Source organism: Streptomyces sp. NPDC037126 (genome assembly GCF_055605965.1).
The window spans coordinates 1-113,219 of the sequence record NZ_JBVJTD010000003.1; the positions used below are offsets into that span (position 1 = coordinate 1).

Genomic DNA, 113,219 nt, shown 5'->3' on the forward strand with positions numbered 1-113,219 from the left:
ATGTCCACCTTCTGGACCTGCCCCGCCACCTGCGGCAGCCCGCTGCTCACCCCCAGCACCCGGGAGGTCGAGACGACCTGGATCGGACCACCACCACCGGCCGCTATGTGGTCCACGACCACCCCCTGGCCCGTCTCCTGACCGAACAGGTCCGCCCAGCTGGCGTAGAACCCGAAGGACTGGTTGGCGGCGAGCCCCATCGAGGCGATGAGCGCCAACTGGGTGCTCAGCATGAGACCGATCCGCCCGCTGACGGCACGCCAGCTCTGCCGGGCGAGCCGCGGCCACAGCCACACCGTGCTGCCGAACAGCACGGCGGCGACCAGAATCGCCAGCACCAGCACTTTGTTGCTCGTGAGACCCATGGGCTGCTTCCTGCCTGCGTTCTCCGCCCGTGCCGGACGCTCGCTCTGTTGCGAGGTCTTGCCCGGGGCTTTCCTTGGCCTTTGACCCGACTTTCCGGTGGGGAGTGAACCTCTCTCCCCAAGACACCGTCCTAGAGGGCGCAATGTCGCCGGATGCCCGATCGGGCCCGGGTTCAAGGTCTCTCGCAGAACTACGGGATGCGATGTCTGTCAGGATAGATGGGGAAATGTCGGGCGAGGTTCCGGGCCGATCAAGCCGGGCGCGGCGCATACTGCGCGGCCCGCGCCCCGAGGCCGTTCCCACCCTGGTGAGCAGGGCGGCCGCGCTCGTGGGCGTCCTCGACATTGCCGCGGGCGTGTTCCCGCGCTTCCGGCACAGCCGTATGCACGCCATAGCCGAGGTGCTGCCGGGCTCCTTCGGGCCCTTCGCCGCGGCGCTGTCGCTGAGCGCGGGCGTCCTGTTGCTGCTGCTCGCGCACGGGCTCAAACGGCGCAAGCGCCGGGCGTGGCGCGCGGCGGTCGCGCTGCTCCCGGCGGGCGCGGCGGCCCAGTTCGCCTACCGGCACTCGCTGGCCGGCGTGCTCATCGCGGTCGTACTGCTCGTACCGCTGCTGCGTCACCGGGGCGAGTTCGCGGCCCTGCCCGACCCGCGCAGCCGCTGGCGCGCGCTCGCCAACTTCGTTCTCATGAGCGCCGGTTCACTCGTCCTCGGGCTCGTCATCGTGAGCGTCCACCCAGACCGGACGGTCGGCGACCCGAGCCTCGCCGACCGCCTGACGCACGTCGTCTACGGCCTGTTCGGCTTCGAGGGCCCGGTCGACTACACGGGCAGCACCTCCTGGACCGTCGCCTTCTCCCTCGGGGCGCTCGGCTGGATCACCGCGGTCACCACCGTCTACCTGGCCTTCCGGCCCGAACACCCGGCCGCCCGCCTCACCGAGGAGGACGAGGTCAGGCTGCGGGCCCTGCTGGACAAGCACGGCGGCCGCGACTCCCTCGGCCAGTTCGCGCTGCGCCGCGACAAGGCGGTCGTCTTCTCGCCCAGCGGCAAGGCCGCGGTCACCTACCGCGTCATCTCCGGCGTGATGCTCGCCAGCGGCGACCCGATCGGCGACGTCGAGGCCTGGCCCGGCGCGATCGAGCGCTTCATGGACGAGGCCAAGGCCCACTCCTGGACGCCCGCGGTCGTGGGCTGCTCGGAGACCGGCGGTGAGGTGTGGACCCGCGAGACCGGCCTGGACGCCCTGGAGCTGGGCGACGAGGCGGTGGTGGACGTGGCGGATTTCTCACTCGCCGGACGCGCGATGCGCAACGTGCGCCAGATGGTCAAGCGCATCGAGCGGGCCGGCTACGAAACCCGAGTACGGCGCATCCGTGACCTCGGCGAACCCGAGTTGGAGCGCATCCGCCACGCCGCGGAGGACTGGCGCGGCACCGACACCGAGCGCGGCTTCTCCATGGCCCTCGGCCGCGTCGGCGACCCCGCCGACGGCGACTGCCTGATCGCCACCGCCCACAAGACGGACGACGTGCCCGGCGAGTACGGCGACCTGAAGGCGATCCTGCACTTCGTGCCCTGGGGCACGGACGGCGCCTCGCTGGACCTGATGCGCCGTGACCGCAGCGCCGACCCGGGCATGAACGAGCTGCTGATCGTCGCCGCCCTGCAGGCCGCTCCGAAGTTCGGCGTCACGCGTGTCTCGCTGAACTTCGCGATGTTCCGCTCCGCCCTCGCGCGCGGGGAGAAGATCGGCGCCGGTCCGGTGCTGCGCGCCTGGCGCGGTCTGCTGGTCTTCCTCTCGCGCTGGTTCCAGATCGAGTCGCTGTACAAGTTCAACGCCAAGTTCCAGCCCCGCTGGGAGCCGCGGTTCATGGTCTACCGCGCCACGACCGACCTGCCGCGCATCGGCTTCGCGGTCATGCAGGCCGAGGGCTTCGTCAACCTCGCCCTGCCGCTGCCGCGCTTCATGCGCCGCCGCCGCGCGGCCGCCCAGCGGCCGTGCGCGCACGCCGTGCCCGACCGGGACGTCAGAGCGGCCTGACACCCGCGACGGGCACGACCGAGGACTGGCCCTGGCGGAAGCCCCCCTCCCCCCGGGGGCCTCCGCCAGGGCCGCGGCGCGTTCCGCCGCCACCCTGGGCCTACGCTGAACGTATGAACAACCACAGCGGGCGTGGCCTGGTGGCGGGCCTTCCGGCATGGGACCGGTGCGCGGTCATGGGGGTCGTGAACGTCACCCCCGACTCCTTCTCCGACGGCGGCCGCTGGTTCGACACGACCGCCGCCGTCAAGCACGGCCTCGACCTGGTCGCCGAGGGCGCGGACCTGGTCGACGTCGGCGGTGAGTCCACCCGTCCGGGCGCCACCCGCGTGGACGAGGCCGAGGAACTGCGGCGCGTCATCCCCGTGGTCCGCGGTCTCGCCTCCGAAGGCGTGGCCGTCTCCGTCGACACCATGCGCGCCTCCGTCGCCGCGCAGTCGCTGGCGGCCGGCGCCGCCCTGGTCAACGACGTCAGCGGCGGCCTCGCCGATCCGGAGATGATCCCGGTCGTCGCCGACGCGGGCGCCCCCTTCGTCGTCATGCACTGGCGCGGCTTCCTCGACGGCGGCAACGTCGCGGGCGCCTACGAGGACGTCGTCGCCGAAGTCGTCGGCGAACTCCACGCGCGCGTGGAGGCCGTCCTGGCCGGCGGCATCGCGCCCGACCGGATCGTCGTCGACCCCGGCCTCGGCTTCTCCAAGGAGGCCGACCACGACCTCACCCTGCTCGCCCACCTCGACCGCCTGCACGCCCTCGGTCACCCCCTGCTCGTGGCCGCGTCCCGCAAGCGGTTCCTCGGCCGGGTGCTCGCGGGCCCGCAGGGTGCTCCCCCGCCGGCCCGGGAGCGCGACGCCGCCACCGCCGCCGTGTCCGCGCTCGCCGCGCACGCCGGCGCGTGGGCCGTGCGCGTCCACGAGGTACGCGCCACCGCGGACGCGGTACGGGTCGCGCGGGCCGTCGAGGGGGCGCGTACGACGCCTTCCGCGCCGGGGGCCGGCAGCTCGCCCGGGGCGCGTGAAACCGGCCACACGCCGGGGTCCGGTGGCGGACCCGGGGCGGACGGAGACCGGTGAGCGCCCCCCATACCGACGTCGAGCAGGTCGAGGCGGCGAACACCGCCTTCTACGAAGCGCTGGAGAGCGGTGACTTCGACGTGGTCTCCTCGCTCTGGCTCACCCCCGCCGACCTGGGCGTGGACGAGGAGTACCACGACCCGGCGGACGCCGGCGTGATCTCCTGCGTGCACCCCGGGTGGCCGGTGCTCACCGGCCGCGGCGAGGTCCTCAGGTCGTACGCCCTGATCATGGCGAACACCGACTACATCCAGTTCTTCCTCACCGACGTGCACGTCTCCGTCACCGGCGACACCGCGCTCGTGACCTGCACCGAGAACATCCTCAGCGGCGGGCCCGCCCCGGCCGACGGCGGCGAACTCGGCCCCCTGGTCGGCCAGCTCGTCGTCGCCACGAACGTGTTCCGGCGCACACCCGGGGGCTGGAAGCTCTGGTCGCACCATGCCTCGCCCGTCCTGGCCGAGACGGAGGACTCGGACGACGGCGAGAGCGGTGTAAATGGCGTGAATCCGGACGACGACCCTCTCGCCTGAGCGGGTAGGCGCCCCACAGCGGGCCCACTGGGACCAAGAAGTGGTTGGAATCACCTACCGCTGGGTATGAGCGGCTACCAGCCCGTGACGCGGCCTGGTTCCCTGGGGAAAACAGGCGGTGAACCCTCTCGGTCCCGGCCCGGGCCCACGCCCCTGGAGCCCGGTTCTGTCGGTGCCCGCAGGTAGATTCGTCAGTGACCGGTGTGCCGCCCGCACGCGGTACGGGCCGGTCGTTCCCGACGATTGCAGGAGTGATTCGCGTGGATCGTGTCGCGCTGCGCGGCCTGAAGGCCCGCGGGCACCACGGTGTGTTCCCCAAGGAGCGCGAGGAGGGCCAGACCTTCATCGTCGACCTCGTGCTCGGCCTGGACACCCGGCCGGCCGCGGCAGACGACGACCTGGCGAGGACCGTGCACTACGGCATCGTGGCCGAGGAGGTCGTGGCCGTGGTCGAGGGCGAACCGGTGAACCTCATCGAGACCCTCGCCGAGCGGATCGCCCAGACCTGCCTCAAACACGAAGGGGTCGACGAGGTCGAGGTCTGCGTGCACAAGCCCGACGCGCCGATCACCGTCCCCTTCGACGACGTGACCGTCACCATCACCCGGAGCCGAGTATGACCCGATCCTTCCTCCAGGGTCAGAGCGACCCGACCGTCCAGCCGGTGCCCGCCTCGGTCGTCGAGCAGGTGGACGCGGCCGACACGACCCTGCAGAACCCGAAGTGGGCCGTCATCTCCATCGGCTCCAACCTCGGCAACCGCCTGGAGACCCTCCAAGGCGCCGTCGACGCCCTGGAGGACACGCCGGGCGTCCGCGTGAAGGCCGTCTCGCCGGTGTACGAGACCGAGCCGTGGGGCGTGGCCCCCGGCAGCCAGCCGTCGTACCTCAACGCGATCGTGGCCCTGAAGACCACCCTGCCCCCCTCCTCGCTGCTGGAGCGGGCGCACGCCGTCGAGGAGGCCTTCAACCGGGTCCGCGACGAGCGCTGGGGCCCGCGCACCCTGGACGTCGACATCGTCGCCTATGCCGACGTCACCTCCGACGACCCCCAGCTCACGCTGCCCCACCCCCGCGCCCACGAGCGCGCCTTCGTGCTCGCCCCCTGGCACGACGTGGACCCCCAGGCCCAGCTGCCCGGCCTCGGTCCCGTGGCCGATCTCCTCTCGGCCGTCACCCGCGAAGGCGTCGCGGCTCGCGGCGACCTGGAACTCCGACTGCCCGAGTAGTCGTTAAGGTCAAGACGACCACAGTCCGGGGACGGTCCGGGGGAACTGAAGGGACACCGTGAGAGAGCTGCGCATCAGGGTGCTGGTCGGCGTGTTCGTCGTGGCCGGAATCCTGTCCTGGGCGGGGGCCCGCCTCTGGAACTCGATCGGGACACTCCCCAGCGTCCCCCTGGCCGCGCCCATCGTCCTCGCGCTGATCGCGGTGGTGCTGCTGGCGACGGCGCTCTCGCTGCGCGCCCGCTTCAAGGCCCAGCGCGAGCGGCGCCCCGGGGCGAAGGGCGTCGATCCGCTCATGGCGGCCCGCGCGGTCGTCTTCGCCCAGGCCAGCGCGCTGGTCGCCGCGCTCGTCGCCGGTATGTACGGCGGCACGGGCGTCCTGCTGCTGGAGCTCCTCGACATACCGACCCGCCGCGACCAGGCCGTCTACGCCGGCTTCTCGGTGCTGGCCGGCATCGGCGTCATAGCGGCGGCCCTGTTCCTGGAGCGCGTCTGCAAGCTCCCGGAGGACGAGGACGAGAACCACCCGGGAGCGGAGCCGGCGGCGTGACCGCCGGCTCCCCCGGGGCGGGGCTCAGCGCGCCATGATCAGGCTCATGGCCTCGTTGCGCGTCGCCGCGTCCCGCAGCTGACCGCGCACGGCGGACGTTATGGTCTTCGCGCCCGGCTTGCGGATGCCGCGCATGGACATGCACATGTGCTCGCACTCGATGACCACGATGACGCCCCGCGGCTCCAGGATCTCCATCAGGGAGTCCGCGATCTGCGTGGTGAGGCGCTCCTGCACCTGCGGCCTGCGGGCGTAGACGTCCACCAGCCGGGCCAGCTTGGACAGGCCGGTGATCTTCCCGGAGACGGACGGGATGTAGCCGACGTGGGCGACGCCCCTGAACGGGACCAGATGGTGCTCGCACGTGCTGTAGACCTCGATGTCCTTCACCAGGACCATCTCGTCGTGTCCCAGGTCGAAGGTCGTGGTCAGCACGTCCTCGGGCTGCTGCCACAGTCCCGCGAAGATCTCCTTGTACGCCCGCGCCACCCGCGCCGGCGTCTCCCTGAGACCCTCGCGGTCCGGGTCCTCGCCGACCGCGATGAGGAGTTCGCGTACGGCGTTCTCGGCGCGCTTCTCGTCGAACTCGCCGATGGGGCCCTCGCCGTCCAGCGTCACGGGGTCGGTCATCTGGTTCCTCGTTCCTGTGCCTGACGCGTGGCGGCGGCCACACGTCGTCTTGCGGACATACGAACGCCGCGCCCACCAGGCTAGAACCTGGTGGGCGCGGCGTTCATTCCGGGCCGGATCGGCCGAAAGCCGATCAGCTCTCGGAGCGGTCCTCCGGGGTCTGGTCCGTCACCGGGGCGGACTCCGTGGCGGTGGACTTGACCGTGCTGATCGCGGCCGTCGTGCCGTTCGCACCGTTAGTCAGTGCCAGCTCCTTGGGGGAGAGCACCGGCGGGCGGGTGGACGGGGTGCGACGCGAGGAGCCGGTCCACGCGGGCCGCGGCGGGCGCTTGACGATGGGCGCGAAGATCTCGGCGATCTCCTCCTTGCCCAGGGTCTCCTTCTCCAGCAGGTGGAGGACGAGCTGGTCGAGCACGTCGCGGTTCTCGACCAGGATCTCCCAGGCCTCGTTGTGCGCGTTCTCGATGAGCTTCTTGACCTCTTCGTCGACCAGCGCGGCGACCTCTTCCGAGTAGTCGCGCTGGTGAGCCATCTCACGGCCGAGGAAGGGCTCGCTGTTGTCGCCGCCGAACTTGATGGCGCCGAGCCGCTCGGTCATGCCGTACTGCGTGACCATCGCGCGGGCCAGGTTGGTGGCCTTCTCGATGTCGTTCGCGGCACCGGTGGTCGGGTCGTGGAAGACCAGCTCCTCGGCCGCGCGCCCGCCCAGCATGTAGCCGAGCTGGTCGAGCATCTCGTTGCGCGTGGTCGAGTACTTGTCCTCGTCCGGGAGAACCATCGTGTAGCCGAGGGCGCGGCCGCGGGACAGGATCGTGATCTTGTGGACCGGGTCGGAGTTCGGCGAGGCCGCCGCGACCAGGGCGTGGCCGCCCTCGTGGTACGCGGTGATCTTCTTCTCCTTGTCCGACATGATCCGGGTCCGCTTCTGCGGGCCCGCGACCACGCGGTCGATCGCCTCGTCCAGCGCCTTGTTGTCGATCAGCTTCTGGTCACCGCGGGCGGTGAGCAGCGCGGCCTCGTTCAGCACGTTGGCGAGGTCGGCACCCGTCATGCCGGGGGTGCGGCGGGCGACGGCGGAGAGGTCGACGTCGGGCGCGACCGGCTTGCCCTTCTGGTGGACCTTGAGGATCTCCATGCGGCCCTGCAGGTCCGGCGGGTCGACCGCGATCTGGCGGTCGAAACGGCCGGGGCGCAGCAGCGCCGGGTCGAGGATGTCCGGGCGGTTCGTGGCGGCGATCAGGATGACGCCGCCCTTGACGTCGAAGCCGTCCATCTCGACGAGCAGCTGGTTCAGCGTCTGCTCGCGCTCGTCGTGACCACCGCCGAGGCCGGCGCCGCGGTGGCGGCCGACCGCGTCGATCTCGTCGACGAAGACGATCGCCGGGGCGTTCGCCTTGGCCTGCTCGAACAGGTCACGGACACGGGAGGCACCGACACCGACGAACATCTCGACGAAGTCCGAACCGGAGATCGAGTAGAAGGGGACGCCCGCCTCGCCGGCGACGGCGCGCGCGAGCAGGGTCTTGCCGGTACCCGGGCGGCCGTAGAGCAGCACACCCTTGGGGATCTTGGCGCCGACGGCCTGGAACTTGGCCGGCTCCTGGAGGAACTCCTTGATCTCCTGGAGCTCCTCGACGGCCTCGTCACAGCCGGCGACGTCGGAGAAGGTGGTCTTCGGGGTGTCCTTGGTGATCAGCTTGGCCTTGGACTTCCCGAAGTTCATCACCCGGGAGCCGCCGCCCTGCATCTGGTTCATCAGGAACAGGAAGACGACCACGATGAGGACGAAGGGCAGCAGCGACAGCAGGACACCGACGAACGGGTTCTGCTTGGACGGCGACACCGTGTAGCCGTCCGGGATCTGCTTCTGCTCGTACTTGGTCTGCAGCGAGCCGGCGAGGGTCGAACCCTGGTCACCGATGTAGCTCGCCTGGATCTTCGAGCTGCCATCGACCTTCTGGCCGTCCTTGAGGACGACCTTGACGGTCTGCTCGTCGCCTGTGGTCAGCTTCGCCGACTGGACCCTGTTGTCATTGATCGCCGCAACGACCTGGCCGGTGTCCACCGTCTTGTAGCCGCCGGACGAGCCGACGACCTGCATCAACACGACCACGGCAAGGACGGCCAGCACGATCCACATGACCGGCCCACGGAAGTATCGCTTCACGTCCATCCATACGGAGCGGTGTCGCCCCGTCCCTCCTGCCATAGTGAGTTTGATAAGACAGTTCTTCTGACGGTACCCCAGCATTGTTGCCCGAAGCCGCACGGAGCCGTTTCGACGGCTGGGAAACCCGTCTCTGCATGCTTCAACGGCACGGAACCCGCCGGGGTTCCCGATCGTCCTACTGGGCTTGGCCCAAGTGGCTCAGCCGCCGTAGACGTGAGGCGCGAGCGTACCCACGAACGGCAGGTTGCGGTACTTCTCGGCGTAGTCGAGGCCGTAGCCGACGACGAACTCGTTCGGGATGTCGAAGCCGACCCACTCCACGTCGATGGCGACCTTGGCGGCGTCCGGCTTGCGCAGGAGCGTGCACACCTTCAGGGTCGCGGGCTCGCGGGAGCCGAGGTTGTTGATCAGCCAGGACAGGGTCAGGCCGGAGTCGATGATGTCCTCGACGATCAGGACGTGCCTGCCCTTGATGTCGGTGTCGAGGTCCTTGAGGATCCGGACGACACCGGAGGACTGGGTGCCCGCGCCGTAGGAGGACACGGCCATCCAGTCCATGGTGAGGGGGGTGGACAGCGCCCGGGCGAGGTCCGCCATGACCATCACCGCGCCCTTGAGGACGCCGACGATCAGCAGGTCCTTGCCCGCGTACTCCGCGTCGATCTTCGCGGCCAGCTCGGCCAGCTTCGCGTCGATCTCTTCCTTGGTGATGAGCACCTGCTGGAGGTCGGCACCCATGTCTTTCGCGTCCACCCGCATCACTTTCGGTCGTCCCGCACTTACGGCCTCCGGCTGCCCGGACCGGCCGCCGGAGGATCGCTCCGGGAGGTCGGGATTCAGCCCTGCCGAATCACCAGTCTGCCACCCTGCCGCTGGGCGACGACCCGGCCGGGGAGATTGATGGCTCCCTGGCCGCGCCAGCCGGTGATCAGGCGGTCGACTTCCTCGATGTGGCGCGCGAACAGCGAACCGGCCGGGGCGCCGGCCTCGATGGCGGCGCGACGCAGGATCCGGCGGCGCACGGCGGGCGGCAGCGCGTAGAGCTTGGCGCACTCGAGCAGGCCCTTGGCGTCCCGTACCGAGGCGTCCGCCTGGCTCGCCCAGGAGTCGAGCGCGTCGGCGTCGTCGCGGGAGAGCTGGGCCGTGCGGGCGAGCGCCTCGACGACACCCTTGCCGAGGGCCTTCTCCAGGGCGGGCAGGCCTTCGTGCCGGAGCCGGGAGCGGGTGTAGGCGGGGTCGGCGTTGTGCGGGTCGTCCCAGACGGGCAGGGACTGGACCATGCAGGCCTTGCGGGCGGTCTGCCGGTCGAGGTGCAGGAAGGGGCGCCGGTAACGGCCGTCGGCCCCCGAGACCGCGGCCATGCCGGACAGGGAGCGGATGCCGGAACCGCGGGCGAGCCCCAGCAGGACGGTTTCGGCCTGGTCGTCGCGGGTGTGGCCGAGCAGGATCGCGGCGGCGCCGTGGCCTCGGGCGGCGGCGTCGAGGGCGGCGTAGCGGGCGTCGCGGGCCGCGGCCTCGGGTCCGCCCTCACGGCCCACGCTCACGGCGACGGACTCGGCGGGTGCGAGGCCGAGGCCGCGCATTCGCAGGACGACCTCGGCGGCGCGGAGGTCGGAGCCGACCTGGAGTCCGTGGTCGACGGTGATGCCGCCGGCCCGGATGCCGAGCTTGGGGGCCTCGAAGGCGAGCGCGGAGGCGAGCGCCATGGAGTCGGCGCCGCCGGAGCACGCGACGAGCACGAGCGGGGAGGGGAACCGCTCGGCTGTCTGGTCCGGGTGCTCGCCGGAGGTCGATCGGTCGTTCAGGATGTCGTGGAGGACGCGGCGAACCGCCAGGCGTATCGCCGCGACCGCAGGATGGGGACCCATGTCCGGTTCCCTTCATGAAGTTTTCGGGGGGTGAGCCCGAGATTCGGTCACTCAGAGTGTGTAGATGGTGACAGAAGCGGGCCGTTCCCTGAGCATTGCACGCCTACGCATGCCCCACGGTCCCTCGGACGGGTGATTGGAGTGGCGTTCTCCTGCCGTCGGCCGGATTCGTTTCACGGCCCACTCGTGCCGTTCACGACTCGGCCTTGCGGTGCACCCGTGCGATCCAGTCCGCCGGTTTGGCGATCTCCGTCTTGGTGGGCAGGGTGTTGGGCGAGGTCCACGCGCGGTTGAAGCCGTCGATGCCGACCTCGTCGACGACGGCCCTCACGAAGCGCTCGCCGTCCCGGTACTGCCGGAGTTTGGCGTCCAGACCGAGCAGCTTGCGCAGTGCCTGGTCGAGCCGGGAGGCACCCTTGGCGCGGCGCTGCTGGAACTTCTCGCGGATCTCGGCGACCGACGGCACGACGCTGGGGCCGACGCCGTCCATGACGTAGTCGGCGTGGCCCTCCAACAGGGACATCACGGCGGTGAGGCGGCCGAGGATCTCGCGCTGGGCCGGGGTCTGCACCAGCTCCACGAAGGAGCGCCCGCCGTCGTCCTCCTCGCCCTCGGGACGCCCGCCGGCGAGGGACTGGGCGGCCTCCCGGATGCGCTCCAGAAACGTCATGGGGTCGACGTCGGTCTCCGCCAAGAACGACTGGATTTCACCCTCGAGGTGGTCGCGCAGCCAGGGCACGGCCGTGAACTGGGTGCGGTGGGTCTCCTCGTGCAGGCAGACCCACAGGCGGAAGTCGTGCGGTTCGACGTCGAGTTCGCGCTCGACGTGGACGATGTTGGGCGCGACGAGGAGGAGCCGGCCGCCGCCGTTCTCCCCGGCGGGCAGTTCGCGGGTGGCCGGGGCGAACGTCTCGTACTGGCCGAGGACGCGGGAGGACAGGAACGACAGGAGCATGCCCAGCTCGACGCCGGTGACCTTGCCGCCGACGGTGCCGAGGACGGCGTTGCCCGGACTGCCGGCGCGCCGCTCCTGCATCTTCTCCAGCAGGGGTTTGAGGATCTCGCGGAAGCCGGCGACGTTGGCCCGGACCCAGCCGGGGCGGTCGACGACGAGGACGGGGGTGTCGTGGGTCTCCTCGGTGCCGAGACGAGTGAAGCCCCGGACGTGTTCCTCCGAGGCTTTCGCGTGCCGGCGCAGTTCCGCGACGACGGTCCTGGCCTCGTCGCGGCTGACGTCGGGGCCCGGCCGTACGAGCCTTGTCGCGGTTGCCACCGCGAGGTTCCAGTCGACCATCCCGGGAGATGCGGTGCCACCGAAGCCTGTCATGCGTCAACGGTACGTGAGCGGTCCCACTTCGGGCAGGCCGTGACGGGGGCCCGCCGGAGGCGGAGTTCCCCCGGCGTACGGCGCGCCGGTCACCGGCAGCCGCAGGCCGCCAGGGCCGTGGCCGTCCGGTCCAGGGCGGACTGGGCCGCCACGGGGTCGGTCGTGCCGGAGGCGAGGAAGGCGAAGACCAGGAGCCGCCCGTCGGCGTCCACCACCGTGCCGGCCAGCGTGTTCACGCCGGTCAGCGTGCCGGTCTTGGCGCGGACGAGCCCGCCCGCGCCGTCGGTGTACCGGCTGGTGAGGGTGCCGGTGAAGTCGCCGACGGGAAGGCCGGTGAGGACGGGGCGCAGGCCCGGGTGGTCCGGGGTGCCGGCCTTGACCAGGAGGGCGGTGAGGAGGTCGGCCGTCACCCTGTCGTCGCGGCTGAGGCCGCTGCCGTCGTGGAAGGAGGCGCCGGACGTCGGCAGGCCCAGCTTGTCCAGCTGCGCGACGATCGCCCTTGCGCCGCCGCCGAAGTCGGCCGGCAGACCGCTCGCGAGGGCGGTGTGGCGGGCCAGGGCCTCGGCGATGTCGTTGTCGCTGTTGGTCAGCATGCGCTCGACCAGCGCGGACAGCGGCGGCGAGGACACGGTGGCGAGGGTCTGGGCGCGGCTGGTGGCCTTGGAGGGGCCGGGCGGTGTGGTCGTGACGCCGGCCTTCTTGAGGAAGACCGCGAACTTGCCGGCCGCGTCCGCCGCCGGGTCGGCCACGCGGCGCGCCGGGCCCCTGGTGGAGTCGTCGGTGCGGCCCTCGTCGGCGGACAGGGCGCTGACCGGGGCGAGGTTGTCGTTGACGCCGATGGGGTGCAGCGCGGGGCCGCTGTAGAGGGTGGTGTCGTAGGAGAGCTTGATCTTGTGGATGCCGCGTCCCGCGAGGGCCTTCGCGGTCTGCGCGGCGAGCATGCGCAGGCCGGCCCAGCCGCCCGCGTCGCTTCGCGCGGTGAGCGTGGGGTCGCCGCCGCCGACCAGGACGAGTTCACCGGTGTCGGGTTCGAGGGCGGCGCGGGTGGTGAGGCGGTGGTCGGGACCGAGCGCGGACAGGGCGGCGACGGCGGTGGCGAGCTTGGTGGTGGAGGCGGGCGCGAGCGGCCGGTCGGGGTCGACGCCGTACAGGCGCCGGCCGGTGGTCGCGTCGACGACCACCGCCCCGTGGCTGTTGCCCAGCGCGGAGGCGCCCAGGAGGGGCCCCAGGACGTCCGCGAGGGGCTTCCCGGCCGTCGGGGCCTTCTTGGTGTCCACGGGGCTCGTGAGGCCGTCCAGGCCCGCCAGGACGGGTGCGGCGCTCGGGGCGGGCAGCGGTGCCCCCTGCGCCGTGGTGGAGCCGCCGTGATCTGCGCCACCTGCCCGCTCCAGGGCGGCGGCCCGGTCCCGCTCGGCCGTACGCTGACCGTCGGCGTCCCAGGGCCCCGCCAGGGTCACCACGCCGGCGGCCAGCGCCAGGCCGGCGGTGGCGGCGCCGGCGGTGTACTGCCAGGTCCTGGGGGTGCGCGACCGGGGGAGGCCGGTGATCAGCGGTCGTACCGTCCGTGTGAGCCGCGCGACCCGCGGTCCGGCGGCCGTCGCGGCCCGCGCCAGACGCGGTCGTACGGCCTTCGCGACCCGCACCACCTGCGGTCTCGCGGCACGCCAAAACCTCAGCTCTGGCACGACCACCAGCCCCTTTCGCGATCACACACCTGCGTGAGGGACACTTAACCACCAGAACTATGTGCTGATCATGGAGGAGCCACCGGTGGAGTTCGACGTCACGATCGAGATCCCGAAGGGTTCGCGCAACAAGTACGAGGTGGACCACGAGACCGGTCGGATCCGCCTGGACCGTCGCCTCTTCACCTCGACCGCCTACCCGACCGACTACGGCTTCGTCGAGAACACCCTCGGCGAGGACGGTGACCCGCTGGACGCGCTGGTCATCCTGGACGAGCCGACCTTCCCGGGCTGCCTGATCCGCTGCCGCGCGATCGGCATGTTCCGCATGACGGACGAGGCGGGCGGCGACGACAAACTGCTGTGCGTTCCCTCCACCGACCCGCGTGTGGAGCACCTGCGCGACATCCACCACGTGTCGGAGTTCGACCGCCTGGAGATCCAGCACTTCTTCGAGGTGTACAAGGACCTGGAGCCCGGCAAGTCGGTCGAGGGTGCCAACTGGGTGGGCCGCACCGACGCCGAGGTGGAGATCGAGCGGTCGTACAAGCGCTTCAAGGAGCAGGGCGGCCACTGAGCGCCCCCGCGCGACCTACGCGGACGGGCCGCACGCACGCGTGCGGCCCGTTTCGCTTCCCCGCACGTCCGCGCACGCGTGCGGCCGGTGCGGGTACACGTGCGCATACTGAGGCCAGCGGAAGGTGTCGTTCAGGGAGCGGTGCGAGGTGACGGAGGCGGAGGACCGCAAGCCCCGGTCCGACGAGGCGCGGTACGACCCGGAGATCACGTCGGAGTTCGCCATCCCGGCGGGCCTCGACGTCCCCAAGGGGAGCGCGGAACCGGAGACGACCTCCGAGTTCGCGGTGCCGGACGGTCTGGAGACTCGGCAGCCGCCGGGTGCGGGGGCGGAGGGCTCGGCGTTCAGCATGCCGAGCACGTACAGCTCGAAGAGCGCCCCGGCCGCGTTCACGCCCCCCACCGGGATACCGCTGGTCAGCCTGGTCAAGGACGCGCCGTGGCAGGACCGGATGCGCACGATGCTGCGCCTGCCGGTGGCCGAGCGGCCCGCGCCGGAGATGGTGCAGCGGGCGGAGGAGGGCGGCCCCGCCGTCCCGCGCGTGCTGGACCTGACCCTGCGTATCGGGGAGCTGCTGCTGGCGGGCGGCGAGGGCGCCGAGGACGTGGAGGCCGCGATGTTCGCGGTGTGCCGGTCCTACGGCCTGGACCGCTGCGAGCCGAACGTCACCTTCACCCTGCTGTCGATCTCGCACCAGCCGTCGCTGGTGGAGGACCCGGTGACGGCGTCCCGGACGGTACGGCGGCGGGGTACCGACTACACGCGTCTGGCGGCCGTGTTCCGGCTGGTGGACGACCTGACCGACCCGGAGACCCATGTCTCCCTGGAGGAGGCCTACCGGCGCCTGGCGGAGATCCGCCGCAACCGGCACCCCTATCCCGGCTGGGCGCTGACCCTGGCGAGCGGGCTGCTGGCCGGCGCGGCCTCCGTGCTGGTCGGCGGTGACCTGATCGTCTTCTTCGCGGCGGCGATCGGCGCGATGCTCGGCGACCGGCTGGCCTGGCTGTGCGCGGGCCGCGGCCTGCCGGAGTTCTACCAGTTCACGGTGGCCGCGATGCCGCCCGCGGCGATCGGGGTGGCGTTCTCACTGGCGCACGTGGACGTGCGGGCGTCCGCCGTGATCACCGGTGGCCTGTTCGCCCTGCTGCCCGGGCGGGCCCTGGTGGCGGGCGTGCAGGACGGCCTGACGGGCTTCTACATCACCGCCTCGGCCCGCCTGCTGGAGGTCATGTACTTCTTCGTCGGCATCGTCACCGGCGTACTGGTCGTCCTGTACTTCGGCGTGAAGGTCGGCGGCAAGCTCAACCCGGAGGCGGCGCTCAACATCTCCCAGCGCCCCCTGGTCCAGATCCTGGCCTCCATGCTGCTGTCGCTGACCTTCGCGGTGCTGCTCCAGCAGGAACGGTCCACCGTGCTCTGGGTGACGCTCAACGGGGGTGTCGCGTGGACGGTGTACGGCGCGATGCACTACGTGGCCGACTTCTCGCCGGTGGCCTCGACGGCCGTGGCGGCGGGGCTGGTCGGGCTGTTCGGGCAGCTGCTCTCCCGGTACCGGTTCGCCTCGGCGCTGCCGTACACGACGGCGGCGATCGGGCCGCTGCTGCCGGGCTCCGCCACCTACTTCGGGCTGCTGAACATGGCCCAGAACGAGGTGGACAAGGGGCTGGTGTCGCTGGCCAACGCGGCCTCCCTGGCCATGGCCATCGCGATCGGCGTCAATCTGGGTTCGGAGGTCTTCCGGATCTTCCTGCGGGTCGGCTCCGCGGGCAAGCGCCGGGCCGCCAAGCGCACCAGGGGCTTCTGAGCGCGCGGGCGGCTCGGGACCGCGCCGCTCACTGGGTGCGGTGGTCGCCCTGGTCGTAGTCGTACGGGTACTGGTTCCGGCCCGGCGGGTTCTGGCCCTGCGGGTTCTGGCCGTACTGACCCTGCCCGTACTCACCCTGGCCGTACTGACCCTGCCCGTAATGGCTCTGGTCGTACTGCTGCTGCGGGTACTGCTGCCGACCGTAGTGCTGCTCATCGTAGCCGCCCTGGTTCCAGTACTGCTGCTGTCCCTGGTGCACGGGCTGCTGCTGGTACTGGGGCTGCTGGTACTGGGGCTGGTACGGCTGCTCGTACTGCGGTTCCGGGTCGATGCGGCGCAGCCTCGTCGTGGCGTCGTCCATGACCGGCGCCTGCTGGTGGAGGGGTGCCCGGGGCTGCTGGGGGGCCTCCGGCTCGCTCTGCTGGGCCTTCTTGTTCCTGGCGCGGGCGCGCAGGTACTCGATGGCGATCGGGACCACCGAGACGAGGACGATCAGGATGAGGATCGCCTCGATGTTGTTCCTGACGAGCGCGTGCTTCCCGAGCCAGGAACCGAGGAGGGTGACGCCCGCGCCCCACAGGGTGCCGCCTATGACGTTGAAGACCACGAACGAGCGGTACCGCATGCCGCTGACGCCGGCGATGATCGGCGTGAACGTCCGCACGACCGGCACGAAGCGGGCCAGGACCAGGGACTTCGGGCCGTACTTCTCGAAGAACTCGTGCGCCTTGGTGACGTTCTCCTGCTTGAACAGGCGCGAGTCCGGCCGGTTGAACAGGGACGGACCGACCTTCTTGCCGAACATGTAGCCCGCCTGGTCGCCGAGGACGGCGGCGAGGCAGATCAGGGCGATCGCGGCCCACAGCGGGAAGTTCAGCTGGTGGGTGGTGATCAGCAGACCGCAGGTGAACAGCAGCGAGTCGCCGGGCAGGAAGAACCCGATGAGCAGACCGGACTCGGCGAAGACGACGAGCAGCAGGCCCCACACGCTGTACGTGTTCAGCAGATAGTTGGGATCGAGCCAGCTCGGGCCGAGGGCGAGTGTCATCACGGGTCCGGGCTCCTGAGAGGGATGAGGGCGGCTACGGTGTCCGGGTAGTACGGCCGCACAAAGCTATCAACGTGATGTGACCGCCCCAGGTTCCCCCGGTGGCCCCAGGATGCACTGTGGGACGACTGGGAGAAAGCTGTGACTCATGGGACTCGAGGACTACGGCGGTGGCCAGGGGCCGCAGCCGGACGTACTGGTCGTGACGACGAACGACGTGCCCGGCTACCGGGTGCAGCAGGTCATCGGTGAGGTCTTCGGGCTCACCGTGCGCTCCCGGCACCTCGGCAGCCAGATCGGCGCCGGTCTGAAGTCGATGATCGGCGGTGAGCTGAGGGGCCTCACCAAGACGCTCGTGCAGACCCGCAACCAGGCCATGGAGCGCCTGGTGGAGCAGGCGCGCGCGCGTGGGGCCAACGCGGTGCTCGCGTTCCGCTTCGACGTGACCGAGGCCGCGGACGCCGGCACCGAGGTCTGCGCCTACGGCACGGCGGTCGTCCTGGCCCGGGAGTGACCCCCATGCACCCCCGGACCAGGGCCGGTCAGGAGGCGTGGCGGTCGGCGTTGGCGAGGATCGCCGCCCTGAGGTGCTCGGCGAAGCCGGGCCGCCGGCCGTCGTAGTACGCCTTGAAGCGCTGGTCGGACACGTACATCTCGCCCAGGCAGCGGTGCATCTCGTACGGGCACTCGTAGAACCACTTGCCCATGTGCCGCCGGTGCTCCTCGGCCAGGTCCATGGCCGCCTCGGCCGTCGGCGGCTCGCCGGCGGCCAGCAGGGCCGTGTAGCGCTCCGTCCAGGCGTCGGACTCGGCCTGCATGCGCTGCCAGTCGTCCTTGGTGTAGCGGGCGGCGCGGCGCTGCGACTCGGCGTACGCCTCGGTGTCACCCCAGCGCGCCTCCGCCTCCTCGGCGTACTGCTCGGGGTCGTCGTCCCCGAACACCTCGAACCGCTCCTGCGGGGTCAGGTTGATGCCCATCTCGCGTGCCTCCATGGCGTGTTCGACGGCCGCGGCCATCTTCTGCAGCTTCTCGATCCGGGCGGTCAGCAGTTCGTGCTGGCGGCGCAGGTGCGCGCGCGGGTCCGCGTCCGGGTCGTCGAGCAGCGCCGCGACCTCGTCGAGCGGGAAGCCGAGCTCCCGGTAGAACAGGATCTGCTGGAGCCGGTCGAGGTCGGCGTCGTTGTAGCGCCGGTGCCCGGCGTACGTGCGCTCGCTGGGCACGAGCAGGCCGATCTCGTCGTAGTGGTGCAGGGTGCGCACCGTGACCCCGGCGAACCCCGCGACCTGTCCCACGGAGTAGCTCACTTTCCGCTCCTTTTCGTCGGTACGCCGTCCACGCTGCGGCCTCACGCCACGTGAGGTGCAAGTCCGGGTCCGGGTCCGGGTCATTCCGGATGTCGGGCCTGTGCTGTCCGCATATGGTGGCCCAGAGGAGGCACGCCCATGGCCCTGCACAAAGGTCCCGAGAAGCATCAGGAGCGGGTGCTGTCGGTCAACCCGTTCTACGGGGAGGCCAACCCGGTCGGCGGCATGACCGAGGCCCCGCCCACGCACCGGCTCCCGGAGTCCCCGCTGTCCCCGTCCACGGCGTACCAGCTGGTGCACGACGAGCTGATGCTGGACGGCAACTCCCGCCTGAACCTGGCCACCTTCGTCACCACCTGGATGGAGCCGCAGGCCGGGGTGCTGATGGCGGAGTGCCGGGACAAGAACATGATCGACAAGGACGAGTACCCGCGTACGGCCGAGCTGGAGCGGCGCTGCGTGGCGATGCTCGCCGACCTGTGGAACGCGCCGGACCCCGCGGCCGCCGTGGGCTGTTCCACGACCGGGTCGAGCGAGGCGTGCATGCTCGCCGGGATGGCGCTGAAGCGGCGCTGGATGCAGCGCAACCCCGACCGGTACCCGGCCGCGCGGCCCAACCTGGTCATGGGGATCAACGTCCAGGTGTGCTGGGAGAAGTTCTGCAACTTCTGGGAGGTCGAGGCCCGCCTCGTGCCCATGGAGGGCGACCGCTTCCACCTGGACCCGCAGGCGGCTGCCGAGCTGTGCGACGAGAACACCATCGGGGTCGTCGGCATCCTCGGCTCGACCTTCGACGGCTCCTACGAGCCGATCGCCGACCTGTGCGCGGCCCTGGACGCCCTCCAGGAGAGGACCGGTCTCGACGTCCCGGTGCACGTGGACGGCGCGTCCGGCGGGATGGTGGCGCCCTTCCTGGACGAGGACCTGGTCTGGGACTTCCGGCTGCCGCGGGTGGCCTCGATCAACACCTCGGGGCACAAGTACGGGCTGGTGTACCCGGGCGTCGGCTGGGCGCTGTGGCGGGACGCCGAGGCGCTGCCCGAGGAGCTGATCTTCCGGGTCAACTACCTCGGCGGCGACATGCCGACCTTCGCGCTCAACTTCTCCCGGCCCGGCGCCCAGGTCGTCGCGCAGTACTACACGTTCCTGCGGCTGGGCCGCGAGGGGTACCGCGCGGTGCAGCAGTCGACGCGGGACGTGGCCGTCTCCCTGGCCGAACGGATCGAGGCGCTGGGCGACTTCCGGCTGCTCACGCGCGGGGACGAGCTGCCGGTGTTCGCGCTCACCACGGCCGACTCGGTCACGTCGTACGACGTCTTCGACGTCTCCCGGCGGCTGCGCGAGAGCGGCTGGCTGGTGCCCGCGTACACCTTCCCGGCCAACCGCGAGGACCTGTCCGTGCTGCGGATCGTGTGCCGAAACGGCTTCTCCCACGACCTGGCGGACCTGTTCGTGAGCGATCTGTCCCGGCTGCTGCCGGATCTGCGACGGCAGCCGCACCCGCTGGACCGTGACAAGCAGGCGGCCACCGGGTTCCACCACTAGGGGCAGGCGGGCCGAGCCGTTCGGGTCCCCCTCGGGCACGCGGTGCCCGAGGGGGACCCGTACGACGGCGCGCTAGCCGGCCGCCCGCTCCATCGCCACCAGCTCGAACGCGGTCTTCCCGTCCAGGGACTCCCGGATGATGTCCGCGTGGCCGGCGTGCCTGGCCGTCTCACGGATGAGGTGCAGACAGACCCAGCGCACCGAGACACGGCCCTCCGGCGGGAACCAGGGCTGGGGCGGCAGTGGGAACGTGTCGTCCAGGCTGGGCGCGGAGCGGATGAACTTCTCGGTCTCGGCGGCGACCTGCTCCCAGTACGCGAGCTGCGAGGCCACCGTCTCGTCGCCGACCAGCTGGAAGGTCTCGTGCCAGTTCGACTCGTCGCGCTTCATCGCCGGCGATTCCTGCCGGGCCCGGGCGATCCAGCTCTGCTCGACCTCGGCGACGTGCTTGAGCAGGCCGGCCAGGCTCAGCTCGCTGGCACTCGGACGGGTCCGGGCCTGCTCCTCGGTCAGCCCGAGCAGCGCCCGGCGGATCCCGCCGCGCTGTTCCTCGATGAACGCCAGCAGCGCTCCCCGCTCGTCACCGTTCGCCTCCGCGGGCACGTGCGTGACCATGACCGGCCGCCTCTCCTCGGTTCGCCCGGGCGCTCGCCCCGACACGAACGAAGCTACGGGCCCTTTAGGTCAGATCCTGTCCGCAAGGGCCCGCGATTCTCCGGTAACAGCGAGGGCCGTTCGGCACCGGGCTAGAACGGGAACCCGCTCCGTCCGTGCTGCACCGAGATCCACTTGACGGTGGTGAAGGCCTCCAGGGTCGTCTCGCCGTTCAGGCGGCCGAGGCCGGAGTGCTTCTCGCCGCCGAAGGGCACGATCGGCTCGTCGTGCACGGTGCCGTCGTTCACATGGAACATGCCGGTGTCGATCCGCTTGGCGAAGGCGACGCCCCGCTCGATGTCACCCGTGTGGACGGCGCCGCTGAGGCCGTAGGGGGTGTCGTTGACCATCCGGACCGCCTCCTCCTCGCCGTCGAACGGGACGAGGAAGACGACCGGCCCGAAGACCTCCTGCCGCAGCAGCGCGGAGTCGGCCGGGACGCCCGTGAGGACGGTGGGCTCGACCAGGTTGTTGCTGGTGGCGCCGCGCACCAGGGCCGTGGCGCCCTCGGCGAGCGCCTGCTCGACCGCGCCGGAGATCGCGTTGGCCTGCGTGGAGTTGATCACCGGGCCGATGACGGTCCCGGGGTCGCGCGGGTCGCCGACCTTGAGGGTCCTGACCTTGGCGACGAACCTCTCGGTGAACTCGTCGGCGACGGAGCGATCCACGAGGACCCGGTTGGCCGCCATGCAGACCTGGCCCTGGTGGACGAACCGGCTGAAGACCGCGGCGTCCACGGCGTAGTCGAGGTCGGCGTCGTCCAGCACCACCAGCGCGCTGTTGCCGCCCAGTTCGAGCACCGAGCGCTTGAAGTTCGCGGCGCAGACGGTGGCGACGTGCCGGCCGACCGCGTCGGAGCCGGTGAAGGAGATGACCTTCGGGACCGGGTGCTCGATGAACGCGTCGCCGATCTCGGCGATGTCGGTGACGACGACGTTGAGCAGGCCGCCGGGCAGGCCCGCCTCCTCGAAGATCCTGGCGATCAGGGTGCCGCCCGCGATCGGGGTGTTCTGGTGCGGCTTGAGGACCACGCCGTTGCCGAGCGCGAGGGCCGGCGCCACGGACTTCAGCGACAGCAGGAAGGGGAAGTTGAACGGGCTGATCACGCCGACGACGCCCACCGGCACGCGGTACACCCGGTTCTCCTTGCCCTCCACCGGGGAGGGCAGGATCTTCCCCTCGGGGCGCAGCGCCAGGTGGATGGACTCGCGCAGGAACTCCTTGGCGAGGTGCAGCTCGAAGCCGGCCTTCAGGCGTGTGCCGCCCAGCTCCGTGATGATCAGGTCGGCTATCTCCTGCTCACGGTCCTCTATCAGTCTCAGCGCCCGCTCGAGGACCGCGCGCCGGGCGTAGGGGTTGGTCTCGGCCCACTGCTTCTGGGCGCGGGCGGCCGCCCGGTAGGCCTGGTCCACCTCGTCGACCGTGGCCACCGTGATCGAGGCCAGCTTCTCGTTGTCGTAGGGGTTGAAGTCGATGACGTCCCAGGAGCCGGTGCCCGGTCGCCACTCACCGTCGATGTACTGCTGGGCCAGGTCGCTGAAGTAGGACGACATGTGATCCCTCAATCACTAGCGTAGCCAGATCCCGGACACGGTCTGATCGCACGTCATCGTACTTGCGCATCAAGAGAGTTGAAGGAGACCTCGGAGAAGGTCGCGGCTCTCGGCCGGGCCGGGGCTGTCCTGCTGCAGCTCCTTCAGGGCCTGCTCGTACTGGGCGACGTCCTCGCGCTTGTCGAGGTACAGGGCGCTGGTCAGCTGCTCCACGTAGACCACGTCGGACAGGTCGGACTCGGGGAAGCTGAGGACGGTGAAGGCGCCGCTCTCGCCGGAGTGCCCGCCGAAGCCGAACGGCATGACCTGCAGCCGCACGTTGGGCCGCTCGGACACGTCGATCAGGCGCTGGAGCTGGCCGCGCATCACCTCGCGGTCACCGTAGGGGCGGCGCAGGGCGGCCTCGTCCAGGACGATGTGGAACTCGGGGCCGTGGTCCGACAGCAGGTACTTCTGGCGCTCCAGGCGCAGCGCGACCCGCCGTTCGACGTCGTCCGCGCTCGCGCCCTTCATGCCGCGGCGGACCACCGCGCGCGCGTACTCCTCGGTCTGGAGCAGGCCGTGCACGAACTGCACCTCGTAGACGCGGATCAGCGACGCGGCGCCCTCCAGGCCCACATAGGTGGGGAACCAGCTGGGCAGGACGTCCGTGTAACTGTGCCACCAGCCCGCCACGTTGGCCTCACGGGCGAGGGAGAGCAGGGACTGGCGCTCCGCCTCGTCGGTGATGCCGTACAGCGTCAGCAGGTCTTCCACGTCTCTGGTCTTGAAGCTCACCCGGCCCAGCTCCATCCGGCTGATCTTCGATTCGGAGGCGCGGATCGAGTAGCCCGCCGCCTCGCGCGTGATCCCCCGGGCTTCACGCAGTCGCCTGAGTTGCGAGCCGAGCAGCATCCGCCGCACCACCGATCCGGGCTCTCCCGCGCTCACGTTCGCCAGCCTCCCCAACCGTCTTCAGGTGCCGCAGTCTGCCACTAAAAAGCTTCGCGCAGTACTCGTCCGGTTACGGAAACGGAGACAGGTCGGCCGTTTTCGACGAGTCGACGTCGGGAAGAGGTCCGGACCTCTGGCGACAACCACGGCCAAGATGGCGGAAAAAATGGCCAAGAAGCGGTACGGGAGGCCCCATTTCGGTCGCGTGCACGTGCATCTGCCCTTGCATCTGCCCTTCGCATCCGAAACCATGGTGCCGCGCCACCGCTGCATCGCAACGACCGCGAATTCCCGGGAGTGCCTCGCATGGGGACGAATGGATCGACCATGCTCAAGCCGTTACGGCAGGGCCTTCCGCCGTTGGATCCCGCGGCCGTGTCCGATGCCGCCTCCTGCGCCCTGCCGCCCCGTTACGAAGCGGTGCGCGAGGCCCGGCGGTTCACCCGGGGCACCCTGGACCAGTGGGACGTCGGCGACCGCTTCGACGACATATGCCTGGTCGTCTCCGAACTCGTCACCAACGCCCTGCGGCACGCCGCCCCGCCCGAGCGGGGGGACTGCCACCGCGCCGACCCGGGCCGCGCCGACGCCCGCCCGTCCGTACGGCTGCACCTGATGCGCTGGACGGAGCGGCTGGTGTGCGCGGTGCGCGACCCGAGCCACGAGACGCCGGCGCCGCGCGACTCGGACGACTTCTCGGCCGAGTCGGGCCGCGGGCTGTTCCTGGTCGACTCCTTCGCCGACAGCTGGGGCTGGCACCCGCTAGCCGGCACCTTGGAGGGCAAGGTCGTCTGGGCGATGTTCCGGCTCCCGACGGGCGACTGAAGCAACGCCGGCACTTTTGCGCGCCCGGGTTCTACGCGCGTTGAGGCAGGGATTCCTGCCGACATCGTTGCCACCCGGCGCGCGCCGGTCCGGTGATTCCTCAGCTCGCGACGAGGTGGTCGAACTCTCCGTCCTTGACACCGAGGAGCATCGCCTCGATCTCCGCCCGCGTGTAGACGAGCGCCGGCCCGTCCGGGAAGCGCGAGTTGCGCACGGCGACCTCGCCGCCGGGCAGGCGGGCGAACTCCACACAGGATCCCTGCGAGTTGCTGTGCCTGCTCTTCTGCCAGGCCACTCCGTCCAGCTGCGCGGCAGCCATGCCGTTGTACACGTCGTACCCCCCGTACACGCCGTCCACGTCGCGGTCCACAGGTCGCTCCCCGGTGGTGCACTGGCTGGTGGCCATAGATGCTTGGTCAACTGACCCGGATCATAACCCTGTTCACGTGCAGATGCATGAGCAGATGCACGTGCACGCGGGGTGGTCCCGTGATTACAGCTTTGACGTGTGCTTTACCTGGCGATGTGCCGACATCTCACCGAAGCTGTTCCAGCGCCTGCCCAAGAGCAGGCAGGACATGCCCTTTCCATCCTCCGCCCATGATCTTGCGCGCCATCAGCTGAGCCGGGTCGTCCGGATCGAACCCCTCGTGCACTAGGAACAGACGCGTACCGCGCCCTTCCTGTTCCAGGGTCCAGGTGATGGTCCAGTCCGTGGGATTGGCGGGATCGGCGTCCACCCAGCGGAGGGACAGCATCCGCTCTCTGTCGTAGGCCAGGACCTGCACCTCGACGACCCCCGAGAACCGGGTGCCGGGACGCGGGACGGAGGTCATCCGGTACCGATGGCCGACCTCCAGGCGGAAGTCCCCGGCGCCGGGCATCTGCCAGCGGGCGAGCAGCTCCGGCTCGGTCAGGGCGCGCCAGACCTTCGCGGGCGGGTGGGGGAAGAACTGGTCGACGCGGATCGTGGTGAGGTCGTCCGCGTCGCCGTCGGGTTCCGTGTTCATGGACGGTCATCGTCGGGCATGCGGTCGAGGAGATCGCCGAGGCCCTTCAGCCGCTCGCGCCAGAACCGCTCATACGGATGGAGCCAGTCCTGCACGTCCGCGAGCGGGGCCGCCTCCAGGCGGTAGATGCGCTGCCGGCCGGAGCGCTGCTCGGAGACCAGGCCGGCCTCCCTGAGGACCTTCAGGTGTTCCGAGAGGCTCGGGCGGCGCATGTCGAAGTGGTCGGCCAGGGCCTGGACGGGCTGCGGTCCGCGCTCGCGCAGCAGCCGCAGCACCTCGCGGCGGGTGGCGTTGGCGAGCGCGGCGAAGACGCGGTCCTCGGTGGCGGTACCCGTCCCGTTCATGGGGCCGTCAGAAGCCTTCCTTCTCCGTCAGCAGCATCAGACCGTTGCCGTCGGGGTCCCGGAAGGAGGCCATCCGGCCCCACGGGAACTCGTCCGGGCCCTGCACCTCGGTGCCCGCCTCGGCGAGCCGCGCGCAGTCGGCGTCGACATCGGTCGTCACCAACATGATCCCCCGGGCCGAGCCCGGCTCGAAATCCCCCATGCCCGGACCGGAGAGCGTGAAGGCGGTCTGCGCACCCGCGGGCGCCACCTGGAGCCAGCGTCCGGGCGGCATCTGCAGGTCGGCGGTGACCTCGAAGCCGAGCACGTCCCGGTAGAAGCGCAGGGCACGGTCCTGGTCGGCGACGGGGAGGGTGACGAAGGAGGCGTGGGTGACGTTCATGGGCCAGACGATAGGTAGGGAATTCCCTACTGGTCAAGCGTAGGCAATCCCCTACCTGTAGAGCCGGCCCTCCGAGGGCGGGGCGGCCGGCGCGAGCAGGCTCACAACGGATTCCTGCCCGGCGTACGGAAGCGCTCTTGTTGACTGCTGGTAGCTTGCTGCGGGCCGTCCGGCCGAGGGCGGCCGGACGCTACAGCTTGGGAGCCTCACGTGACTTCGGCGACTGCTTCGGTCAGCGCATCGGTCGGTGCAAGGGTGCGGGTCGCGGCCCTGACCGCGGGCCTGGTGGGCGCGCTGACGCTGACGGCGTGCAGCGGCGGCGGCAGCAAGGACCACTCCTCCCCCACGCCGAGCGCGAGCCCGGCGCCCTCGTCGGCCGCGGCCTCCTCGGGCGTGACCGGCGCCTCCACCAAGCTCCAGGGCAGCTGGCTCACCACCAACGGCGGCAGGATCGTGGCGCTGGTGATCACCGGGAAGCGGGCCGGCATCTTCGCGACCGGAGGCACCGTGTGCAGCGGGACCGCGGGCGCCGAGGCCGGCATGCAGATGATCCACCTGGCCTGCACCGACGGCAGCAAGGACCGGGTCACCGGGATGGTCGACTCGGTCGACGGCAAAGCCATGAAGGTGACCTGGTCGGGCAAGGTCGGCCAGGAGACGTACACCAAGGCCGAGGGCGGCAAGCTGCCGTCGGGGCTGCCGACTCGTCCGAAGAAGTGACGCGGGGCGCGGGGCCGATGGGCTTCACCCGGGGCTCGCGGTGGCAGTTCGGGGCTGCCGGGTTCTGCCCGGGTTCCACGACAGCAGCTCCGCGCCACCGGCTGCGACAGCAGTTCCGTGCCACCGGCTGCGACCGACAGCGGCTCGGTTCCGCCGGGCTTGGCCATGGCAGCCTGGCGCCCCGGGAAGCACCTGAAGCGGTGATTCCGTAGGGGCGCGCGAAACGGTGTGCGCCGTAGGCGCCATGATGCTGGGGCACCGTCACGACCTCGATGGGACCTGCTCATGCGCGCCATTCCGCTCACCGTCACCGCTCTCGCCGCCGCCCTGCTGCTGACCGCCTGCAACGACGGCAGCAGCAGCAAGAGCGGTGCAAAGGACAGCTCGGCCTGCGCGATCGGCGGCGTGTCCATGCAGGTCGGGGCGGCGAGCGTCGCCCCGTCGGCCGGTGACACCGGTGAGGTGCCCGTCAGCATCACCAACCAGAGCAAGCCCTGCACCCTGGACCACTTCCCCGGCGTCACACTCGCCCAGAAGGGCGCCTCCGTGAAGCTGTCCGCCCAGAAGGGCTCGAAGGCGCAGCAGCTGAAGCTCGCCAAGGGCGACTCCGCGACCTTCACGATCACCTACGTGCGCGGCAAGGACGGGGACTCGACGAGCCTCGCGGCCACGGAGCTGCACATCACCCTGCCCGGCGGCGACAGCGCGCAGAGCTTCCCCTGGAAGTACGGCCCGGTCGCGGGACAGGGCGCCCAGAGCAAGCCGAACGCCTCCGTCAGCGCCTTCCAGCAGGTCGGGGACTGAGCCTCACTCCAGCCGGGGGCGCGCCCTGACCTGGGCACGGTCGGCAGCCGCCGCGCCCTCCGTCCAGCCCGCGGCGTCGCTCACCCCGCGCAGCCGGGTCGTGGTGGTCTCGGGGAACATGCGCTCCAGGCGGCCGGTGACGGCTATCGCACGCGTGGCCAGCACCGGCAGCAGGTCCTGGGTCACCTGCGTCTCGGCGGCGGCCGCGAGCCGGTCGCCGACGCGGTGGGCGTAGGCCGCGAGGAAGGACTGACGGAAGGTCTTGGTCCGTTTGCGCCCGCCGGCCCGCTGGGCCGCCTCCGCCTTGGTCATCGCGTGCGTGGCCTGCACCAGCAGCGAGGTGTAGAGCAGTTCGACGGCCTCCAGGTCCGCCTCGAAGCCGACGACCGTGGAGAAGCCCAGCGGTTCGTTCCACACCGCGCGGCAGTGGTTGGCGGTGGCCACGGCGTGCAGCAGGACCGCCTTGGCCTGCTCGTACGGCGGCTCGACCCCGATCCGGCAGGCTCCGGGCGCGTCCGGCGCGGGGGCCTCGGCGGCCAGCAGCGCCTCGTCGACGCTGTGCCGCGCCATCAGCTCCTGCGCCTTGGCGCTCAGCGCCTCCGCCTCCTCCGGGAAGCCGGTCGCCTCGGCCTTGGCGAGCAGCGCGCGGATGCGGGTGAGCATGCGGGAGGCGGCCGGGGCGGACGCGCGCCGGGTCTCCTCCTCCAGGGGCTCCAGGGCGGGCAGGCGCAGCAGCAGGCGGTACAGCTCCAGGACCGCGGTGGCGTGCGAGAAGCGGTCGGCCTCGCGCGCGGGGCCCTCGGGCAGGTCCTCCAGCTGGGCGGTCCAGCGGCGCCCGCGCGGACGGTCCCGCCCGGACTGGGCACGGATCAGCGCGGCGGCCTGGCGCGCGTGGGCCTCCTCCAGCTCGCGCCGCACCAGGCGCACGACGTCGGCGGGCTGCCAGCCGCGCTGCCACGCCGTCGCCACGAACTCCTCGCCCCGCCGCGCGAGTTCCGCGTCGGCGGCGGGGTCGGAGGCGAGCAGGGAGGCGCCCGTGTCGAGGCCGGTGTCGGTGTCGTCGTAGAGCGCGGCCCGGAAGGCGCGTTCGACCGTGCTGGCAGTACTGGTCACACCGCCGATCGTGCCACGCCCCGCCGACAGCACCGGACAACTGTCCACAGCCTGTGGACAACGCTTCACCTCGCTGTGCCGCCGACGATCGCACAGAAGCGGGGCAATCTCCGGCAAGAAGGGCGAGGTGAACGCCAGTGTCAACCATCGGTTGACAGCAGCCGGTGCGCAACCTACGGTTGACACATGGCGACCAACCCGAACATCACGGCTTCCGTACGCCTCGACGACCTCATCGAGGCCATCAAGAAGGTCCGCACCGAACCCCTCGAACAGCTCCAGGACGCGGTGATCGCCGCCGACCACCTCGGTGACGTGGCCGACCACCTGATCGGGCACTTCGTCGACCAGGCCCGCCGCTCCGGCGCGTCCTGGACCGACATCGGCAAGAACATGGGCGTCACCCGGCAGGCGGCACAGAAGAGGTTCGTGCCGAAGGAGTCCACCGACCTCGACCCGAGCCAGGGCTTCAGCCGCTACACCCCCCGCGCCCGGAACGTGGTCGTCGCCTCGCACAACGAGGCGGTGGCCGCCCGCAACCCCGAGGGCAGGCCCGAGCACCTGGTCCTCGGGCTGCTGGCCGAGCCGGAGGGTCTGGCCGCGAAGGCGATCACCGCCCAGGGGGTCCTCCTGGACGCCGTACGGCAGGCCGCGACCGCCGCACTGCCGCCGGCCGCGGACGAGGTCCCCGATCTCATCCCCTACGGCCCCGAGTCCAAGAAGGTCCTGGAACTCACCTTCCGCGAGGCCCTCCGGCTCGGCCACAACTACATCGGCACCGAGCACATCCTGCTGGCCCTGCTGGAGCACGAGAACGGCGAAGGCGTCCTCAGCGGCCTCGGCATCACCAAGGCGGCGGCCGAGGAGTACCTCGGCAAGGTCCTGGCGCTGCTCCTCGAACAGCGCCAGGAATCCGCCCAGGAGGACTGAAACCGCAGGTCACGGCCATTGTCAGTACCCCCTGCCACACTCGCAGTCATGACCGACCGGTGGGCGCTCGCACCGGCCGAGGACGGCGGCGTGGAAGTCGCCCCCCTCGGCCCGGACGGGCTGCCCGCCGGGCCGGTGCGGCGGGAGAGCGATCCCGCCGGGGCGGTGCGGAGCCGCCCGGAGGTGACGCGCTGGGTGTGGCGGTCGACCGCCGACGTCTACCCGCGTCTGCTCGCCACGGGGGTGCGAGTGGAGCGGTGCTACGACGTCGAGGACGCCGAAACACTCCTGCTGGGCCACGAGGGCCGGTACGGCGAGCCACGCTCGGCCGCCGCCGCCCTGGCCCGCCTCCGCGGCGGCCCCGTACCGCCCGATCCGCCGCAGCGCGCGGCCGAACCGGGTGCCCAGTCCCCGCTGTTCGAGCCCACCGGCACCCGTCTGCCGCTGGCCGACCTGCTCGCGGTCTACGCCGACCAGCAGCGGCGGCACGGCCGGACCGCCCACCCCGACCGGACGCGGCTGCTGACCGCCGCCGAGTCGGCCGGGATGCTGGTGGCGGCGGAGATGAACCACGCCGGGCTGCCCTGGAGCGCCGAGGTCCACCGCGGCCTGCTGCACGACCTGCTGGGCGAGCGGTACGCGGGCCGGGGCGAGCCGCGCCGCCTCACCGAGCTGGCCGACCAGGTCTCCGCCGCCTTCGGCCGCCGGGTGCGGCCCGACCTGCCCGCCGACGTGGTGAAGGCCTTCGCCCAGGCCGGGATCAAGGTGCGTTCCACCCGCCGCTGGGAGATCCGGTCCGTCGACCACCCGGCCGTCGAGCCGCTCCTGGAGTACAAGAAGCTGTACCGCATCTGGGTGGCGCACGGCTGGTCCTGGCTGCAGGACTGGGTGCGCGACGGCCGCTTCCGCCCCGAGTTCCAGGCCGGCGGCACGGTCACCGGGCGCTGGGTGACCAACGGCGGTGGCGCCCTGCAGATCCCCAAGGTGATCCGGCGGGCCGTGGTCGCCGACCCCGGCTGGCGGCTGGTGGTGGCCGACGCCGACCAGATGGAGCCGCGCGTCCTGGCCGCGATCTCCCGCGACCCCGGACTGATGCAGGTCGCCGGCCAGGAGAGCGACCTCTACCAGGCCGTCTCCGACCGGGCCTTCTCCGGCGACCGCGACGAGGCCAAGCTGGCCGTGCTCGGAGCGGTCTACGGCCAGACATCCGGCGACGGCCTGAAGAACCTCGCCGCGCTGCGCCGCCGTTTCCCCCGGGCCGTCGCCTACGTCGACGACGCGGCACGCGCGGGCGAGGAGGGCCGGCTGGTGCGCACATGGCTGGGCCGCACCTGCCCGCCGGCCGCCGGCGCGGGCGAGGACGCGGCGGAGGAGGCGGGCATCCCCGTCGGCGAGGACGACCCCGAGGCGCCGGCGGACGGCCAGGCCGCGTGGGTCCCCGGCTACGCCTCCACCAACTCCCGCGCGCGGGGCCGCTTCGCGCGGAACTTCGTCGTGCAGGGCAGCGCCGCCGACTGGGCCCTGCTGCTGCTCGCCGCCCTCCGCCGGGCCTGTGCGGACCTGCGGGCGGAACTGGTCTTCTTCCAGCACGACGAGGTGATCGTGCACTGCCCCGCCGAGGAGGCGGACACGGTCGTCCGGGCCATCCGCGAGTCCTCCGACCTCGCCGGGCGGCTCACCTTCGGCGACACACCGGTGCGGTTCCCGTTCACCACGGCGGTGGTCGAGTGCTATGCCGACGCCAAGTAGGCCGGTCCGGCCCGCCGGTTCAGTCCGCCAGCAGTTCCCGCAGCTCCGCCTGCACCGCCTGCTCGTCCGTGCCGCCCAGTGCCACGAGCGCCGCGCGCCAGCTGTCGTGCGCCTCCGCCCGCCGCCCCTGCTCACGCAGCAGCAGACCGTGCTGGTGGCGGGCCAGGCCGCCCATGTAGCGGTCGGCGCGGGCGTCGGCCCGGCGCAGCAGCTCGGCGCACTCGCTGCCCGCCCGCTCGGACTCCCCCAGCTGGCGCAGCGCGCGGACCAGGCCGAGCCGGGTCTGGGACTCGCCGTGCCAGTCGCCGTGACCGCCCAGGATGCGCAGGCTCTCCTCGAAGTGCCGGGCGGCCGAGGCCGGTTCGGCCAGGCTGAGATGGGCGTAACCGATGTTGCAGTGCGCCGAGTGCTGCACGATGACCGCGCCGATCGCGTCCCCGATCGCCAGCGAGCGGCGGTGCTGCTCGATGGCGGTGCGCGGATCGGTGTGCTCGTAGAGGTTGCCGAGATGGCTGTGGGTGACGGCCTCGCCGTAGGGGTCGTTCAGCTGCCGCGAGTAGGTGAGGCTCTGCCGGAGCGCCTCCCCCGACTCCTCGAACCGTCCGAGCCCCTCCAGCAGCAGCCCGCGGTTGTTCAGGCAGCGCCGGATCCGGGAGGCCACGCCGAGCCGCCGCCAGATCTCGAGGGACTGGTCGGTCAGGGCGAGGGCGTCGTTCTGCCGGCCGGTCAGGAAATGCAGGCCCGCGAGGTCACCGAGCGCGTACGCCTCGGCCGCCGCGTCCCCGAGCCGCCGCGCCGCCCCGAGCGCGGCCCGCCCGAGCACCTCCATCTCCGCGACCCGTCCGTTGCGCTGCGCATACGGGAAGAGCAGCCGCGCGAGCGCCGACAGGTGCGCGGCCTTGTGCGGGTCGGTCGTGTCCGCGTTCCGCGCCACCAGGGCGACGACGTTCTCCAGTTCCGTCTCCCCCCAGGCGAACGCCTGCTCGGCCGACTCGAAGAACGGCAGCGCGGCCACGTCCGCCGCCAGCTCGGCAGGCTGCGCCGAGGTGGGCCGCCGCCGGTCCTCCCGGTCCAGCCCCGGCTCCACGACCACCATCAACACCCGCTCGGCCACGGCCGCGTACCAACGCAGGGCGGCCAGCTCCAGGGTGAGCGGGGCGGTGCTGACGGGGGCGGGGGGTGTGGGCGGATCGAGGTCGGGGCCGGGGTGAGGGGCCGCCGATCCGAGCGCGGGGGCCGGGTGGGAGGCGGCGGTGCCGGGCGCCGGAGCCGGGGGCGCGTCAGGGGCGGGGGCCGGGCGGGAGACTGCCGTACCGGGGGCGGGGAGCGTGGTGAAGACGGCTTCGAGGGGGGTGGTGTGGAAGTCGTCGTGGGTGTCGGCCAGTTCGCGGGCGAAGTCGCGGACCAGGTCGTGGGGGGTGTAGCGGCCGTACGCGGTCTCCTCCAGCAGGGCCACGTCGACCAGGCGGTCCAGCGCGGCCTCGGCCCGGCGCTCGTCGGTGCCGGTGAGACGGGCGATGAGCGGGGCGCCGTACGTCGGCAGGTCGAGCGCGCCGATGCGGCGCAGGGCGAGGGCCGCGTCCCGGTCGGCCTCGCGCTCGGCGGCTGCAAGCGCGTCGTGGGCGACGGCAAGGGAGCGCCGGACGCTCAGGTCGTCGTACTCCAGGTGATGCAACCGCCCTCCGGTGGCGGCCAGTTGACCGGCGAGTACGTCCGGGGTGAGGGCGCGCCGGGCGGCGAGCCGGGCGGCGACCACCCGCAGGGCCAGCGGGAGCCTGCCGGTCAGTTCGACCAGGGCGTGCCCGGCGTCCAGTCCCTCGCGGCCGCTCACCGCGCGCAGCAGGGCCGCGCTGTCCTCGCCGGTCAGCGGGCCGAGCGGGAAGCGCCGGGCACCGTCGACGGCGGTCAGCGGCGAGCGGCTGGTGACGATCACCGCGCAGCCCGGTCCGGCCGGCATCAGCGGCCGTACCTGGGCCGCGCTGGCCGCGTCGTCCAGCACCAGCAGGGTGCGGGTGGGGGCGAGCAGTGAGCGGAGCAACGCGGCGGCCGCGTCCGGGTGTTCGGGGATTCTCCGGGGCTCGGCGCCGAGGTCGCGCAGCAGTGCGCCGAGCGCCTGCACGGAGCTGAGCGGGGTCATGCCGGGCGTCGCGCCGTGCAGGTTGACGTAGAGCTGGCCATCGGGGAAGCGTTCCCGCAGCTCATGTGCCACGTGCAGGGCGAGCGCGCTCTTGCCGACGCCCGCCATGCCGGAGATCACGGCGACGGCGGGGGCCGGGGCGGGCGGCTCGTTCAGTGCCTGGCGCAGCGCCCGGCGCGCGTCGGACCGGCCGGTGAAATGGGCCGGCGGAGCCGGGAGCTGGGCGGGGCGCGGGATCTGCCGCGCGGCCGGGTTCCCTTCGCGCGGGGAGCCGGCGACGACCGCCGGCTCCCCACCGCCGTGGGTCGCCAGGTCGGTGGCGGCGTCCACGCCTTCGCCCTGGCGATGTCCCCCGGCCGGTCGCCGGAGGTCGCCGTGCCCCTTGTCGCGGTGCCGCGTCTGCGCGCTCGCCGTGCCGTCGCTCCCCCGCAGCACCTCGACATGCGCCTCCCGGACCGCCGGGCCGGGCTCGACGCCGAGTTCCTCGACCAGACGGGCGCGCAGATCGCGGTGGACGGCGAGGGCCTCGGCCTGGCGCCCGGTGCGGTGCAGGGCGAGCATCAGCTGCCGGTGGTACGCCTCGCGCAGCGGATACTCGGCGACGAGGGCCGCCAGCTCGGGGACCAGCGCGGTCAGTCGTGCTCCGCCGAGCGCGAGTTCGGCGTCGTAGCGCCACTCCAGGAGGAGCAGCCGCGCCTCCTCCAGGCGCTGCACGAGGGCGTAGCCGCCGAGATCGGCGGGGAGCCCGCTGAGCGGGGTGCCGCGCCAGAGCGCGAGCGCGGCCGTGCACGCCCGCGCGACGCCGGTCCAGTCACGCCGGGCGTGCGCGGCGCGCGCCTCGGTGACCCGGGCGTCGAACACGTGCACGTCCAACTCGCCTTGGTCGACGCGCAGCAGATAGCCCGGCGGTACGGCCCTCAGCCGCTCCGGGTCGTCCAGGAGCCGGCGCAGCCGGGTGACGTGGTTGTGCAGGGAGGCCTGCGCGGAGACGGGGGGCGCACCGCCCCACAGGGCGTCCTTCAGCGACTCGACCGACACGACCCTGCCGGACTCCAGCAGCAGGGCGGCGAGCAGGGCCCGCACCTTGGGGCTGCCGATGGGACGGACGCCGTCGTCGGAGGCGTCGACGGTGGCGGTCGCCGGCTCCGAGGGGCCCGGAAGGGGGGAAGAGACCTGGCCGGGAGCCTCGTACGAGATACCGTACGGCGGTCGGTCGTAGAGGACCGGCGGCCCCAGCAGTCCGAACCGCAGCTCGTACCGCCGCATCACGCCGCTCCCCTGCCTTCCCGCGCGGTCGGGGCCGACCATGCTCCGCGACGGGCGGGCGCCCGCCGTCCCCTGGCGGAATTCCGTCCTGTTCACAGCGGTTTCCCGCCACCTTCTGCGTGCCGCTGCGGCTCCGGAACGGCCTGTCCAGCGCCCTGTTTCGCTGTCACTCGGCGACTTCCGGCCAACCGGCTCGCGACCTGCCGACGAACCGTTGGCCACATGTTAGCGATCCGTTGGCGCCCCCTGATGTGATCATTCCATCGGATCTGGCCCGACGGCGCGCGCGTATGTCGCGTAACTCGGGGGAGTGTCGCCGTAGGCCGGATCCGGGGACGCACACGCGCCCCGGTCGGCGGAGGTGAACGACCGGGGCCGCGTCCCGTCCCCCCTAACGGGACCCCCTTTCACGGCGACCGGGTCAAGGACTCCGGCGTACCGCCCGGATCGGGCACTCAGCCGCACCGGCGGGCCCCGCCAGGAACTGCCGTCCGTCGAGCGGACCTAGGCATCACGCGCGTCAACCGGCGCGGCAGCCCCGCCGGCCGGGCAGTGCACGACCCCCTCGCGCCGGTCGACGCGGGCCCCTCCGCCGGCACTCCCCCGGCGGGCGCCACCCGCTGTCCGCCGCCCCCGCCCGCAGGTCAGATCACCGGCGGGCGGCCGAGTCGGGTGAGGCGGTGGACCGTGCGCCAGCGCATGGGGCGGCGCTCGCCGGGGGATTCCCTCAGGCCCTCCAGGAAGCCGCCGAACCACGCCTTCAGCCCGGCCGTGGAGCGGGTGCGGGCGAGAGTGAGCAGCGTCCAGACGGCGAGGTGCACCGGGATGAGCGGCAGCGGCAGCCGGCGCCGGACGAGCCAGACGCGGTTGCGGGCGTTGACGCGGTAGTAGATGGCATGCCGGGCCGGTGAGGTCTTGGGGTGCTGGAGAAGCAGCTCGGGCGAGTAACGGATCTTCCAGCCGGCATCGACGGCCCGCCAGGCGAGGTCCGTCTCCTCGTGCGCGAAGAAGAACTCGGCAGGCCAGTCCCCGGTCTCGGCCAGCATGTCCATGCGCAGGGCGTGCCCGCCGCCGAGGAACCCGGTGACGTACCCGCCGCGCATCGGGTCGGACTTGCCGACCCTCGGGACGTGCCGCTGCTGGGTCTCACCGTGCTCGTCGGCGATGCGGAAGCCGACGATGCCGAGGCGCGGGTCGGCGGCGTACAGGTCCCGCACCCGGCGCAGCACGTCGGCGTCGACGAGCAGCCCGTCGTCGTCCAGCTCGACGACGACATCGACGTCACCGAACTCCCGCAGCCGGGCGAGGGCCACGTTCCGGCCGCCCGGGCAGCCGAGGTTCTCGTCCACGTCGATGGTGGTGACCTCGCCGGGCAGGGAGAGCCGGTCCGCGAACTCGGGCAGCCGGCAGCCGTTGCCGACGATCACGATGCGGGCGGCGGGGAGGTCCTGCTTGGCCACGGACTCCAGCAGGGCGTCGACCTCGGCGGGCCGGTTGCCCATGGTCACCACGGCAACGGCGATCCTCGGCTCCACCACGTCCCTCACCCCATCCGGCCGACGACGGCACCACGCCCTGACCGCGCGGTGCGCCCATCGTTCACCAAGATGTTGCCCCAGGTCCGTGGGTTCGCCCGACCCCGATTGCCTTTGCATCCTTTTTGCGGCGCTTTGCCCGCGACAGACGAACCCCGGCTCCCCGCATGACCAAGCCCCCGTACGGTTCTTACCGGCCGGAGCCGCGGCTCACCTCACCGGTCCGGCGCGGTACCCGCCGAGCCGGCGGACCCACGCCCCGCACGCGAGTGGTCCGCCCCGGACACGACGAAACCCCGGGCGGACGAAGTCCGACCCGGGGTTCCAGTGGAGCCGCTTTCGGGATTCGAACCCGAGACCTACGCATTACGAGTGCGTTGCTCTGGCCATCTGAGCTAAAGCGGCACGCCGACTGCACCAATGGTGCGATCAGCAACGTCGGTAAGTCTACACAGTTTCCGGGGGTGCTTCGTACCGGCCCCGGAGCGGGTGGCTCCGGTGCCGGCGGTGGGGCTATGAGCAGCGCTTTCCGACGGGTGGCGGGGTGCCGTGGAGGAGGTAGGTGTCGATCGCGGAGTCGATGCAGGCGCTGCCGCGGCCGTACGCGGTGTGGCCGTCGCCGACGTACGTCAGGAGGCGTCCCGAGGCCAGCTGGTGGGCCAGGGAGCGGGCCCAGCGGTAGGGGGTCGCCGGGTCGCGCGTGGTGCCGACCACCAGGATCGGGCCCGCGCCCTTCGCCTCGATGCGATGCGGCGCTCCGGTGGCCTTCACCGGCCAGTACGTGCAGTTCAGCGAGGCCCAGGCGAGGCCGTCGCCGAAGACCGGGGACGCCTTCTCGAAGGCGGGCAGGTCCTTCTCCACCTGGGCGGGCCCGCTGAAGGTCGGCGGCAGGTCCAGGCAGTTCACGGCGGCGTTGGCCATCATCAGATTGCTGTAGTGGCCCTTGGCGTCACGCTCGTAGTAGGTGTCGGCGAGGGCGAGCAGGCCCGCGCCGTCGTTGTCCTTCATCGCCGAGGTCAGCGCCTCGCGCAGCTGCGCCCACGTCGTCTGGTCGTACATCGCCTCGATCACACCGGTGGTGGCCAGCGACTCGACCAGCTTGCGGCCGTCCGCGTCGCCCGTCGGGATGGGGTGGGCGTCCAGCTTGTGGAAGAAGGCCGTGAGGTGGTCGCCGACCTGCGCGGGCGTGGTGCCCTTGCCGCCGAGCGGGCAGTCGGAGTGCCGTACGCAGTCCCTGGCGAAGGCCTGGAACGCCGTCTCGAAGCCGGCCGTCTGTTCCACGTTCATCTGGAGGGAGTCGAGGGACGGGTCCATGGCGCCGTCCAGGACCATACGGCCCACCCGCTTCGGGAACAGGCCCGCGTACGTCGCCCCGAGGAAGGTGCCGTACGACGCCCCGACATAGTTCAGCTTCGGGTCGCCGAGCACCGCCCGCAGGATGTCCATGTCCCGCGCCGCCTCGACGGTGGAGACGTGTCGCAGCAGGCGCGCGGAGTGCGCCTCGCAGTTCGCCGCGAACTTCTTGTCCGACGCGACCACGGCGTCCCGTTCCTGCTGGTCGTCGGGGGTCAGGTCCGTCTTCGTGTACGCGTCCATCTGGGGGCCGTTGAGGCATTCCACGGGCTCGCTGCGGGCGACGCCGCGCGGGTCCATCGCGACCATGTCGTAGCGGGCGCGGATCTCGGCCGGGTAGCCGATGCCGGCGTACTGCTGCAGGTAGTCGATCGCCGAGCCGCCCGGACCGCCCGGGTTGACCAGCAGCGAACCGAGGGGCTTGGCCTTGCCGGTGGCCTTCTTCCGGGCCACGGCGAGCCGCAGGTCGCCCGCGCCCGGCCTGGCGTAGTCCAGCGGGGCCTTCATCGTCGCGCACTGGAAGCCGGGGACGCCGCAGCTGCGCCACTGCAGCCGCTGCGTGTAGTACGGCGTCAGTGCCGACGGCGTCGAACTCGGCAGCGCGGCCAGGACCGCGTCCGCCGCGTTGCTCGCCGACGTGGTCGAGCTGCCGGCGGAACAGGCGGACACGAGCAGGGCTGCGGCCATGAGGAGGGCGGCCGCGAAACGGGCCGGTTTCCGGGTGCCGGGGGATGGCCTGGTGTGCATCAAGCGAGCGTAACGCTGCGCGACGCTCCGGATGCGTTGCGTACGCCATGTGGCCTCGTACGGGGGACAGTGTCGGCGGCTTCGTACCAAGGGCATCGTCGGTCGGCCTCCCGGTGACGGTCCCCCGGTCCTCCAAGAACAGCCCTCCCCGGCAGCGGTACCGCTCATTCCGGCCGGGCACCGCTCCTTCCCGCCGGGTTCGGCCCGAGCACGCGCCTCCCGGCCGGGTTCTCACCCCGCCCGCAGTGCCATCGTCATCGCCTCCACCGCCAGCAGCGGCGCCACGTTGCGGTCCAGGGCCTCTCGGCAGGCGCCGATCGCCTCGATGCGGCGCAGGGTGGACTCGGGACGGCTGCCCCGGGCCAGGCGCTCCAGCGCGTCCTCGGCGTCGGCGTTGGCGATCGCCACCCGGGAGCCGAGCTGGAGGGCGAGGACGTCGCGGTAGAAGGCGGTGAGGTCACCGAGGGCGATGTCGAGGCTGTCGCGCTGCGTGCGGGTTCTGCGGCGCTTCTGCATGTCCTCCAGGTCCTTCATCACTCCCGCCGTGCCCCGTGGCAGCCGGCCGCCCTGCACCGCGCCGAGCGCCGCCTTCAGCTCCTCGGCCTCCTTGCCGTCCATCTCCTCGGCGAGCTGCTTGGCGTCCTCGGCGGCCGCGTCGACCAGGTCCTGGGCGGCCTTGAGGCACGCGCCCACCTCGTCGAGGCGCAGGGGCAGCTTCAGCACGGCCGCGCGGCGCTCACGGGCCGCCGGGTCGGTGGCCAGGCGCCGGGCGCGGTCCACGTGCCCCTGGGTGGCACGGGCGACGGCAGCCGCGACCTCCGGTTCGATGCCGTCGCGGCGCACGAGCGTGTCGGCGACCGCGTCCACGGACGGGGTGCGCAGGTTCAGGTGGCGGCAGCGGGAGCGGATGGTCGGCAGGACGTCCTCGATGGAGGGGGCGCACAGCAGCCAGACCGTGCGGGGGGCGGGCTCCTCCACGGCCTTGAGGACGGCGTTGGCCGACTTCTCGTTCAGCCGCTCGGCGTCCTCGACGAGGATGATCTGCCAGCGGCCGTTCGCCGGGGCGGTGAACGACTTGCGGACCGTGTCCCGCATGTCCTTCACCAGGATCTCGGAGCCGACCGCGGCGACCGTCGTGACGTCCGCGTGGGTGCCGAGCAGCGCGGTGTGGCAGCCGTCGCAGAAGCCGCAGCCGGGAGATCCGCCGAGGGCGCGGTCGGGGCTCACGCACTGCAGGGCCGCGGCGAAGGCCCGCGCCGTCTGGTTCCGGCCCGCTCCGGGCGGGCCCGTGAACAGCCAGGCGTGGGTCATCTTCGACGCCTCCGGCAGCGGCTCGGCCGCCGCGACGGCGGTGACCAGGGCGTCGGCGTCCCGCGCGGCGGCGTCGAGCACCGCGCTCACCTTCTCCTGACCGACGAGGTCGTCCCACACCGTCATGGGTCAAGCCGCCCTTTCCGTCCCACTGCGCCTTCCGGATCCATTGTGCGGGTGCGCACTGACAACGGGGACCACGGGCCGTGGAGAGGAGCGGAGGAGCAGCGGAGGCGGGCCGACGGCGAGCGGCGCCCGTCCGGACATGGACGGGCGCCGCTTCCTGCTCGCACCGGAGGGACCGGGTCAGCCCCGGCGGCCGCGGCCCCTGCGGCTCTGGTCCTCGCCGGAGTCGCCGTACTCCTGGTCGTCGTACGAACCGAACAGCTCGTCCGCCAGGGTCGGCAGGTCGTCCAGCGGGGTCTCCTCGGCCCACTCGGGGCGGGGCCGACGGCGGGGCGTGCCGTCGGCGCCCAGCTGGGGCATCTCGCGCGTGCGGCCCTCGGAGCCGTCGGCGGACCGCTCTTCCCGGAAGAAGCCGGGCGGTACCCGGTCCGCCGGGTCGTCGCCGCGCACGGGACGCAGTACGGCGGTCTCGTCGGCCGCGCCCGGGGGCACCGGCGGCAGCACGGCGGTCTCGTCGGCGGGGCCGGCGGGGACCGGGGGCAGCACCGCCGTCTCGTCCGCGGCGCCGGGGGCCACCGGCGGCTGCGGCAGCTCGGCCGTCACCTCCGAGTCGGCGTGGGCGCCGCGGGCGCCCTTGGAGTCCTGGACGTCACGCGTGTTCCCGGCGGAGCCGTCGCGGTCCACGCGCACCGGGCGCAGCACCGCGGTCTCGTCGGTGCCCGGGGACACCACGGGCGTGGGGACCGTCTCCTCGGCACCCGGGGTCGCGCCCCGCCGCCTGTCGGCCCTGGCCGCCTCGGGCGACACCACCGGCGTCGGAACCGTCGACGCGTCCGGGACCACGCCCGGTGCGGCCGGACGGGACGTGCCGGACCGGCGGGCGGCCGCGTCGGCGGCCGACGCGGCCTCGGCCGCCTGCCGGCGCGCCTCCTCGGCCCTCAGCAGGGCCTCCTCGGCCTTGCGCTGCTTCTCCAGGCGCCGCGCGTCCTCCTCGGCACGCAGCCGGGCCTGCCGGGCCTCTTCCTCGGCGCGGAGCCGGGCCTGCCGGGCCTCTTCCTCGGCGCGCAGCCGGGCCGCTTCCTCGGCCTGCTTGCGGCGCCGCTCCTCCTCCGCCCTGCGGCGGGCCTCCTCCTCGGCGCGGGCCTTCTCCTCGGCGAGCAGCCGCTGCCGCTCCTCCTCCGCGCGCCGGGCCGCTTCCTCGGCCCGCTGCCGGGCCTCCTCCGCCTGCCGTTCGGCCTCGCGGCGCTGGGCCTCCTCCAGCTCGCGCCGCTTGCGCTCCTCCTCCTCGGCGCGCAGCCGGGCCAGCTCCTCCTGGCGCTCGCGCTCCAGGCGCTCCTCCTCGGCCTTGCGCGCGGCCTCTTCCTCGGCCTTGCGGCGGGCCTCCTCCTCGGCCTTCTTCCGCGCCTCCTCCTGGGCCTTGATCTCGGCCTCGGACAGCGGCAGCACGGTGTCGAGCCGGTGCCTGATCACCGTGGTGACGGCCTCGGGCTCCTGGCCCGCGTCCACGACCAGGTAGCGGCCGGGGTCGGAGGCGGCCAGGGTGAGGAAACCGGCCCGCACGCGCGCGTGGAACTCCGCCGGCTCCGACTCCAGCCGGTCGGGCGCCTCGGTGAACCGCTCGCGGGCGGCCTCCGGGTCGACGTCCAGCAGCACCGTGAGGTGCGGAACGAGCCCGTTGGTCGCCCAGCGGTTGATGCGGGCGATCTCGGTCGGGGACAGATCGCGGCCGGCGCCCTGGTAGGCGACCGACGAGTCGATGTAGCGGTCGGAGATCACCACCGCGCCGCGCTCCAGGGCGGGGCGCACGACGGTGTCGACGTGCTCGGCGCGGTCGGCGGCGTACAGCAGCGCCTCCGCGCGGTGGGACAGGCCCGCGGAGGACACGTCCAGCAGGATCGAACGCAGCCGCTTGCCCACGGGCGTGGCCCCCGGCTCGCGGGTGAGCACGACCTCGTGGCCCTTCGCGCGGATCCACTCGGCGAGCGCCTCGGCCTGGGTGGACTTGCCCGCGCCGTCGCCGCCCTCCAGGGCGATGAAGAAACCGTTGCCCGTCGGCGCCTCGACCGGGTCGTCACCGCCCAGCAGGGCGTCCTTGAGGTCCTGGCGCAGCGGGATGCCGGACCGGTCGTCGACCTTGGCGAGCACCAGCGCGGCCACGGGCAGCAGCAGGGCGCCGACCAGCATCAGCGTGAAGGAGGCGCCGCCGTGCGCGAACACGAACCGGCCGTTCTCCAGCCGGTGCCGGCCGATGAGCCCGGCGACCACCGGGGCGATCACCGCGCCGAGCGCTATGAAGACGCGGACCACGGCCTGCAGGTGCTCGGTGGTGCGGGCCCGGCGGTAGTCCTCGGTCTCCTGGTCGAGCAGGGCGTGCCCGGTGTTGGCCGCCACGCCCGCGCCGATGCCGGCCAGCGTGACGATCAGGAGCACGGTGGTGACGTCCGGGACCAGCCCGGCGGCCAGCAGGGCGATGCCCGTGAACGCGATCGCGAGGGCGAGCAGCCGGCGCCGCGAGAGGGAGGGCAGCACCGAGGGCGCCGTACGGATGCCGAAGGCGACTCCGCCGGTCAGACCCAGCACCAGCAGGCCGTACAGGACCGGGCCGCCGCCCAGGTCGGTGGCGTGCAGGACGCACACCGAGACGGCGGACGCGATGGCACCGGCCACGGCGGCGCAGGCCGGGACGAGCAGCGGGATGGCGCCCGTACGGCCCTTGTCCACGCCGGTGCCGGTGCGCGGACGGCGCAGTCCCTCCAGCGGGGACCGCGCGCGGGGGGTGCGCGTGTCGGGCAGTTCGAGGAAGGTCAGCACGGACAGGGAGGCGGCGAACAGGCCGGCCGCCACATACGCCCCGAGGGCCGCGTGGTGCTGGTCGAACCAGACCAGGCCGGTGCCCAGCAGGTTGTTGAGCAGGCCGGCGACGACCAGTGCGGCGGCCGCCAGCGGGACCGCCAGGAAGCTGGTGCGCAGCGCGAGGCGGCGCAGGGCGTCCATGTGGTCCGGCAGCGGCCGTACGGTGGCGCCCTCCGGCGGCGGGGCGGGCAGCAGGGCCGGGGCCGCGCTCTCCCTGCACACCGTCCACAGCCGCTCGGCGACGCCGGTGACGAAGGCGGTGACCAGGAGCACGGCGAGTGCGTTGTCCGGGGTCCAGTCGATCCACAGGGGCGCGACGATCAGCAGCGCGGCGCGCACGCCGTCGGCACCGACCATGGCCCAGCGGCGGTCGAGCGGACCCTCCTGGGCGGTGAGCGTGGTCAGCGGACCGAGGAGCACCGCACCGAACAGCAGCGCGGCGAGTACGCGCGCCGCGAAGACCGTCGCCACTGCGAACGCCACGCCTCGGTACCCACCGCCGAACGCGCCCTGGTCGATCGCCGCCTGAAGGACGAGGACGACCAGGACGAGGAGGGCGAGGGTGTCACCGACACCGCTCACCAGCTGTGCGCTCCACAAGCGCCGCAGCTGCGGTCGGCGCAACAGGGAACGGACGGCGCGCTCGCGGGAGTCCGCGACAAGGGCGTCGTCCGGTGGTGGGGTGTGGGCCGTTGGCTGCTCGGCTCGCGTCATGCGTTCAGCCTATCCGCAGGGACCGACACCACACCCCGCCCGTCCTGGCATGCGCACGCCCCGACATCAAAGTGATGCCGGGGCGTGCGCTTCGCGAAGCCGGGAAGGCGGCTCGGCCGCCCGTCCGGGGAACCGGTCGGGTGTCAGTCCTCCGCGCCGGTGGACGTCGCCTTGGAGGCCGTCGCCTTCTTGGCGGTCGTCTTCTTCGCCGTGGTCTTCTTCGCGGCCGCGGTCGTCGTCTTCTTCGCCGCCGTCTTCTTGGCGGCGGTCTTCTTCGCCGGAGCCGTCTTCTTCGCGGCCGTCTTCTTCGCCGTGGTCTTCTTGGCGGGGCCCTTCGCACGCTTCTCGGCGAGCAGCTCGAAGCCGCGCTCCGGGGTGATCTCCTCGACGCTGTCACCGGAGCGCAGGGTCGCGTTGGTCTCGCCGTCGGTGACGTACGGGCCGAAGCGGCCGTCCTTGACCACGACCGGCTTGCCGGAGACCGGGTCCTCGCCCAGTTCCTTCAGCGGCGGCTTGGCGGCGGCCCGGCCACGCTGCTTCGGCTGGGCGTAGATCGCCTGCGCCTCCTCCAGCGTGATCGTGAAGAGCTGGTCCTCGGTCTGCAGCGAACGCGAGTCCGTGCCCTTCTTCAGGTACGGGCCGTAGCGGCCGTTCTGCGCGGTGATCTCCACGCCGTCGGCGTCGGTGCCGACGACCCGCGGCAGCGACATCAGCTGCAGCGCGTCCGCGAGCGTCACCGTGTCCAGCGACATGGTCTTGAAGAGGGAGGCCGTGCGCGGCTTGACCGCGTTCTTGCCGGTCTTCGGGGTGCCCTCGGGCAGGATCTCCGTCACGTACGGGCCGTAGCGGCCGGCCTTGGCGACGATCTGGTGGCCCGACTGCGGGTCGGTGCCCAGCTCGTAGTCGCCGCTGGGCTTGGCCAGCAGCTCCTCGGCCAGCTCGACGGTCAGCTCGTCCGGCGCCAGGTCGTCCGGGATGTCGGCGCGCTGGTGCTGCTCGGTGTCCTTCTCGCCGCGCTCGATGTAGGGGCCGTAGCGGCCGACGCGGAGCACGATCCCGCTGCCCACCGGGAACGACGACACCTCGCGCGCGTCGATCGCGCCCAGGTCGGTCACCAGCTCCTTGAGGCCGCCGAGGTGGTCCCCGTCGCCGTTGCCGGCGTCGGCCGCGCCACCGGTGACGGTGCCCTCGCCGAAGTAGAAGCGCTTCAGCCACGGCACGGCCTTCGCCTCACCGGCCGCGATGCGGTCGAGGTCGTCCTCCATCCTGGCGGTGAAGTCGTAGTCGACGAGCCGACCGAAGTGCTTCTCCAGGAGGTTCACGACGGCGAAGGACAGGAAGGACGGCACCAGGGCCGTGCCCTTCTTGAAGACGTAGCCGCGGTCGAGGATCGTGCCGATGATCGACGCGTACGTCGACGGGCGGCCGATCTCGCGCTCTTCCAGCTCCTTGACCAGGGAGGCCTCGGTGTAGCGGGCCGGGGGCTTGGTGGCGTGGCCGTCGACCGTGATCTCCTCGGCCGACAGCGCGTCGCCCTCGGCGACCTGCGGCAGCCGGCGCTCGCGGTCGTCCAGCTCGGCGTTCGGGTCGTCGGCGCCCTCGACGTAGGCCTTCAGGAAGCCGTGGAAGGTGATGGTCTTGCCGGAGGCGCTGAACTCCACGTCCCGGCCGTCGGCGGCGGCGCCACCGATGCGCACGGTGACGGAGTTGCCGGTCGCGTCCTTCATCTGGGAGGCGACGGTCCGCTTCCAGATCAGCTCGTAGAGCTTGAACTGGTCGCCGGTCAGGCCGGTCGCGGCGGGCGTGCGGAAACGATCACCCGAGGGACGGATCGCCTCGTGCGCCTCCTGCGCGTTCTTCACCTTGGCCGCGTAGGTGCGCGGCTGCGGGGGCAGGTAGTCGGCGCCGTAGAGCTGGGTGACCTGGGCGCGGGCGGCCGCGATCGCGGTCTCGCTCAGCGTCGTGGAGTCCGTACGCATGTACGTGATGTAGCCGTTCTCGTACAGCTTCTGCGCGATCTGCATCGTCGCCTTCGCGCCGAAGCCGAGCTTGCGGCTCGCCTCCTGCTGCAGCGTCGTCGTACGGAACGGGGCGTACGGCGAGCGGCGGTACGGCTTGGACTCGACGGAGCGCACGGAGAAGTGGGTGTTCTCCAGGGCGGCGGCGAGGGCGCGTGCGTTCGCCTCGTCGAGGTGGAGGGTGCTCGCGCTCTTGAGCTGTCCGAGGGAGTCGAAGTCGCGGCCCTGCGCGACCCGCCTGCCGTCGACGGTCTGCAGGCGCGCGACCAGCGACGACGGGTCCGACGGGTCTCCGGCGCGGCCGGTCGCGAAGGTGCCCGTCAGGTCCCAGTACTCGGCGGAGCGGAAGGCGATGCGCTCGCGTTCCCGCTCGACGACGAGACGAGTGGCGACGGACTGGACACGGCCGGCCGACAGCCGGGGCATGACCTTCTTCCACAGCACCGGCGAGACCTCGTAGCCGTACAGACGGTCGAGGATGCGGCGGGTCTCCTGGGCGTCGACCAGCTTCTGGTTGAGCTGGCGCGGGTTGGCGACGGCCTCGCGGATCGCGTCCTTGGTGATCTCGTGGAAGACCATCCGCTTGACGGGGATCTTCGGCTTGAGGACCTCCTGGAGGTGCCAGGCGATCGCCTCGCCCTCCCGGTCCTCATCGGTGGCGAGGAAGAGCTCGTCGGAATCCTTCAGCAGGTCCTTGAGCTTCTTCACCTGCGCCTTCTTGTCGGCGTTGACCACATAGATCGGCTGGAAGTCGTGTTCGACGTCCACACCGAGGCGGCGGACCTCGCCGGTGTACTTCTCGGGCACCTCGGCGGCGCCGTTGGGAAGGTCACGGATGTGCCCGACGCTCGCTTCGACTACGTAGCCGGGGCCGAGGTAGCCCTTGATCGTCTTCGCCTTGGCAGGCGACTCGACGATGACGAGTCGGCGGCCGCCCTCTGCGGTCTCGCTGGTCGGGGACAACTTGGCTCTTCTCTCCGGTCGACGCTATGGCCTCCCCAGGCCCTGGTCCCGGGGTCGCGGCGTACTGCTGGCTCGTGTGATGCTGCGGAGTGTGACGGTACATCCCGCCCCCGTGTCAAACGGGAAAAGCCCACAACGGCCACTCGAACGGTAACCCGACTACCGGCATTCCTGCCGCCCGGAGTACCGGGTACCCCTATGGCCGCATGTCCGGAGCGTGACGCTCTCTTTACTCTGGCGGCACCCCCGCGACCCCGTGGCCGCCGGTGTCAGAGGCGGGTGAGGCAGTACACGCCGAGGGCGAGTGCCAGGGTCCCGGTCAGGCTCGCGAGGGCGGCCGATGCGAGCCGATTCACACCGTGCGCCACCGGCTCCCCGCGTCGCAGACGCGTACCGGTCCAGGCCAGGAGAGCGCCTCCGAACAGGGCGAACACCAATCCCGCGAAGATCGCCGGCTCGCTCTCCATCCCCCGCCACCCCTTCCCCGCCGATACGACTCCGCCCAGCGCGGGGAGAGTGGCACGCGCGGGCGACGGACGGACGACATCGGGGTGAACGGACAGGCGGCGGGTCGTCCGACGTGCCGGTCGAACAGCGCGCCTTCCGATCGGGCACACGTATTTTTCCGGCCGTTTTCCCGGCGCGGGCCCGCACGGCGCTGTGGCGGCGATAACAAGTCTCGTTCCCCGGCCGACGCGCGAGCCCACGCGTACGGCAGTCGCGCGGGGTCCCCGGAGGTGATCCGCACGCGGGTACGACGGTTCGCGGATCCGGGGTACGGCAGCGCCCGCCGCCGTACCCCGCCCGCCCGGTTTCAGCCCGCCGGCTCCAGGAAGCCCTGCTCCACCAGCAGCCGGATCTGCGCGGGCGTCCGGTCCCGGAGCAGCACCGGGTCCTCCCCCACGAGTTGGGCGATGGCGTCCAGGATGCGGCCCGCGCTCAGCGTGCCGTCGCACACGCCCGCGAACCCGGCGCCGACCGTGTCCACCTTGGTGGCCCGGCGCATACCGCGGTGCTGGCGCAGCACGACATGCTCGGGGTCCTCGGCGCCGGGCAGCCCGACCTGCTCCTGCACCACTTCTCCGGCCAGCCTGAAGTGGCTTTCGAGCAGCGCCGCGTCGTCGTGTCCCCTGAGGTAGTCGAGGCGCGCGAAGTGCGCGCGGATCGTCTCCCCGAGGGGCTGCTCGACCGGGTGCGGCCACTCCTCCACGGTGACGGAGGGTTCGGCGGCGCCGGTCCTGCGCAGCGTGATCCAGCCGAAGCCGACCGCCTTGACCTTGCGCGCCTCGAACTCGTCGAGCCAGGCGTCGTAGCGTGCCTGGTACTCCGCCGGGTCGCCGCGGTGGTCACCGGCGTCCCTCAGCCACAGCTCGGCGTACTGCGTGACGTCCTGCACCTCGCGCTGCACGATCCAGGCATCGCACCCGCGAGGCACCCATGACCTGAGCCTGTCCTGCCAGTCCTCCCCTGCCACGTGCTGCCAGTTGGCGAGGAACTGCGCGAACCCGCCCTCGTTCAGCCGTTCCCCCGCCTGCTGAACGAGCGAGCGGCACAGATCGTCCCCGCCCATCCCGCCGTCCCGATAGGTCAGCCGGGCACCCGGGGAGATCACGAACGGCGGGTTGGAGACGATCAGATCGAACGTCTCGTCGTCCCGGACCGGTTCGAACAGCGAGCCCTCGCGCAGCTCGGCGGCGGACGCGCCGGAGAGTGCCAGCGTGAGCGCGGTGACGTGCAGCGCGCGCGGGTTGAGGTCGGTGGCCGTCACGCGCGTGGCGTGCTGCGTGGCGTGCAGTGCCTGGATGCCGGAACCGGTGCCGAGGTCCAGCGCGGAGGCCACGGGGGTGCGCACGGTGATGCCGGCGAGCGTCGTGGAAGCGCCGCCGACGCCCAGGACGACGCCCTCGTCGCGCTGTCCGATGCCGCCCGCTCCGCCGACCGCGCAGCCGAGGTCGGAGACGATGAACCAGTCCTCGCCGCCGGGACCACCGTAGGGGCGCACGTCCACGGTCGCGGCCACCTCGTCACCGCCCACACGCGTGAACCACCCTGCCTCCAGGGCCTCCTCGACCGGCAGAACGGCCGCCACGCGCGCGTGGGGCACGGGTTGCTGGAGCAGGAACAGCCGTACGAGCGTCTCCAGGGGTGTGTCGCCGCGGGTCGCCCTGAGGGCGGGCACGGTCTCGCTGCGGGCCAGCGCCGCGTACGCGGGGGCACCGAGCAGCTCGAGCAGTCCGTCGGCGGTGAAGGAGGCGGCCAGCAGCGCGTCCCTGAGGCGCGCGGCGACGTCGGGCCGATCGGAAGCGGGCAGAGAGGCGAGTCCGGAGTCAGTCACGCCCCCATTGTGGCCCGTACGGCCCAGGGGAGAAGGCCTCAGCACGCCCGCCACCGGACACCGGAAGCCGGTGCTCCGCCCGGCCTTGACCGAAGCGCCACGAAGGACCGCCCTGGCCCGGGCCGCCGGCATCGCGCCGACCGCCGACGAGCCGAGGGCAAAGCGTCGGCCCGTGGCCCCGGCCCAGAACAAGCGGCCGACGGCGGGACGAGCACGAGGGGCAGCCGGCAGCAGGACACGCTCGAAGCGGGCGGCCACCGGCGGGTGTGGCCGGGGAGCACGCGCGCCCACCGGCGGAACAGGCACGGAACGGGCGGCCACCGGCGGGCCTGGCCGGGAGCAAGAGCCCACTGGCGAGCCCGGCACAGAGCCCGGCCACCGACGGAGTGGACACGAAGCGGGCGGCCACCAGCGGGCCTGGCCAGGATTAGGCGCCCACTGGCGGCCCGCACAGAGCCCGCGGCCACAGACGGGACGGGCACGAAACAGGCAGCCACCGGGCGGCTCAGCCGGAGCGGACCGCGCGCCGGCGGGCGCGGCGCGGAGCGAGTGCCGGGGGCGCCGGGGCGCTGGGGGCAGCCGGCGGTCGGACCAGCGCGGGCCCGCCCGGGGCGGCCCGCGGTCGGCCGGCGGTCAGCCCGCCGTCGATCCCGTGGAGGGCGACGCCGACGAGGCGATCTTCTTGCAGCTGGCCTGCTGCGCGACGGCGTCCTGGACCTCACCCTGCTGGAGGTTCTTCAGCGCCTCGGTGCCGCTCTGGTGCTTCTTCTCCAGGTCGGTCATCTGCACGGCGACGTCGTGCAGACCGGAGGCGAACTTCGCCTGGTCCTTGGTGTTCAGGCCGTCGACCTGCTTCTTCAGGTCCGCGTAGGAGGACGCGAGGCTGTTGAAGCTCTTCACGACGTCCTGCAGGCGCTTGGCGCCGCCGTCGACCCCGGGGGGCGCGCCGGCGTTGCCGACGGCCGTGGCGATCGCCTTGTAGCCGTCGGCCATGTCCTGGAAGGCCTGGGAGTCGGTCTTCTGCAGCGTCTCGGGCTTGGCGGTGTCGGCGGCCGTGGTGCTGATCGCCGCGTTCGCCGCCTTGATCTTGGCGTCCTGCGCGGGCACCGCGTCGCACACCGACTTGGCCCAGGCGACCAGCTTGGGGTCGGGCCCCTTGCTGCCACCGCCGCTGCTGCATCCCGTCAGCGCTGTCACCAGTACCGCACCGCCGGACAGTGCGGCCGCGAGCTTCTTGTTCACCGGATCGGTCCCTTCCCTGGCTCTCGGCCCCCGGACCCTACACGCCGAACGCACACCTCCCCCATCCCGATCACCCCCTAAGTAGTATTTATGGCGTTTTGCACCACCGAGAGAAGGCTCACGACGTGGGCGTGCCCACACATACGGGCGGGCGGGCGGCACGTCAGCACGCGCCGTCCGCCCGCCCGTTGAGCAGGCCCCTTCCGGTGGGCCTACGAAACCACCGCCGCATCGGGCGAGTTGGCGACCCGCTCCGCGCTCTCGTCGTCGCCGACGGCGATTCCACGCCGCTTGGAGATGTACACGGCGGTGACGATCACCAGGAGCGCGAGGATCGCGATGCCGATCCGCACACCGAGGTTCTTGTCGTTGCCGTACGAGAACTTGATCACAGCGGGTGCGATCAGCAGCGACACCAGGTTCATGACCTTCAGCAGCGGGTTGATCGCCGGGCCGGCCGTGTCCTTGAAGGGGTCGCCGACCGTGTCGCCGATCACCGTGGCCGCATGGGCCTCGCTGCCCTTGCCTCCGTGGTGGCCGTCCTCCACCAGTTTCTTGGCGTTGTCCCAGGCGCCACCGGAGTTGGCGAGGAACACCGCCATCAGCGTGCCCGCACCGATCGCACCGGCGAGGTAGGAGCCCAGGGACCCGACGCCGAGCGTGAACCCGACGAAGATCGGCGCCATCACGGCGAGCAGACCGGGCGTGGCGAGCTCCCGCAGGGCGTCCTTGGTGCAGATGTCGACGACCTTGCCGTACTCGGGCTTCTCGGTGAAGTCCATGATCCCGGGCTTCTCACGGAACTGCCGCCGCACCTCGAACACCACCGAACCCGCCGAACGTGACACGGCGTTGATGGCCAGTCCGGAGAAGAGGAAGACGACCGCGGCCCCCGCGATGAGGCCGACGAGGTTGCTGGGCTGCGAGATGTCCAGGGACAGGCTCATCGGTGCGCCCGGCCCGGTGAGTTTCGCCCCCACGTCCTGCACGTTGGTGGTGATCGCGTCGCGGAACGACCCGAACAGCGCCGACGCGGCGAGCACGGCGGTGGCGATGGCGATGCCCTTGGTGATGGCCTTGGTGGTGTTGCCGACGGCGTCCAGGTTGGTGAGCACCTGGGCGCCCGCGCCCTCGACGTCGCCGGACATCTCGGCGATGCCCTGCGCGTTGTCGGAGACCGGCCCGAAGGTGTCCATGGCGACGATCACACCGACCGTGGTGAGCAGGCCGGTGCCGGCGAGCGCGACCGCGAACAGCGCGAGCATGATCGACGTGCCGCCGAGCAGGAACGCGCCGTACACGCTGAGCGCGATCAGCAGGGCGGTGTAGACGGCGGACTCCAGGCCGACCGAGATGCCGGCCAGGACGACGGTGGCCGGACCCGTGAGGGAGGTCTTGCCGATGTCCCGGACCGGGCGCCGGTTGGTCTCGGTGAAGTAGCCGGTCAGCTGCTGGATGACGGCGGCGAGCAGGATGCCGATGGCCACCGCCACCAGGGCGAGGATCCGCGGATCGCCGTCCTTGCCCTTGATCGCCGCGTCCGTGACGCCCTTGAGGGCGGAGTACTTCGAGGGCAGGTAGACGTAGACCGCGATCGCGACCAGGACGAGGGAGATCACCGCGGAGATGAAGAACCCGCGGTTGATCGCGCTCATCCCGCTGCGGTCGGTGCGCCGTGGGGCGACCGCGAAGATGCCGATCATCGCGGTGATCACCCCGATGGCGGGCACGAGCAGCGGGAAGGCGAGTCCCGCGTCACCGAAGGCGACCTTGCCGAGGATGAGCGCGGCCACCAGGGTGACGGCGTACGACTCGAACAGGTCGGCCGCCATGCCGGCGCAGTCGCCGACGTTGTCGCCCACGTTGTCGGCGATGGTCGCGGCATTGCGGGGGTCGTCCTCCGGGATGCCCTGCTCGACCTTGCCGACCAGGTCGGCGCCGACGTCGGCGGCCTTGGTGAAGATGCCGCCGCCCACACGCATGAACATCGCGATCAGGGCGGCGCCGAGGCCGAAGCCCTCCAGCACCTTCGGTGCGTCGGCCGCGTACACCAGCACCACACAGGAGGCGCCCAGCAGGCCGAGCCCCACCGTGAACATGCCGACCACGCCGCCCGTGCGAAATGCGATCTTCATCGCGGTGTGCGAAACGGTGGTGAGATCCTTTTCGGGTTCACCCTCGGCCGGGGTTGCCTCCCGGGCCGCGGCGGCGACGCGCACATTGCTGCGTACGGCGAGCCACATGCCGATATAGCCGGTGGCCGCCGAGAACGCCGCACCGATCAGGAAGAACACCGATCGTCCGGCACGCTGATTCCAGTCGTCCGCGGGCAGCAGCATGAGCAGGAAGAAGACCACCACGGCGAATACGCCGAGCGTGCGCAGCTGACGCGCTAGGTACGCCTTGGCGCCTTCCTGGACCGCCTCGGCGATCTCCTTCATGCTGTCGGTGCCCTCGCCCGCCGCGAGCACCTGGCGCACCAGGATCCCGGCGACGACCAGCGCGGCGACGGCGACCGCCGCGATGACGGCCACCATGACCCTGTTGTCGCCGGTCAGGACCGCGGCTGCGAGGGGTGTGGGGTGGACCAGCTGATTGGGGGTAGAAAGCCCCGCCATTCGTCCTCCTTGACGCTTGGGCTGAGCTCAAGATGTGGACGGATTGTAGGTACCCGCGAGTGATCTAAACAGGGGACGGTAAACGGAATTGGCCTTCTCGTGCTCTTCAGCAAATGATCGAGGACACGCCACCGAACCCGAAAGAGGTAATGCCCCAAAGGCATTGACGACCGCATTGACGCTTGATCAAATTATCGGGCTATTGATCGTGAATTCCTTCACGAATTGGCGGCGGGGCCGGAAAACGCGACAAGGGCCCTGCTCAGCAGGGCCCTTGTGAACGTGCGCGGCGGCTTCAGACGAGCGCGGCGGCCGGCGGGTTCGCCGGCCAGGTCATCCGGATCAGCCCGCCGTGCTGCCCGGTGGTGACCTCCACGTCGTCGACGAGGCCGCTGATGACCGCGAGGCCCATCTCGTCCTCCTCGGCCTCGGCTTCGCCATCCGCTGCCGCCCCGGGCGTGTCGCCGCCCGGCGTGGCGTGTGGGGCCTCGTCGCCGACCTCGATGGAGAACTGTTTCTCCTCTTCGATCAGCGCGACCTTCACCGGCGCGGTGATGCCCACGCTCTGGTGCAGTCCGACGGCGCGGGAGCAGGCCTCGCCCACGGCGAGCCGGACCTCGTCCAGTACGGCCTCGTCCACTCCGGCCCTGCGCGCCACCGCTGCCGCCACCAGTCGGGCGGTCCGGACGTGCTCGGGCAGCGCGCTGAAGCGGAGTTCAACGGTGGCCATGCATCCCCCTCGCAACTACGGGCGTGCGGTCGGGGCGGGGCCGCCGGGAGCCCGCCCCCTCATGTACTTCGATACCCGGTTCCGCGCCCGGACGCACCGGCCCGGGCCCGGGTGTCACCCACCGGCGCCGGCTCGTCACCGGTCGGCGAACCGACCGGTGACCCGGCGTCGGCCAAGTGGCCCCGCAGCGGTCCGACGACAGCGTCAGTCGGTGGCCGCCACCGCTTCCTCGACCGAGGTGTGGATCGGGAACACCTTGGTGAGGCCGGTGATGCGGAAGATCTTCAAAATGCGCTCCTGGTTGCAGACCAGGCGCAGCGAGCCCTCGTGGGCACGCACTCGCTTCAGGCCGCCGACCAGTACGCCGAGCCCGGTGGAGTCGAGGAAGTCCACGCCCTCCATGTCGACGACGAGGTGGAAATTCCCGTCGTTCACCAGCTCGACCAGCTGCTCGCGCAGCTTGGGCGCGGTATATACGTCGATTTCGCCACCGACCTCGACGACCGTACGATCGCCGACGGTACGGGTCGACAGGGACAGGTCCACGGATCCTCCAGCACCTTGCTATCGAGCGGTCGTCCCTCGGGGACCTCGGCTTGCGGCCCCCGGGACGCATCGCCAGCCGCGATGGCATTCAATCACTTACCGGCAGGCGTGCACGACGCCTTGACTCCATTGTCCGTCACGCCAGTGACACACTCGGTGCCAATGGCCAAGAATCACCGATCCGATCGACCCCCGGCGGACCCGGCGTCCAGCCCGGCTCCAGGCATGGTTCTGGACCGGCTCGCCTCCGGGCCGAGTCGGGCTGCGCGCATCACTCATACGGAGCACTTGCCCCCGCGCGAGGGCCGCCATGCCGTCTGGCCTGATCGAATTCGGTCCGAAGTGATCGCCGCCGTTCAGGAGTGCGGCATCGAGCACCCCTGGGCGCACCAGGCGCTGGCCGCCGAGCACGCCCTGGACGGCGATTCGGTGGTCGTCGCCACCGGCACCGCGTCCGGCAAGTCCCTGGCCTATCTCGTCCCCGTGCTGTCCACCCTTCTGGATGGTGCGAAGGCGCCGAACGGCCGAGGGGCCACCGCCCTGTACCTCTCCCCCACCAAGGCCCTCGCGGCGGACCAGTGCCGATCGGTGAAGGAACTTTCACAGCCGCTGGGCACCGCGGTACGCCCGGCCGTGTACGACGGCGACACCCCGTTCGAGGAACGCGAGTGGATCCGCCAGTACGCCAACTACGTCCTCACCAACCCCGACATGCTGCACCGCGGGATACTGCCCGCCCACCCGCGCTGGTCCTCCTTCCTGAAGTCGCTCAGATACGTCGTCGTCGACGAGTGCCACACCTACCGGGGCGTCTTCGGCTCGCACGTCGCCCAGGTACTGCGCCGATTGCGCCGCCTGTGTGCCCGCTACGGCGCCTCGCCCGTCTTCCTGCTGGCCTCCGCGACCGCCGCCGAGCCCTCCGTCGCCGCCCGCCGGCTGACCGGTCTGCCGGTGGTCGAGGTCGCCGACGACGCCTCCCCGCGCGGGGAGCTGGTCTTCGCCCTCTGGGAGCCCCCGCTCACCGAGCTGCACGGCGAGAAGGGCGCGCCCGTACGGCGTACCGCCACCGCCGAGACCGCCGACCTGCTGACCGACCTGACCGTGCAGGGTGTGCGCTCGGTGGCCTTCGTACGGTCCCGGCGCGGCGCCGAGCTGATCTCGGTGATCGCCCAGGAGAAACTGGCCGAGGTCGATCGCTCCCTGGTCCGGCGTGTCGCGGCCTACCGCGGCGGCTACCTCCCCGAGGAGCGCCGGGCCCTGGAACGCGCCCTGCACTCCGGCGAACTCCTCGGACTGGCCGCCACCACGGCCCTGGAGCTGGGCGTGGACGTCTCCGGCCTGGACGCGGTGGTGATCGCCGGCTACCCGGGCACACGCGCCTCCCTGTGGCAGCAGGCGGGCCGCGCGGGCCGCTCCGGCCAGGGCGCCCTGGCCGTCCTCGTCGCCCGCGACGACCCCCTGGACACCTTCCTCGTCCATCATCCCGAGGCCCTGTTCGACCAGCCGGTGGAATCGACCGTCCTCGACCCCGACAACCCCTACGTCCTCGCCCCGCACCTGTGCGCCGCCGCCGCCGAGCTTCCGCTGACCGAGGAGGACCTGGACCTCTTCGGACCCGCCTGCGCGGACCTGCTGCCGCAGCTGGAGGCCGCGAAGCTGCTCCGCCGGCGGACGCGGGCCTGGCACTGGACCCGCCGGGAGCGGGCCGCCGACCTCACCGACATCCGCGGCGCGGGCGGACGCCCGGTGCAGGTCGTGGAGTCCGGCACGGGACGCCTGCTCGGCACGGTCGACGCGGCCGCCGCGCACTCGACGGTCCACGAGGGCGCGGTCCACCTGCACCAGGGCCGCACCTACCTGGTGCGCACCCTCGACCTGGACGACTCGGTCGCCCTGGTCGAGCAGGCCGACCCGCCGTATTCGACGGTGGCCCGGGACACCACGTCAATCTCCATCCTGGAGACGGACACCGAGATCCCCTGGGGCACGGGCCGCCTGTGCTACGGCTCCGTCGAGGTCACCAACCAGGTGGTCTCCTTCCTCCGCAGACGCCTCATCACCGGTGAAGTGCTGGGCGAGACGAAACTCGACCTCCCTCCTCGTACGCTGCGCACCCGCGCGGTGTGGTGGACGGTCACCGAGGACCAGTTGGACGAGGCCCGGATCAACCCGGAGATCCTCGGCGGCTCCCTGCACGCCGCCGAGCACGCCTCGATCGGCATGCTGCCCCTGTTCGCCACCTGCGACCGGTGGGACATCGGCGGCGTCTCGGTGCCGCTGCACCCGGACACCCTGCTGCCGACGGTCTTCGTCTACGACGGCCACCCCGGCGGCGCGGGCTTCGCCGAGCGCGCCTTCCACACCGCACGGGACTGGCTGGCCGCCACCCGCGAGGCCATCGCCTCCTGCGAGTGCGAGGCCGGCTGCCCGTCCTGCATCCAGTCCCCCAAGTGCGGCAACGGCAACGACCCGTTGCACAAGAGGGGCGCGGTACGCCTCCTCACGGTGCTGCTCCGAGGGGCACCGGAGCAGAAGGAGGACGAGGAGAGGCTGGGCGAGCCGACTCCGCGGCAGGCCACGCACGGCTGAATCGGGCGGGGCACTCGCACGGCTGAATCGGCTGGGGGGATGAGTGCCTGACGGCTGGCTGGGGCGGGGGCTGGGCGGGTGCTTCGCATCTGACCGGGGCGGTGCCTGACGGCTGGCCGTGAGCCCGGCAGCGGACCGATGCCTCAGGGGCTCACTGGCGGCAGCGGCACGGGGCCTTCGCGGCTGACCGGGACGGGTTTCTGACGGCTGGCTGTGAGCCCGGCAGCGGACGGGTCTCCCGGGACCACGCTGGTGGCGACAAGGCGGGTGCTCACGGCTTACCGAGGCGGCACCAGCGCCGGTGCCCGGCGGCCCACCGAGAGCCCGGCAGCAGACGGATCTCCCGGGACCTCACTGATGGCGGCGGGGTCCTTCGCGGCCTACCGAGGCGGCACCAGCGCCGGTGCCCGGCGGCCCACCGAAGGCTCGGCAGCGGGCGGGTGCCCCGCGGCTCACTGGTGGCGGGCGCTCGGGTACCTCGCGTGAGGGAGGCGGCATCGGAGTGAGTGCCTCGCGGCTCATCGGGGCGGCGGCTCGGGTGCCCCGGTCGTGACCGGGGACCGCGGTGCGGTGGGTGCCTCGGTGCCAGCCGGCGGCGGCAGCGGGACGGGTGCCCCGCTGCCGGCCGGAGGCGGCAGCGGGCCCGCCGGGCCCGCTCTGGCCCTGACCTCCGCCGTGAACGGGCCCCTTCCCGAGGCCGCGGTCACGTCCGACGTCTCGCCCTCGATCACGCACCGCACCAGCCGTACCCCCTGGACCGTCGCCAACCGCCCGGCCCGGCCGCACGCCGCCGCACCGCCCTCGGCCCAGTGGTCCGCCGCCGCGAGCGCCGCCAGATCCGCGCCGCCGGCCACCCGGTGCCGGACGACCACCGCCTGCCCGAGAGCGAGCACGGCCCCGAACACCACACAGAGCACGGTGACCGCCCCGAGACTCCAGACGGTGGCGGACCCCTGATCGGAACCGGGCCGACCCCGCGCCCGCCGCCCGGGCCGGAAGCGGCCGGGCCCTCGGAGGGATTCGGCCCGCCTGCAGGCCCGGTCACGCTTCACGGTTCCGCCCTTCCGGACCGAAGCAAGCCCTTGGACAGATTCGCGCCGGTCAGGGGCGCGACCTCGCTTCATGACCCCGGCTCCTTCGCGCCCACCGTGTCCTCGGCCAGTGCCACCGCCTCCTCGCGCAGTTCGAACGGCAGCCCGCTCAGTACCGGCGGTCTGGCCACCACCGTCACCCGGACCTGGTCGCCCTCGCGACCGACCGTCACCTGTGCACCACGCGGTGCCGCCTCCCGGGTCACCGTCAGCACCGCGTCCGCCGGGTCCTGCCGGGCGGCGGCCCGGGCGCCCGTGTGGGCCGCGTCCACGCACTGGATCTGCGCGGCCACCACGAGCAGCCCCCAGACCAGCGCCATCGTGAACGCCACCAGCACACAGAGCACCACGGCCGCCTCCGCGGTCACGAACCCACGGTCCGCCCCTCGCTCACATCCGCGCACTGAGGGCCTTCTTCACGATGTTCTGCAGTTCCTCCCGGACCTCGCCGCTGGTGACGACCTCGTAGAGCAGCAACGCGAACCCGACGGCCGCGATGATGCCCATCGCGTACTCGGAGGTCACCATTCCGGCGTCCCCACGGCACGCCCGCCGCAGCCTCACCAGTGCTTCCTTGATCTTCCTGTTCATTTCAACCCCCGTGCAGTACACGTCTGTTCTGTCTCGACACCGGTCACTCGTCATCGATCGCTCCCCTAGTGCCTCACCTCCTCCCGATCACCCCGCCCGCCAGCCCGATCACCACGGGCACCACGCCGATCGCGATGAACGCGGGCAGGAAACACAGCCCCACCGGCGCGGAGATCAGTACGGCGGCCCGACGTGCCCGGGCCGTCCCGGTACGGGCCCACTCCGCCCGCGCGTCCTGGGCGAGGCGGGTCACCGGAGCCACCGCGGGCAGCCCCGACTCGTCGGCGCGCTCCAGCAGCCGGGCCAGGGACCCGGCGCCGGGCAGCGCGGCCAATCTCCGCCAGGCACCGCCCGGTTCACCGCCGAGCCGCACCTCCGCCGCGCCCCGCGCCAGCGCCTCCCCGACGGGACCGCCGAGCGCCTCCCCGACCGCCTGAGCTGCGATCACCGGGCCGGCACCGGCCGCGATGCAGGCCGCCAGGAGGTACGCGGCAAGCGGAAGCTGACGCGCGGCCACGGCGTTGTCGACGGCCCCCTCCCCGGCCGCCCCCGTCTGACGGCTCCGCCACCGCCACAGCACGGCACCGGCGCCGGCCCCGAGCAGAGCCCCGGCCACTCCACCGACCAGTACCCACACACCGACCGCCGCGCCGACGGGCGGCAGCCACCGCCGCATCGCGCCCGAGAGCTCGAACGACGTCCCTGCGTCGGGCACTTCAAGGGCCAGCAGCTCCGCGATCCTCCGCCGCGCCCGCCGCCGTCGACGGACCGACTCCACCCGGACGACGCCCCATCCGAAGGCCACCGCCACGGCCACGACCATCCCCAGCCTGTGCACAACATCCCCGCTCACACCGCTCCGCCTCCCTCCACAACCCGAACCACCCCGCCACGTCCCCACTCCCCACCGACCGCCCGGCCCGCGCCCCAACTCCCGCCATGCCCCCGCACCACGCCGGCTCCGGCCCTCCATCCCCACACCCCGAACCACCCTCCGCGCCGCGCCCCCTCGCCCGCCCACCGTCCCGGCCCAGCCCGACTCCCACCCTCCGAACCACCGCCGGCTACGCCCATCCCCCGGACCTGAACCACCCGACGGCCCAACACCCCGCCCACCACCGTCACCTCCATCGCACCCCCGGCCCCCGCGCCCCCTTTCACACCACCCCCGCCCCCCGCACGATCCGGTTCGACCACCACATGCCCGCCGCCTCGAACAGCGTCCCGGTCAGCAGGCAGCCGAGGCCGGCGCCGGTGTGAAGGAGCACTCCCAGGGGGTGGGCGCCCATGGCCGCGCCGAGGAGGAGACCGAGGGCGGGGAGCGCGGCGAGCAGCACCGCGGTCGCGCGGGCGCCCGCCAGTTGGGCGCGCAGGTCGGCGCGTTGGTCCCGCTCGGCGCGCAGCGCCCCGTCCAGCCGGTCCAGGCCGGCCGCGAGTCCGGCTCCCTGGTCGACGGCCACCCTCCAGCACGCTGCCAGCCCCAGCAGGCCCTCGGCGCCCGGCTGCCCGGCCGCCACGGCCAGCGCGCCGGGCACGTCCCCGCCGAAGCGGGCGGCCGCGACCACGGCCGCCTGCGCGTCGCCGAGCCCGCCGGAGTCCCGCGCGGCCCGCAGCAGCGCCTCGCCGGGCTGCCGTCCGGCCCGCACCTCCCCGGCGAGGGCCCCGCACAGGGCGATCACCGCGTCGGCCCGCCGCTCCCGGCTCTGCCCGGCCTGCCTGGCCTGCCGCACCCGGCGCAGCACGGGCACCCCGGCCGCCCCCGCGACGACCGGAATCACCGAGGCGCCCAGCAGCGCGAGCCCCAGCCCGGCGGCGAGTGCCCACCACTCGGCTCCCCACCGGCCGCGCAGCCGCCGCAGTTCCGCCTGGAGCCGCTCCCAGGGCGGTGGCGCCGTCGCCACCACTCCGCCGCCCACGAGCAGCAGCCGGGCATGGCGCATCCCGTGGTGCCGTCCTCCCAGCAGCCACACCAGCGCGCCGAGACAGATCAGCGCGGCCCCCATGGATGTCCCACCGATCACTTCCGTCACCCCTCTCCCTCGTCTCCGAACTCACCCGCGGCACCGAGAAGCTGCCGCAGCCGCCCCCAGCCGCGCTCCCGCGCGAAGGCCCGCTCGCCCCAGCGCAGTGCCGGCACCGTCCGCACCAGGCCCGTGGGGTCCCGCTCCAGCACATGCACCTCGGCGATCCGGCGCCGCCCGGACCGGTCCCGCGCCAGGTGGATCACGACGGAGAGGGCGGCCGCCAGTTGGCTGTGCAGGGCAGCCCGGTCCAGCCCGGCGGCCGTGGCCAGCGCCTCCAGCCGGGCCGGCACATCCCCGGCGGCGTTGGCGTGGACCGTGCACGAGCCGCCCTCGTGGCCCGTGTTCAGCGCGGCGAGCAGGTGCACGACCTCGGGTCCGCGCACCTCGCCGACGACCAGCCGGTCGGGACGCATCCGCAGCGCCTGGCGCACCAGGTCCTCCAGGGTGACCAGGCCGGCGCCCTCCTGGTTGGCGGGCCGGGTCTCCAGCCGGACGACGTGCGGGTGGTCCGGTCTCAGCTCGGCCGAGTCCTCGGCGAGCACGATCCGCTCGCCCGGTCCGACCAGGCCCAGCAGGGCGCTCAGCAGGGTGGTCTTGCCGCTTCCGGTGCCGCCGCTCACGAGGAAGGACAGCCTGGCCGCGAGCAGTGCGCCCAGGATCCGGTCGCCGCCGGGCGGCACCGTGCCGGCCGCGACGAGTTCGCCGAGGGTGAAGGCCCGGGGCCGTACCACCCGTAGCGCCAGGCAGGTGCAGCCGACGGCGACCGGGGGCATGACCGCGTGCAGCCGGGTGCCGTCGGGCAGCCGGGCGTCCGCCCAGGGCCGGGCGTCGTCCAGCCGGCGTCCGGCCACCGCGGCCAGCCGCTGCGCGAGGCGTCGTACCGCCGCCGCGTCGGGGAAGGTGACCGCCGTCAGCTCCAGGCCGCCGCCGCGGTCCACCCACACCCGGTCCGGGGCGGACACCAGCACGTCGGTGACGTCGGGGTCGGCGAGCAGCGGTTCCAGGGGGCCGGTGCCGACCAGTTCGGACCGCAGGTGTGCGGCCGCGCCCAGTACCTCTGCGTCTCCGAGCACCCGGCCCTGTTCGCGCAGCGCCTGGGCCACGCGCGCGGGGGTGGGCTCGGCGCCGGTCTCGGCGAGCCGGCGCCGGACGCCGTCGAGCAGGGCCGCGCCGTCGGCCGGGGCGAGGCCGGGGAGGGTCATCGGGGGCCTCCCGCCTCGGCCAGGGCGCGCTCCCAGAAGTTCAGGCAGAAACGGGCCAGCGGGCCGCGTCCGGTCACGCCGGGAGGATCTCCGCCGCCCTGCGGGCGCAGCAGCGCCGGTTCGACGGGCACGTCACCGGCCAGTGGCAGGCCGAGCAGCCGCGCCACCTCGCCGTCGTCCAGACCGGGCGCGTACGGCCCGCGCACCGCCACCCGCAGGTCGCGGACGACCATGCCGACGGCTGAGGCCACCCGTCCGGCGGCCGCGACGGCCCGCAGTTCGGCGGGGACGACGAGCAGGGCCAGGTCGAGCTGGGCGAGGGCCTCGCCGACCCCCTCGTCGAGCCGGCGGGGCAGATCGACCACGACGGTGCCGCCGCGCCGACGGGCGGCGGCGAGCACCGCGCGCACGGCCTGGGGCGGGATGCCGACGCAGTCGCCCCGGTCCCAGCTGAGCACCCGCAGGGAGTGCAGCTCGGGCAGCGACTCCTCCAGGGCCCCGCCGCCGACCCGGCCGCGGGAGGCGGCGAAGGCGGGCCAGCGCAGTCCTTCGGCGCCCTCGCCGCCGAGGAGTACGTCGAGTCCGCCGCCGAGCGGATCGGCGTCCACGAGCAGGGTGCGCAGTCCCTCCCGCGCGGAGGTGACGGCGAGCGCGCACGAGAGCGTGGAAGCGCCGGCCCCGCCCCGGCCGCCGATCACGCCGACGGTGAGGGCCGGGCGGCCGACTCCCTCGGCGACGTCGGCGATGCGGTCGACCAGCCACTGCTCGCCGTCGGGAAGCATCAGGACGTGGTCGGCGCCGATCTCGACGGCTCGTTTCCACACCCCCGAGTCGTCCTGGTCCCGGCCGACGAGAACCACTCCGCGCCGGCGCGCGGCCCCGCGCACCCGGCGGACGGCGTCGTCCCCGACCAGGACGAGCGGGGCCGCTTCCCAGCCATCGGCGTGGTCCGGCATGCCGTGGTGCACCTCGGGTGTGGCGCCGGCGGCCGCGCACAGGCGCAGCAGGTCGTCCAGGAGGTCGGCGTCCTCGGTGACGATGAGCGGCCGGCCTCCGGTGGTGGGCCGCGGGTCGCGGGTGACGGTTCCGGACACGTGTGTTCCCCCTTCGCTGCGTGTTCCGCGCAGCCCCTGCGGCCACGCGTTTCCCGAACGTGTGAAGAACCGGCAAGCGGTCTCCATATGAGCGGCCGATAGGAACCGGCCATACGCGCTCCCTGCAATCGGAACCGGCCAGGAACTCGCCACGGCCGGAGCGCGCTGGAATCACGGTGCAGCGATCGTCGAAATCGTGTGGATCTTGGTCGAAAACCGTGCACAACTCCGGCCCTGTGAATAAATCCGTCACCCATACCGGTGACCTCTGCACTGATCCCGGCGCGACTTCCACAGCGCAGCGTTGCGATTACCCTGGGTAATGAATCATGGGCATGACGAAGGGGCGGTCACGGCGCCACAGCGCCGGCCGCGGGGCCGGGTCAAAGCGGGGAGAGTGGACGAAAATGCGTCCGGACATGCGACGACCCCCGCCGGGGGGGAGAGCGGGGGTCGTCCCCACGGCCGACTCGGGGGGGGAGGAGCCGGACCGGGTTAGCACGGTCGCGAACGATCCGTGACTTCCATGGTGTACCCGAGAGCCTTCTCAGGCAAACCCACGCGCCCCACCTTACGCCGAATGGTGGGCGCCTATGCTCAGGGACGTGGAAAACCACTCCTTGCCCCGCGCAGCGGCCTTCTTCGACCTGGACAAGACGGTCATTGCGAAGTCCAGCACGCTCACCTTCAGCAAGTCCTTCTACCAAGGCGGGCTGATCAATCGCAGGGCCGCGTTGCGCACCGCATATGCCCAGTTCGTCTTCCTGGCCGGCGGCCTGGACCACGATCAGATGGAGCGCGTGCGCGAGTATCTGTCGGCGCTGTGCCGGGGCTGGAACGTCCAGCAGGTGCGGGAGATCGTCGCCGAGACCCTGCACGACCTGATCGACCCGATCATCTACGACGAGGCCGCCTCTCTCATCGAGGAGCACCACACCGCCGGACGGGACGTGGTGATCGTCTCCACCTCGGGCGCCGAGGTGGTCGAACCGATCGGCGAGCTCCTGGGCGCGGACCGGGTGGTGGCCACCCGCATGGTCGTCGGCGAGGACGGCTGCTTCACCGGGGAGGTGGAGTACTACGCCTACGGCCCGACCAAGGCGGAGGCCGTCCGCGAGCTGGCCGCGTCCGAGGGCTACGACCTCGACCGGTGCTACGCCTACAGCGACTCCGCGACCGACGTGCCGATGCTCCAGGCGGTCGGGCACCCGCACGCCGTGAACCCGGACCGGGCGCTGCGCCGCGAGGCGGCCGCGCGCGGGTGGCCGGTGCTGGAGTTCCGCCGCCCCGTACCGCTCAAGAAACGGCTGCCCACGCTCTCCGTGCCGCCGCGCCCGGCACTGGTCGCCGCGGCGGCCATCGGAGCGGCGGCCGCGACCGCCGGTCTCGTCTGGTACGCCAGCCGGCGACGGGGCATCGACTGACCTGCGCCCGTTTCACCCCTTTTTGAACATGAAAGTAAAGAAGTGCGGACAGGGGTTCCGCTTGCTCCCGCACGGCAGTACAAAGAAGTCAGGCCCGCGAGACCAGAGGACATCCGAGAGGATCACCTACCACTACGCACTTGGCCCACGGACCCCGCATGGACATCGAGCACCCACGCGACGTCGACCCGTCGATTACGGGCCAGCCGCACCAGGTGACGGGCAAAGAATCCCGACCTGATGGGCAACACATCGAGGACGCTTGGTAACCCGGTGAACATGCCAGCGGCGGTACGAGCACTCGTACCGCCGCAACCCTTTGCAGGGGGTTCTTCTCAGGCCGCGCCGCGCTGCAGCGCCTCGCACACCGCCGTGGACTCGCGCGCGCCCAGCTCGACCGACCTGCCGCAGTGGGCGATCCAGGCCGCCATGCCGTCAGGGGTGCCGGAGACGTAACCGTCCAGGGCGGCCAGATAGGAAGCACGGCCCTGTTCGGCGTGACCGACCTCGGCCGGGCAGACCGCCTTCGGGTCCAGACCGCTGCCGATCAGCACGATCCGCTCGGCCGTGCGCGCGACCAGCCCGTTGTGCGAGGCGAAGGGGCGCAGCGCGAGCAGTTCGCCGTGCACCACGGCGGCCGTCACCAGGGCCGGCGCTGACGTGCCCGCGATGATCAGGTCCGCGAGTCCCTCCAGCCGCCCGGAGACCTCCTGGGCGTCCGGCAGCGGCAGCTCGATCAGCGACTCGTCCACCGCCTCGCCGGCCTGACGGGGCCTGCCGACCCGGTCCTCGTTGCTCGCCGCGGCCACCAGGTGCAGCCGGGCCAGCACCCTGAGCGGCGACTGGCGCCAGATGGACAGCAGCTGGCCCGCCTCGGCCGTCAGCCGCAGGGCCCCGCCCACGACCCGCGCCTCGTCGTCGGCGCCGAAGTCGGTGCGCCGCCGCACCTCCTCCAGGGCCCAGTCGGCGCCGGAGAGCGCCGCGGAGCCGCGGGCTCCGCGCAGAGCCGCCTCGGAGGTGACCGCGTTGCTGCGGCGCCGCATGATCCGGTGCCCGTAGACCCGGTCCACGGCCTTGCGCACGGATTCCACGGACTCGGCGACTCCGGGCAGCGAACCCAGGGCGGCGAGCGGATCGGCGGTCGCGCCTGTCGTACTCATGAGTACGACACTACGCACCCGATCGGCAGACCCCACGAAGGAGTGGTCTTCTTCACTAACTCCTGACACGTACAGCTACAGCCTCACTACTCTTTGTGAACATGAAAATTGCTTTCGTCGGGAAGGGCGGCAGCGGCAAGACCACGCTCTCCTCCCTCTTCATCCGCCATCTCGCCGCGGCCGGCGCGGCCGTCGTGGCGATCGACGCGGACATCAACCAGCACCTCGGGCCGGCCCTCGGCCTCGACGAGGCCCAGGCGGCCGCGCTGCCCGCGATGGGCGAGCGGCTGCCGCTGATCAAGGACCATCTGCGCGGCACCAACCCGCGCATCGCCTCCGCCGCCACGATGATCAAGACCACCCCGCCCGGCGAGGGTTCGCGGCTGGTGCAGGTGCGCGAGCCCAACGCGATCTACGACGCCTGCGCGCGCCCGGTGGAACTCGACGGCGGCGCCGTCCGTTTGATGGTCACCGGCCCCTTCACGGACGCCGACCTGGGAGTCGCCTGCTACCACTCCAAGACGGGAGCGGTGGAGCTGTTCCTGAACCACCTCGTCGACGGCCCCGACGAGTACGTCGTGGTGGACATGACGGCGGGTTCGGACTCCTTCGCCTCCGGCATGTTCACCCGCTTCGACATGACGTTCCTCGTCGCCGAGCCGACCCGGAAGGGGGTCTCCGTCTACCGCCAGTACAAGGAGTACGCCCGCGACTTCGGCGTCGCCCTGAAGGTCGTCGGCAACAAGGTCCAGGAGCAGGACGACATCGACTTCCTGCGCGCGGAGGTCGGCGAGGACCTGCTCGTCACGATCGGGCACTCGGACTGGGTGCGGGCCATGGAGAAGGGCCGCCCGCCCAGGTTCGACCTCCTGGAGAAGGCCAACGCCCGTGCCCTGCACACTCTGCGGGCCACCGCGGACGCCACGTACGAACAGCGCGACTGGGAGCGCTACACCCGCCAGATGGTGCACTTCCACCTGAAGAACGCGGAGGCGTGGGGCAACGAACGCACCGGGGCCGACCTGGCGGCCCAGGTCGACCCCGCCTTCGTGCTCGGCGAGAGCGTGGCGACTCCCGCCTGACCGCCACCGCTTGACGGCTACCGCTTGTCCGCCGGCGCCCCCGGCACGCCCTTGGGCGCCGGGGCCGGGTGGGCGGTGAGGAAGGACGCCCAGCCCTTCCTCGGGGCCTCGCCCACGTTCAGGGTGCGCAGCTTCTCCAGGGTCTTCGGGTCCTGGGCGTCCAGCCAGTCGACCAGCTGGTGGAAGGAGACGCAGCGCACCTCGGGCTTGTTGCAGACCTCCTTCACCACGTCCTCGATGGCGCGCATGTAGGTGCCGCCGTTCCAGGACTCGAAGTGGTTGCCGATGATCAGTGGCGCGCGGTTGCCGTCGTAGGCCCGGTAGAAGCCCTTGACCAGGCCGTCGCGCATCTGGTCGCCCCAGTAGTCGAACTTGTCGGGGTCGCCCTGGGTCTGGGTGCCGGACTGGTTGACCATGAAGTTGTAGTCCATGGTCAGCTGCTCATAGGTGTGTCCCGGGAAGGGCACCAGTTGCATCGACAGGTCCCACAGGCCGTCCTTCTTCTTGGGCCAGACCTGGTCGTCGACGCCGCTGGAGTCGTAGCGGAAGCCCAGCTGGCGGGCTGCCGCCATGAAGTTCTTCTGCCCTTCCAGGCAGGGGGTGCGGGCGCCGATCAGCTCCTTGTCGTAGTCGAAGGGCAGCGGAGCCGCGTTCTTCATGCCGGTGTTGGTCTTCCAGCTCTTGACGAAGTCCTTGGCCTGGGCGATCTCGCTCTTCCACTCGTCCACCGACCAGGTGCCGACCCCGCCGTCGGGCCCGCAGAAGTGACCGTTGAAGTGGGTGCCGATCTCGTTGCCCTCCAGCCAGGCCAGCCGCGCCTGTTTGACGGTGTCGGCGATCCCCTGCTGGTCGTTGAAGCCGATGTCGGAGCGGCCCGGCGAGTGCTGCGGCGGCTTGTACAGGTCACGCTTCTCCTCCGGCAGCAGGTACACGCCGCTGAGGAAGAACGTCATGTTCGCGTGATTCTCCTTGGCGACCTTGCGGAAGTGCGAGAAGAGCTTCTGGCTGTCCTCGCCCGAACCGTCCCAGGAGAAGACGACGAACTGCGGCGGCTTCTGACTGGGCTTCAGCCGCTCCGGCCGGGGAAAATGGGGCTGCGAACCGGTGTACGCGGTGGATCCGTCGCCGATCAGCCGGAGCACGCTCTGGGGTGCCGGCGCCGGCGCCGGCGCCGCCTTCTGCGGTCCGGACGCCCCTTCCTTCGAACCGCTCGGGCCGCTCGCGCAACCGGCGAGTGACGCGGCGCAGGCCGCGGCGACCACGGTGCCGACGGCGATCCTCTGGGTGGCGGCCATGTTCCGCCCACCTTCTTCCTTCTCTCAGACGAACGCTGACGAGGACTTTGTGTGGTGCTTCGCCGGGATTGCACCGGCGGCCTCGCCAAGATCGCACGGGACAGAGAGGGAATTAGTACGACAAGCCGATCAAATGATTAGTTCATCCATGTGAGGGATCGACTGATCCGTTTGCCCCGAAAAGTTATGTGCAGTCTTTACGTGGCATTACCTTCCTTTTACGGGGCGTTACTCCATCCCGCCCCCACACCGCTCCGGAGGAGACGGGACCATGTCCGCCTGCGCACCCCCTCACGCCGACCACCCCCAGCCGCCACCCCGGCCCGCCCCCGCGCGCCGCCGCGGAACGGTCGAGGGCGCCGATCTGTCCGCGTCCGTCGCCGTGTTCCTGATCGCCCTGCCCCTCTCCCTGGGCATCGCCCTCGCCACCGGCGCCCCGCTCCAGGCCGGACTCGTCTCCGCGGCCGTGGGCGGACTCGTCACCGGCCGGCTCGGCGGCTGCCCGCTGCAGGTCAGCGGCCCCGCCGCCGGACTCACCGTGGTCACCGCCGACTTGATCCACCGCTACGGCTGGCGGGCGACCTGCGGCATCACCGTCCTCGCCGGTCTCGCCCAACTCGGCCTCGGCTGCCTGCGGGTGGCGCGCGGTGCGCTCGCGGTCAGCCCGGCCGTGGTGCACGGCATGCTCGCCGGGATCGGCATCACCATCGCCGTCGCCCAGCTGCACATCGTCCTCGGCGGCAGTCCGGACAGCTCCGTACTCGCCAACGTGCGTGCGCTGCCGGCGCAGTTGGCGCGACTGCACCCGGCCGCCGTGTCCATGAGCGTGCTGACCCTGACCCTGCTGCTGTCCTGGCCGCGCCTGCCGGGCCGCGTCGGCAGGCAGCTCCGCAGGGTGCCGGCCGCCCTGGTCGCCGTCGCCGGGGCGACCGCGACCGCGTCCCTGACCGGCCTCTCCCTCCCCCGGGTCGACCTGCCGTCCTGGAGCAGTCACGCCCTGGCAGGGCTGCCCGACGGGCCGGTGCTCGGGATCGCGGCCGCCGTGCTCACCACGACCCTGGTGTGCAGTGTGCAGTCACTGCTCGGAGCGGTGGCCGTGGACAAACTGGTCGCCACCCGGCCCGGGCCGCAGTCCCGCGTCGGGCGTTCCGATCTCGACCGGGAGCTCCTGGGGCAGGGCGCGGCCAACGTCGTCTCCGGCGCGCTGGGCGGGCTGCCCGTCGCCGGGGTGGCCGTGCGCAGTACCGCGAACGTGAAATCAGGTGCCGTCAGCCGGAACTCCACGATGCTGCACGGCGTTCTCGTAGTAGTCGCCGCGCTGCTGATGGTCCCGGCCCTGGAGGAGATCCCGCTCGCCTCCCTCGCCGCCCTGGTGATGGCCGTCGGTATCCAGATGGTGTCCCTGCACCACATCCGCACGGTGACGCGCCACCGAGAAGTGCCGGTCTACGCCGCGACCACACTCGGCGTGGTGCTCCTGGGCGTCCTGCAGGGCGTCCTCCTCGGAGTCGCCGTGGCGGTCGCCGTCGCCCTCAACCGCCTCGCGCACACCCGTATCACCCATGAAGAGAAGGGAGGAGTCCATCACGTACACATCCGAGGCCAGCTGACATTCCTCGCGGTGCCCCGGCTGAGCAGAGTCCTGCATCTTGTACCCCAAGGCGCCCACGCCGTGGTGGAGTTGGACGGGTCGTTCATGGACCACGCGGCGTACGAGTCGCTGCAGGACTGGCGCAGCACCCACACCGCGCGGGGCGGTGCGGCCGAGCTGTCGGGCCGGCGTGGCGGAATCCGGACCGCCGGGCCGACCACCTCGTCCGCGGAGTGCCGCTGCCGGCCCTGGACGCCCTGGCGCGACCACCGGTCCTGCTGCGCCGAAGGCTCCGGGGCCCCGGCGGGCCGGGAACTGGCCTGTGGCATCGGCTCGTTCCAGCGGAACACCGCGCCGCTGGTGCGCGAGGAGCTGGCGCGGCTCGCCCGGGAGGGCCAGCGGCCCGGGCAGCTCTTCCTCACCTGTGCGGACTCCCGGCTGGTCACGTCGATGATCACCGCCAGTGGTCCCGGCGATCTGTTCGTCGTCCGCAACATCGGCAACCTGGTGCCGCCGCCGGGCGAGGAGCACGGCGACGACTCGGTGGCGGCCGCCGTCGAGTACGCGGTGGACGTGCTCGGGGTGCGCTCCATCACGGTGTGCGGGCACTCCGGCTGCGGGGCGATGCAGGCACTGCTGAGCGCCGGACCGGCGGGCGGGAGCACTCCGTTGGGGAGGTGGCTGCGGCACGGGCTGCCAAGCCTCGCGCGGCCGGCCGGCGACCGCCGCGCCGGGCCCCGGCTGGCCGGGCGGGCCCCCGCGGACGCGGTGGAGCGGCTGTGCCTGGCCAACGTGGTCCAGCAGCTGGAGCACCTGCGGGCCCACGAGCCGGTCGCGCGGGCACTGGCCAGGGGCGAGCTGGAGCTGCACGGGATGTACTTCCACGTCGGCGGGGCCCAGGCCTACCTGCTCGACGAGAAGGGGGAGAACGCCGAGTTCGAGGAGGTGACGGGAGCCGAGGAGGTGCACACTCCGGTGTGAGAGACGGGCCGCCACCAGCCGATGAGGACAGGTCTAAACCAATTTTACCGTCGACCCTTGTCATTGGACCCCCCTGTCTGATGAGCTGTGGCCTGGGACACATCGGACACCCTTCGAATGGGAGATGTCGTGAGTAACGAGAGCCTGGCCAACCTGCTGAAGGAAGAGCGCAGGTTCGCGCCCCCCGCCGACCTGGCCGCACACGCCAACGTCACGGCGGAGGCGTATGAGCAGGCCAAGGCTGACAGGCTCGGCTTCTGGGCCGAGCAGGCCCGCCGCCTGACCTGGGCCAAGGAGCCGACCGAGACACTGGACTGGTCGAACCCTCCGTTCGCGAAGTGGTTCAAGGACGGCGAGCTGAACGTCGCGTACAACTGTGTGGACCGGCACGTGGAGGCCGGGCACGGGGACCGCGTCGCCATCCATTTCGAGGGCGAGCCCGGCGACAGCCGCGCCATCACCTACGCGGAACTGAAGGACGAGGTCTCCCGGGCCGCCAACGCGCTGCTGGAGCTGGGTGTCCGCAAGGGCGACCGCGTCGCCATCTACATGCCGATGATCCCGGAGACCGCGATCGCGATGCTGGCCTCGGCCCGGATCGGCGCCGCACACTCGGTCGTGTTCGGCGGCTTCTCCGCGGACGCCCTCGCGACCCGGATCAAGGACGCGGACGCCAAGGTCGTCATCACCTCCGACGGCGGCTACCGGCGCGGCAAGCCGTCCGCGCTGAAGCCGGCCGTGGACGAGGCGATCGGCAAGGTCGACAACGTCGAGCACGTGCTCGTGGTCCGCCGCACCGGGCAGGACGTGGCGTGGAACGACGAGCGGGACGTGTGGTGGCACGACCTGGTCGGGCGGCAGTCCGCCGACCAAACCCCGGAGGCGTTCGAGGCGGAGCACCCGCTGTTCATCCTCTACACCTCGGGTACGACGGGTAAGCCCAAGGGCATCCTGCACACCTCCGGCGGCTATCTCACCCAGACGGCGTACACCCACTGGGCCGTCTTCGACCTGAAGCCGGAGACGGACGTCTTCTGGTGCACCGCCGACGTCGGCTGGGTCACCGGGCACTCGTACATCGTGTACGGGCCGCTGGCCAACGGCGCCACGCAGGTCATGTACGAGGGCACGCCGGACACCCCGCACCAGGGCCGGTTCTGGGAGATCGTGCAGAAGTACAAGGTCACGATCCTCTACACGGCGCCGACCGCGATCCGGACGTTCATGAAGTGGGGCGACGACATCCCCGCCAAGTTCGACCTGAGCAGCCTGCGGGTCCTCGGCTCCGTCGGCGAGCCGATCAACCCCGAGGCATGGGTCTGGTACCGCAGGACCATCGGCGGCGACCGGACCCCGGTCGTGGACACCTGGTGGCAGACCGAGACCGGCGCGATGATGATCTCGCCGCTGCCCGGCGTCACCGAGGCCAAACCCGGTTCGGCGCAGCGCCCGCTGCCCGGCATCAGCGCGACGGTCGTGGACGACGAGGCGCGCGAGGTGCCCGACGGCGGCGGCGGCTACCTGGTGCTGACCGAGCCGTGGCCGTCGATGCTGCGCACCATCTGGGGCGACGACCAGCGGTTCCTCGACACCTACTGGTCCCGCTTCGAGGGCAAGTACTTCGCCGGTGACGGGGCGAAGAAGGACGACGACGGCGACATCTGGCTGCTGGGCCGGGTGGACGACGTGATGCTCGTCTCCGGGCACAACATCTCCACCACCGAGGTGGAGTCGGCGCTCGTCTCGCACCCCTCGGTCGCCGAGGCGGCCGTCGTCGGTGCCGCCGACGAGACCACCGGCCAGGCCATCGTCGCCTTCGTGATCCTGCGCGGCGCGGCCACCGAGACCGAGACACTCGTCGGCGAACTGCGCGACCACGTGGGCGCCACGCTCGGCCCGATCGCCAAGCCCAAGCGGATCCTGCCGGTGGCGGAGCTGCCCAAGACCCGCTCCGGGAAGATCATGCGCCGGCTGCTGCGCGACGTGGCCGAGAACCGCCAGCTCGGCGACGTCACCACACTCACCGACTCCACCGTCATGGACCTGATCCAGACCAAGCTGCCGGCCGCACCGAGCGAGGACTGAGCGGGCAGGACTGAGAGGGGTCCCGAGGGGCACCCGGCGTGGACGCGCCGGGTGCCCCTTCGGCGTCTACCGTGAAGATCACCGGTTCCGGTCACCCATCGCTTTGGTAAAGTAAGTAAAGCGTCATCGACGCGACAAGCTCGACAGGTGCGCCGGGAAGTCTGGTCGGCATGTGAGCCGACCCGTTCACCCACCGGAGGTCCCCGTGACCGCGTCCCGCACCCCGAACCCCGCCCGCAGGGCGCTCGGACGCCTGTCCCTGCCTGAGCGGACCTTCGTCGCGGACGCGCTGCGCACGGAGACCGTCGGCGGTGTCCTGCTGCTCCTGGCCTCCGTCGCGGCGCTGGCCTGGGCGAACATCCCCGCCCTGCGCCACAGCTACGAGACGGCCGCCCACTTCGCGTTCGGGCCCGCCGCCCTGGGGCTGCACCTCTCCGTCGCCCACTGGGCCGCCGACGGGCTGCTCGCGGTGTTCTTCTTCGTCGCCGGCATCGAACTGAAACGCGAGCTGGTCGCCGGGGACCTGCGCGACCCGAAGGCGGCCGTACTGCCGGTGGTGGCCGCGCTGTGCGGCATGGCCGTACCGGCACTCGTCTACACGCTCACCAACGTCACCGCGGGCGGCTCCACGCAGGGCTGGGCGGTGCCCACGGCCACCGACATCGCCTTCGCGCTCGCCGTCCTCGCGGTCATCGGCACCTCCCTGCCCAGCGCCCTGCGCGCCTTCCTGCTCACCCTCGCCGTCGTCGACGACCTCTTCGCGATCCTGATCATCGCGATCTTCTTCACCGCACGGCTCGACCTCGCCGCGCTGGGCGGCGCGGCCGTCGGGCTGGCGGTCTTCTGGCTGCTGCTGCGTAAGGGGGTACGCGGCTGGTACGTGTACGTGCCCCTCGCCGTGGTGATCTGGGCGCTGATGTACAACAGCGGCGTGCACGCCACCATCGCCGGCGTGGCCATGGGCCTGATGCTGCGCTGCACCACCCGCGAGGGCGAGGAGCGTTCGCCCGGCGAGCACGTGGAGCACCTGGTGCGGCCTCTTTCCGCCGGGCTCGCCGTACCGCTGTTCGCGCTGTTCAGCGCGGGTGTGGTGGTGTCCGGCGGGGCGCTCGTGGACGTGTTCACCAAGCCGGAGACGCTCGGTGTCGTGCTCGGCCTGGTCGTCGGCAAGGCCCTCGGGATATTCGGCGGCACCTGGCTGACCGCCCGTTTCACCCGCGCCTCCCTCAGCGAGGACCTGGGCTGGGCCGACGTCTTCGCGGTGGCCTCGCTGGCCGGGATCGGCTTCACGGTGGCACTGCTCATCGGCGAACTGGCCTTCGTCGGCGACGCCGTCCTCACCGACGAGGTGAAGGCGTCCGTCCTCACCGGATCGCTGCTGGCGGCGGTGTGTGCCACGGTGCTGCTGAAGATACGCAACACCAGGTACCGCAGGCTGTGCGAGGAGGAGGAGCGCGACGAGGACCGCGACGGCGTCCCCGACATCTACGAGCAGGACGACCCGGCGTACCACCTGCGCATGGCCGAGATCCTCGAGCGCAAGGCCGCCGAACACCGGCGGATCGCCGCCGAGCGGGCGGCCGCGGCGCGCGACGGACTTGCGGAAGTACCGGGCGGGGCAGGCGAGGAGGGCGGCCGTCGGGCATGATCTGACGAGACGGTACAAAACAAGACGGCCACGATGAGCGGGACGGCCGCACAATGACGGCACACTTGCGGCACGAGAGACCTCGTAAGGGAGAACGCGATGAGCGCACCCGACGGCAGCCCGGTCGGCGCCGAACGCAGCATCGGCCAGCTGTTCGCCTCGGCGACGACCGAGATGTCGGCGCTGGTGCACGACGAGATCGCGCTGGCCAAGGCGCAGCTCAAGCAGGACGTGAAGCGCGGCGCGACGAGCGGCGGGGCCTTCTCGATGGCGGGCGCCATCCTGGTGTTCTCGCTGCCGATGCTCAACTTCGCCCTCGCGTACGGCATCCGCACCTGGAGCGGCTGGAACCTGGCCGTCTGCTTCCTGCTGTCCTTCGCCGCGAACGTGCTCGTCGCCGGCGTCCTCGCGCTGATCGGCACGGTGTTCGCGAAGAAGGCCAAGAAGGGCAAGGGCCCGCAGAAGGTGGCCGCCTCCATGAAGCAGACGGCGAACGTCCTGCAGAACGCCAAGCCGCACCCGCGCCCGGAGCTGCCCGAGGACCGCGCCCCCGCGGCCATCGAGGCTGTGGCACGCTCGTCGTCATGACGGACCCCGCCGCCCCCTCGGCCGTACGGATCGACCTGCCCCACGGCCGCAAGGTGATCCACCGCGACGTCGCCGCGAACGGCGCCCGCTTCCACATCGCCGAACTCGGTGACGGCCCCCTGGTGCTGCTGCTCCACGGCTTCCCGCAGTTCTGGTGGACGTGGCGGCATCAACTGGTGGCCCTCGCGGACGCCGGTTACCGGGCGGTGGCCATGGACCTGCGGGGGGTCGGCGGCAGCGACCGCACGCCCCGCGGCTACGACCCCGCCAACCTCGCCCTGGACGTCACCGGGGTGATCCGCTCGCTCGGCGAACCGGACGCCGCGCTGGTCGGCCACGACCTCGGCGGCTACCTGGCCTGGACGGCGGCGGTGATGCGGCCCAAGCTCGTCCGGCGCCTGGCCGTGGTGTCGATGCCGCACCCCCGGCGCTGGCGCGCGGCCATGCTGCGGGACGCCCGGCAGACGGCCGCCAACTCCTACATCTGGGGATTCCAGCGCCCGTGGATCCCCGAGCGCCAACTCACGGCGGACGGCGGCGAGCTGGTGGGCCGTCTGCTCCGGGACTGGTCCGGGCCACGGCTGCCGGAGGACGACACCGTGCGGACGTACCAGCGCGCCATGTGCATCCCCTCCACGGCGCACTGCGCGATCGAGCCGTACCGCTGGCTGGTGCGCTCGCTGGCCCGCCCGGACGGCGTGCAGTTCTACCGCCGGATGAAGCGGCCGGTGCGGGTGCCCACGCTGCATCTGCACGGTTCACTCGACCCGGTGATGCGCACGCGCAGCGCGGCGGGCTCCGGCGAGTACGTCGAAGCGCCGTACCGCTGGCGGCTGTTCGACGGCCTCGGGCACTTCCCGCACGAGGAGGACCCGGTGGCGTTCTCCACCGAACTGGTCAACTGGCTCAAGGATCCCGAGCCCGACCGGTGACCACTTGGTGACCGTTCCGACGCGCGCAGTATCCGCTTCCTGAACACTTGTCCCTCGAACGGCCACATGCCTGCCGCATACGCCAATTGGGCGGCGCTCAGGCGGTTATCGACCTTGGGGCGGGGGCAGACGTCGGGGTATGGGCTGGACGCACGACTACAGTGACGCACCCCGCAACCGCCGCTCGGCCACTGGTCTGAGCACGCCTCAGCGAGGCACTCCGCAGCTCGCGGAGGCGGACCTCAGGGTGGGGATTCCGCGCATCCTGCGCCGGAGGGCCCGCTGGGTCTCGATGCGTCTGCGTCACCCGCGCGGGTGACCGCCCGCGGGGCGGATCACAGCGCGCAGCTGTCCGTACCCACCTGCTCGTTCGCCGTGCGCCCGCGCGCGATGTCGGGCCGGATCTCGTCCGCCGTCAGCGCGTAGCCGGTCTCGGCGTCGTCGAGGGACTTGGCGAACACCACGCCGTAGACCTTGCCGGCGGGCGTGAGCAGGGGGCCGCCGGAGTTTCCCTGGCGGACGATCGCGTACAGCGAGTAGACGTCGCGGCGGACGGTGCCGCGGTGGTAGATGTCCGGGCCGTTGGCCGAGATGCGCCCGCGCACGCGCGCGGCGCGCACGTCGTACGAGCCGTTCTCCGGGAAGCCCGCGACGATCGCGCCGTCGTCGCCGGCCGCGTCCCTGGCGGAGAAGTTCAGCGGTTTCGCCTTCAGGTCCGGCACGTCGAGGACGGCGATGTCGCGCTTCCAGTCGTACAGGACGACCTTCGCGTCGTACTTGCGGCCCTCGCCGCCTATCTGCACGGTCGGCGCGTCGACGCCCCCGACGACGTGCGCGTTGGTCATGACCCGGCGGTCGGCGAAGACGAAGCCGGTGCCCTCCAGCACCTTGCCGCAGCTCTGGGCGGTGCCGGTGACCTTGACGATGGAGCGCTGGGCGCGGGTGGCGACCGGGCTTCCGGCGAGGGCCGGGTCGGGCGGCTGCACGTCCTTGATCGGCTCGTTGGCGAAGGGGCTGAAGACCTGCGGGAAGCCGTTCTGCGCGAGCACGGAGGAGAAGTCCGCGAACCAGGTGTCGGCCTGCGCGGGCAGCGCCCGGGAGACGCCGAGCAGCACCTTGGAGCCGCGGACCTCCCTGCCGAGGGTCGGCAGGGTGGTGCCGGCGAGGGCGGACCCGATCAGCCAGGCGACCAGGAGCATCGCGACCACGTTGACGAGCGCGCCGCCGGTGGCGTCCAGGGCGCGGGCCGGGGACCAGGTGATGTGCCGCCGCAGCTTGTTGCCCAGATGGGTGGTCAGGGCCTGGCCCACGGAGGCGCAGACGATGACGACGATCACGGCCACGACGGCGGCGGTGGTGCCGACGTCCGAGTTGCCGGTCACGGCGTCCCAGATGACGGGGAGCGTGTACACGGCGGCGAGGCCGCCGCCCAGGAACCCGATCACCGACAGGACGCCGACGACGAAGCCCTGGCGGTAGCCGACGACCGCGAACCACACGGCCGCGACCAGCAACAGGATGTCCAGCACGTTCACTGCTTCAGGCCTCGCCTACTCACTCCGGTCCCCGCGAGCAGGGCGGGGTCCGCCCGCCACGCAGTGGCTGTGGGACACCGCGTCCCCCGGGAAAACACAGCACGGGGATCACCCTGTCATGAGCGCCAGTCGAGCGGGACCTGCTTATCCCGGTCCCAGGGGCGCTCCCAGCCCGCGAAGTGCAGCAGACGGTCGATCACACCGGCCGTGAAACCCCACACAAGGGCCGATTCGACCAGGAATGCCGGGCCTCGGTGACCGCTGGGGTGGACGGTGGTGGCGCGGTTGGCGGGGTCCGTGAGATCCGACACGGGGACCGTGAACACCCGCGCCGTCTCGTTCGGGTCGACGACGCCGACCGGGCTGGGCGCGCGCCACCAGCCGAGCACGGGCGTGACGACGAAGCCGCTGACCGGGATGTACAGCCGGGGCAGCACGCCGAAGAGCTGCACACCGGACGGGTCGAGGCCGGTCTCCTCCTCGGCCTCGCGCAGCGCGGCCCGCAGCGGGCCGTCGCCCTGCGGGTCGCCGTCCTCGGGGTCGAGCGCGCCGCCGGGGAACGACGGCTGGCCGGCGTGCGAACGCAGGGAACCGGCGCGCTCCATGAGCAGCAGTTCGGGACCGCGCTCACCCTCGCCGAACAGGATCAGCACGGCCGACTGTCTGCCCGAGCCGTTCTTCGGCGGCAGGAAGCGGCTGAGCTGGAGCGGCTGGATCGTCTCCACCGCTCCGACCACCGGGTCCAGCCAGACCGGCAGCCCCTCCCGGCTGAGCGTCGCCGCACCGCCCTGTGTTTCGCCGGCCCTCGTCATCGCCGCCCCCCGTCGCTCTTCCTGTCCAACGCCCGAGGGCCCCCAGATCGTTCCGTCACGCGGCCCCCAGTGGCGGAGCCGGCCTGCCGCCCGCGTCCAGGTAGGCCTGCGGGGGCTTGAGGCGCTGGCCCGGGAAGCCGCCCTTCTCGTACTTGAGGAGCTTCTTCGCCTTCTCCGGGTCGGTCTCGCCCTCGCCGTAGGCGGGGCAGAGCGGGGCGATCGGACAGGCGCCGCAGGCGGGCTTGCGGGCGTGACAGATGCGCCGGCCGTGCCAGATCACGTGGTGGGACAGATCGGTCCACTCGCTCTTCGGGAACAGCGCGCCGACGGCCGCCTCGATCTTGTCCGGGTCGGTCTCGGCGGTCCACTGCCAGCGCCTCACCAGCCGCTGGAAGTGCGTGTCCACGGTGATCCCGGGCCGCCCGAAGGCGTTGCCGAGCACGACGAAGGCGGTCTTGCGGCCGACGCCGGGCAGCTTGACCAGGTCCTCCAGCCTCCCGGGGACCTCGCCGCCGAACTCCTCGGCGAGCGCCTTGGAGAGCCCCATGACCGACCTGGTCTTGGCGCGGAAGAACCCGCAGGGACGCAGGATCTCCTCGACCTCCTCGGGGTTGGCCGCGGCCAGGTCCTCGGGGGTGGGGTACTTGGCGAAGAGCCCGGGTGTCGTCTGGTTGACGCGCAGGTCGGTGGTCTGGGCCGACAGCACGGTGGCGACCAGGAGTTGGAAGGGGTTCTCGAAGTCCAGCTCGGGGTGGGCGTACGGGTACACCTCGGCGAGCTCCCGGTTGATCCGGCGGGCGCGGCGGACCAGGGCGGTGCGGGACTCCCCCGTGGGGGGCTTCACGGCGACCTTCTTCGCCGCGGTCTTCTTCGCCGCCACGGCCTTCCCGGCGGCCACGACCTCCTCGGCGGGCGCGACCTTTCCGGCCGAGACGGCCTTCCCGGCGGGCACGGCCTTCCCGGCAGAGGTGGCCTTCTTGCCCGGCGTGTCCTTTTTGGCCGAGGCGGCCTTGTCGGCACCGGCGGGCTTCTGGGCGGCGGTGGCCTTCCTTGCGGGCGCGGCCTTCCCCGCAGAGCGCCCCTCGGTCTTTTCAGCTGTTTTTCCGGTTTTCCTACGATCGCCGGGACCTTGTTCGCCCACAGCGGAATCGCGACGTACAACCACCCGCGCAGCCCCCTTGGCCTGTGCTCTCACCGGCGTTTTGGACACCCGGCCAGCCTAAAGCCCGGCACCCTCATCCGCCCCGGACCCGGAAGATCGGCCCCCGATTGGACCCCTGACGCTTACCCCGGGACACCTGTGCGGCATCCTTGTGACAGATCACACTGTTTGGACCGTCCGGCAAAATGGGGAACACGGTCCCCTGGCACACGGGGGAGCAAGATCCCCTGAGCAGGTCGACAAGGAGAGAACTCGTGGACGACGTTCTGCGGCGCAACCCGCTCTTCGCGGCTCTCGACGACGAGCAGGCCGCGGAGCTTCGCGCCTCCATGAGTGAGGTGACCCTGGCTCGCGGCGACTCGCTGTTCCATGAAGGGGACCCCGGCGACCGGCTGTACGTCGTCACCGAGGGCAAGGTCAAGCTGCACCGCACCTCCCCCGACGGCCGCGAGAACATGCTCGCCGTCGTCGGCCCCGGCGAGCTGATCGGCGAGCTGTCGCTGTTCGACCCGGGCCCGCGCACCGCCACCGCGAGCGCGCTGACCGAGGTCAAGATGCTCGGCCTGGGCCACGGCGACCTCCAGCCCTGGCTGAACGTGCGCCCCGAGGTGGCCGGCGCCCTGCTGCGGGCCGTCGCCCGCCGTCTGCGCAAGACCAACGACGCCATGTCCGACCTGGTCTTCTCCGACGTTCCCGGCCGTGTGGCGCGCGCCCTGCTGGACCTCTCCCGCCGTTTCGGAGTGCAGTCCGAGGAGGGCATCCACGTGGTGCACGACCTCACCCAGGAGGAGCTGGCCCAGCTGGTCGGCGCCTCCCGCGAGACCGTGAACAAGGCGCTGGCGGACTTCGCGCAGCGCGGCTGGCTCCGCCTGGAGGCGCGGGCCGTGATCCTGCTGGACGTCGAGAGGCTCGCCAAGCGCTCGCGCTGAGCCGGCCGGGGGCCGCACGCCCCCGCGAGACCGTTCCGACCCGTGCGGCCTGTTCCCGAGCGCCGCACGGGCCGGAGTCGGCACAGTGAACCCATGCCTGAACCGATCCGGCCCAAAGGCCTCGACGCCCTGGGCTTCATCGAGCGCGAGGGCTCCCTCGCGCGCGTGCCCGGGCCCTTCCGCCCGGTGGTGGCCGCGGCCCGTGACCGGGTGCTGGACGTCTTCGGGGCGCGGCTGCACAGCGCGTACCTCTACGGGTCGGTTCCGCGCGGCACCGCGCGCGTGGGGCGCAGCGACCTGGACCTGGTCGTGGTGGTGCGGGCCGAACCGGCCGACGCGGACCGGGAGGCCGTACGGGCCCTGGGCGCGGCCGTGGGCGAGGAGTTCCCGCAGATCGACGGCGTCGGCACGCTGCTGTACGGCCGGGACCGGCTGCTGAGCGACCAGGAACGGTACGACATGGGCTGGTTCGTCGCCTGTCTGTGCACCCCGCTGCTGGGCGACGACCTCGCCGAGTACCTGCCGCGCTACCGCCCCGATTCCCCGCTCGCCCGTGAGACCAACGGCGACCTCGCGCTGCGGCTGCCCCGCTGGCGGGAGCGGATCGGGACGGCAGGGGACAGCGAGGCGGCCCGGCGGCCGCTGGTGCGCTTCATGTCCCGCCACCTCGTCCGCACCGGCTTCACGCTCGTCATGACCCGCTGGAACGGCTGGACGAGCGACCTGGGGGAGATGGCCGAGGTGTTCGGCGCGTACTACCCCGAGCGGGCCGCGCAGATGCGTACGGCGGCACGGTACGGCCACGAGCCCGTCGGCGACCCGGAGGTGCTGCGGACCTGGGTGGACGACCTCGGGCCCTGGCTCGCGGCCGAGTACGCGCGCGTGCACGGCGTGAAGGCGCCCCGGCCCGGGGACTAGATCAGCCCGTGCTCGCTGAGGTAGTCCATCTGGGCCCGCACCGACAGTTCCGCCGCGGGCCACAGCGAGCGGTCCACGTCCGCGTACACGTGGGCGACGACCTGGGCCGGGCTGCGGTGGCCGTCCTCGACGGCCGTCTCCACCTGGGCGAGCCGGTGGGCGCGGTGGGCCAGGTAGAACTCGACGGCGCCCTGGGCGTCCTCCAGGACCGGCCCGTGGCCCGGCAGGACGGTGTGCACGCCGTCGTCCACCGTCAGGGACCGCAGACGGCGCAGGGAGTCCAGATAGTCGCCGAGGCGCCCGTCGGGGTGCGCCACGACGGTCGTGCCCCGCCCGAGGATGGTGTCGCCGGTGAGCACCGCCCGGTCGGCCGGGAGATGGAAGCACAGCGAGTCCGCGGTGTGCCCGGGGGTCGGTACGACCCTCAGCTCCAGGCCGCCCACGGTGACCACGTCCCCGGCGGCCAGGCCCTCCTCGCCGAGGCGGAGCGCCGGGTCCAGGGCACGCACGCGCGTGCCGGTCAGCTCGGCGAAGCGGCCGGCGCCCTCGGCGTGGTCGGGGTGGCCGTGCGTGAGCAGGGTCAGGGCTATGCGCTTGCCGGCCTTCTCGGCGGTGTCCACGACCACCCGCAGATGGCCATCGTCGAGGGGACCCGGGTCGATCACCACGGCCAGGTCGGAGTCGGGCTCGGCGACGATCCAGGTGTTGGTGCCGTCCAGGGTCATCGCAGAGGCGTTGGGCGCGAGGACGTTGACGGCGCGTTCGGTCGCGGGGCCCGAGAGGACCGCGCCCCGGGGCTGGCCCGGAAGGGTGCTTGCGTCGGTCATGCGGAGCCTCCACCGGTGCTCGCAGGAGCCGTCGGGACGTGCTTCGTGAACTCCTCGTGCCCAGGCCAGGACAGGACAATCTCACCGTTCACCAGGCGGGCCCGCGCCATCACCGGTGTCATGTCGCGCGCGGGCGCGGCCGCCAGCGCCTCGGCGGCGGTGCCGTACGGGTCCAGCTGGCGCAGGGTGGCGATGGTGGGCGGCATCATCAGCAGCTCGCCCCTGTCGTACCCGGCGGCGGCCTCCGCGGGGCGGATCCACACCGTGCGGTCGGCCTCCGTGGAGGCGTTCCGGGTGCGCTGCCCGGCGGGGAGGGCGGCCACGAAGAACCACGTGTCGTAGCGGCGGGACTCGAACTCCGGGGTGATCCAGCGGGTCCAGGCACCCATCAGGTCCGAGCGCAGCACCAGCCCGCGCCGTTGCAGGAACTCGGCGAAGGACAGTTCGCGCGCCACCAGCGCGGCACGGTCGGCCTCCCAGTCCTCGCCCGTGGTGTCGCCGACGACCGTATCCGGGCCGGGCCCGGCGAGCAGCACGCCCGCCTCCTCGTACGTCTCGCGCACGGCCGCGCAGACGATGGCCTGGGCGCCCGCCTCGTCGACACCGAGCCGCTCGGCCCACCACGCGCGCGGGGGGCCCGCCCAGCCGATACGGCGGTCGTCGTCGCGCGGGTCGACTCCGCCCCCGGGATACGCGTACGCGCCTCCGGCGAAGGCCATGGAGGCGCGTCTGCGCAGCATGTGGACGACGGGTCCGGTCTCGGTGTCCTTCAGGAGGAGCACCGTGGCCGCGCGCCTGGGGGACACCGGGGTGAGGGTCCCGTCCGCGAGCGCGCGGATACGGTCCGGCCACTCCGGGGGGTACCACTGACCGTTCGCCATGGCCGGAGGCTATCCCGTGTAGGGCGAATGTTCGAGAGGGACCCGAGGTCAGCGGGCCGGCACGGGCTACGGAAGCAGCTCGACCTGGATCTCGACCTCGACCGGCGCGTCCAGCGGCAGCACGGCGACGCCGACCGCGCTGCGGGCGTGCACGCCCTTGTCGCCGAGGACCTCGCCGAGCAGCTCGCTGGCGCCGTTGACGACACCGGGCTGACCGGTGAAGTCGGACGCGGAGGCGACGAAACCGACGACCTTCACCACGCGCGCGATGCGGTCCAGGTCGCCGGCGACGGACTTCACGGCGGCCAGCGCGTTCAGCGCGCAGGTACGGGCCAGCTCCTTGGCCTCCTCCGCCGTGACCTCGGCGCCCACCTTGCCGGTGACCGGCAGCTTGCCCTCGACCATCGGCAGCTGGCCGGCGGTGTAGACGTACACGCCGGACTGCACGGCCGGCTGGTACGCGGCCAGCGGCGGTACGACCTCGGGCAGGGTCAGGCCGAGTGCGGCCAGCTTCTCCTCGACCGCGCTCATGCCTGCTTCTCCCGCTTCAGGTAGGCGACCAGCTGCTCGGGGTTGTTCGGCCCGGGCACGACCTGGACGAGCTCCCAGCCGTCCTCGCCCCAGGTGTCCAGAATCTGCTTCGTGGCATGGACGAGCAGCGGCACGGTTGCGTATTCCCACTTGGTCATGGGGCCGACTGTAGCCTCTGCGACCCGCTGGTCAGGCGGCGCCGTTGTCCACAGGTCGTGTACGGACGTGTGACCGACTACGCCCCCCGTTATCCACAGCCTCCCGCGTGACCGTCGGCAGGACTGGTTAGTCTCGAAGGCGTGAGCAGGCTCCAGGTCGTCAGCGGCAAGGGCGGGACCGGAAAGACGACGGTCGCCGCCGCCCTCGCGCTGGCCCTCGCGACCGAGGGGAAGCGGACGCTTCTCGTGGAGGTCGAGGGCCGGCAGGGCATCGCACAGCTCTTCGAAACGGAGGCGTTGCCGTACGAGGAGCGGAAGATCGCGGTCGCGCCCGGGGGCGGGGAGGTGTACGCCCTCGCCATAGACCCCGAACTGGCCCTTCTGGACTACCTCCAGATGTTCTACAAACTGGGCGGTGCGGGCAGAGCCCTGAAGAAGCTCGGCGCCATCGACTTCGCCACCACCGTCGCGCCCGGCATCAGGGACGTCCTCCTGACGGGCAAGGCGTGCGAGGCGGTGCGCCGCAAGGACCGGGCGGGCCGGTTCACGTACGACTACGTCGTCATGGACGCCCCGCCCACCGGCCGCATCACCCGCTTCCTGAACGTGAACGACGAGGTGGCGGGCCTGGCGAAGATCGGCCCGATACACAATCAGGCCCAGGCCGTGATGCGGGTCCTGAAGTCGCCGGAGACGGCGGTGCATCTGGTCACGCTGCTGGAGGAGATGCCCGTCCAGGAGACCGCCGACGGCATCGCCGAGCTGCGCGCGGCAAGGCTGCCGGTGGGCCGGGTCATCGTGAACATGGTGCGGCCCGAGGTGTTGGACGCGGACGATCTGGAACTCGTACGGACCGTGGAGCGTTCCTCTGTCGCGCGGGCCCTGTCGGCCGCGGGCCTAGGCGGGGCACGGCGCGGCGGGAACGCCGAGAAGCTGGTCGACCCGCTGCTGGCACAGGCCGCGGAGTACGCCGAGCGGTACGCGCTGGAGCAGGAGCAGCGCGCGGTCCTGGGCGAGCTGGACCTGCCGCTGAACGAACTGCCGCTGCTCGCCGAGGGCATGGACCTGGCGGGCCTGTACGAACTCGCCACCGAGCTGCGGAAGCAGGGGTTGACATGAGTCCGGACCCGGCCGAGGCACAGGAGAACGCCCGCCGCATCTCCCCCGTGCGCGTCCTCGACGTCGACCCGCTGCTGGACGACCCGAAGACCCGCATCGTGGTGTGCTGCGGCTCGGGCGGGGTCGGCAAGACGACGACCGCGGCCGCCCTGGGCCTCAGAGCGGCCGAGCGGGGCCGCAAGGTGGTCGTCCTCACCATCGACCCGGCCAGGCGGCTGGCCCAGTCGATGGGCATCGACTCCCTGGACAACGTGCCGCGCCGGGTGAAGGGCACCGAGGGCGACGGCGAACTGCACGCGATGATGCTCGACATGAAGCGCACCTTCGACGAGGTCGTGGAGGCGCACGCGGACCGGGAGCGGGCGGCCGCGATCCTGGCGAACCCCTTCTACCAGTCGCTCTCGGCGGGCTTCGCGGGCACGCAGGAGTACATGGCGATGGAGAAGCTGGGCCAGCTGCGGGCGAAGGACGAGTGGGACCTGATCGTCGTCGACACCCCGCCGTCCCGGTCGGCGCTGGACTTCCTGGACGCGCCCAAGCGGCTCGGCTCCTTCCTGGACGGCAGGCTGATCCGCCTGCTGACCGCGCCCGCCAAACTGGGCGGCCGCGCGGGAATGGCCTTCCTCAACGTCGGCATGTCGATGATGACCGGGACGCTGGGCAAGCTGCTGGGCGGTCAGCTGCTGAAGGACGTCCAGACGTTCGTGGCCGCGATGGACACCACCTTCGGCGGTTTCCGCACGCGCGCGGACGCCACGTACAAGCTGCTCCAGGCCCCCGGCACGGCGTTCCTGGTGGTCGCGGCCCCGGAGCGGGACGCGCTGCGCGAGGCCGCGTACTTCGTGGAGCGGCTGGCCGCGGAGGACATGCCGCTGGTGGGTCTGGTGCTCAACCGGGTCCATGGCAGCGGTGCCGGCCGGCTGTCGGCCGAGCGGGCGCTCGCCGCCGCGGAAAATCTTGAGGACCCCCGCATTGTGGATCAGGGGGACGGGAAAGCTGGACTTCGTAACTCTCCCGACACGTACGGCAGTTCACGACCTCCCGCATCCGAGGCCGCAACCGGCGCCACCGCTTCCGAGGAAGGCTCCCCCGCCGACGAGGAACGCTCCGTCGACCGGCTCGCAGCGGGCCTGTTGAGACTGCACTCCGAACGCATGCAGCTGCTGGCACGCGAGCAGCGCACGCGCGACCGCTTCACCGCCCGCCACCCCGAGGTGGCGGTGGTGGACGTACCCGCACTGCCCGGCGATGTGCACGACCTCACAGGCCTGCGCGACATCGGGGGCCGGCTCGCGGCGGGCGCGCAGGCGCGGACCGAGCCGTCGTAGCGGGCGCGGCGCATCGAGCCTTCGCGGCAGGCGTGATGGACCGTGTCGTAGCCCGGCCGCCACGGCGGTCCGAGGCGTCGCGCGGTAAACACGCGGAGGTGGATGCCCGTCCGGGCGTACCGAGCGGGTGGCGTGGAGGACCGCCAGGGGACTCGCAGGCACGCGGGGCCGTCGGCGCAGGGGCATGCCCCAGGACACCCGTCGGCCCTGCTCCGCACCCAAGGGTGCATCCGGCGGCGCAGCCCGCACGCCGCGGACCGACGGCACCTGTCCGGCCGTTGCCTTCCGTGGCTCACACCCGGCCGGATGGTCCTTCGGCCTATGCCGGAGGGGGATGCCCTCAGCTCACCGCCGCGTAGTTCTCGTACACCTCGTCGCTGTCGAGAGGCACGATCCCGACTCCCCGCTCGTACTCCAGGCGGGCGGTTTCCAGCAGCCTGCGCCAGGAGGTCACGGTGGGCCGCCGGCGCAGCAGTGCGCGGCGCTCCCGCTCTGTCATGCCTCCCCACACGCCGAACTCGACGCGGTTGTCCAGCGCGTCCGCCAGGCACTCGGTGCGTACCGGGCATCCGGTGCACACCGCCTTGGCCCTGTTCTGCGCTGCTCCTTGAACGAACAGTTCATCCGGATCGGTAGTGCGGCAGGCAGCCTGCGCACTCCAGTCGGTTACCCAGCCCATACCGGCGCCGTCCTCTCCCGAATCGAGGCTCCCCCACGGCGGCAGCGGCATATTCACCGCCGCCAGTTGAGGACGTTACGGAAGGTGGGGACAGCGCAACACCCCCTTCGGGCCCAATCTTGAATGGCCCGAACGGACTATGGGTAAGCGGCAGATCACCCGCGGGAGTGAGCTGGTGACATACGTGACCATCCAGGCAAACCAGGACGGCTGTGGTGCGCCACACCGGGCACCAGGTGACACACGAGGCGGATTCGGACACGCCCCCATCAGAAAGTCGGGGTACTTCCGGAACGATTCGGGGTAGCCGGACGTATTGATACGTGACCGCACCGCTGTGACAGTTGAGAGCAGCTTAGGCCAAGGCCTGCGCGCGTGTCCGGGAAATGGAAACGTAGGCAGGTCAGGTCGCGCTGCAATCACGATCCGGCACCCGAACATCCCGAGGGGGAGCCGCTCCCTCGGAACGCTCATGAGTACGGATTAGGCTGCCCCCATGCCAAAGAAGCGCTCGGGTGGTGGTCTGTCGCCAACGCAGCAGGCCGCCAAGTTCCTCGGTGTCAGTGTGCTCGCCGGAGCCGTGATGGCAGGCATCGCGCTGCCTGCCGCCGGCGCGCTCGGCCTCGCCGCGAAGGGCTCGGTCAAGAGCTTCGACGAGATCCCGGCGAACCTGAAGAGTCCCCAGCTGAGCCAGCGCACGACGATCCTGGACAACCAGGGGCACCAGATCGCGACCGTCTACTCCCGCGACCGTACGGTGGTCGACCTCAAGGACATCTCGCCGTACATGCAGAAGGCGATCGTCGCGATCGAGGACTCGCGCTTCTACAAGCACGGCGCGATCGACCTCAAGGGCGTGCTGCGCGCCGTGAACAAGAACGCGCAGTCGGGCGGGGTCGCGCAGGGCGCCTCCACGCTCACCCAGCAGCTGGTGAAGAACTACTTCATCGAGGAGGCCGGCGACGACCCGACGAAGGTCGCCGAGGCCACCCAGCAGACCATCGGCCGCAAGATCCGCGAGCTGAAGTACGCGATCCAGATCGAGAACAAGCTCGGCAAGAAGAAGATCCTCGAGAACTACCTGAACATCACCTTCTTCGGCGAGCAGGCCTACGGCGTCGAGGCCGCCTCCCAGCGGTACTTCTCCAAGCACGCCAAGGACCTGAACCTGCAGCAGTCGGCGCTCCTCGCCGGCATCGTGCAGTCCCCGAGCCGCTACGACCCGGTCAACGACGAGGCGGAGGCCACCAAGCGGCGCAACATCGTCCTGCAGCGTATGGCCGAGGTCGGCGACATCTCCCAGAAGGAGGCGGAGGAGGCCAAGCAGCAGCCGCTCGGGCTGCACCCGAGCCGCCCGAAGAACGGCTGCATCACCGCGGTCCAGGGCGCCGGCTTCTTCTGCGACTACGTGCGCCAGGTCTTCCTCACCGACCCCGCCTTCGGCAAGTCGAAGGCGACGCGGGCGAAGCTCTGGAACCAGGGCGGCCTGACGATCCGTACGACGCTCGACCCGCAGGCGCAGCAGTCCGTGCAGGCGTCCATCAAGGACCACGTCTACAAGTCGGACGGCGTGGCGACGGCCGCGACGATCGTCGAGCCCGGTACCGGCAAGATCCTCGCCATGGGCCAGTCCCGCCCGTACGGCTTCGGCCAGAACGAGACCCAGATCAACCTGTCGGTGAACCAGGACATGGGCGGCGGCGCCGGCTACCAGCCCGGTTCGACGTTCAAGCCGATCGTCGCGGCGGCCGCCATCGAGGGCGGCAAGCCCGCGACCCAGGAGTACCCCTCGCCGTACGAGATGCCGTACCCGAGTCCGGTGTCCGCGTGCGACGGCAAGACCTGGCGCAACGACCCGAACAAGCCGGCCAAGCTGACGAACGAGAACGAGTCGGAGCACGGCCCGTACAGCATGAAGGAAGCGACCGCCAAGTCGGTCAACACCTACTACGTGCAGCTGATCAGCGACATCGGCATCTGCCCCGTCACCGACATGGCGAAGAAGATGGGCGTGGCGCGCGCGGACGGCCGCAAGATCGACCAGGCGCCCTCGATCGCGCTCGGCACCCAGGAGATGTCCCCGCTGACGATGGCGAACGCGTACGCCACCTTCGCCTCGCGCGGCATGTACTGCACCCCGGTCGCCATCGAGTCGATCACGCAGAAGATCGGCAGCCAGGTGAAGTCCCTCGCGGTGCCGCGCTCGACCTGCTCGCGCGCGATGTCGGAGAAGACCGCCGACACCGTCAGCACGCTCCTCAAGGGCGTGGTCGAGGACGGCACGGGCCAGGAGGCCGGCCTCGGCGACCGCCCGAGCGCGGGCAAGACCGGTACGACGGACGAGCGCTTCGCGGCCTGGTTCGTCGGCTACACCCCGAACATGGCCGGCGCGGTGTGGGTGGGCGACCCGCAGCACAAGCGGAAGATGATCAACATCACCATCGGCGGTGTCCCGCACGACAAGGTGTTCGGTGGTGAGGTCCCCGGCCCGATCTGGCGCGACATGATGACCGGCGCGCTGGAGGGCAAACCCGTCCAGGACTTCAACCTGGTCGACATCCCCGACGACAACGGCTCCGGGGACGGCCAGGGAAAAGGCAACGGGGGGGACAACGGGGGGACCAACGGCAACACGACGGGGCAGGTGATCGGGGGACTGATCGGCGGTCTGACGGGCGGAGGTCCGGGCGGAAACACCACGGGTGACGCCACCGGCGGCGACAACGGCGGCGCCGTCCCGAACCCGACGATCTCCCTCCCCGGGAACCTCTTCCAGGGCCAGACGAACGGCGGGACGAGGGGCAACGCGAACGGGGGGCCACGGCGGTAGGCCCTCGGCGTAGTACGACGGCGGGGCCGCACCCTGGGGAGGGTGCGGCCCCGCTGTCGTGGGCGCCGGCGCCTCGGCCCGCGCCGGGGCACCAACCGTGTCGGGACTCTCAGCTCTGCCCGGGGGCCTCGGCCCGCGCCGGGACTCTCAGCTCTGCCGGGGCACTTAGCCTTGCCGGGGGTCTCAGCCCTGCCGGGACTCTCAGCCCTGCCGGAGGTCCCCGCCCTGCCGGGCCCTCAGCTCTGCCGGGGCCCTCAGCTCTGCCGGGGCCCTCAGCCCTGCCGAGGCACTCCGCCCTGCCGAGGCACTCCGCCCTGCCGGGGCTCTCAGCCCTGGAGGAGCTTCTTCACCACGGCGGCGACGCGGCCGCCCTCGGCCAGGCCGGCGACCTTCGGGTTCACGATCTTCATAACCGCGCCCATGGCCCGCGGCCCCTCGGCACCCGCGGCCCTGGCCTCCTCGACGGCCTGGGTGACGATCGTGTTCAGCTCCTCGTCGGAAAGCTGCTTGGGCAGGTACTCGGCGAGCACCTCGCCCTCCGCCTTCTCCCGCTCCGCCGACTCGGCGCGACCACCCTGGGCGAAGGCCTCGGCCGCCTCGCGGCGCTTCTTGGCCTCCTTGGTGATCACCTTGAGGATCTCGTCGTCGGACAGCTCCCGCTTCTCCTTGCCCGCGACCTCCTCCTTGGTGATCGCGGCGAGCGTCAGCCGGAGCGTCGAGGAGCGGAGCTCGTCGCGCTCCTTGATCGCGGCGTTGAGGTCGTCCTGCAGCTTCGACTTGAGCGTGGTGGTCATGAGTCGATTGTCGCAGGTGTGCCGCCGCGAACGCCCCCTGATTTAGGGGTCGGCCGGTCCCGGCGGGGTCCGGGGGTCTGACACGATGGTCGTATGCGCGCGCGATACGGAGTTCCCCTGGGAGTCTTGGCGGCAGGCGCCGCCGGTCTGGTGTACGCGGTGGGCTTCGAGGCCCGCTCCTTCCGCCTCCGACGGGTGACCGTCCCCGTCCTCCCGCCGGGCATGCGCCCGCTGCGCGTGCTCCAGGTGTCCGACATCCACATGGTGAGCGGCCAGCGCAAGAAGCAGCGGTGGCTGCAGTCGCTGGCCGGGCTGCGCCCGGACTTCGTGATCAACACGGGCGACAACCTGTCGGACCCGGAGGGCGTCCCCGAGGCCCTGGACGCACTCGGCCCCCTGATGGAGTTCCCGGGCGCGTACGTCTTCGGCTCCAACGACTACTACGGCCCCAAACTCCGCAACCCCGCCCGTTACTTGCTGGAGAAGACGAACGGCCGCCACGGCCTGAACGGCAACCCGCCCGCCGTGGGCGCCCTCCACAACCCGTGGGAGGACCTGCGGGACGGCTTCGACGAGGCGGGCTGGCTGAACCTGACCAACACCCGGGGCGTCCTGAAGGTCGAGGGCGTCTCGATCGAGCTGACCGGCCTGGACGACCCCCACATTAAGCGTGACCGCTACGCCCGGGTGGCCGGCGGCCCCTCCGGGACGTACGACTTCTCGCTCGGTGTGGTCCACGCCCCGTACCTGCGCGTCCTCGACTCCTTCACGGCGGACGGCTACCCCCTGGTCCTTGCCGGCCACACCCACGGCGGCCAGCTGTGCATCCCCTTCTACGGCGCCCTGGTCACCAACTGCGACCTGGACACCGACCGGGTGAAGGGCCTCTCCACCCACTCGGCCGAGGGCCGCACCTCCTACCTCCACGTCTCGGCGGGCTGCGGCACCAACCGCTACACCCCGATCCGCTTCGCCTGCCCGCCCGAGGCGACGCTGCTGACGTTGGTGGGGCGGGAGTGACGTACGGGGAGTGAACCCGGGTGGCTAACCCACCCGGGCTAGTCCGAATGGCCCGCCATGTCCCCCACTCCTAGCGTGAGGGCATGACCGCCCCGATACCCAGGGACATCCCGGACCTGCCCGCGGTCCCGGGCCCGCCCCTCCTGCTGCCCTCCCCGGTGCCGGCGACGGCCGTGGTGGCCCCGGCCCACCGGCCCCTGGCAGCGGCGTTCCGCCTGCTGATCGCGCTGGCGGCAGCCGGCGGCGTGGCCCTGGCGGCCCTGCTGAGCACCCCGTCCCACGCGCTGAGCTACTTCAGCGTCCAGGCGAACGCCCTGCTCGCCGTGATCATGCTGCTCTCGGCGTCGCGAGCCTGGCGGGCCCGGCGCCCCCTGCCGTCCACGGTGACCGGCGCGGCGCTCCTCTACGTCCTGATCTCGGCGCTGGTCTACCACCTGCTGCTGGGCCACACCGCGCCGCCGTTCTCCATGACCGGCGCGACGACGGCCCCGGAGCGGTGGCACGCCCAGTGGGCCACCCTGCAGCTCCTGCACACGGTGGTCCCGGCGGCGGCCCTGCTGGACTGGCTGTGCCTGACGCCCGCGGCCCGCCTGCACCTTCGCCAGGCGGCGGGCTGGCTCCCCTATCCCCTGGCCTACCTGGTCTTCTACCTCGCCCGCGCGGCCTTCCTGCCGGCCTCCCGCCCGTCCCGGTACCTCTATCCCTTCCTGGACGTGGCGACCCACGGCTACCGCAGCACCCTGGCCAACGCGCTCCTGCTCGGCCTCGCGATGTACGCCCTGGCCGTCCTCCTGGTGGCCCTGGACCATGTCCGCCCGACACCACTCCGCCGCCGCTTCTGAATCGGATTTCGTCTCCGGCCACCTGTGGGCTAAAGTAAACGACGTCGCCGCGACAAGCAGCGACATCGGGGTGTAGCGCAGCTTGGCAGCGCGCTTCGTTCGGGACGAAGAGGTCGTGGGTTCAAATCCCGCCACCCCGACAGCCGTAACAGCAGATCAGGCAGGTACTGAATTCAGTACCTGCCTGATCTGCTTCCGTGCTCCCCGCCTATGGTGCTCCGGAGGGACTCGCCTTCACACGGTCACGGGAACCGGGTGGATTTCGTCGGCCCGGTGACCGGCACGTTCGTGGATACGTTGGACCGCTTCGGCCGAAGGAGCCTCCGAGAGGCAGTAGACCGTGCCGGACTCCGGGTCCGCCCAGGCCTTCTCGAAATGAACGCCTTCTTCCTGCTCAATGGCAAGATCGGCCCCGTGGGCCTGCTTCAGCTGGTCGGCCGTGATGCCGTTCATCCCGTGGTGGACATCCATGAACTGGGGCATGATTTCGCGCCTCCTCGCGGCTCTCGCGCCCCGGCGAACTGCCGAGCCGCGCTGGCCGGCTCCGTCATCTCCATCCTGTGCCCGTACGACCGCGACGGCGACCGTGCGGACACCGGCCGGCGGGTTCCCGGCTCGGCTGGGGCAAGTCCCAGGTCACGAGGGCAGGGGGGCGGCAGGCGGGGACCCCGCCGGGGTGGTGGTCCCGGCGGGGGTGGTGGGGCTAGTCGGAGAAGTAGAGGTAGTTCCAGGGGCCGAACGTCGTCGTGTTGACGTAGTCGCCCGAGGACGGGTCGACGTACGAGACGCGGACGCGGGCCTTGATGCCGGACTTGCCGGGGGCGCCCAGGTTCACGGCGCACGTGCCGTTGGAGGCGAGCTTGAAGTACTGCGGGCTGCTGTCGGTGGTGTACCACTTGCCGGACTGGTAGACCTGCAGGTCGATGCGCTCCTTGCGGCCCGGGTAGTACGACATGGTCGTGGTGATCACCGGGGCGCTGCTCTTGTGGAACCAGTAGTACGTCGTCGAGCCGATCTTGGCCTTCTTGTAGTACTTCGACACCACGGTGGAGTTCTTCACCTGGGCGTAGGCCGTGGCCTTGACCGTCTTCGGCTGGTAGCGGGCGTCGCCCTTGAAGACCGCGGTGACATCGGTGTCGCGGGTCATGTCGACCGTCGCGGTGATGTTGCCGTTGGAGTCGACCTTCCCGGTCCTGACCAGCTTGTTGGGCCTGTCGCCGCCGTAGGGGTTGGCCCAGATCTCGACCGTGCGGTTGTTGTACGTCGTACCGAGGTGCGCCGTGAACTTCACGTCGGTGCCGTAGGTGTACACCTTGCCGTTGCCGTTGCCGTTCAGGCTCAGCGAGGTCGCCGCGCGCGAGACGTCGACCATGTCGGTGGCGGTGACCGCGGAGTGGGCGGTGTCGCCCGCGTACGTCACCTTGTACGTGACCGTGCCTCCGGCGGGCGGGGTGTCGGAGAAGGAGTACGTGCCGTCCTGCTTCACCGTGACGGCGGGCAGCGCCTTGCCGTTCGGGGAGTCCAGGTCGGTGCGGGTGACCTGGAGCTCGACGCCGGCCGGCAGCGGCACGGACGCGGTGATCCTGCCGGTGACGGTGAGCGGCTTGGCTCGGGTCGCGCTCGCGGGGGCGCTGGCCGTGAGGGTGGGGCCGTTCAGGTTCGCTCCGGTGAGCGCCTTGAGCGTGTAGCCGCCGCTCTCGACGTCGGTGCCGACGAGCGCGAAGAGCCGGGAGTCGTCCGGCGCCCAGGCGAGGCCGGCCGTGCGCGAGGTGCCCTCGTCGTAGGTGTGCAGCGGCAGGGTGGCGTTCGGCTGGTACGTCAGGATCTTGCTGCCGTTGACCTGGGCGACGAGGCCGTTGGAGGCGATGTCGGCGAGCTGGCCGCTCGGGTAGGAGCCGGCGGCCTTGAACGCGCCGTCCGCGTAGGCGTCCCGGTCCCTGCCGTTGACCAGCACCTGCTTGCCGCCGGGCACCAGGTCGATGTCCCCGATGCCGTTGTTCAGCGAGTAGTTGCCGAAGTGCCAGGCGACCAGGGCGGGCTTGCCGCTGGAGACGTCGAGCACGGCCATCGAGTCCGTGGACAGCCCGGTCTCGCCGACGGCCAGGATGCCCGGCTGGGACGGGTCGGTGTCCAGCAGGGCCTGGCCCCAGATGCCGACCGAGGTGCCCTCGGTCGGGAACTGCGTCAGCGTCACCGGGTCGGTGCCGCTCGCCGGGTCCACCGACGGGTCGACCGAGCCGAGGTCGCCGTCCCACTGGTCGCCGTACGAGAACCACACCTTGCCACCGCTGAACGCGACATGGCGCGGGCCGTAGTTGGTGGAGACGGTGTAGCGGGCCTTGACGGCGAGGGTGCTCGCGTCGATGGCCCATATCTCGTGGATCTCCGGGGCGGCCGCGTACACGGTCGACCCGTCGTCCGAGACCGTGAGGTCGCTGACGCCGGTGACTCCGGCGACCGAACCCAGGACGTTGCCGGAGTAGTCGGCGGCCGTGACGGTGCCCGCGGTGCCGTCGCCGACGAACACCCGCTTCACGGCGCCGTCCACCGCGAGGCCGCCGGGCGAGGTGACATGGGCGGCCGACGCGGCCGAGGCGGTGCCGGCCGCGCCGAGGCCCAGCGCCGCCGATCCGAGGAGGACCGCGAGCGCTGTCGCGGTCGAGATGCTGCGCATACGCACAGTGCTGTTACCCCCACAAGGAAACCCGGTGCGTGACCGGGTAGATGTGTGCGCCGCGCGGCACCCGGACATGACCGCTGGACTGCGGCGATGTGCGGGGCGCGGCTGCTGGGGGCAGCGTATGGCATGGCTGTGACAGTTGAGGAGGGGGTTTCGGCTACCGAGGGGAATCCACTGCACGCGCTTGCTTCTTCGGCCGTCGGACCACGACGAGGCCGTCGGCGTCGTCGTGGTCCGAACGCGGTTCCCCCTCGGCGGGGTACGGCCGGGCGGCTACCGTCTCCCCGACTTCTTCCGCGGGCACAATGCCGCGCGGACGGCGGCCTCGACATGGGCCGCGAGGTTGGCCTGGCCGAAGGCGTTGGGGTGCACGATCGTGGCCCGGTTGCCGCCGGAGCAGACCATCGTGACGTGGACCAGTGAGATCTCCGTCGGCCAGTAGGGGGCGGCCTTCCCGCAGAAGCCCTCCACCCACTTCGTCGCCCGCGGCCGGCACGCGTCGTGGCCGGCGCTGGAGGCGGCGGTGTCGACGTACGTGTCGCCGTGACGCTCCGCCAGGGACCGGATGATCCCGTTGAGGTGGGTGATCACACCGTGCTGCCAGGCGATGTCCCCGTGGGTCATCGAGGCCGTCTGGCCTCCCACGAGCCGGACGGCCAGCTCGGTGGTGTCCCTGCGGTCGCAGCCGCTGGGGTCCGCGGGGAAGATCGTGGGGTAGCCGACCGCGATGATCTTCGCGTGCGGCGCCCTCTGCCGGACGGCACGCAGCATCGCGTCGTACTGCCGGATGATCCGGTCGTACTTGGCCTGGATCGACTCGCGGTCGAGGGGCGGCCCGCCGCGCTCGTAGGCGTCCCGGCAGGGGGTGGCCCTGTCGGGCCGGCCGGCGCCCAGGAGCAGGCAGGCCTCCTCCATGGCGGCGATGGGGAGGTTGTTGAGGCCGATCCCGATCGTGACCACGTCGGTCCCGGCGTCCAGGTGGGCCCGGTCCACCTGGGGCGGCACGCCGGGCCAGCCGCCGGGGGGCTGCTGGACGGGGTCGATGGGGGTCTGGCGGTCCACGGTGATCTCGCCGATGGCGGCGTTGCCGCAGCTGACGTCGGTCAGTTCCACCGCCCGGCCCGTGGGCGGGCGCGCGGTGAGGGCGCGCTCGGCGAGGTAGGGGTAGGCCCCCGTCGTACGGGCGCACCCGTCCCGGTCCGGGCTGCCCAGCGGCGGGGTCGGATCGCCGACGAACACCCCGGCGGTGTACGAGTCGCCGAGGGCCGCCCACCGCACGGGCTTCGGCGCCGTCGAAGCCGTGGCGGGAAGGGCGGTCCCGAGCGTCAGCACGGCCAGCGCGCCCAGCGCGGCACTCCGGAGGGCGGCCCTACCCGGCAGCGCCCGTCGCGCGGCTCTTCCGCGTCCGTGTGACACGGTTCCCGACACTCTGGTGCGGAACATGCGTCTCTCCTGGGAGGTGGACCTGAAGTGCGGGTGCCAAAGGGCCGTGCCGGGGTCAGCAGGACGCGGGCGGGATGCTCTGGTCGTACTGGAAGACGTTGCGCGGGTCGTACTTCGCCTTGAGCTTGCGCAGCCGGTCGAAGTTGGATCCCCAGTAGGCGGTCTCCCAGTCCTGCAGGCTGACGTTCGGCACGTTCACGTAGGCGCCGTGTACGTAGGGGCGCAGTGCCTGGCTGAACTCGGCGATCCAGGCCTGGGCGCGCGGGGTGAGCGGGTCGCAGATGCCCGGCTGGTCACTGCGCTTGCCCCAGCCGACGCCGGGCTCCGCGTAGAAGAGCGCGTCGCGGTGCGGGAAGGCCGCGCCGCCGCGGGGGTTCTTCCTGACGTTCCCGCCGAACGCCTGGACGAAGTAGTTGCTGTCGTCCGTGGGAGCGGACTTGACGAAATCGGAGACGATGTCGATCGCCTTGCCCGGGAACGGCTTCTTCGTGAACTGGGAGTAGAACTTCCAGTTCGCGGGCTCGACCTCGATCGGGACCTGGAAGCCCGCGTAGACGTCGCCCCAGTTGCCCACCTGGGTCGTGACCTGGGGGCTGCCGATCGACAGGAGCGGGGCGAGCAGCTTCTTCGCCTCCGCGGGGGTGCCCTCCGGCAGGACCCCGAACAGCAGGATCTGGTTCCGGTGGGCTTCGAGCTGCGTGCCGAGGCGGACGTCGGTGTACGGCGCGGTGCGCTGGTAGGCCTCGAAGAGCCTGCGCAGGTCGCCGGTTCCGTCCCAGGTGGCCTGCAGATACGTGACGCTCTTCAGCGGGGCCAGTTTGTAGGTGAGGGAGGTGACGATGCCGAAGTTGCCGTTGCCCGCTCCGCGCAGCGCCCAGAGCAGGTCCGAGTTGTGGTTCAGGTCGGCCTTGATGACCTTGGCACACTCGCCGCCCTCCGCGACGACGATCTCGGCGCCGATGAGGCTGTCGCAGGCCATGCCGAGCCAGCGGGTGAGGAAGCCGAAGCCGCCGCCGAGCGTCGCCCCGGACAGACCCACGCTGCCCTCGGTGCCGGTCGTGACGGCGAAGTTCTGCTTCGCGAGCGTGGTCACCGCTTCCAGCTGGTTGAGTCCGGCGCCGACCGTCGCGATGCGGGCGCCGGCGTCGATGTGGACCGACTTCAGTTCGCTGATGTCGATCACGAGGCCGCTGTCGACGTTCGACCAGCCCTCCAGGGCGTGGCGGCCGCTGCGGATCCGCACCGCGACGTCGTTCTGCCGCGCCCAGGTCAGGGCGTTGACGACGTCCTGGGTGTTCTGGGCGAAGACGATGACCAGCGGGTAGTGCGAGAAGAGCTGGTCCCAGCCGAGGCGCGCGTCCGTGTATCCGGAGTCCTCGGGGCGGACGATGCGCCCGGTCAGCCTGGCCGGCGGGCATTTCGCCCCTTGTCCTTCGGCGGCGCCGGTCGCGGCACTCGCGGCGGAGGCTCCGGTCATGGCACTCGCGTCGGCGGCCGCGGCGCCGGGCACGACGACCGCGCCGGCACCGGCGACCGCCGTCGCCTTGAGCATTCTCCGACGGGAAAAGTCGTTCATGGTCCGTTTCCTCTCGACCACCAGTGGGTGCAAATGTGCCGTTATAGGCGATTTGTGCGAGGTGGACACTAGCAAGGGTGATCACCAGGACCGCCCCAACACGCTGCGATCACAATCGGGGGTGCTCCCCGCTTGCGCGCGCGAAGTTCCGGTCCGATGCAACCCGGCCCCGTCGCCGTGCGTATAGGAGGCGATACCGCGTCTCACATGGGGGATTTCATGCACCTGGACCATTCGGCCGGTCGGACCGCCGGCCGTCTCGGCGCCGCTTTCGCGGCCTGTGTCGCCCTGCTCTCGGCCGTCGGCTGTTCGGTGGACTCGGGTACGGGCGTTCGTACCGCCGCCGCCTCCGCGCCCGCGAAGGCCACGGGCGCCGACCGCGGCGGCGAGGGCGGGGCGTCCGGGGCGCGCCCGGCCCCGTCCGTGCCGGAGCCCGCCGTGCTCGCGCAGGCGACGGCACACATAGCCGACGGGCAGACGGTCGGGGTGGGCATGCCGATATCCGTCACCTTCCCGCGGCCCGTCCCCGCGGCCGAGCGCAAGGCCGTGGAGAGCCGGCTGCGCGTACAGACCTCGTCCGGCACGCCCGGGGCCTGGAGCTGGGTGAAGGACGTGAACCTCCTGGACGGGGAGCGCGTCGACTTCCGCCCCGAAACCACCTACTGGCGGCCCGGCACCGAGGTCGCCCTGCACCTCGGCTCGCACGGCGTCCGCCACTTCACCGTCGGCCGTTCGCTGATCGCCACGGTCGACGCGAGGACGCACGAGATGACCGTCCGCACCGGCGGGAAGGCGCAGCGCGTCCCGGTCACCACCGGACAGCCCGGGCTGGACACCTGGAACGGGTCGATGGTCGTCATGGACAAGCAGTCCACGGTGCTCATGGACTCCCACACCGTGGGCCTCGGTGACGAGTACCGCGGCACCTACCACTGGGCCGTGCACCTGACGACATCGGGGACGTACGTGCACGAGAACCCGCGCGCGAACACCGAGGCCGGGCACCGCAACGTCACCCACGGCTGCGTCGGCCTCGCCTCCGACGGCACCGCCAGGCGCTTCTACGACCAGGTGCGCGTCGGCGACGTCGTCATGGTCGTCGGCGCCCACAAAGCCCCCGTCGCGGCGGGCAACGGATACGGCGACTGGAACCTGACGTGGAAGCAGTGGCTCGGGAACAGCGCCGCCGGTCCGACCACGACCGCGTGACCCCGGCCGCCGCCGCGCCCGGCCCGCCCCGCCGAGGAGAGCACGACAAGGTGACCGAGGACGAGTTCGACCTCTTCCACGCGGCCGCCCACCCGCGGCCGGTCGGTCAGCTGCACGCCCTGACGGGGGACCACGCCGAGGCCCAGGACGCGGTGCACGAGGCGTTCGAGCGCGCCTGGGACCGGCGTTCGTCGGTCCTGACCGGCGAGCGGGATCCCGAGGCGTGGATCCGTACGGTGGCACACCGGCCGGCGATGAGCCGCCGGCGGCGGGGCCGCCACTGGTGGGAGCTGGTCCGGGGCGCGCCGGCGCCCCGGACCGTGCCCGAACCGAGCCCGGACCACGTGGCGTTGGCCGCCGCTCTGCGGCGCCTGCCCGGCGCCCGGCGCAGGGCGATCGTGCTGCACCGCCTGTGCGACCTGGGTGTGGAGCAGACGGCCGCCGAGACCGGCGCGGCCGTCGGCACCGTCAAGGCACGGCTGTCACGCGGCCGTTCGGCGCGCGCCGCCCACCTGGTGAGCGAGGCGCCCCACCCGATGGAGGAAGCCCGTGTCTGACCGGCCGTCACCGCGCCCCCTGACCGGGGCGGAGCTGACCGCCCGGCTCCGGTGCCTGACCGCCCTCGGTACGGCCCAGGTCCCGGCCGCGGGGGCACTGGTGCGGAACCGGGCGGCGATCCGCCGCCGCGACCGGCGCGTTCTGCTCTCCACCGGCGCGCTGGCGGCGGCGGCACTCACCACCGTCAGCCCGGCCGCCCTCCGCTGCCCCGCCGAGCCGGCCGCGGCCTCACCGGCCCGGCCCCCGGCACCCGTCCAGCGGGTGACGATCGACCTGGACGCCCGCACGCTGACCATCGGGCGCGAGAGGTTCCCCGTCGCGGCGCCGGCGCCCTTCTGCCCGATCGGCGAGACGACGGTCACGGTCACCGCCAAGTACCCCGTGGTGAAGGTCCGTTCCGGCCGGTTCGGCGGGCGTTCGAACGCCAGGCGGTGGGCGGTCGTCTTCACCGACCGCGGTCACCACCAGCGGCTGCTGCTGTTCGAGCTGGACCCCGCCGACCGCGGCGCGCTGGGCGAGGACCGGACCCTCGGCTCCGTCGCCCTCGCGCCCGGCACCGGGAAGCACGTGTACGACGCCGTCAGGCCCGGCGCACGGGTGCGGATCAAGGGCCGGCCGCCCGCGAGCACGGCCTCCGACTCCGTCTGCGTCGACCGTCACCCGCTCATCGACGGCCGCTGACGGACCGCGGGCCCTCCCGGGGACGCCGGGAGGACCCACGGTCCGGGTGGGATCAGGAGCAGAGGTTCACGTGGCGGGCGGCCAGGATGTGGTTGGCCGCGTCGATGAGGCGGCTGCGGGTGAGGTGGCCGCTGGAGACCGCGCCGGTGATCGCCTTGGCGATCGCGGTCGTCTGGGCGCCGGTGTTGCCGCCGAGGTCGAACATGATCATGTCGGCGCCGGAGCGCAGGGCCTGGACGGCGGCGCTGGGAATGGTGAAGCCGGCGCCGGAGATCGCCTTGGCGCTGAGCGAGTCGGTGACCACCAGGCCCCTGAAGCCCAGCTTGCCGCGCAGCTCCGTGGTGATGACGGTGGGTGACAGGCCGGCGGGATTGGTGCTCAGGCCCGGCACGACGTTGTTGGAGATCATGATGGCCGGGGCACCGGCCTTGATGGCCGCCGTGAACGCCGGAACGGCCACCTTCTGCAGGGTGGACCAGGGCAGCGTGCGGGCGGGGCCGAAGTCGGAGTTGTAGGTGGAGCCGCCGATGCCCGGGAAGTGCTTGACGACGGGTATGACGTTCCCGGCGCGCAGCCCGTTCATGTACGCGACGCCGTCCTTGGAGACCACCGCGGTGTCGCCGCTGAACGACCGCCATCCGTCGGGGTTGGTCTTGCTGGGGGCCACGTTCCGGCCGTCGACGTCGACCACCGGCGCGAGGTCCGCGTTCACCTGCGCGGCCGACATCTTGGTGGCGACCTTGGTGACGTTCTGCTGGATCTGGGCCGGGGTCCAGTGCGTGCCCATGTACGAGGCCCAGGGCAGGGAGCCGACGAGGTTCGCCATGCGCTGGATGCCGCCGCCCTCCTCGTCGGTCATCACCAGCAGGCCGACGTGGCCGGGCACATGGGTCTTCAGCGCGGTCAGCCGGGAGCCGAGGTCGGACGGCGCCTTGCTGCCGAACAGCACCACACCGCCCGCACCGGCGCTCACCTCGGAGTTGGCGTCGGACACCGAGGTCTCCGACACCGGCACGGCGATGGTCAGCATGGCCAGCCGCTGGTTCGACCATCCGGCCAGCTTCGAGCTGTTGGTGCAGGCGGTGGCGGCGGTGAGGTCCGGGTTGAGGGACGAGGGGGACGGGGAGGCGGTGGGCGCGGTGGGCGGGGCGAGGGACGCCCCGGGGCTGGTGGCGTGCGGGGCCGCCTTGGGGGCGCCGGTGCCGCAGCCCGCCAGGAGCACCACCGCGAGGGCGGTGGCGCCCAGTCCGGGGGTGGTCGTGGCCCGGCCGGGGAATCGCGCCGGTGCTGTCGGTCTTGTGCGGTCACGGTGCGACGGGTTCATCGCCCGGCCTCCTTTCGGGAGACGCGACGGATCCCGTCGCGCTGAGGGCCGTATGTGCGTGAGGTGGACTTCACGAAGCGTGTGATGCACTCCTGCAGGCATTTGTTCGCCGGCCCCGGTCGACGTTCCCCTCAGCATCTCGCGTTTCGGGGTCGGCCGAAAGTGGACCGGCCGCGGGCCCCGGCGTCGGGCGGGACCGGCGGCGTACGACGACACCGGCCGGGAACGGAGGAAGCCCGCGGCGTCCGGAGCGGACGGAGCCGTGGGCTTCCTCTGTTCTGCCGGGGCCGGTATGGGCCGGCCGGGTGGTCGCGGGGTCAGGCGGCCAGCTGGACCTCGGTGCCCGGCTGGGCGCCCGGGTAGGCGTCGACGACCAGGTTGAGCTGGCGCTGCATGTACCAGATGTTGAGGCCGAAGACGAAGGTCAGCCAGGTGCTCACCGCGGGGCTGCAGGTCACCGGCAGGCCAGCCGCGCGCTGGGCGTTCGCTATGGCCTTGCCGGTGTTGTGGAACGAGATCAGCGGGGCGACGAGGGTCCACCCCAGGAAGATCATCACCAGCACGCTGCCCCCCGGGCTGAGGGTGCGGCGCCGGTCGAACTCCTGCAGCTCCTTGTGGATCTTGTAGTACCAGACCAGCTGATAGATGCCGAGGGTGACGATCGGCAGGCCGAGCCACACCGCGACCGGTCCGCGGCGCTTCATGGCCAGACCGGGCAGGCGGACCGCGGCCGGGACGCCGGCGGTGCCGGGCGCAAGGGGGCCGCCGGCCGGGTTCGCGACGGCCGGATCGGCTTCGGTGGTGGGCTTGATCTCGTCCATGTTGTGGGCTCCAGTGGCTGGTTCTGGTCTCAGCCGCAGCAGGATGGCAGCAAGTAAAGGCGGCGTGAAGATAGTTGGCTCTTCAATGAAGCTTCGTCACGTGATTGTGATCAGCCCCGTCCCGGGGGCGGCGGCGAGCCACAAGTCGCCTGCGCACAGGGGAACTTGCCGTCCGGTTACGGCTCGGTGACGTCCGCTCGGCTCCGGGCTTCCCCCGTCTGTCCGGCGCGGGTGGTGACGAGGCCGACGGTCACGTGGCCCACACCCGCGGGGGCGGGATCTCGCCGCGGGCGACGTCGTCCCGGCGGAGCCGAACAGTCCCGTGAACGCCGTCGACGACGCCACGGCCGCCGCCATCGTCGCCGCGCGGCCGATGGGGCGTCCCTCAGGGATGGCGGCCCGCCACGTCTCCGCCGGGGTCGTCCGCGAGGGTCACGCGGGCCGTGATGCGTTTGCCCACGGGTTCCCGGTGGGCCTCGAAGCTCTGGCACACGGCCATCACTATCTCCAGGCCGTGCTGCCCCACGCGTCCGGGATCGGCCGCACGGGCCACCGGGAGCACGGTGTCGCTGTCCCAGACGGTGACCTCGACGCCGCCGCCGATCAGCTCCAGGTCCAGCAGACAGGGGCCCGGAGCGTGCTTGCAGGCGTTGGTCATCAGCTCGCTCACCACGAGCTGCACCACGCCCATCGCCCGGCCGGACACCGGGAGGCCGTGCTCGGCCTGCACCTGGGCCAGGAAGCCGCGGGCCAGCTCACGGGCGTCGGGAATGTCACCGGAATGGCGGCCCTCGTAGGCCGCCGAGGCACGGATCAGCATCAACTCGGTCATGTGGGTCTGCTGCGCATCCCGCTGTCCGGCGGCGCCGTCCATGCCATCGCCCTCTGCCTGAGCGTCCGATCTCGCCAGTGCGGTTACCCCGGGATTCCCGCCCCACTCAGTCGTCCCACCCGCAGCGCCGGCCCGGCGGGTCGGCGGGGTCGCCGTGCGCGGCCCGGGGTGCGCCCGTCACACACGGTCACGACGACCCCGGGAGCATGTCCGGGCCCTCCATGATCACGGCAAACCATGTCGTTCCGGGCAATCCAAACGGGCCTCCCCGACGTATCCAAGTAGAGCGGCAGACCGGGGTCCGTCCCGGTCGGCCGGTCCCGTGCAGTCGCGCGAGACGATGGGAGGAAGGGTGTGACCATCATGCGAGCACATCGTGCGTGGCGTCTCGTCGGGGTGTCCGCGGCCAGTCTCCTGATGGCCGGCGGCGCCGCGGTCGGCGCGGCGGGCACCGCCGGCGCGGCAGCCCCCGCTGTCCACACTCATGTGGCGACCGACCGGTGCTTCGGCAACGACTGGCGCTGCTTCGACAACGGCGGGTTCCGCTTCGGCCACCGCTTCGACGACGGTTTCTTCGGCAACCGTTTCGGCTTCAACGGGTTCAACGGGTTCGACAACGGCTTCTTCGGCAGTCGCTTCGGCAACACGCCCTTCGTGATCGTGGTCCGCTGACGGTCGCCGCAGGCCCGCCCCGGGGGCGCGTCCGCCACGGACGCGCCCCCGATCGGCCGTAGGAGTGGGCCGGCAGGGAAGAGGCCCCGCACCGGGGCGCACGCACGGCTCTTCTCGGGCGCTCACCCGGCGAACAGGTCGAGCGCGCGCCCGGTCCCCGCGTCGGCGTCCAGCACCGGGTCGCCGCCGAGGACCGCCCGCTGCAGTCGCTGGAGCCGCTGGGAGGGCTCGATGCCCAGCTCCTCCACCAGATGGGTGCGCAGGCTCTGGAAGACGTCCAGGGCCGCGGACGGGCGGCCGGCGCGGTAGAAGGCCACCATGGACTGCGCGTGCAGGCTCTCGTGCAGCGGGTGCCGGGCGGTCAGCGCGGTCAGCTCGGTGAGCAGCTCCGCGTGGCGGCCGAGCCGCAGCTCGACGTCGTTGCGCCGTTCCAGCAGCCCGAGCCGGCTCTCCTCCAGCCGCATCTTCTCGATCTCCAGCAGCGGCCCGGTGCGCACGTCGACCAGGGCGGGACCCCGCCACAGGCCGAGGGCCTCCCGGAACCAACGGGCCGCCTCCTGGTCCTCGCGCCGTTCGAAGGCGCGGCGGCCGAGGGAGGACAGCCGGTCGTACTCGTGGACGTCGATGCTGCCGGGCTCCGCGCGCAGGAGGTATCCCCCGTGCCGGGTCAGCAGCAGGTCCTTGGAGCCGCCGGGCTCCCCGTGCAGGGCGGTCTCCATGCAACGGCGGAGCTGGAGGATGTACGTCTGCAGCGTGCCGAGCGCGCTGCGCGGCGGGACGTAACCCCAGATCTCCTCCATGAGCGCGGAGACGGGCACGACCTGATTGGCGTAGATGGCGAGCAGTGCCAGGATCTGCCGCGGCTTCGACGCCGTCGGCAGGATCGGCACACCTTCCAACTCGGCGTCGAGAGACCCCAGAACGCGGATCTGCATTCGGCACCCCCTGTCTCAATCCCTCAATCGTCGGACCTCGAACGTGCCATGCGGCACCGCCCGCCGACAGTGCTCCAGTCCCCTCCGCGGACTGTCTTCCTCCTGCTCCCGGCGTGAACAATTCATGGTCGGCACAAGGGTGTTCGACGACCGTGCCGCCACGGACAGCGCCTGCCGCCGACGACCCGAGCGGGACTCGAGCGGGCCCGGCCGCTCGGCGAGCTGGCCGCCCGGGCCGCCCCAGGTGACACGGGCCGGTCCCGGGTGCTCGCCGCGCACTTCGGCGACGTACGCACCGGGCTGAGCAACCACCACCACGGCGAGGACGAACTGCTGTGGCCGCCGATGCCGTCCCGGGTCGGCCCGGAGCGCGAGGTGGTGCTGCGCATGGAGGCGCAGCACGAACGCGTCGCCGGGACGCTGTCCGCCGTCGACGCCCTGATGGCCAGGTGGGCGCCCCCCAGGACCCCGCGCCCGTGGAAGGGCGCGGAGCCCCGTGTGTGCGAGGCGGTGGAGCACAACAGCCGTACCCGAACCCGCCTTTCGTCCCGAGCGGCCCCAACGAGGCCGTGGCGGGCGGCCGTTCCCCACGCACTCCTCACAGCCGTCCGACATGGTCAGGTCTAGACTGGACGTCGGACGTACATCAGGCACGCACAGTCACGACACGAGAAGAGGCTCGTGCACGGGGATGAACACCACCGACCGGAGCACGTCCGCAACGCCTTCCCGCCCGCCGCAGTACAGGGCGGCCGCCGCCGCCAGGACCGCCCGGGGCATCCTGGTGGCCGCGCTCCTGTGTTACCTGGGCATCACGATCCTCAACCTCCTGTCCGAGCACCCCGGTCCGCGCCGCATGGCCGTCGGGCTGAGCTCGCTGGTGCTGGTCTTCCTGCTGCAGCTGGTGCACTCGGCCCCGGAGGCGGGCGCGGCCCCGGTGCGGCGCAAGGTGCTCACCCTCACCGCCCAGGGCCTGCTGTCGTACCTGCCCCTGCTCTGGTACGGCCTGTCCTGGGGCGCCATGGCCGGCTTCTTCGCCGGCTCCCTGCTGCTCCTGCTGCCCCCTCGATGGGGCTGGACGCTGTACGGGGCCACCACCCTCAGCCTGCTCGTCCCCGGGATCCTGGCCGGACGCGGTGCCGTCGACGTGGTGTACATGTGCCAGACGACCGCCCTGACCGGTCTCGTCGTCTACGGTCTGACCCGCATGGGGAGCCTGGTGGCCCAGCTGCACCGGGCCCGCACCGACCTGGCGCGGCTGGCCGTCACCAAGGAGCAGCTGCGCTTCTCGCGGGACCTGCACGACCTGCTCGGGTACAGCCTCTCCGCGATCACCCTCAAGAACGAGCTGATCCACCGCCTCATCCCGGCCCACCCGGTGCGGGCCCGGGAGGAGGTCGACGAGGTACTGCTGATCTCCCGTCAGGCGCTCGCCGACGTGCGCCGGGTGGCCAGCGGGTACCGGGAGATGTCGCTCACCGCCGAGGTCGCCTCCGCCGAGTCCGTGCTGACCGCGGCCGAGGTGTCGGTCCAGGTCGAGCTGGACGACTCGGTCGGCTCGTTGCCCGTCCAGACGTCCACGGTGTTCGCCACCGTGGTGCGCGAGGGCGTCACCAACCTGCTCCGGCACACCAAGGCCTCGTACTGCCGGATCTCCGCGCGGGTCGCGGACGGCGCGGTCCGGCTCACGATGGTCAACGACGGCCTGGTCACCGGGTACGGGGACCCCTCCCCGCACAGCGGCTCGGGGCTGGGCAACCTGCAGAGCCGGCTGACGGCCCTCGGCGGCTCGCTGACGGTGGAGAACCGCTCCGCGGCGGGCGGCGACGAGGTCACCTTCCGGCTCGTCGCCGAGGCGCCGGCCCCGGACGGCGGCGGGGAGCCGCCCCGCTCCGCGGAGAGGGTGCGCTGAGCTCCCCGGGGAACACACCGGCGGAGAACAGAACGCGCTTACGGATTCCGGCGCCTGAGAAGTTCCGCGGCGGCGTCCCTTCGATAGGATCCGGACACGGAGTCCGCCAGGATCACGTGCTGGGGACGGGGGAACGGACATGATACGGATCCTGCTTGCCGAGGACATGCACATGGTCCGCGGAGCACTGGTCGCCCTGCTGGGCCTGGAGGACGACCTGAAGGTGGTCGTCGAACTGGAGCGCGGTGACGCGATCCTGAACGCGGCGCGCGAGCACCGGCCGGATGTGGCCGTCATCGACATCGACCTGCCGGGCCTGGACGGGCTCAGCGCGGCCGAGCTCCTGCACGAGCGCATCCCGGAGTGCCGGACGCTGATCCTCACCAGCCTGGGGCGCCCCGGCACCCTGCGCCGGGCGATGTCGGCGCGCGTCTCCGGCTTCCTGCTCAAGGACGCGCCGCCCGGCGACCTCGCCCAGGCCGTCCGCCGGGTCGCGGCCGGCCACCGGGTGATCGACCCCCAACTGGCGCTCGCCGCCTGGGGCGGCAGCGAGAGCCCGCTCACCACCCGCGAGACCGAGGTGCTGCAACTGGCCGCCGAGGGCATCGAACCGCACGAGATCGCCGAGCAGTTGCACCTGTCGACCGGCACCGTGCGCAACTACCTGACCACCATCGTGGCCAAGCTCAACGCCCGCAACCGGGTCGACGTCATCCGCATCGCCCGGGAGTCCGGCTGGCTGCCGTAGGCCGCGCGGTCACCCCCCGGTGACCGCCACTCCGGCCCCGGTCAGGTAGTCGAGGATCGCCAGGGTCAGCTCGGCGGGCAGCGGCAGCGCCTCCACCATCGCGTCCGGGGTGACGGGCCAGCCGAGCAGCGACAGCACCCACATCGCCTCGGGCCGGTGGACCACCACCCGGTGCTCCAGCGTCCGGCACTCGACCGCGAACGAGGACCCCCGCACGGTGATCGTCACACCGGGCCGCAGATGCAGCGGCCGCTGCGGCGCCGGCCGTATCCGCGAGAAGCCGGCGGTACGGCCCACCGGCACCACCGAGAGCACCGGGCCCCTGAGGTCCTCCAGGCCGAGAGTCCTGATCACCATGTGGGAGAGCCGGTGCAGCACCGGCAGCAGCACGGCGTAGGTGTCCGGAGGCCGGTCCTCCGCGTCCGGCCACGGCACCAGGTTGGCGAGCCGCACCGGACCGAGCTCCATCCGGCGCAGCGCCTCGGCCACCGCGGGCGCGGGATCCTCCACCCGTTCGGTGCCGGGCGGCCCGCTGAGCGCCAGCGTCCGCCCGTCCGCCTCCCACTCCACCACCACGTCCTCGCGCAGGGACCACAGATGGTGCAGGCGCAGCGCAATGTCCTCCGTGCGTCGCGGGTTCACGGTCTACGGACCTCCTCGGAGCACCCAGCCGGACCGGCACAGCCCCCGTTGGCCCGTTCACGCGCACCCACGAGTATGGGGGCGCGGGCGGCCCCGCAGGCAGCGAACGGCTCACACGGGCGACGTGAGGAAGTCACGGGCGCCTCCGTCCGCGCACACCCCCGGGCGACCCGCCGGACGTGGGCGCCTCCTCCCGCGAGATGTCCGGCTGCGACGGCGGGCCGGCTGCCTGCCACGCCCGAGCCCACCGGCGGCCCCCGCCGGAGAAGATCTAGGCTCTTCCCGTAGGACATTCGTTTCGTCTGTGGGGTCCGTGGCGTGGTGAGGGAAGTCCCGTTGAACTTCTGGTCGATCTATCAGCATGGCTTCGCACGCGTCGCCGCGTGCACGGGCCACACCGTCATCGCCGACCCGCACGCCAACGCCGGGGCGGTCCTGCGCCAGGCACGGCGCTGCGCCGAGGAGGGCGTCGCCGTCGCCGTCTTCCCCGAGATGGTGCTGTGCGGCTACTCGATCGAGGACCTGCTGCTGCAGGACCCGCTGCTCGACGCGGTCGAGTCGGCGCTCGCCGAGGTGGTGGCCGGGACGGCGGACCTGCTGCCGGTGCTGGTCGTGGGCGCCCCGCTGCGCCACCGCAACCGGATCTACAACTGCGCCGTGGTCGTCCACCGCGGCCGGATCCTCGGCGTGGCACCCAAGTCGTACCCGCCGAACTACCGGGAGTTCTACGAGCGCCGGCAGATCGCCCCGGGCGACGACGAGCGCGGCGGGACGATCCTGGTCGGCGGCGAGCCCGTGCCGTTCGGCGTGGACCTGCTGTTCGCGGCGGACGACGTCCCCGGCCTGGTGCTGCACGCGGAGATCTGCGAGGACATGTGGGTGCCGGTGCCGCCGAGCGCCGAGGCGGCCCTGGCCGGCGCGACCGTCCTCGCCAACCTCTCCGGCAGCCCCATCACGGTCGGCCGGGCCGAGGACCGCAGGCTGCTGTGCCGCTCGGCGTCCTCGCGCTGCCTCGCCGCCTACGTCTACGCGGCGGCCGGCCTCGGCGAGTCGACCACCGACCTGTCCTGGGACGGCCAGACCATGATCTACGAGAACGGGGCGCTGCTGGCCGAGTCCGACCGCTTCCCGCTCGGCGAGCAGTTCGCGGTGGCCGACGTCGACCTCGACCTGCTGCGCCAGGAGCGGCAGCGGATGGGCACCTTCGACGACAACCGGCGCACCCACGCAGCCCGCACCGCCGACCTGCGGACGGTCTCCTTCCGCCTCGACCCGCCGGCCACGGACCTCGGGCTCAGGCGCCGCGTCGAGCGCTTCCCGTTCGTGCCCGCCGACCCCGACCGCCTGGCCCTGGACTGCTACGAGGCCTACAACATCCAGGTCGCCGGACTCCAGCAGCGGCTCGCGGCGATCGGCGGCCCCAAGGTGGTCATCGGCGTCTCCGGCGGCCTGGACTCCACGCACGCGCTGATCGTCGCCGCCCGGGCGATGGACCGGGCGGGCCGCCCGCGCAGCGACATCCTGGCCTTCACCCTGCCCGGCTTCGCCACCAGCGACCACACCAAGGACAACGCCCACCGGCTGATGCGGGCGCTCGGCGTCACCGCCGCCGAACTGGACATCACGCCGACCGCGCGGCTGATGCTCCAGGAGATGGGCCACCCGTTCGCCTCCGGCGAGCCGGTGTACGACGTCACCTTCGAGAACGTGCAGGCCGGCCTGCGCACCGACTACCTGTTCCGGCTGGCCAACCAGCGCGGCGGCATCGTGCTGGGCACCGGCGACCTCTCCGAGCTGGCGCTCGGCTGGTCCACGTACGGCGTCGGCGACCAGATGAGCCACTACAACGTCAACTCCGGCGTGCCCAAGACGCTGATCCAGCACCTGATCCGCTGGGTCATCAGCAGCGGCCAGTTCGACGAGGAGACCGGCCGGATCCTGGCCGCGATCCTCGACACCGAGATCAGCCCCGAGCTGGTGCCGGGCGAGGAGATGCAGTCCACCGAGTCCAAGATCGGCCCGTACGCGCTGCACGACTTCACCCTCTTCCACGTGCTGCGCTACGGCTTCCGGCCCTCCAAGACCGCCTTCCTGGCCTGGCACGCCTGGCACGACGCGGACGCCGGCGCCTGGCCGCCCGGCTTCCCCGAGGCCAAGCGGGTGGCGTACGACCTCACGGAGATCCGGCACTGGCTGGAGGTCTTCTGTCGCCGCTTCTTCGCGTTCGCCCAGTTCAAGCGCTCGGCCATGCCGAACGGCCCCAAGGTCTCGGCCGGCGGCTCCCTCTCCCCCCGCGGCGACTGGCGCGCCCCCTCGGACGGCAACGCGCGCGCCTGGCTCGCCGACCTCGACCGGTTCGACTTCGAGTCGGCCGCCGCGGAGCGCTGAGCGGCCCCGGGCGTCAGTTGTTCCAGGTCTCGTCGTACGGGTCGTGCGGGACCGGGACCGGCGTGGCGGACGTGACCTTCAGATAGGGGACGGGGCCGTTGTTGACGGGGTCGTGGGTGAGCCGGGGGACGTAGGTGCCCGTGATCTCCAGCCAGGCGTCCGGGCGCAGGACCGGCGGCAGCTGGCCGGTGAGCGCGATCTTCACCGGCTGGGCGTCCGCCGCGCAGCAGTTGAGGGCCATGCGGACCAGGTAGGGCGCGCCCGAGTGGTCCAGGGCGAGGAAGCCGGTGACCCGGACCGGGCGGCCGTGCAGGGAACGGCCGTGGTCGTAGGCCGCGCGGGAGGCGTAGTCGACGACGGAGAGCGGGACCGGGTCGCCGGCGGGCACCGGGCCCAGGGCGTACGGCTTCTGCAGGGCCGTACCGGCGCGCAGGGCGCTGTAGGAGCCGAGCGCCGGCGGGGCGATCAGGATGAGGGCGAGCAGGGGGAGCAGCAGCAGCCAGGAGATGCGGGGTTCGGGGTGGGAGTGCCCCTGCTCCGGGCGGCGCCCGCGCCGGCGTTCGTACCAGGCCGTCGCCAGCGCCGCCACGATCAGCACCGCGCCCGACGCCAGCAGCAGCGGCTGCAGCCCCGCCTTCACGTAGCGCAGGTACAGCCCGGTGCTGCCCGCGTGCAGCAGGGCGGCACCGAGCAGGAACATGACGGCGGCCTGGGCCTGGCGGTTCACAGCAGCACCGTCCCCGTGACGACCGCGCCCGTGACGGCCAGTACGAACGTGGCGGGCGCGAAGCGGAGCGCGAAACCGCGGCCGAAGGTGCCGGCCTGCATCGCGAACAGCTTGAGGTCGATCATCGGGCCCACCACCAGGAACACCAGCTTGGCCGTCATCGAGAACTGGGTGAGGGAGGCCGCGACGAACGCGTCCGCCTCCGAGCAGATGGACAGCAGCACCGCCAGGACGGCGAGGGCGAGCACGGCGACCAGCGGGTTGCCCGCGGCCGTGCGCAGCCACACCGCCGGGGTCGCCGCCTTCAGCGTGGCCGCGGCCATCGCGCCCAGCACGAGGAAGCCCCCGGCGTGCATGGTGTCGTGCCGCACCGAGTTCCAGAACGTCTCACCCCTGGTCTCGCCCTCGTGCGCGCCGTGGGCCGGCGGCCGCAGCCAGTCCGTGCGGCCCACGCGCTGCCACAGCCAGCCCATCGCGCACGCCACCAGCAGGCTCGCCAGGAACCGGCCCACCACCATCTCCGGGTCGCGCGGGAAGGCGACGGCGGTGGCGGTGAGCACGATCGGGTTGATCGCGGGCGCGGAGAGCAGGAAGGCGAGGGCGGCGGCCGGGGTCACGCCCCGGCGGACCAGGGCGCCCGCCACCGGCACCGAGGCGCACTCGCAGCCTGGCAGCACCGCGCCCGCGACACCGGCCACGGGCACCGCGAGAGCCGGGTGGCGCGGGAGGGCGCGCGCGAAGAAGGACGGCGGCACGAACACCGCGATCGCCGCCGAGAGCAGCACGCCGAGCACCAGGAACGGCAGCGCCTGGACGGTCACCGCCACGAACACCGTCATCCAGCTCTGCATCAGCGGGGTGCCGAGGGCGCCCCGGATCCGGGACTGGGCGAGCACCGCCAGCACGAGCGCCAGGGTCAGCACCAGCGGGGAGCTGAGCCGCCGGCCCTCCTGCCGGGGCCCCGAAGGGTGTTCCGGCGCCCGCGCGCCGGTGCCGGGCGGGGCGTCTTCGGTGATGGCCACGAACGGGTACCTCCGGCTGGTGGGCTGCCTCCCCCTCAGTACGCCGCCGGTCCCACGAGCGTTCATCCCGTTGCTGGAACCACTCCTCCCCTTGGGGCAGTCTTTTCCCTCGTGGTGAGCGTTCCGTATCAAGGAGGGCCGGGCGGCCCGCACATGGTGGTCTGCGGGGACGACGGGCTGGCGCACCGGCTGGCCGCCGAACTGCGCGGGGTCTACGGCGAGCACGTCACCCTCGTGGTGCCGCCGACCGAACGCATGGCCGGGCCCCCGGTGGTCGGGCGGGCCCGGGCCGCGTCGGCGGCGCTGCTCGACCGGATGGTCAGCGCCGCGGTCGGCCGGGGCGCCGCACCGGCCCCGCCCGCACCGGCGACGGCGGGCAACGGCGGCGGCGACCGGGTGCTGGAGGCCGTCGCGCTGACCGAGGCCGTCCTCGCGGAGGCCGGGGTGGAACGGGCCGCCGCGCTCGCCCTCGTCCACGACGACGACGAGACCAACATCCGTGCCGCGCTGACCGCCCGCCGGCTCAACCCCCGGCTGAGGCTCGTCCTGCGGCTCTACAACCGGCGGTTGGGCCAGCACATCGAGGAACTCCTCGACCAGGCGGCCGCGTTGGCGTACGGGGACGGCGACGGGGGCACCGAGGCGTCCACCACCGTGCTGTCCGACGCGGACACCGCCGCGCCCGCCCTGGCCGCCACCGCGGTCGCCGGCACCAGCAAGGTCGTGCAGACCGAGGGGCTGCTGCTGCGCGCCGTGGAACGCCCGCTGCCCGGCGACGGGCAGTCCGCCGGTTCGGGTCTGTACACCCTGGCCCTGCTGTCGGGCGGCGATCCGGCCGGCCCGGACGGCGCCGGGGAGCAGGAGCCGCGGCTGCTGCCGGACGACGAGGAGGTGCGGCGGGCCGGCGGGCGCACGGCCGTGGTGCTGGAGCAGGTGTCGTCCGCGGGCGGGACGGAGTCGGCCGCGCCCGGCCGGGGGGTGGGCGGGGTACCGCCGCTCGCCTCGCTGTTCTCCCGGCGGCTGCGCTGGTCGCTGGCCGGGCTGGTGGGCTGTGTGGTCGCGCTCGCCGTCGCGCTGTGGGCGGTGACCCCGCGGATCCATCCGCTGCGGGCCTTCTACCTCACGCTGCTCGACATGTTCGCGATCGACGACCCGGCCCTCGGCGCACCGCTCGGCCGCCAGCTGCTCCAACTGCTGTCCGGCCTGGTCGGCCTGCTGCTGCTGCCGGTCCTGCTGGCCGCCGTCCTGGAGGCGCTGGGCACCTTCCGCACCGCCTCCACGCTGCGCAAGCCGCCGCGCGGACTGGGCGGGCACGTGGTGCTGCTCGGGCTCGGCAAGATCGGCACCCGGGTGCTGACCCGGCTGCGGGAGCTGAACGTGCCCGTGGTGTGCGTCGAGTCCGACCCTGAGGCCCGGGGGCTCGCGACCGCGCGGCGGCTGCGGGTGCCGGTGGTGCTCGGGGACGTCACCCAGGAAGGCGTCCTGGAGTCCGCCAAGATCCACCGGGCGCAGGCGCTGCTCGCGGTGACCAGCGCCGACACCACCAATCTGGAGGCCGTGCTGTACGCGCGGTCCGTACGGCCCGATCTGCGGGTCGTACTGCGGCTGTACGACGACGACTTCGCCACCGCCGTGTACCGCACCCTGCGGGCCGCGTACCCGCAGGCGCTGACCCGCAGCCGGAGCGTCACCCATCTGGCCGCGCCCGCGTTCGCCGGCGCGATGCTCGGGCGGCAGGTGCTGGGGGCGATTCCGGTGGAGCGCAGGGTGCTGCTGTTCGCCGCCGTCGACGTGGGCGGGCACCCCCAGCTGGAGGGCCGGACGGTGCGGGAGGCGTTCCGGGCCGGTTCCTGGCGGGTGCTGGCGCTGGCGGGCCGGACCGACACGCCTCCCGGTCATGTGCTGGAGAAGGGCGACCGGGTGGTGGTCGCCGCGACTCGCCGGGGGCTCGCGGAGCTGCGCTGAGCCCTTCGCTCAGGAGGCGCCCAGATGCCTCGCCGCGAAGTCCATCTCCAGTCTCACCTGCTTGATCCGCTCGTCCACCACCAGC

98 protein-coding genes, 2 tRNA genes and 1 pseudogene (1 of these 101 running past the window's edge) are annotated in these 113,219 nt (G+C 72.0%); 41 read left to right on the forward strand and 60 right to left on the reverse strand.

The annotated features are described in order from the left end of the window. Window positions 1-365 (reverse strand): annotated as a pseudogene (locus ACZ7FF_RS08655) (esterase); the annotation flags it as partial. Between the two features lie 227 nt (window positions 366-592). Here ACZ7FF_RS08655 and ACZ7FF_RS08660 point away from each other — a divergent pair. The 6 genes from ACZ7FF_RS08660 to ACZ7FF_RS08685 all read left to right on the forward strand — a co-directional run bounded on the left by ACZ7FF_RS08660 (window position 593) and on the right by ACZ7FF_RS08685 (window position 5,788). Further along, complete coding sequence (locus tag ACZ7FF_RS08660; RefSeq protein ID WP_470810622.1) at window positions 593-2,407, forward strand: phosphatidylglycerol lysyltransferase domain-containing protein; 1,815 nt, start codon at window positions 593-595, stop codon at window positions 2,405-2,407. Window positions 2,408-2,520: 113 nt separating this feature from the next. Further along, window positions 2,521-3,480 carry a dihydropteroate synthase gene (gene folP, locus ACZ7FF_RS08665; RefSeq protein WP_470810624.1) on the forward strand — a complete coding sequence of 320 codons (960 nt, stop codon included), beginning with the start codon at window positions 2,521-2,523 and terminating at the stop codon, window positions 3,478-3,480. Then, a complete protein-coding gene (locus ACZ7FF_RS08670) occupies window positions 3,477-4,013 on the forward strand; it encodes a nuclear transport factor 2 family protein (protein ID WP_470810625.1) in 537 nt (178 codons plus the stop codon). The genes folP and ACZ7FF_RS08670 overlap by 4 nt, the downstream gene beginning before the upstream one ends. A 260-nt stretch (window positions 4,014-4,273) precedes the next feature. Next, a complete protein-coding gene (gene folB, locus ACZ7FF_RS08675; RefSeq protein ID WP_470810627.1) occupies window positions 4,274-4,633 on the forward strand; it encodes a dihydroneopterin aldolase in 360 nt (119 codons plus the stop codon). Continuing rightward, window positions 4,630-5,241 (forward strand): 2-amino-4-hydroxy-6-hydroxymethyldihydropteridine diphosphokinase, encoded by a 612-nt coding sequence (gene folK, locus ACZ7FF_RS08680; protein WP_470810628.1) that lies wholly within the window; start codon window positions 4,630-4,632, stop codon window positions 5,239-5,241. The genes folB and folK overlap by 4 nt, the downstream gene beginning before the upstream one ends. A gap of 58 nt (window positions 5,242-5,299) precedes the next feature. Continuing rightward, window positions 5,300-5,788 carry a DUF3180 domain-containing protein gene (locus ACZ7FF_RS08685; RefSeq protein WP_470810629.1) on the forward strand — a complete coding sequence of 163 codons (489 nt, stop codon included), beginning with the start codon at window positions 5,300-5,302 and terminating at the stop codon, window positions 5,786-5,788. A gap of 24 nt (window positions 5,789-5,812) precedes the next feature. Here the strand turns inward: ACZ7FF_RS08685 and folE are convergent, their stop codons facing one another. The 6 genes from folE to dacB all read right to left on the reverse strand — a co-directional run bounded on the left by folE (window position 5,813) and on the right by dacB (window position 13,474). Further along, window positions 5,813-6,418, reverse strand: coding sequence for a GTP cyclohydrolase I FolE (folE, locus tag ACZ7FF_RS08690; protein WP_470810630.1), 606 nt, complete (start codon window positions 6,416-6,418; stop codon window positions 5,813-5,815). Window positions 6,419-6,551: 133 nt separating this feature from the next. Then, entirely contained in the window at window positions 6,552-8,591 is a 2,040-nt protein-coding gene (gene ftsH / locus ACZ7FF_RS08695) for an ATP-dependent zinc metalloprotease FtsH (RefSeq protein WP_470810631.1), read from the reverse strand. Window positions 8,592-8,786: 195 nt separating this feature from the next. Then, the gene (hpt, locus tag ACZ7FF_RS08700; protein ID WP_392071871.1) at window positions 8,787-9,347 is read right to left on the reverse strand and encodes a hypoxanthine phosphoribosyltransferase; all 561 of its coding nucleotides are present in this window, start codon (window positions 9,345-9,347) and stop codon (window positions 8,787-8,789) included. Between the two features lie 77 nt (window positions 9,348-9,424). After that, window positions 9,425-10,456 (reverse strand): tRNA lysidine(34) synthetase TilS, encoded by a 1,032-nt coding sequence (gene tilS, locus ACZ7FF_RS08705; protein ID WP_470810633.1) that lies wholly within the window; start codon window positions 10,454-10,456, stop codon window positions 9,425-9,427. Between the two features lie 193 nt (window positions 10,457-10,649). Then, window positions 10,650-11,783 (reverse strand): zinc-dependent metalloprotease, encoded by a 1,134-nt coding sequence (locus ACZ7FF_RS08710; RefSeq protein ID WP_470810634.1) that lies wholly within the window; start codon window positions 11,781-11,783, stop codon window positions 10,650-10,652. A gap of 89 nt (window positions 11,784-11,872) precedes the next feature. After that, the gene (gene dacB, locus ACZ7FF_RS08715) at window positions 11,873-13,474 is read right to left on the reverse strand and encodes a D-alanyl-D-alanine carboxypeptidase/D-alanyl-D-alanine endopeptidase (protein WP_470810635.1); all 1,602 of its coding nucleotides are present in this window, start codon (window positions 13,472-13,474) and stop codon (window positions 11,873-11,875) included. 79 nt (window positions 13,475-13,553) lie between these two features. On the opposite strand from dacB, the gene ACZ7FF_RS08720 reads away from it, so the two are divergent. Then, window positions 13,554-14,045 (forward strand): inorganic diphosphatase, encoded by a 492-nt coding sequence (locus ACZ7FF_RS08720; RefSeq protein ID WP_161292619.1) that lies wholly within the window; start codon window positions 13,554-13,556, stop codon window positions 14,043-14,045. A 148-nt stretch (window positions 14,046-14,193) separates the two neighbouring features. Then, window positions 14,194-15,849, forward strand: coding sequence for a threonine/serine exporter family protein (locus ACZ7FF_RS08725; protein ID WP_470810637.1), 1,656 nt, complete (start codon window positions 14,194-14,196; stop codon window positions 15,847-15,849). A gap of 28 nt (window positions 15,850-15,877) precedes the next feature. Here the strand turns inward: ACZ7FF_RS08725 and ACZ7FF_RS08730 are convergent, their stop codons facing one another. Then, complete coding sequence (locus ACZ7FF_RS08730) at window positions 15,878-16,900, reverse strand: DedA family protein (protein ID WP_470810638.1); 1,023 nt, start codon at window positions 16,898-16,900, stop codon at window positions 15,878-15,880. 145 nt (window positions 16,901-17,045) lie between these two features. Between ACZ7FF_RS08730 and ACZ7FF_RS08735 the strand changes: the two genes are divergently transcribed. Further along, window positions 17,046-17,411: a YbjQ family protein gene (locus ACZ7FF_RS08735; RefSeq protein ID WP_470810639.1), complete on the forward strand. Its 366-nt coding sequence runs from the start codon at window positions 17,046-17,048 to the stop codon at window positions 17,409-17,411. A gap of 28 nt (window positions 17,412-17,439) precedes the next feature. Here the strand turns inward: ACZ7FF_RS08735 and ACZ7FF_RS08740 are convergent, their stop codons facing one another. After that, window positions 17,440-18,201, reverse strand: a complete 762-nt coding sequence (locus ACZ7FF_RS08740) for a MerR family transcriptional regulator (protein ID WP_470810641.1) — start codon at window positions 18,199-18,201, stop codon at window positions 17,440-17,442. Between the two features lie 138 nt (window positions 18,202-18,339). Here ACZ7FF_RS08740 and ACZ7FF_RS08745 point away from each other — a divergent pair, with 138 nt between their 5' ends. Beyond that, window positions 18,340-19,746, forward strand: a complete 1,407-nt coding sequence (locus ACZ7FF_RS08745) for a glutamate decarboxylase (RefSeq protein ID WP_470810643.1) — start codon at window positions 18,340-18,342, stop codon at window positions 19,744-19,746. Between the two features lie 72 nt (window positions 19,747-19,818). On the opposite strand, the gene ACZ7FF_RS08750 is transcribed toward ACZ7FF_RS08745, so the two are convergent. From ACZ7FF_RS08750 to ACZ7FF_RS08760, 3 genes are all read right to left on the reverse strand, one after another. Continuing rightward, window positions 19,819-20,361, reverse strand: coding sequence for a DinB family protein (locus tag ACZ7FF_RS08750; RefSeq protein ID WP_470810645.1), 543 nt, complete (start codon window positions 20,359-20,361; stop codon window positions 19,819-19,821). Between the two features lie 131 nt (window positions 20,362-20,492). Then, window positions 20,493-21,953: an aldehyde dehydrogenase family protein gene (locus ACZ7FF_RS08755; RefSeq protein WP_470810646.1), complete on the reverse strand. Its 1,461-nt coding sequence runs from the start codon at window positions 21,951-21,953 to the stop codon at window positions 20,493-20,495. Between the two features lie 69 nt (window positions 21,954-22,022). After that, window positions 22,023-22,847, reverse strand: coding sequence for a helix-turn-helix domain-containing protein (locus ACZ7FF_RS08760; RefSeq protein WP_470811421.1), 825 nt, complete (start codon window positions 22,845-22,847; stop codon window positions 22,023-22,025). A 345-nt stretch (window positions 22,848-23,192) separates the two neighbouring features. Between ACZ7FF_RS08760 and ACZ7FF_RS08765 the strand changes: the two genes are divergently transcribed. Next, window positions 23,193-23,711, forward strand: coding sequence for an ATP-binding protein (locus ACZ7FF_RS08765; protein WP_470810647.1), 519 nt, complete (start codon window positions 23,193-23,195; stop codon window positions 23,709-23,711). Between the two features lie 100 nt (window positions 23,712-23,811). Here ACZ7FF_RS08765 and ACZ7FF_RS08770 read toward each other — a convergent pair whose 3' ends face one another. From ACZ7FF_RS08770 to ACZ7FF_RS08785, 4 genes are all read right to left on the reverse strand, one after another. After that, window positions 23,812-24,081, reverse strand: coding sequence for a DUF397 domain-containing protein (locus ACZ7FF_RS08770; RefSeq protein ID WP_470811423.1), 270 nt, complete (start codon window positions 24,079-24,081; stop codon window positions 23,812-23,814). 166 nt (window positions 24,082-24,247) lie between these two features. Beyond that, window positions 24,248-24,721 (reverse strand): SRPBCC family protein, encoded by a 474-nt coding sequence (locus ACZ7FF_RS08775; protein ID WP_470810648.1) that lies wholly within the window; start codon window positions 24,719-24,721, stop codon window positions 24,248-24,250. Further along, on the reverse strand, window positions 24,718-25,065 hold the full coding sequence (locus ACZ7FF_RS08780) for an ArsR/SmtB family transcription factor (RefSeq protein ID WP_470810650.1): 348 nt from the start codon (window positions 25,063-25,065) through the stop codon (window positions 24,718-24,720). The genes ACZ7FF_RS08775 and ACZ7FF_RS08780 overlap by 4 nt, the downstream gene beginning before the upstream one ends. A gap of 7 nt (window positions 25,066-25,072) precedes the next feature. Beyond that, on the reverse strand, window positions 25,073-25,447 hold the full coding sequence (locus ACZ7FF_RS08785) for a VOC family protein (RefSeq protein WP_470810651.1): 375 nt from the start codon (window positions 25,445-25,447) through the stop codon (window positions 25,073-25,075). 210 nt (window positions 25,448-25,657) lie between these two features. Here ACZ7FF_RS08785 and ACZ7FF_RS08790 point away from each other — a divergent pair, with 210 nt between their 5' ends. Both ACZ7FF_RS08790 and ACZ7FF_RS08795 read left to right on the forward strand, forming a co-directional pair. Continuing rightward, window positions 25,658-26,167, forward strand: coding sequence for a hypothetical protein (locus ACZ7FF_RS08790; protein ID WP_470810652.1), 510 nt, complete (start codon window positions 25,658-25,660; stop codon window positions 26,165-26,167). A gap of 285 nt (window positions 26,168-26,452) precedes the next feature. Then, window positions 26,453-26,971, forward strand: coding sequence for a DUF4232 domain-containing protein (locus tag ACZ7FF_RS08795; protein ID WP_470810654.1), 519 nt, complete (start codon window positions 26,453-26,455; stop codon window positions 26,969-26,971). Window positions 26,972-26,974: 3 nt separating this feature from the next. Here the strand turns inward: ACZ7FF_RS08795 and ACZ7FF_RS08800 are convergent, their stop codons facing one another. Beyond that, window positions 26,975-28,084, reverse strand: a complete 1,110-nt coding sequence (locus ACZ7FF_RS08800; RefSeq protein WP_470810655.1) for a DUF2786 domain-containing protein — start codon at window positions 28,082-28,084, stop codon at window positions 26,975-26,977. Window positions 28,085-28,270: 186 nt separating this feature from the next. Here ACZ7FF_RS08800 and ACZ7FF_RS08805 point away from each other — a divergent pair, with 186 nt between their 5' ends. Together ACZ7FF_RS08805 and ACZ7FF_RS08810 are read left to right on the forward strand one after the other, a co-directional pair. Further along, window positions 28,271-29,014 carry a Clp protease N-terminal domain-containing protein gene (locus tag ACZ7FF_RS08805; protein WP_470810656.1) on the forward strand — a complete coding sequence of 248 codons (744 nt, stop codon included), beginning with the start codon at window positions 28,271-28,273 and terminating at the stop codon, window positions 29,012-29,014. Window positions 29,015-29,062: 48 nt separating this feature from the next. Continuing rightward, on the forward strand, window positions 29,063-30,763 hold the full coding sequence (locus ACZ7FF_RS08810; RefSeq protein WP_470810658.1) for a bifunctional 3'-5' exonuclease/DNA polymerase: 1,701 nt from the start codon (window positions 29,063-29,065) through the stop codon (window positions 30,761-30,763). Between the two features lie 19 nt (window positions 30,764-30,782). On the opposite strand, the gene ACZ7FF_RS08815 is transcribed toward ACZ7FF_RS08810, so the two are convergent. The 13 genes from ACZ7FF_RS08815 to bldG form a co-directional block, all read right to left on the reverse strand. Continuing rightward, the gene (locus tag ACZ7FF_RS08815; RefSeq protein ID WP_470811424.1) at window positions 30,783-34,166 is read right to left on the reverse strand and encodes an AfsR/SARP family transcriptional regulator; all 3,384 of its coding nucleotides are present in this window, start codon (window positions 34,164-34,166) and stop codon (window positions 30,783-30,785) included. Between the two features lie 644 nt (window positions 34,167-34,810). After that, on the reverse strand, window positions 34,811-35,704 hold the full coding sequence (locus ACZ7FF_RS08820; protein WP_470810659.1) for a glycosyltransferase family 2 protein: 894 nt from the start codon (window positions 35,702-35,704) through the stop codon (window positions 34,811-34,813). A 325-nt stretch (window positions 35,705-36,029) separates the two neighbouring features. Then, a tRNA-Thr gene (locus ACZ7FF_RS08825) sits at window positions 36,030-36,106 on the reverse strand. A gap of 108 nt (window positions 36,107-36,214) precedes the next feature. Then, window positions 36,215-37,801 carry an alpha/beta hydrolase gene (locus ACZ7FF_RS08830; protein WP_470810660.1) on the reverse strand — a complete coding sequence of 529 codons (1,587 nt, stop codon included), beginning with the start codon at window positions 37,799-37,801 and terminating at the stop codon, window positions 36,215-36,217. 231 nt (window positions 37,802-38,032) lie between these two features. Next, window positions 38,033-39,238, reverse strand: coding sequence for a DNA polymerase III subunit delta' (locus ACZ7FF_RS08835; RefSeq protein ID WP_470810662.1), 1,206 nt, complete (start codon window positions 39,236-39,238; stop codon window positions 38,033-38,035). A gap of 180 nt (window positions 39,239-39,418) precedes the next feature. Continuing rightward, complete coding sequence (gene tmk, locus ACZ7FF_RS08840) at window positions 39,419-42,805, reverse strand: dTMP kinase (protein WP_470810663.1); 3,387 nt, start codon at window positions 42,803-42,805, stop codon at window positions 39,419-39,421. Window positions 42,806-42,948: 143 nt separating this feature from the next. Next, complete coding sequence (gene topA / locus ACZ7FF_RS08845) at window positions 42,949-45,786, reverse strand: type I DNA topoisomerase (protein WP_470810664.1); 2,838 nt, start codon at window positions 45,784-45,786, stop codon at window positions 42,949-42,951. Between the two features lie 269 nt (window positions 45,787-46,055). Next, window positions 46,056-46,253 (reverse strand): hypothetical protein, encoded by a 198-nt coding sequence (locus ACZ7FF_RS08850; protein WP_470810666.1) that lies wholly within the window; start codon window positions 46,251-46,253, stop codon window positions 46,056-46,058. Between the two features lie 347 nt (window positions 46,254-46,600). Further along, window positions 46,601-48,121 carry a DUF7059 domain-containing protein gene (locus ACZ7FF_RS08855; RefSeq protein WP_470810667.1) on the reverse strand — a complete coding sequence of 507 codons (1,521 nt, stop codon included), beginning with the start codon at window positions 48,119-48,121 and terminating at the stop codon, window positions 46,601-46,603. Between the two features lie 633 nt (window positions 48,122-48,754). Next, a complete protein-coding gene (locus ACZ7FF_RS08860) occupies window positions 48,755-49,363 on the reverse strand; it encodes a small secreted protein (RefSeq protein WP_470810668.1) in 609 nt (202 codons plus the stop codon). 212 nt (window positions 49,364-49,575) lie between these two features. Then, on the reverse strand, window positions 49,576-51,981 hold the full coding sequence (locus ACZ7FF_RS08865) for a sodium-translocating pyrophosphatase (RefSeq protein WP_470810670.1): 2,406 nt from the start codon (window positions 51,979-51,981) through the stop codon (window positions 49,576-49,578). Between the two features lie 295 nt (window positions 51,982-52,276). Beyond that, a complete protein-coding gene (locus ACZ7FF_RS08870) occupies window positions 52,277-52,711 on the reverse strand; it encodes an ATP-binding protein (RefSeq protein ID WP_470810672.1) in 435 nt (144 codons plus the stop codon). A gap of 204 nt (window positions 52,712-52,915) precedes the next feature. Continuing rightward, window positions 52,916-53,257 (reverse strand): anti-sigma factor antagonist BldG, encoded by a 342-nt coding sequence (gene bldG / locus ACZ7FF_RS08875; RefSeq protein ID WP_010986038.1) that lies wholly within the window; start codon window positions 53,255-53,257, stop codon window positions 52,916-52,918. 81 nt (window positions 53,258-53,338) lie between these two features. On the opposite strand from bldG, the gene ACZ7FF_RS08880 reads away from it, so the two are divergent. Continuing rightward, complete coding sequence (locus ACZ7FF_RS08880; protein ID WP_470810674.1) at window positions 53,339-55,846, forward strand: DEAD/DEAH box helicase; 2,508 nt, start codon at window positions 53,339-53,341, stop codon at window positions 55,844-55,846. 518 nt (window positions 55,847-56,364) lie between these two features. On the opposite strand, the gene ACZ7FF_RS08885 is transcribed toward ACZ7FF_RS08880, so the two are convergent. The 7 genes from ACZ7FF_RS08885 to ssd form a co-directional block, all read right to left on the reverse strand. Further along, entirely contained in the window at window positions 56,365-56,898 is a 534-nt protein-coding gene (locus ACZ7FF_RS08885) for an Rv3654c family TadE-like protein (protein ID WP_470810676.1), read from the reverse strand. 68 nt (window positions 56,899-56,966) lie between these two features. After that, on the reverse strand, window positions 56,967-57,305 hold the full coding sequence (locus tag ACZ7FF_RS08890) for a TadE family type IV pilus minor pilin (protein WP_470810677.1): 339 nt from the start codon (window positions 57,303-57,305) through the stop codon (window positions 56,967-56,969). A 22-nt stretch (window positions 57,306-57,327) separates the two neighbouring features. Further along, window positions 57,328-57,528: a DUF4244 domain-containing protein gene (locus tag ACZ7FF_RS08895; protein WP_470810678.1), complete on the reverse strand. Its 201-nt coding sequence runs from the start codon at window positions 57,526-57,528 to the stop codon at window positions 57,328-57,330. Window positions 57,529-57,601: 73 nt separating this feature from the next. Then, a complete protein-coding gene (locus ACZ7FF_RS08900) occupies window positions 57,602-58,381 on the reverse strand; it encodes a type II secretion system F family protein (RefSeq protein WP_470810680.1) in 780 nt (259 codons plus the stop codon). A gap of 304 nt (window positions 58,382-58,685) precedes the next feature. Beyond that, on the reverse strand, window positions 58,686-59,531 hold the full coding sequence (locus tag ACZ7FF_RS08905; protein WP_470811426.1) for a type II secretion system F family protein: 846 nt from the start codon (window positions 59,529-59,531) through the stop codon (window positions 58,686-58,688). 23 nt (window positions 59,532-59,554) lie between these two features. After that, window positions 59,555-60,754 carry a TadA family conjugal transfer-associated ATPase gene (locus tag ACZ7FF_RS08910; RefSeq protein ID WP_470810682.1) on the reverse strand — a complete coding sequence of 400 codons (1,200 nt, stop codon included), beginning with the start codon at window positions 60,752-60,754 and terminating at the stop codon, window positions 59,555-59,557. Further along, complete coding sequence (gene ssd, locus ACZ7FF_RS08915) at window positions 60,751-61,848, reverse strand: septum site-determining protein Ssd (RefSeq protein ID WP_470810684.1); 1,098 nt, start codon at window positions 61,846-61,848, stop codon at window positions 60,751-60,753. The genes ACZ7FF_RS08910 and ssd overlap by 4 nt, the downstream gene beginning before the upstream one ends. 593 nt (window positions 61,849-62,441) lie before the next feature. Here ssd and ACZ7FF_RS08920 point away from each other — a divergent pair. Continuing rightward, window positions 62,442-63,272 carry an HAD family hydrolase gene (locus ACZ7FF_RS08920; RefSeq protein ID WP_470810685.1) on the forward strand — a complete coding sequence of 277 codons (831 nt, stop codon included), beginning with the start codon at window positions 62,442-62,444 and terminating at the stop codon, window positions 63,270-63,272. A 335-nt stretch (window positions 63,273-63,607) separates the two neighbouring features. Here the strand turns inward: ACZ7FF_RS08920 and ACZ7FF_RS08925 are convergent, their stop codons facing one another. Continuing rightward, window positions 63,608-64,432, reverse strand: a complete 825-nt coding sequence (locus ACZ7FF_RS08925; RefSeq protein ID WP_470810687.1) for a Fic family protein — start codon at window positions 64,430-64,432, stop codon at window positions 63,608-63,610. A 101-nt stretch (window positions 64,433-64,533) separates the two neighbouring features. On the opposite strand from ACZ7FF_RS08925, the gene ACZ7FF_RS08930 reads away from it, so the two are divergent. Then, window positions 64,534-65,514, forward strand: a complete 981-nt coding sequence (locus tag ACZ7FF_RS08930) for an ATP-binding protein (protein WP_470810689.1) — start codon at window positions 64,534-64,536, stop codon at window positions 65,512-65,514. Window positions 65,515-65,531: 17 nt separating this feature from the next. Here the strand turns inward: ACZ7FF_RS08930 and ACZ7FF_RS08935 are convergent, their stop codons facing one another. Beyond that, window positions 65,532-66,809 (reverse strand): polysaccharide deacetylase family protein, encoded by a 1,278-nt coding sequence (locus ACZ7FF_RS08935; protein WP_470810691.1) that lies wholly within the window; start codon window positions 66,807-66,809, stop codon window positions 65,532-65,534. Window positions 66,810-67,080: 271 nt separating this feature from the next. Here ACZ7FF_RS08935 and ACZ7FF_RS08940 point away from each other — a divergent pair, with 271 nt between their 5' ends. From ACZ7FF_RS08940 to ACZ7FF_RS08965, 6 genes are all read left to right on the forward strand, one after another. Then, complete coding sequence (locus ACZ7FF_RS08940) at window positions 67,081-69,381, forward strand: SulP family inorganic anion transporter (RefSeq protein WP_470810692.1); 2,301 nt, start codon at window positions 67,081-67,083, stop codon at window positions 69,379-69,381. 129 nt (window positions 69,382-69,510) lie between these two features. Further along, complete coding sequence (gene acs, locus ACZ7FF_RS08945; RefSeq protein ID WP_470810693.1) at window positions 69,511-71,466, forward strand: acetate--CoA ligase; 1,956 nt, start codon at window positions 69,511-69,513, stop codon at window positions 71,464-71,466. Between the two features lie 205 nt (window positions 71,467-71,671). Next, complete coding sequence (gene nhaA / locus ACZ7FF_RS08950) at window positions 71,672-73,114, forward strand: Na+/H+ antiporter NhaA (RefSeq protein ID WP_470810694.1); 1,443 nt, start codon at window positions 71,672-71,674, stop codon at window positions 73,112-73,114. A 99-nt stretch (window positions 73,115-73,213) separates the two neighbouring features. After that, on the forward strand, window positions 73,214-73,702 hold the full coding sequence (locus tag ACZ7FF_RS08955) for a phage holin family protein (protein ID WP_470810695.1): 489 nt from the start codon (window positions 73,214-73,216) through the stop codon (window positions 73,700-73,702). After that, window positions 73,699-74,634 carry an alpha/beta fold hydrolase gene (locus ACZ7FF_RS08960; protein WP_470810696.1) on the forward strand — a complete coding sequence of 312 codons (936 nt, stop codon included), beginning with the start codon at window positions 73,699-73,701 and terminating at the stop codon, window positions 74,632-74,634. The genes ACZ7FF_RS08955 and ACZ7FF_RS08960 overlap by 4 nt, the downstream gene beginning before the upstream one ends. Window positions 74,635-74,773: 139 nt before the next feature. Further along, on the forward strand, window positions 74,774-74,953 hold the full coding sequence (locus ACZ7FF_RS08965) for a hypothetical protein (RefSeq protein ID WP_470810697.1): 180 nt from the start codon (window positions 74,774-74,776) through the stop codon (window positions 74,951-74,953). Window positions 74,954-74,969: 16 nt separating this feature from the next. On the opposite strand, the gene ACZ7FF_RS08970 is transcribed toward ACZ7FF_RS08965, so the two are convergent. The 3 genes from ACZ7FF_RS08970 to nth all read right to left on the reverse strand — a co-directional run bounded on the left by ACZ7FF_RS08970 (window position 74,970) and on the right by nth (window position 78,146). After that, window positions 74,970-76,169, reverse strand: a complete 1,200-nt coding sequence (locus ACZ7FF_RS08970) for a MarP family serine protease (protein ID WP_470810698.1) — start codon at window positions 76,167-76,169, stop codon at window positions 74,970-74,972. Window positions 76,170-76,285: 116 nt separating this feature from the next. Then, window positions 76,286-76,981: an NUDIX hydrolase gene (locus tag ACZ7FF_RS08975; protein ID WP_470810699.1), complete on the reverse strand. Its 696-nt coding sequence runs from the start codon at window positions 76,979-76,981 to the stop codon at window positions 76,286-76,288. Between the two features lie 55 nt (window positions 76,982-77,036). Continuing rightward, the gene (nth, locus tag ACZ7FF_RS08980; protein ID WP_470810700.1) at window positions 77,037-78,146 is read right to left on the reverse strand and encodes an endonuclease III; all 1,110 of its coding nucleotides are present in this window, start codon (window positions 78,144-78,146) and stop codon (window positions 77,037-77,039) included. Between the two features lie 251 nt (window positions 78,147-78,397). Between nth and ACZ7FF_RS08985 the strand changes: the two genes are divergently transcribed. Together ACZ7FF_RS08985 and ACZ7FF_RS08990 are read left to right on the forward strand one after the other, a co-directional pair. After that, window positions 78,398-79,072: a Crp/Fnr family transcriptional regulator gene (locus ACZ7FF_RS08985; RefSeq protein WP_073887802.1), complete on the forward strand. Its 675-nt coding sequence runs from the start codon at window positions 78,398-78,400 to the stop codon at window positions 79,070-79,072. Window positions 79,073-79,165: 93 nt separating this feature from the next. Beyond that, the gene (locus ACZ7FF_RS08990) at window positions 79,166-79,990 is read left to right on the forward strand and encodes a nucleotidyltransferase domain-containing protein (protein ID WP_470810701.1); all 825 of its coding nucleotides are present in this window, start codon (window positions 79,166-79,168) and stop codon (window positions 79,988-79,990) included. On the opposite strand, the gene ACZ7FF_RS08995 is transcribed toward ACZ7FF_RS08990, so the two are convergent. The 4 genes from ACZ7FF_RS08995 to ACZ7FF_RS09010 all read right to left on the reverse strand — a co-directional run bounded on the left by ACZ7FF_RS08995 (window position 79,987) and on the right by ACZ7FF_RS09010 (window position 82,387). Continuing rightward, window positions 79,987-80,817, reverse strand: coding sequence for an MBL fold metallo-hydrolase (locus ACZ7FF_RS08995; protein WP_470810703.1), 831 nt, complete (start codon window positions 80,815-80,817; stop codon window positions 79,987-79,989). The genes ACZ7FF_RS08990 and ACZ7FF_RS08995 overlap by 4 nt on opposite strands. Then, entirely contained in the window at window positions 80,814-81,698 is an 885-nt protein-coding gene (locus tag ACZ7FF_RS09000) for an NUDIX hydrolase (protein ID WP_470810705.1), read from the reverse strand. Before ACZ7FF_RS09000 ends, ACZ7FF_RS08995 begins: the two co-directional genes overlap by 4 nt. A 66-nt stretch (window positions 81,699-81,764) precedes the next feature. Further along, window positions 81,765-82,229 (reverse strand): RidA family protein, encoded by a 465-nt coding sequence (locus tag ACZ7FF_RS09005; RefSeq protein WP_470810707.1) that lies wholly within the window; start codon window positions 82,227-82,229, stop codon window positions 81,765-81,767. Next, window positions 82,226-82,387: a DUF4177 domain-containing protein gene (locus ACZ7FF_RS09010; protein ID WP_003975360.1), complete on the reverse strand. Its 162-nt coding sequence runs from the start codon at window positions 82,385-82,387 to the stop codon at window positions 82,226-82,228. The genes ACZ7FF_RS09005 and ACZ7FF_RS09010 overlap by 4 nt, the downstream gene beginning before the upstream one ends. 141 nt (window positions 82,388-82,528) lie before the next feature. On the opposite strand from ACZ7FF_RS09010, the gene bagA reads away from it, so the two are divergent. Beyond that, the gene (gene bagA / locus ACZ7FF_RS09015) at window positions 82,529-83,506 is read left to right on the forward strand and encodes an ATPase BagA (protein WP_470810709.1); all 978 of its coding nucleotides are present in this window, start codon (window positions 82,529-82,531) and stop codon (window positions 83,504-83,506) included. After that, on the forward strand, window positions 83,503-84,834 hold the full coding sequence (gene bagB, locus ACZ7FF_RS09020) for an ATPase BagB (protein ID WP_470810710.1): 1,332 nt from the start codon (window positions 83,503-83,505) through the stop codon (window positions 84,832-84,834). Before bagA ends, bagB begins: the two co-directional genes overlap by 4 nt. A gap of 340 nt (window positions 84,835-85,174) precedes the next feature. Here bagB and wblA read toward each other — a convergent pair whose 3' ends face one another. Beyond that, entirely contained in the window at window positions 85,175-85,513 is a 339-nt protein-coding gene (gene wblA / locus ACZ7FF_RS09025) for a transcriptional regulator WblA (protein WP_179851885.1), read from the reverse strand. 496 nt (window positions 85,514-86,009) lie between these two features. Here wblA and ACZ7FF_RS09030 point away from each other — a divergent pair, with 496 nt between their 5' ends. Then, window positions 86,010-88,343, forward strand: coding sequence for a transglycosylase domain-containing protein (locus ACZ7FF_RS09030; RefSeq protein WP_470810712.1), 2,334 nt, complete (start codon window positions 86,010-86,012; stop codon window positions 88,341-88,343). 326 nt (window positions 88,344-88,669) lie between these two features. On the opposite strand, the gene ACZ7FF_RS09035 is transcribed toward ACZ7FF_RS09030, so the two are convergent. Continuing rightward, window positions 88,670-89,137: a GatB/YqeY domain-containing protein gene (locus ACZ7FF_RS09035; protein WP_470810714.1), complete on the reverse strand. Its 468-nt coding sequence runs from the start codon at window positions 89,135-89,137 to the stop codon at window positions 88,670-88,672. Between the two features lie 93 nt (window positions 89,138-89,230). Here ACZ7FF_RS09035 and ACZ7FF_RS09040 point away from each other — a divergent pair, with 93 nt between their 5' ends. From ACZ7FF_RS09040 to ACZ7FF_RS09050, 3 genes are all read left to right on the forward strand, one after another. Next, window positions 89,231-90,157: a metallophosphoesterase gene (locus ACZ7FF_RS09040; protein WP_470810716.1), complete on the forward strand. Its 927-nt coding sequence runs from the start codon at window positions 89,231-89,233 to the stop codon at window positions 90,155-90,157. An 83-nt stretch (window positions 90,158-90,240) separates the two neighbouring features. Further along, entirely contained in the window at window positions 90,241-90,999 is a 759-nt protein-coding gene (locus ACZ7FF_RS09045; protein ID WP_470810718.1) for a Pr6Pr family membrane protein, read from the forward strand. Window positions 91,000-91,065: 66 nt separating this feature from the next. Further along, window positions 91,066-91,139, forward strand: a tRNA-Pro gene (locus tag ACZ7FF_RS09050). Window positions 91,140-91,233: 94 nt separating this feature from the next. Here the strand turns inward: ACZ7FF_RS09050 and ACZ7FF_RS09055 are convergent. From ACZ7FF_RS09055 to ACZ7FF_RS09070, 4 genes are all read right to left on the reverse strand, one after another. Beyond that, window positions 91,234-91,482: an SCO4226 family nickel-binding protein gene (locus ACZ7FF_RS09055; protein WP_470810720.1), complete on the reverse strand. Its 249-nt coding sequence runs from the start codon at window positions 91,480-91,482 to the stop codon at window positions 91,234-91,236. A gap of 220 nt (window positions 91,483-91,702) precedes the next feature. Next, window positions 91,703-93,673: a YncE family protein gene (locus ACZ7FF_RS09060; RefSeq protein ID WP_470810722.1), complete on the reverse strand. Its 1,971-nt coding sequence runs from the start codon at window positions 93,671-93,673 to the stop codon at window positions 91,703-91,705. A 279-nt stretch (window positions 93,674-93,952) separates the two neighbouring features. Beyond that, on the reverse strand, window positions 93,953-95,122 hold the full coding sequence (locus ACZ7FF_RS09065) for an SGNH/GDSL hydrolase family protein (protein ID WP_470810724.1): 1,170 nt from the start codon (window positions 95,120-95,122) through the stop codon (window positions 93,953-93,955). A gap of 55 nt (window positions 95,123-95,177) precedes the next feature. Beyond that, window positions 95,178-96,698 carry an FAD-binding oxidoreductase gene (locus ACZ7FF_RS09070; protein ID WP_470810726.1) on the reverse strand — a complete coding sequence of 507 codons (1,521 nt, stop codon included), beginning with the start codon at window positions 96,696-96,698 and terminating at the stop codon, window positions 95,178-95,180. A 219-nt stretch (window positions 96,699-96,917) separates the two neighbouring features. On the opposite strand from ACZ7FF_RS09070, the gene ACZ7FF_RS09075 reads away from it, so the two are divergent. From ACZ7FF_RS09075 to ACZ7FF_RS09085, 3 genes are read left to right on the forward strand one after another with little or no spacing between them, the layout of a single operon-like run. Then, window positions 96,918-97,907 carry a L,D-transpeptidase gene (locus ACZ7FF_RS09075; RefSeq protein WP_470810728.1) on the forward strand — a complete coding sequence of 330 codons (990 nt, stop codon included), beginning with the start codon at window positions 96,918-96,920 and terminating at the stop codon, window positions 97,905-97,907. A gap of 50 nt (window positions 97,908-97,957) precedes the next feature. After that, window positions 97,958-98,464 (forward strand): sigma factor-like helix-turn-helix DNA-binding protein, encoded by a 507-nt coding sequence (locus ACZ7FF_RS09080; RefSeq protein WP_470810730.1) that lies wholly within the window; start codon window positions 97,958-97,960, stop codon window positions 98,462-98,464. Beyond that, on the forward strand, window positions 98,457-99,146 hold the full coding sequence (locus ACZ7FF_RS09085; RefSeq protein ID WP_470810731.1) for a L,D-transpeptidase: 690 nt from the start codon (window positions 98,457-98,459) through the stop codon (window positions 99,144-99,146). Before ACZ7FF_RS09080 ends, ACZ7FF_RS09085 begins: the two co-directional genes overlap by 8 nt. A gap of 52 nt (window positions 99,147-99,198) precedes the next feature. Here ACZ7FF_RS09085 and ACZ7FF_RS09090 read toward each other — a convergent pair whose 3' ends face one another. The 3 genes from ACZ7FF_RS09090 to ACZ7FF_RS09100 form a co-directional block, all read right to left on the reverse strand. Continuing rightward, window positions 99,199-100,470 (reverse strand): glycoside hydrolase family 3 N-terminal domain-containing protein, encoded by a 1,272-nt coding sequence (locus ACZ7FF_RS09090; protein ID WP_470810732.1) that lies wholly within the window; start codon window positions 100,468-100,470, stop codon window positions 99,199-99,201. A 317-nt stretch (window positions 100,471-100,787) separates the two neighbouring features. Next, on the reverse strand, window positions 100,788-101,291 hold the full coding sequence (locus ACZ7FF_RS09095) for a DUF4234 domain-containing protein (RefSeq protein WP_470810734.1): 504 nt from the start codon (window positions 101,289-101,291) through the stop codon (window positions 100,788-100,790). A gap of 385 nt (window positions 101,292-101,676) precedes the next feature. Continuing rightward, window positions 101,677-102,123: an ATP-binding protein gene (locus ACZ7FF_RS09100; protein WP_470811428.1), complete on the reverse strand. Its 447-nt coding sequence runs from the start codon at window positions 102,121-102,123 to the stop codon at window positions 101,677-101,679. Window positions 102,124-102,486: 363 nt separating this feature from the next. Between ACZ7FF_RS09100 and ACZ7FF_RS09105 the strand changes: the two genes are divergently transcribed. After that, on the forward strand, window positions 102,487-102,795 hold the full coding sequence (locus ACZ7FF_RS09105; protein WP_470810735.1) for a hypothetical protein: 309 nt from the start codon (window positions 102,487-102,489) through the stop codon (window positions 102,793-102,795). 122 nt (window positions 102,796-102,917) lie between these two features. Here the strand turns inward: ACZ7FF_RS09105 and ACZ7FF_RS09110 are convergent, their stop codons facing one another. Beyond that, window positions 102,918-103,730: an AfsR/SARP family transcriptional regulator gene (locus ACZ7FF_RS09110; protein ID WP_470810737.1), complete on the reverse strand. Its 813-nt coding sequence runs from the start codon at window positions 103,728-103,730 to the stop codon at window positions 102,918-102,920. A gap of 222 nt (window positions 103,731-103,952) precedes the next feature. Between ACZ7FF_RS09110 and ACZ7FF_RS09115 the strand changes: the two genes are divergently transcribed. From ACZ7FF_RS09115 to ACZ7FF_RS09125, 3 genes are all read left to right on the forward strand, one after another. Then, the gene (locus ACZ7FF_RS09115) at window positions 103,953-104,357 is read left to right on the forward strand and encodes a hemerythrin domain-containing protein (protein ID WP_470811430.1); all 405 of its coding nucleotides are present in this window, start codon (window positions 103,953-103,955) and stop codon (window positions 104,355-104,357) included. 64 nt (window positions 104,358-104,421) lie between these two features. Continuing rightward, window positions 104,422-105,642 carry a sensor histidine kinase gene (locus tag ACZ7FF_RS09120; protein ID WP_470810738.1) on the forward strand — a complete coding sequence of 407 codons (1,221 nt, stop codon included), beginning with the start codon at window positions 104,422-104,424 and terminating at the stop codon, window positions 105,640-105,642. Between the two features lie 139 nt (window positions 105,643-105,781). Further along, window positions 105,782-106,390 (forward strand): response regulator transcription factor, encoded by a 609-nt coding sequence (locus ACZ7FF_RS09125; RefSeq protein ID WP_470810739.1) that lies wholly within the window; start codon window positions 105,782-105,784, stop codon window positions 106,388-106,390. Window positions 106,391-106,399: 9 nt separating this feature from the next. Here ACZ7FF_RS09125 and ACZ7FF_RS09130 read toward each other — a convergent pair whose 3' ends face one another. Next, entirely contained in the window at window positions 106,400-107,032 is a 633-nt protein-coding gene (locus tag ACZ7FF_RS09130) for an NADH oxidase (RefSeq protein WP_470810741.1), read from the reverse strand. A gap of 336 nt (window positions 107,033-107,368) precedes the next feature. Here ACZ7FF_RS09130 and ACZ7FF_RS09135 point away from each other — a divergent pair, with 336 nt between their 5' ends. After that, window positions 107,369-109,420 (forward strand): NAD(+) synthase, encoded by a 2,052-nt coding sequence (locus tag ACZ7FF_RS09135; protein ID WP_470810742.1) that lies wholly within the window; start codon window positions 107,369-107,371, stop codon window positions 109,418-109,420. A 13-nt stretch (window positions 109,421-109,433) separates the two neighbouring features. Here the strand turns inward: ACZ7FF_RS09135 and ACZ7FF_RS09140 are convergent, their stop codons facing one another. Both ACZ7FF_RS09140 and ACZ7FF_RS09145 read right to left on the reverse strand, forming a co-directional pair. Then, on the reverse strand, window positions 109,434-110,147 hold the full coding sequence (locus tag ACZ7FF_RS09140) for a TIGR03943 family putative permease subunit (protein ID WP_470810743.1): 714 nt from the start codon (window positions 110,145-110,147) through the stop codon (window positions 109,434-109,436). Beyond that, the gene (locus ACZ7FF_RS09145; RefSeq protein ID WP_470810744.1) at window positions 110,144-111,169 is read right to left on the reverse strand and encodes a permease; all 1,026 of its coding nucleotides are present in this window, start codon (window positions 111,167-111,169) and stop codon (window positions 110,144-110,146) included. Before ACZ7FF_RS09145 ends, ACZ7FF_RS09140 begins: the two co-directional genes overlap by 4 nt. Before the next feature lie 153 nt (window positions 111,170-111,322). On the opposite strand from ACZ7FF_RS09145, the gene ACZ7FF_RS09150 reads away from it, so the two are divergent. Next, window positions 111,323-113,134, forward strand: coding sequence for a potassium channel family protein (locus ACZ7FF_RS09150; protein WP_470811432.1), 1,812 nt, complete (start codon window positions 111,323-111,325; stop codon window positions 113,132-113,134). A 9-nt stretch (window positions 113,135-113,143) separates the two neighbouring features. Here the strand turns inward: ACZ7FF_RS09150 and ACZ7FF_RS09155 are convergent, their stop codons facing one another. Further along, window positions 113,144-113,219: the final stretch of a S9 family peptidase gene (locus ACZ7FF_RS09155; RefSeq protein ID WP_470810745.1), read on the reverse strand. 1,742 nt of this gene lie beyond the right edge of the window; the window shows 76 of its 1,818 coding nt (coding positions 1,743-1,818); its start codon lies beyond the right edge, outside the window; the stop codon is at window positions 113,144-113,146.

What these genes read in the sequence shown, in the direction of transcription:
- tilS (WP_470810633.1), bottom strand. Translation starts at nt 10,456, where the DNA reads ATGGGTCCCCATCCTGCGGTCGCGGCGATACGCCTGGCGGTTCGCCGC.
- wblA (WP_179851885.1), bottom strand. Translation starts at nt 85,513, where the DNA reads ATGGGCTGGGTAACCGACTGGAGTGCGCAGGCTGCCTGCCGCACTACC.
- folE (WP_470810630.1), bottom strand. Translation starts at nt 6,418, where the DNA reads ATGACCGACCCCGTGACGCTGGACGGCGAGGGCCCCATCGGCGAGTTC.
- ACZ7FF_RS08965 (WP_470810697.1), top strand. Translation starts at nt 74,774, where the DNA reads ATGGGCTGGACGCACGACTACAGTGACGCACCCCGCAACCGCCGCTCG.
- ACZ7FF_RS08835 (WP_470810662.1), bottom strand. Translation starts at nt 39,238, where the DNA reads ATGACGGTGTGGGACGACCTCGTCGGTCAGGAGAAGGTGAGCGCGGTG.
- ACZ7FF_RS09035 (WP_470810714.1), bottom strand. Translation starts at nt 89,137, where the DNA reads ATGACCACCACGCTCAAGTCGAAGCTGCAGGACGACCTCAACGCCGCG.
- bagB (WP_470810710.1), top strand. Translation starts at nt 83,503, where the DNA reads ATGAGTCCGGACCCGGCCGAGGCACAGGAGAACGCCCGCCGCATCTCC.
- folP (WP_470810624.1), top strand. Translation starts at nt 2,521, where the DNA reads ATGAACAACCACAGCGGGCGTGGCCTGGTGGCGGGCCTTCCGGCATGG.
- ACZ7FF_RS08880 (WP_470810674.1), top strand. Translation starts at nt 53,339, where the DNA reads ATGGCATTCAATCACTTACCGGCAGGCGTGCACGACGCCTTGACTCCA.
- ACZ7FF_RS08940 (WP_470810692.1), top strand. Translation starts at nt 67,081, where the DNA reads ATGTCCGCCTGCGCACCCCCTCACGCCGACCACCCCCAGCCGCCACCC.
- ACZ7FF_RS09090 (WP_470810732.1), bottom strand. Translation starts at nt 100,470, where the DNA reads ATGAACCCGTCGCACCGTGACCGCACAAGACCGACAGCACCGGCGCGA.
- ACZ7FF_RS08910 (WP_470810682.1), bottom strand. Translation starts at nt 60,754, where the DNA reads ATGACCCTCCCCGGCCTCGCCCCGGCCGACGGCGCGGCCCTGCTCGAC.
- ACZ7FF_RS08960 (WP_470810696.1), top strand. Translation starts at nt 73,699, where the DNA reads ATGACGGACCCCGCCGCCCCCTCGGCCGTACGGATCGACCTGCCCCAC.
- ACZ7FF_RS08710 (WP_470810634.1), bottom strand. Translation starts at nt 11,783, where the DNA reads ATGACAGGCTTCGGTGGCACCGCATCTCCCGGGATGGTCGACTGGAAC.
- ACZ7FF_RS09045 (WP_470810718.1), top strand. Translation starts at nt 90,241, where the DNA reads ATGACCGCCCCGATACCCAGGGACATCCCGGACCTGCCCGCGGTCCCG.
- ACZ7FF_RS08990 (WP_470810701.1), top strand. Translation starts at nt 79,166, where the DNA reads ATGCCTGAACCGATCCGGCCCAAAGGCCTCGACGCCCTGGGCTTCATC.
- ACZ7FF_RS08795 (WP_470810654.1), top strand. Translation starts at nt 26,453, where the DNA reads ATGCGCGCCATTCCGCTCACCGTCACCGCTCTCGCCGCCGCCCTGCTG.
- ACZ7FF_RS08955 (WP_470810695.1), top strand. Translation starts at nt 73,214, where the DNA reads ATGAGCGCACCCGACGGCAGCCCGGTCGGCGCCGAACGCAGCATCGGC.
- ACZ7FF_RS08895 (WP_470810678.1), bottom strand. Translation starts at nt 57,528, where the DNA reads ATGAACAGGAAGATCAAGGAAGCACTGGTGAGGCTGCGGCGGGCGTGC.
- ACZ7FF_RS09070 (WP_470810726.1), bottom strand. Translation starts at nt 96,698, where the DNA reads ATGAACGACTTTTCCCGTCGGAGAATGCTCAAGGCGACGGCGGTCGCC.
- ACZ7FF_RS08760 (WP_470811421.1), bottom strand. Translation starts at nt 22,847, where the DNA reads ATGCTGCTCGGCTCGCAACTCAGGCGACTGCGTGAAGCCCGGGGGATC.
- ACZ7FF_RS08750 (WP_470810645.1), bottom strand. Translation starts at nt 20,361, where the DNA reads ATGGTCACGCACGTGCCCGCGGAGGCGAACGGTGACGAGCGGGGAGCG.
- ACZ7FF_RS08745 (WP_470810643.1), top strand. Translation starts at nt 18,340, where the DNA reads ATGGCCCTGCACAAAGGTCCCGAGAAGCATCAGGAGCGGGTGCTGTCG.
- ACZ7FF_RS09030 (WP_470810712.1), top strand. Translation starts at nt 86,010, where the DNA reads ATGCCAAAGAAGCGCTCGGGTGGTGGTCTGTCGCCAACGCAGCAGGCC.
- ACZ7FF_RS08865 (WP_470810670.1), bottom strand. Translation starts at nt 51,981, where the DNA reads ATGGCGGGGCTTTCTACCCCCAATCAGCTGGTCCACCCCACACCCCTC.
- ACZ7FF_RS08810 (WP_470810658.1), top strand. Translation starts at nt 29,063, where the DNA reads ATGACCGACCGGTGGGCGCTCGCACCGGCCGAGGACGGCGGCGTGGAA.
- ACZ7FF_RS08905 (WP_470811426.1), bottom strand. Translation starts at nt 59,531, where the DNA reads ATGGGGGCCGCGCTGATCTGTCTCGGCGCGCTGGTGTGGCTGCTGGGA.
- ACZ7FF_RS08930 (WP_470810689.1), top strand. Translation starts at nt 64,534, where the DNA reads ATGAAAATTGCTTTCGTCGGGAAGGGCGGCAGCGGCAAGACCACGCTC.
- ACZ7FF_RS08995 (WP_470810703.1), bottom strand. Translation starts at nt 80,817, where the DNA reads ATGACCGACGCAAGCACCCTTCCGGGCCAGCCCCGGGGCGCGGTCCTC.
- ACZ7FF_RS08785 (WP_470810651.1), bottom strand. Translation starts at nt 25,447, where the DNA reads ATGAACGTCACCCACGCCTCCTTCGTCACCCTCCCCGTCGCCGACCAG.
- ACZ7FF_RS09000 (WP_470810705.1), bottom strand. Translation starts at nt 81,698, where the DNA reads ATGGCGAACGGTCAGTGGTACCCCCCGGAGTGGCCGGACCGTATCCGC.
- ACZ7FF_RS08735 (WP_470810639.1), top strand. Translation starts at nt 17,046, where the DNA reads ATGGGACTCGAGGACTACGGCGGTGGCCAGGGGCCGCAGCCGGACGTA.
- ACZ7FF_RS08850 (WP_470810666.1), bottom strand. Translation starts at nt 46,253, where the DNA reads ATGGAGAGCGAGCCGGCGATCTTCGCGGGATTGGTGTTCGCCCTGTTC.
- ACZ7FF_RS08920 (WP_470810685.1), top strand. Translation starts at nt 62,442, where the DNA reads ATGCTCAGGGACGTGGAAAACCACTCCTTGCCCCGCGCAGCGGCCTTC.
- ACZ7FF_RS09110 (WP_470810737.1), bottom strand. Translation starts at nt 103,730, where the DNA reads ATGCAGATCCGCGTTCTGGGGTCTCTCGACGCCGAGTTGGAAGGTGTG.
- hpt (WP_392071871.1), bottom strand. Translation starts at nt 9,347, where the DNA reads ATGCGGGTGGACGCGAAAGACATGGGTGCCGACCTCCAGCAGGTGCTC.
- ACZ7FF_RS09120 (WP_470810738.1), top strand. Translation starts at nt 104,422, where the DNA reads ATGAACACCACCGACCGGAGCACGTCCGCAACGCCTTCCCGCCCGCCG.
- ACZ7FF_RS08765 (WP_470810647.1), top strand. Translation starts at nt 23,193, where the DNA reads ATGGGGACGAATGGATCGACCATGCTCAAGCCGTTACGGCAGGGCCTT.
- ACZ7FF_RS08830 (WP_470810660.1), bottom strand. Translation starts at nt 37,801, where the DNA reads ATGCACACCAGGCCATCCCCCGGCACCCGGAAACCGGCCCGTTTCGCG.
- ACZ7FF_RS09040 (WP_470810716.1), top strand. Translation starts at nt 89,231, where the DNA reads ATGCGCGCGCGATACGGAGTTCCCCTGGGAGTCTTGGCGGCAGGCGCC.
- ACZ7FF_RS08815 (WP_470811424.1), bottom strand. Translation starts at nt 34,166, where the DNA reads ATGCGGCGGTACGAGCTGCGGTTCGGACTGCTGGGGCCGCCGGTCCTC.
- ACZ7FF_RS09095 (WP_470810734.1), bottom strand. Translation starts at nt 101,291, where the DNA reads ATGGACGAGATCAAGCCCACCACCGAAGCCGATCCGGCCGTCGCGAAC.
- ACZ7FF_RS08925 (WP_470810687.1), bottom strand. Translation starts at nt 64,432, where the DNA reads ATGAGTACGACAGGCGCGACCGCCGATCCGCTCGCCGCCCTGGGTTCG.
- ACZ7FF_RS09125 (WP_470810739.1), top strand. Translation starts at nt 105,782, where the DNA reads ATGATACGGATCCTGCTTGCCGAGGACATGCACATGGTCCGCGGAGCA.
- ACZ7FF_RS08660 (WP_470810622.1), top strand. Translation starts at nt 593, where the DNA reads ATGTCGGGCGAGGTTCCGGGCCGATCAAGCCGGGCGCGGCGCATACTG.
- ACZ7FF_RS08805 (WP_470810656.1), top strand. Translation starts at nt 28,271, where the DNA reads ATGGCGACCAACCCGAACATCACGGCTTCCGTACGCCTCGACGACCTC.
- ACZ7FF_RS08975 (WP_470810699.1), bottom strand. Translation starts at nt 76,981, where the DNA reads ATGACGAGGGCCGGCGAAACACAGGGCGGTGCGGCGACGCTCAGCCGG.
- ACZ7FF_RS09100 (WP_470811428.1), bottom strand. Translation starts at nt 102,123, where the DNA reads ATGACCGAGTTGATGCTGATCCGTGCCTCGGCGGCCTACGAGGGCCGC.
- folK (WP_470810628.1), top strand. Translation starts at nt 4,630, where the DNA reads ATGACCCGATCCTTCCTCCAGGGTCAGAGCGACCCGACCGTCCAGCCG.
- ACZ7FF_RS09010 (WP_003975360.1), bottom strand. Translation starts at nt 82,387, where the DNA reads ATGACCAAGTGGGAATACGCAACCGTGCCGCTGCTCGTCCATGCCACG.
- ACZ7FF_RS08780 (WP_470810650.1), bottom strand. Translation starts at nt 25,065, where the DNA reads ATGAACGGGACGGGTACCGCCACCGAGGACCGCGTCTTCGCCGCGCTC.
- ACZ7FF_RS09060 (WP_470810722.1), bottom strand. Translation starts at nt 93,673, where the DNA reads ATGCGCAGCATCTCGACCGCGACAGCGCTCGCGGTCCTCCTCGGATCG.
- ACZ7FF_RS09075 (WP_470810728.1), top strand. Translation starts at nt 96,918, where the DNA reads ATGCACCTGGACCATTCGGCCGGTCGGACCGCCGGCCGTCTCGGCGCC.
- ACZ7FF_RS09055 (WP_470810720.1), bottom strand. Translation starts at nt 91,482, where the DNA reads ATGCCCCAGTTCATGGATGTCCACCACGGGATGAACGGCATCACGGCC.
- ACZ7FF_RS09065 (WP_470810724.1), bottom strand. Translation starts at nt 95,122, where the DNA reads ATGTTCCGCACCAGAGTGTCGGGAACCGTGTCACACGGACGCGGAAGA.
- ACZ7FF_RS08870 (WP_470810672.1), bottom strand. Translation starts at nt 52,711, where the DNA reads ATGGCCACCGTTGAACTCCGCTTCAGCGCGCTGCCCGAGCACGTCCGG.
- tmk (WP_470810663.1), bottom strand. Translation starts at nt 42,805, where the DNA reads ATGACGCGAGCCGAGCAGCCAACGGCCCACACCCCACCACCGGACGAC.
- ACZ7FF_RS09150 (WP_470811432.1), top strand. Translation starts at nt 111,323, where the DNA reads ATGGTGGTCTGCGGGGACGACGGGCTGGCGCACCGGCTGGCCGCCGAA.
- ACZ7FF_RS08935 (WP_470810691.1), bottom strand. Translation starts at nt 66,809, where the DNA reads ATGGCCGCCACCCAGAGGATCGCCGTCGGCACCGTGGTCGCCGCGGCC.
- ACZ7FF_RS08775 (WP_470810648.1), bottom strand. Translation starts at nt 24,721, where the DNA reads ATGAACACGGAACCCGACGGCGACGCGGACGACCTCACCACGATCCGC.
- ACZ7FF_RS08755 (WP_470810646.1), bottom strand. Translation starts at nt 21,953, where the DNA reads ATGTCGTCCTACTTCAGCGACCTGGCCCAGCAGTACATCGACGGTGAG.
- ACZ7FF_RS09105 (WP_470810735.1), top strand. Translation starts at nt 102,487, where the DNA reads ATGCGAGCACATCGTGCGTGGCGTCTCGTCGGGGTGTCCGCGGCCAGT.
- ACZ7FF_RS09005 (WP_470810707.1), bottom strand. Translation starts at nt 82,229, where the DNA reads ATGAGCGCGGTCGAGGAGAAGCTGGCCGCACTCGGCCTGACCCTGCCC.
- ftsH (WP_470810631.1), bottom strand. Translation starts at nt 8,591, where the DNA reads ATGGACGTGAAGCGATACTTCCGTGGGCCGGTCATGTGGATCGTGCTG.